Genomic DNA, 114,680 nt, shown 5'->3' on the forward strand with positions numbered 1-114,680 from the left:
GGTCCTCGGGCCTGAAGGACGACAGCAGCAGGCCGAACGTCGGCGTCGTCCACAGCAGCGCGATCAGCACCGCGACGAGGGAGGCCGTCCTGCTCGACAGGCTCGCGCGGACGCTCGTCATCGGAGGGCCCTCCTGGTCCTGATCTGGTAGGCGACGATCGGCGTGACCAGCACGAAGAGGAAGACTGCCAGCGCGGCGCCCTTGCCCGTCTCTCCGTAGCGGAAGGCCTGGTTGTACATCTCGTTGGCGATGACGCTGGTGTCGAACTGCCCGCCGGTCATCGTGCGGACGATGTCGAAGAGCTTCAGCGTGCCGATCGACTGGGTGACCAGCACGACGATCACCGCGGGCCTGATCGACGGCAGCGTCACCCTGAAGAACATCTGCGCCGGGCCCGCGCCGTCGAGCCTGGCCGCCTCCACGATGTCGGAGGGGATGCCCTTGATCGCCGCCGACAGGACGACCGTGGCGAAACCCGCCTGGATCCACACCATCACCACGATGAGGAACAGCGTGTTGAGCGGCGGGTCGAGCAGCCACTGCCGGGGCTCGCCGCCGAACCACACCACGATCTGGTTGAGCAGGCCGATCTGGTCGGCGCCCTCGGGCCGGTAGGCGTAGACGAACTTCCAGATGATCCCCGCGCCGACGAACGAGATGGCCATCGGCAGGAAGACCAGCGTCTTGGCCAGCGACTCGAACCTGCTGCGGTCCACGATCACCGCGTAGACCAGGCCGATCGCGGTCACCAGCACCGGCATGAGGACGAGCCAGATGAGCGTGTTGCGCAGCACCGTGACGGCCTCGAGCTGGGTGAACATCCACACGTAGTTGTCGAGGCCGACGAAGCCGCTGCCGTCGCCGCTCATGAACGACAGCAGCGTCGTGCGCACGGCCGGCACGACCAGGCCGATGGCCAGCAGCACGACGGCGGGGGCGAGCAGGATCGCCGCGTGCAGGCGGGCCTTCTGCCGCATCGGCGCCCGGTCGAGGAGCAGCAGAACCAGGCCGACGACCGCGAGGAACGCGACGACGCCGATCAGCAGCTGGGTCAGCTTGGGAGATTCGGCGGCCAGATCGAAGTCCAGGTCCAAAGATCCTCCTGGTGTTCCTTCTGGTGGGGGCGGTACGGCAGGCGGCGCGCCGCCGCCTGCCGAACCGGGGGAATCAGGACGTGGGCCAGGAGGCGTCGATGAAGTCGAGCACCGTCTTGGTGTCCTTGCCGTTGATCCAGTCGGTCATGCCCTTCCAGAAGGTGCCGGACCCGACGGCGGCCGGCATGAGGTCCGAGCCGTCGAACCTGAACACCGTCGCCGGGTCCCTCAGCATCTCCATCGACAGCTTGTCGATCGGGTTCTGCGCGTTCGCCAGGTCCACGCCCTTGTTGGCGGAGACGTAGGTGCCGAGCTTCATCCTGGCGTTGGCGTGGTCGGCGGTGGCCAGGAACCGCTGGAACGCCTTGACCTCGGGCCGGTCGGCGAAGGCCGCGACGAACTCGCCCGCGCCGAGCACCGGCTTGCTGGAGGCGTCCTTGCCCGGCAGATAGAAGGCGAAGACGTCGCCGTCCTGCGCGACCTTCGTGCCCTCCGGCCAGAAGTTGGCGTAGAAGGAGGCCTGGCGGTGCATCGCGCACTTGCCGGTGGTGATCGGCACGCCGCCCTCCTGGAAGGCGGTGCTGGCGATCGACTTGACGGGACCGTAGCCGCCGTTGACGTACTTGTCGTTCTTGAGGATCGCGCCGACCTTGTCCACAGCCGCGACGACCTTGGGGTCGTTGAACTTCAGTTCGTGCGCGACCCACCTGTCGTACTCCTCGGGGCCGAGCTCGCGCAGGATGACGTCCTCGATCCAGTCGGTCGCGGGCCAGCCCGTGGCCTCGCCGGACTCGATGCCCGCGCACCACGGCTTGACGCCGCTCGCCGCGATCGTCTCGGTGAGCGTCATCAGCTCGTCCCACGTCTTCGGGACCTGCCAGCCCTTCTCCTGGAAGGTCGAGGGCGAGTACCAGACGAAGGACTTCACGCTGGCGCCCAGCGGCGCGGCGTAGAAGGTGCCGTCGACCGTGCCGTAGTCGAGCCAGTCCTTGGACCAGCCCTGCTCGGCCAGCGTCTTGACCTCGGCGGGGGCCGGCTTCAGCTTGCCCGCCTTGGCGAAGCGGGCCAGGAGGCCGGGCTGGGGGAAGAAGGCCAGGTCGGGCGGGTTGCCGCCGTCGGAGCGAACCTGGATCTGCGCCTCGAACTCGCCGGTGCCCTCGTAGGTGATCTTCATGCCGGTGCACTTCTCGAACTGCTTCCAGTTCTGCTGGAAGAGGTCGGCCTCGGCGTCGCGGATGGGGGAGTAGACGCTGACCTTCTTGCCGTCGTGCTTGCCGTACGCGGAGTAGGCGGCGCAGTCGGCCGACGTGCCCCCCTCGGCCCGCGGGTTGGTGGGAGTGGAGCCGCAGCCGGTGGCGACCAGCGCCAGACCGACGGCCCCGACGAGTAGTCGGGAGGCAATCGCCATGTGCATCCTCCTAGGCCGTGAGAGCGTTCTCTGAGAATTGTTTGCGCACATAACGAGGTCAATATCGGTGATGTCACGGTTCGTTGGGTGCCCAGGAAATCCCCGGGCTCCCGCCGGCTCACAGACCGTTACGGGTGATCACGTCCCGGTACCACAGGGCGCTGTCCTTGGGGGTGCGCGCCTGGGTGGTGTAGTCGACGTGGACGACGCCGAACCTGCGGCCGTAGCCCTCGGCCCACTCGAAGTTGTCCAGCAGCGACCACACCAGGTAGCCGCGCAGGTCGGCGCCCTGCGCGATGGCCGCGTGCGCGGCGCGCAGGTGCCCTTCCAGGTAGGCGAGTCGTGCGCCGTCGTGAACCCTGCCGTCCTCCACCACGTCGTCGAAGGCCGCGCCGTTCTCGGTGACCATGAGGCCGACCCGCGGGTAGTCGCTCGACAGCCGGACCAGCAGGCGGCTCAGGCCGCTGGGCACGATCGGCCAGCCCATCGCGGTGACGGGGGCCTCCGCGGACGCGAAGCGCACGCCCTCCGAGCCGGGCCAGGCGGCGTCGGCGGGCAGCCCGGGCCCGTCCTCGACCACGCAGGGGTTGTAGTAGTTGATCCCCACGAGGTCGATCGGCGCGTTGATGATCTCCAGGTCGCCGTCCAGGATGTGCGCGGTGCCGCCGTTCCGCCCGGCGGCCTCCAGCACCTCCGCGGGATAGCGGCCGAGCAGCGCGGGGTCGAGGAACTGACGGGTCAGCAGCGCGTGGACACGGTCGGCGGCCGCCGCGTCGGCCGCAGACACCGCCGCTGCGGGGTCGTTCACCTGGGCGGGCGTCAGCACGGGAGCCGAGTTGACCACCAGCATGATCTCTTCGGCGTCCGCCGCGCGCAGCGCCCTGGCCGCGAGCCCGTGTCCGAGCAGCAGGTGGTGCGCGGCCCTGAGCGCGTCATGAGCGGAGGTACGGCCGGGCGCGTGCACGCCGTTCCCGTAGCCCAGGAAGGCCGAGACCCACGGCTCGTTGAGCGTGGTCCAGTGGCTCACCCTGTCGCCGAGCCGGTCGTGCACGATCGCGGCGTAGTCGGCGAACCGGTAGGCGGTGTCGCGGGAGGTCCAGCCGCCGAGATCCTCGAGCGTCTGCGGCAGATCCCAGTGATAGAGCGTGACATAGGGCGTGATGCCAGCGTCGAGCAGCGCGTCCACGAGCCTGTCGTAGAAGGCGAGCCCCGCCTGGTTGGCCGCCCCCGAACCGGTGGGCTGGATCCGCGGCCAGGCGACGGAGAACCGGTAGGCGTTCAGCCCCAGGTCCTTCATGAGCGCCACGTCGTCGCGGTAGCGGTGGTAGTGGTCGCAGGCCACCTCGCCGGTGTCGCCTTCACGCACCTTGCCGGGTGTGGCGGAGAAGGTGTCCCAGATCGACGGGCCCCGCCCGTCCTCCTTGGCCGCGCCCTCGATCTGGTAGGACGCGGTCGCCGCGCCCCAGACGAAGTCGTCCGGGAAGACCACGGTCCCCCGAGTCTCCATGGTCGTGATCGTCATCCCTTGACAGCTCCTTGCATGATTCCTCCGATGATCTGCTTGCCGAGCACGATGAAGACGAGGATCAGCGGCAGGGTGCCCACCGCCGTCCCCGACAGCCCGAGCACGTAGTCGTTGACGTAGCCGCTGGCCAGCGTCGAGAGCGCCACCTGCACCGTCGGGTTCTCCGGGGTCAGGACCACCAGCGGCCAGAAGTAGTCGTTCCACGCCGACATGAACGTGAGCATCCCGAGCACGGCCGCCGCGGGCCGGGCCGTGGGCAGCACCACGTGCCAGAACAGCCGCCACGTGGTCGCGCCGTCCACCCGCCCCGCCTCCAGCAACTCGGTGGGCAGCGCGCGCGACAGGTACTGCGTCATGAAGAACACCCCGAACGCGTTCACCAGCGCGGGCACCACCAGGGCGTACATCGAGCCGGTCCACTCGATCTTCACCATGAGCATGTAGAGCGGGATGATGCCGAGCTGCGCCGGAACCATCATGGTGGCCACCGTGACCAGCAGCAGGATGTTCTTGCCCCGGAAGCTCAGCTTGGCGAAGGCGAACCCCGCCAGCGTCGAGAAGAACATCACCGCGACCGCGATCGACCCGGCCACCAGGAACGAGTTGAGCAGCGCCATGGCGAAGGGCACCGTGTCGAAGACCCGCGCCACGTTGGCGAAGAAGTTGCCGCCGGGCAGCAGCGGCGGCGGCACTTCGGCCAGCGCCGAGTTGTGCCGCGAGGCGACCACGACGCTGTAGTAGAGCGGGAAGACCGAGAAGAACGCCACCGCCAGCAGCGTCAGGTAGGTGAGGCGTCGTCTCATTTAAAGGCACCTCCCATGCGACGGGTCAGCAGGTAGTTCACCCCGGCGGCCAGCACCACGAACAGGAACATCACCCAGGAGGCGGCCGAGGCGTAGCCGAAGTCGAACTTGTTGAAGCCCAGGTCGTAGACGTAGAGGGCGAGGGTCTGGAACTGGTGGTCGGGGCCGCCGCTGGTGATGCCGCCCGCGCCGCTGCCGGCGCCGAACAGCAGCGGCTCGGCCAGGATCTGCATCGCGCCGATCGTCGAGACCGTGACGACGAAGACGATCGTCGGCCTGATCATCGGGATGGTGATCTTCCGCAGCTGCGTCAGGTTGGACGCCCCGTCGAGCGTCGCCGCCTCGTACAGCTCCTTCGGCACGGCCTGCATCGCGGCCAGGAAGATCAGCGCGTTGTAGCCCGTCCACCTCCACATGATCATCGCGGAGATGGCCACGTGCGAGGTGGCGGTGCCCTCCGCCCACGCGACGCCGTCGATCCCGAACCACGACAGCATCCAGTTGATCAGCCCGTAGTCGCGCCCGAACAGCTGGCTGAAGATGACCACGACGGCGACCACGCTGGTCACGTTGGGCACCAACAGCGTGATGCGGAAGAACGTCTGCGCCCGCAGCGGGCGGTTGAGCAGGTGCGCCAGCCAGATGGCCAGCACCAGCTGCGGCACGGTGGAGATGATGCCGATCGAGAAGGTGTTGAACGTGGCGTTCCAGAAGTAGCCGTCGCCGAGCAGGGTGGTGAAGTTGTCCGCCCCGACGAAGGTGTGCACGTCGGAGGTGAGCGTCCACTCGTGCAGGCTCACCCACGCGGTGAAGATCAGCGGGAAGACACCGAACGCGCAGAACAGCAGGAAGAAGGGGGCGATGTAGGCGTAGGGCGACAGCTTGAGGTCGAGCGTGTGCCTGACCAGCCGCCGGTGCCCGCGCCGCGCCGTGGCTTGGAGCGTGGCCATGCGGGGTCCTTCGGGTGATGCGGTACGGCGGGGCGGGCGCCCCGCCGTACCGGCCGCTACTTGATCTTCTGGACGTCCGCGACGACCTGCGCCCACGCCTCGTCGGGTGTCTGCTTGCCCTGCTCGACCCGGCCGAGGCCGTCGCCGATGGCGATGCGCACGTCGCCCTCCTTCGGGCCGAGGTGCTGCGGCTTGAGGTTGCGCGCCGCGTCGGAGTAGATCTTGCCGATCGGCGCGTCACCGAAGAACGGCTTGGTGAAGCTCTGGATCGAGGGGTCGTCGTACAGCGCCGGGATCGAGGGGAACGTGCCCTCCTCCTTGAACACCCTCGCCTGGTTGTCCTTCGAGGTGAGGAAGTCGATCAGCTCGGCCGCCTCCTTGGGGTGCTTGCCCTGCTTGGGGAGCATCAGGTGGGAGCCGCCGCTGTTGCCCGAACCGCCGGGGACCTTCGCGATATCCCACTTGCCCGTGGCGTCCTTCGCCTGCTCCTGGATGTAGCCGGTCATCCAGGCGGGGCAGATGATCGTGGCGAACGAGCCCTTGGCGAAACCGGTGTTCCACGGCGGGGAGAAGGCGGCGAGCTTGGCGGTCAGGTCGTTCTGGGTGAGCTGGTTGGACAGGTCCCAGGCCTTCTTCACCTCGGGGTTGGTCGCGACGACGATCTGGTCCTGGGCGTCGTAGAGCCCGACGGGCGCCTGGTTGACGATCGCGCGGAAGATCTCGCCGGGGGAGTCGACGAACTTGGCGTCCTTGACACCGCTCGCGAACTTCTTGCCGGTCTCGATGTACTGCTCCCACGTGGGCCAGAGCTCGGCGACCTTCTCGCGGTCGGTCGGCAGGCCCGCCTTCTCGAACAGGTCCTTGCGGTAGCACATGGCCAGGCCGCCGACGTCGGTGCCGAGGCCGAGCAGCTTCGAGCCGTCCTTCGACAGGCCCTGCTGCCACTTCCAGTCGAGGTAGTCGCTCTGGCGCTTGTCCAGGCCGTACTGCTTGAGGTCGTGGAACTTGTCGGCCTGGGCGGTGAACGAGCTGATGTAGCCGACCTCCACGGCCTCGACGTCGGCCGCGCCCGCGTTCGTGGCCAGCCGCTTGACAAGGTTGTTGTGGTGGTCGTTGAACTGCGTGACCCGCTCGACGATCTCCACGTTGGGGTGCGTCTTCTTGTACTCCTCGTACAACGGCTTGAAGCCGAAGTCGCCGAAGAGGGCGATGCTGAGCGTCACCTTCTCCGCGGGCTTGCCTGCGGTGGTGGCGCTGGGAGCCTCGCCGCCACAGGCGGCGAGAGCGAGGGCGAGCGCGGACGCGGTGAGCACCGGTACGGCGAGCCGACCGAAGCGGCGAGCCTGGGAGTACGGCGTGGCCATGGAACCCTCCCTGAGGGCAATGTGGTGATGAGGTCGATGAGAGAGCGCTCTCCCAGAGAGGTTGCTGGCCCGCCCGCCCCCTGTCAACGGAGCGTTTTCGCGACTTCTCGGAGAGCGCTCTCTGAGATTTCGCGGCATTTCCGCAGCTGATGGCATTGACGTAGCGCTGCTGGGAGCGCTCCCAGGTTCTGGCCTCGTTTCCAGAGTGTTACCTGGAACGAGAGAGCGTTCTCTCAGGCGAGGACGCGGCCGGCCATCCTGGCGTACATCCGGCCCGGGCTCGGCACCACGGGCGAGGTCAGGAAGCCGGGCAGCATCGGCAGGTCCACCGCGAACGGCTCCAGCCGCTCGTACAGCTCGTTGGCGTGCTCAGGCCGGTCCTCCACGGACTTCTCCAGCACGTCCGACAGCACCTTCTCCAGCGCCGAGGGCAGCCCGGGCACCGTCGGCGGCCGCTCCTTGACCTGCTTCTCGAAGACGACGTACTCCGTCGGCCCGGTGAACAGCTGCCGCCCGGTCAGCATCTCGTGCAGCACGCAGCCGAGCGAGTAGAGGTCGCTGCGCGGCTCGGCGACACCCCGCTGGATCTGCTCGGGCGCCATGTACGCGGGCGTGCCGAGAATCTGCCCGATCCTGGTGAACTGCGAGCCGTCCGTCTCCCGGCGCATCGCCAGCCCGAAGTCGAGCACCTTCACGCTGCCGTCGGGGCAGAGCATGAGGTTCGTCGGCTTCAGGTCGCGATGGCAGATCTCCAGGGCGTGGGCCGCCGACAGCACCGCGCACGCCTGGGCGGCGATCGCCACCGCCCACGGCACCGGCAGCGCGCCGTGCTCGCTGACCAGGTCGGCCACGGTGACCCCGTCGATGAACTGCATCACCTGGTAGAGCCGCTGTTCGTGGGTGCCGAAGTCGTACAGGACGGGCGCGCCGGGGTGCTCGAGGCGGGCCAGGATGCGCGCTTCCCTGATGAACCTGCGCTCGAGCTCCTCGTCAGGGCCCTTGCCGGGGAGAGGGTGGAGCAGCTTCACGGCCACCCGGCGATCGAGACGACGGTCGTGGCCGCGGTAGACGGCGCCCATCGCACCTCGGCCCAGGGGCAGGTCGTCGAGCTCATAGCGGTCACCGATGACCATTCGCCCCTCCCAGTTCTCCTCGGGACAAGCCAGCACGAGACCCTTCGGGGAATCTACAGCACCCCGATGGATCAGGATCGTCCGCTGCGCGCGCCCGCCGGTTCATGGGGCTGCCGCGCTTGGCCGGGGCGTCGGTCGCAGAGCCACCCGGCCAGGGCGGTACGGTGGAAGGGTCGTGCCGTAGAGGAACCGGACCGGAAGGGACCGAGGTCGAGACGTGAGGTTGGGGAAACGCCTCTACCAGTGGTTCGCCGCCCTGGTTCATGAGCTCACCAAGTTCGGCGTCGTCGGCGCCCTGGCGTTCGTCATCGACACGGGCATGCTCAACCTGTTCAACGTGGTCGTCGGCATAGGCCCGCTGACCTCCAAGGTGCTCGCCACGGTGATCTCGGCGACCTTCGCCTACGCGGGCAACCGCCTCTGGACCTTCCGCCACCGCGAGCAGAGCGGCCTCGGCCGCGAATACTTCCTGTTCTTCCTGCTCAACGGCATCGCGCTGCTGTTCGGGTTGCTGGTGATCGGCTTCGTCACCTACACGCTCAAGCTGACCGACCCGCTCAGCATGAACATCGCCAACATCGTCGGTGTCGGCCTGGGCACGCTGTTCCGGTTCTGGTCCTACCGACGCTGGGTCTTCCTCGAGGCCACCACGCCCATCCCCGTGGAGCTCCCCGAGGTCAAGCAGCCCCGCTAGCCCGGCGAAGGGGCGCGCCGAGTTCCGCCACGTCCTCCTCCAGGCAGCGGAGAAAGCCCGACTGGGCGGGAGAACGAGTCATCCCCCGCACGGACGCGACGTGGATCCGAGCTCGGCGTGCACCGCCTGGCGGTTCAGCCGAGTGTCATGGAGGGCGACGCGATCGACGACGTCATCGCCTCGTTCGGGGAGCAGCTGGTGGGCCGCGTCTGACGCGGTGTCGCGCGCGGCCCGCCGCCGTCAGACGTTGCGGCGGTACTGGCCGCCCGCCTCGAACAGGGCCTCGGTGATCTGGCCGAGCGAGCACACCCTGGCCGCCTCCATCAGCACCTCGAACGCGTTCTCGTCCGACATCGCCACCTCCCGCAGCCGGCGCAGCGCCGCCGCAGACTCCGCGCGGTTCCTGGCGTGGAAGGCGTGCAGCCGGTCCAGCTGCGAGCGCTTCTCCTCCTCGGTCCCGCGGGCCAGCTCCAGCGGCCCGTGGTGCTCCTCGCCGCGCGGGTTGCGGAAGGTGTTCACGCCGATGATCGGCAGCGAGCCGTCGTGCTTGCGGGTCTCATACAGCATCGACTCGTCCTGGATCTTGCCGCGCTGGTAGCCGGTCTCCATCGCGCCCAGCACGCCGCCTCGGTCCGACAGGCGCTCGAACTCGCTCAGGACGGCCTCCTCCACCAGGTCCGTCAGCTCGTCGATGATGAACGAGCCCTGCAGCGGGTTCTCGTTGCGGGCCAGGCCCCATTCCCTGTTGATGATGAGCTGGATCGCCATCGCCCGCCGTACCGACTCGGCCGAAGGGGTGGTGACGGCCTCGTCGAAGGCGTTGGTGTGCAGGCTGTTGCAGTTGTCGTAGATTGCGATGAGCGCCTGCAGCGTGGTGCGGATGTCGTTGAAGTCCATCTCCTGGGCGTGCAACGACCGGCCCGAGGTCTGGATGTGGTACTTCAGCTTCTGCGAGCGCTCCGCCGCGCCGTACCTCTCCCGCATGGCGACGGCCCAGATGCGGCGCGCCACGCGGCCGAGCACCGAGTACTCGGGGTCCATCCCGTTGGAGAAGAAGAACGACAGGTTGGGCGCGAAGTCGTCGATCCGCATGCCGCGCGCGAGATAGGCCTCCACGTACGTGAAGCCGTTGGCCAGGGTGAAGGCCAGCTGGCTGATGGGGTTCGCGCCCGCCTCGGCGATGTGGTAGCCCGAGATGGACACCGAGTAGAAGTTGCGCACCTGGTTGCGGATGAACCACTCCTGGATGTCGGCCATCATCCGCAGCGAGAACTCCGTGGAGAAGATGCAGGTGTTCTGCCCCTGGTCCTCCTTCAGGATGTCGGCCTGCACAGTGCCGCGCACCGTGGCCAGCGTTCTGACCCGCACCTCCTGTGCCTCCTGGGGGGACGGCTCGCGGCCCTCCGTGGCGCGGAAGCGCTCGATCGCCTGGTCGATGGCGGCGTTGAGGAAGAAGGCCAGGATCGTGGGGGCGGGGCCGTTGATCGTCATCGAGACGGAGGTGTTCGGGGCCGCCAGGTCGAAGCCGTCGTAGAGCACCTTCATGTCGTCGAGCGTCGCGATCGACACCCCCGACGTACCGACTTTTCCGTAGATGTCGGGACGGAGGTCCGGGTCGTTGCCGTACAACGTCACGGAGTCGAACGCGGTCGACAGCCGGGTCGCGGGCTGCCCCTCGGAGAGCAGCTTGAAGCGGCGGTTGGTGCGGAACGGGTCGCCCTCACCGGCGAACATCCTGGTGGGGTCCTCGTCGTCCCGCTTGAAGGAGAACACGCCCGCGGTGAAGGGGAAGAGCCCCGGCAGGTTCTCCGAGCGCAGGAAGCGCAGCAGCTCGCCATGGTCCTCGAAGCGGGGGAGCGCCACGCGGGGGATGCGGTTGCCCGAGAGGGTCTCGCGCCAGAGCGGGGTGTGGATCTCCCTGTCGCGCACCCTCACGACCAGCTCGTCGGCGGTGTACTGGGCCTTGAGCGCCGGCCACTGCGCCAGCAGCGCCCTGCTCTCCTCGCTCAGCTCCCGCTCGGCCTGCGCCGCCAGCTCGGCCAGCCGCGCATCGGTCCCCGAGCCTCCCGCTCCTGACTCGGCGACGCCCGGCCCGGTCCGGGAGGCGCCCGCGCCGATCTGAGAGGTGCCCGGCCCGGTCCCTGGCGTGCCCACGCCGGTTCCGGGGGTGCCCGGTCCGGTTCCCGGGATGCTCGCCTCGGCGGCGTAAGCCGTCGTCGCGCCGACGCCGGGCAGTTCTCCGACCGCATGCGTCAGGGCGGGGTCTTCGGCCGGGGTGGCCGGTGCCCGCTGGGCGGTCCCGGGGTTCAGAAGGGCGCGGACGGCGGCCAGCTGCTGGCGGCGCCTGGCCACCTCCACCTGGGCCCGCGTCTCGGCGTGGTAACCCCGGACGGTCTCGGCGATCTCCGCGAGGTAGCGCACCCTTGCGGGCGGCACGACCGCCGCGGCCGTCTGGGAGGTACGGCCCTGCACCCTCGGCAGCAGCCCGGGCCCCGCCGGCATGCCGCGCTCCACGAGCAGGTCACGCAAGTGGTGGTAGAGCGCCGTGACACCCGCGTCGTTGTAGCGGGCCGCGATCGTGCCGAAGACCGGCATCTCGTCGGGCGACACCCCGAAGGCCGCCCTGTTGCGCACCATCTGGCGGCGGACGTCGCGCAACGCGTCCTCGGCGCCCCGCCGCTCGTACTTGTTGATCACTACGGCCTCGGCGAAGTCGAGCATGTCGATCTTCTCCAGCTGCGAGGCCGCGCCGAACTCGGGGGTCATCACGTAGATCGGCACGTCGACGTGCGGGACGATTCCCGCGTCGCCCTGCCCGATGCCGGGGGTCTCGACGACCACGAGGTCGTACCCGGCCGCCCGGCAGGCGGCGATCACGTCGTCGAGGCAGGCCGGGACCTCACTGGCCGCGCCACGGGTGGCGAGGGAGCGGAAGTAGGTCTGCCCGCCGAGGCTGTTCATCCTGATGCGGTCGCCGAGCAGCGCGCCGCCGCCGCGGCGCCTGGTCGGGTCGATGGCGATGACGGCGATGCGCAGCTTGTCGTCGTTGTCCACGTGGAACCTGCGCAGCAGCTCGTCGGTCAGCGACGACTTGCCCGATCCGCCGGTGCCGGTGATGCCGAGCACCGGCGCCCTACGCCCAGCGGCCCTCGACCCGGCGCCCCCGGCGCCGCTTCCGGCACCGCTGCTCACGGAAGCGTCACCACCGAAGACGGGGGTCCCGTCTGGAGCCGACCCTCCGGCGGCCGGCGTCTCCGTGGAAGCCGACCCTTCGAAGGCCGGTGTCTCCGTGGAAGCCGAGCCCGGGGAGCCGCCGAGGGCGCGGACGCCTTCGAGGAGCTCGGCGGGGGCGCGTCCTGACTCGATGAGGGTGATGGCGCGGGCCAGTGCGGCCTGGTCACCCGAGGCGACGGCCTCGACGGACGGCGCGCCGCCCAGTTCGACGTCGCACTCCTCGATCAGCTTGTTGATCATTCCGGGGAGGCCGAGCCGCTGGCCGTCCTCGGGGGAGAAGATCCGCGCGACGCCGCGGGATTGCAGCAGCTCGATCTCCTCGGGGACGATGACGCCGCCGCCTCCGCCGTACACCTTGATGTGTCCCGCTCCGCGTTCGCGCAGCAGCTCGACGAGGTAGCTGAAGAACTCGACGTGCCCGCCCTGGTAAGAGCTGATGGCGACGCCCTGGACGTCCTCCTGGATCGCGGCGGTGACGATCTCCTCGACGGACCGGTTGTGTCCGAGATGGACCACCTCCGCCCCTTGCGCCTGCAGTATTCGCCGCATGATGTTGATCGCGGCGTCATGGCCGTCGAACAGCGCTGCGGCGGTCACGAATCGGACGGGATGGACCGGTACGTGCACGCCAGATCACTCCTTTGTGAGGGGCCTCCCTTCCGAAGATACTAGGACGTCCTACTATTTCCCAGTCGTGGCCTCGTACGGCCTGCGTCGCTTGGCCGTACCCCCCGAAGCGGTGGAGGTGGGCTGGTGCCCGCTCCCAGAGGTACGGCCGGCCTGCGCGAGCTCGGCGGAACGCTCCACCGGGCCCCGCAGACGCTCTCGGTTCCCCGGGGTCCCGGCGGCGCGGGGGCGGGGAACTCCGGGCACCGCCGGCGGCTCGACCTGACGCGCGCCCGCGCCGGAAGTGCCCCGCGAGCCCCCACGCGCCACTTCCACCGGCGCCGCGCGCGCGGGCGAGGCCGCCCGTGGAACCTCCACCGAAGCTCCCCGTGCAGACGAGGCCGCCCGACCGACAGTTGCCGGTGGCCGAAGAGACCCGGGTGACGGCGAGGCGGGAGCTCGCCTTACTTCTGACCTGGGTGGCGGCGAGGCTGAAGGGCGCCCTACTCCGGACCCGGGGGGCCGCATGGCGGAGGAGCCGCCGGTGGCTCGCGTGCTTCCGGAGGTGCTCGTAACTCTCGAGGTCTTGAGAGTCGCTCCCGAGTCAAAGGTCGAGCCGGTGGCTCGGGAGCTAGTGGCGAGCCAGGAGACGAACCCCCGCCGGTGCCGGCCGGAACCCCGGGAGCGTCCCGCCACCCTGAACGATACGACCACCGTGGTGAGCACCATCGCGGCCAGCAGCGCCTGCGGCGTCCCGAGCACGTCGAACGGCGACCCCTCCCGCTCCACGGTCACCCCCGGCAGGGCGGCCTGGATCGAGAAGGGCTCGACCGGCTGCTCGGAGGGGCGCACCTCGATCAGGCCGGGGCGCTCCTTGACCATGCGCGGCAGTCCGTAGCCGACGACCTGGTCCGCGTCGCGGACCTTGCGCTTGAGCCAGACCCTGTCGACGTTCGCCTCGATCGTATGGATCTTCGATCCGACGACCTTCTCGACGATGCCGACGTGGTCGATGCCCTTGTAGCTCTTGCCGCCCTTCCAGTCGTAGAAGACCAGGGCTCCGGGCTCGGGCCGCTGCGACCACGCGCCCTGCTTGATGAACCAGGCGGCGTGCGAGGGCGTCCAGGCGAACTGCCCGACGAACTCCTGCACGCCCGCCTTCTGGGCCGCCCACGAGATGAACATGTCGCACCAGGGCGCGTTGCGGTACTGGGAGTCCTGGACCAGGTCCGCGTACCACTTGCCGAACTTCGTGTACTGGCCGCCCTGCTCGCGATAGCCGAGCTCCGGGCGCGCCGCCTCCAGTAGTCCTTCAGCGATCGGGTCCAGGACGACTCCTCCCCAGATGACCGGCGACTAACGAGGGACTGTAGTAGCGCCCCGGTTGTCGCGCTCCAGACATCCAGAAAGTGTCTAGATATGAGCCGAAATACCGGCTATGTGACTGGTGGGACGCCCTACTACAGGGAGGAGTAGAGGGTCTTCCAGGTGCCCGCGTAGAGGCAGACGTTCGACGGCTCGGCGGCGCGGCCTTCGCCGCACACCTTGAGCTCGACGAGGGCCACGTCACGGTCGGTGAACGAGAACGCCCTGGGCGTGCCCTTGGAGCAGTCGAGGTAGCTGCGGTGCTTGAACGGCACGTTGCCGTCCTTCGTGCGGTAGGAGATGCGGAAGACCGCCCACCCGCAGCTCGGGCCGCTGGTCAGGTCGGTGATCCGGCCCTTGACGGCGACCGTGGAGGTGGCGGGGAGGTGTGTCCTGTTCAGGGCGGACGACGTCAGCGTGCCCTTGGCCACGGACTTCTTGCCGGGAGCGTACGTGGGTCCCCAGCTCGATCCGCCGCCGACGGTGTCGGCGGAGGCGGCGGCGACGGTGGCGGTGGCGGTGGCGGGGGCCGCCGTCAGCAGCCCGGCGGTGACGGCGATCATGATGGTACGGCTGGCTCTCATCGGATTCCCTTCCTCGTCTGCCGCGAGTGTGGGAGTCCGTGCTTGCAACCTGATGGAGAACCGCCGTACCCCGGCTCAGGATCCGACGCCCACCCGGTACATCGAGGAGGTGCTCTCGTCCGGAGGCACCACGTCGGCCACGATGACGGTCACGTTGTCGGGGCCGCCGCCCTCGTTCGCCAGCTCGATGAGCTTGCCGACCGCCGCGTCGGGCTCGGCGTAGGTCGTCAGGATCTCGTGCAGCGTCTCGGGCCCGAGCACGTCGGTCAGCCCGTCGGAGCACAGCATGTAGCGATCGCCCAGCTCGGCCTCGCGCAGCGACATGTCGGGCTCGGACCTGCCCTCGCTGCCCAGCACGCGCAACACCATCGACCGGCGCGGGTGAACCGCCGCCTGGTCCTCCGTAATGCGCCCTTCGTCCACCATCGACTGCACCAGCGTGTGATCCTTGGTGATCTGGTAGAGCGCGCCGTCGCGCAGCAAGTAGGCGCGGGAGTCGCCGAGATGGGCCAATGCGAACTTCGTGCCGTCCCACAACATGGCGGTCACCGTCGTGCCCATGCCCCTGCGGGCGGGATCGATCTCGACCAGCTCCGCCAGCCTGCGCCCCGCCTCGAGCACGGCGGCCTCCAGGGCGGTTTCGAGGTCGGCGCCCGCCTCTGGCAAGCTGGCGTCGAGCTCGCGCAGCACCGCGATCGTGGCGGAGCTGGCAAGCTCACCGGCCGCGTGGCCGCCCATGCCGTCCGCGATCGCCAGCATGCGGGCGCTCACGTAGCCCGAATCCTCGTTCTGCTCCCTTCGTCGGCCCACGTCCGACCCGGCGGCATAGCGGATGTTGTGCGTCATAGTAGGCAGTAAATCATTGGTTGAAACACTTCACAAGCAGATGCGCTGAAGAGTGTTGTGAACTAATGTGGCCCTCATGAGCCACGACCCGACCGTCAACGCCGGCGACATCGCTCGGCTCGCCGGTGTCGGGCGGGCCGCGGTGAGCAACTGGCGCCGCCGCCACGACGACTTCCCCAAACCGGTCGATGGAACCGCGGCGCAACCGTTGTTCGCGCTGCGCGAGGTCGAGGCCTGGCTGAGTCGCTATGGGAAGTCCTACCAGGTCTCGTTGGCAGATCGCGCCTGGCAACGCCTCAAAGCTTCGGGAGATCTTCAGCTTGGCCGGATCATGGCCGCCGCGGGAGGCTTTCTCGCCACGCTCGGGGAAGGGCGCGCCGATGCCGGCGAGCTCGACGAGGGGCTCGCCGCTCTGCTGTCCGAGCTGGCCGCCGAGCGGGGCGCGCGGGCCGCGTACGAGTTCCTGTGCGCCCGTTACCTGGAGGCGCACTCCCGCAAGCTCTCCGTCACCCGCGAGGACGTCGCGGCCCTGATGGTACGGCTGGCCGCCCCCGACGGCGGCACCGTCCTCGACCCCGCCTGCGGCGTCGCCACACTCCCGCTGTCCCTGCCCACCGCCGGAAGCCTCACCGCCGGAGACCCCGCCGCCGGAAACCCAGCTGCCGGGAGCCTGGCCGCCGCAAACCCGGACGCCGGAAACCTGACCGCCGGAAGCTCCGCACCCGGAAGCTCGGCCCCCGGAAACCTCCCCGCCGGGAGCTCCGCCTCTGGAAAGTCCGGCTCGGGAAGCCCCGGTCCGGGGAATTCCGGGTCCGGTGGCGGCGGGAAGGCCGTCAGGGTGCTCGGACAGGAGCTGGAGGAGACCTCTGCCCGCATCGCCGCCGCCAGGCTGGCCCTGCGCGGCGTCGAGGCCGAGATCGTCGCGGGCGACGCGCTCAGGCACGACGCCTTCCCCGGCGTCAGGGCCGACGCCGTCGTCTGCGATCCGCCCTTCAACGAGCGCGCATGGGGCTACGACGAGCTCAGCGGCGACCCCAGGTGGGAGTACGGCCTGCCGCCGAGGGGAGAGTCCGAGCTGGCCTGGGTGCAGCACTGCCTCACCCACGTCAAGCCGGGCGGCCTGGTCGCCATCCTCATGCCGGCCGCCGCGGCCAGCCGCAGAGCGGGCCGTCGCATCAGGGGCAACCTGCTGCGCGCGGGCGCCCTGCGAGCCGTGGTGACGCTCTGGCCCGGCGGCCCCGACCTGTGGCTGCTGCGCAGGCCGGAGAGCGGCGAGCGCCCGCCGTCCGAGATTCTGATCATGGATGCCGGAGGCGACCTCGCCGGCGTGGAGCCCGCCCTCAGCGAGGACGGCCGCCATTTGCGCATCATCGACCTCCTCGACGACGAGGTCGATCTCAGCCCCTCGCGGCACGCCCCGCGCACCGGAGCCGACCTCGGCCGTGCCTTCGCCGCCGCCCGCGAGCGCTTCCTGGCCGCCTCGGTCGACGCTCCCGACCTGCGGGTCCTCGACCAGCCGCTCGATCAACCGGCCACCACGATCGGCGAGCTGGTCAAGGCGGGGCTGGTGACGATCCTGCAGGCGCCGCCCCGCATGGCGGTCGACGGCGGGGAGGTCCCCGTGCTGACCGCCGACGACGTGGAGCGCGGCGCGCCCCCCTCGGGCGCGACCGGTCCGGAGGCGGGCCTGGTCACGGTCGAGCCGGGCGACGTCGTGGCCACCTACGCCACGGCCAGGGTCGTCACGACAGAAGGCGCGGTGCTGGGGCCCCAGCTCACCCTCTACCGGGTCGACCGGCGGCGGGTGGACCCGCACTTCCTGGCCGGGTTCCTGCGCTCGGCGGGGGCCCGGGTGCCCGCGGGTTCGAGCCGGGTGGACGCTCGCCGTACCCGCCTGCCGAGGCTGTCGCTGGCCGAGCAGCGCGCCTACGGAGAGGCGTTCAGACGGCTGGCCACGATGGAGGACGCGCTGAGAGAGGCGACCGCGCTGGGGGAGACGCTGATCAGGCTCGGCCACGAGGGCCTGGCCGACGGCCGGCTGCACCCCGAGCCCTGATCTGGTGCGGGCCTCCCGCCGGTCGCGAGTCTCATCCTCGGGACGGCGCCGGCCGCCGCCGCCGTCGTGCCGCTCATGGCGCGCAGGTGTCGTGAGTGGCGTCGAAGCCCTTCAGCGCCTCCGAGTCGTCCACTCGCAGCGCCTTGAGCCCCTTCCAGTCGTCGCCGATCGTCAGGACCAGCCTGGACGTCGTCGCCCCCGGAACCAGGCGTGCCGTGCCCGAGAGCAGGTCGGCGGTGAGCGTGGGCACACGGCTCTCGCCCTTGGGGGAGTAGTGGACGGTCGTGCGGGGGACCGGTTTGCGCGAGGCGTCCCCGATCTTGGCGATGTGGTAGCCGCGCTGCTCGAGGGCCACCGCCACCTGCGTGGCCAGCCCGGTGCGCAGCGTGCCGTTGCGCACCTCGACGTTGATCTTCGATCGCGGCGTCCTGGCCTGCCCGCCCTTGATGCCGGCCACGCTCTTGTCCCTGGCCACGATCTGGAACAGGGTCTTGGCCTGTGGCTGCACCCACTCCACGCGGCCCGGATGGCTGACGGAGTAATGCCATGGGGTGGTGATGAAGCGGATCTGCCCCGCGGTCATGCCCTGCGCGCTCGTGGCGAGGTCCTTCATGACGCCAGGGGTGAGCGCGGAGTCGGTGGTGACGGCCTTGGTCGCCGCGTCGAGGAAGCCGAGCAGCCGCGCCGGGTCGGTGAGCGTCTCGCCGCTCATCACCTTCTTGAGCATGGAGGAGATGAACATCTGCTGGCGCTGGATGCGCCCGATGTCGGAGCCGTCGCCCATGCTGTAGCGGGCCCGGACGTAGCCGAGCGCCTGCTCGCCGTTGAGCGACTGGCGGCCGGCGGGCAGGTGGAGCAGCGCCTTGGTGTCGTCGATGCGCTCGGGCAGGCACACGTCGACCCCGCCGACCGCGTCGACCATGCTCTTGAACCCGGTGAAGTCGATCTTCACGAAGTGGTCGATGTGGATGCCGGTCAGCGACTCGATCGTCTTCCACGTGCAGCCGATGCCGCCGGAGTTGAACGACTCGTTGATCATGCCGAGGTGCGGCTGCTGCCCTGGCAGCCGGCCCTTGGCAGGGCAGGCGGGCAGCTGGACCAGAGAGTCGCGCGGGAAGCTGATCACCATCGCGTCGTCCCGCCTGGACGACAGGTGGGCGAGCATGATCGTGTCGGTGCGCTCGCCCTCGACGGTGCGCCCGTATCGGGCGTTCTTGCCGTCACGCTGGTCCGAGCCCACGATCAGCACGTTGAGCGAGGTGGTGGCGACCTTGGGCGGACGCGTGGCGCCCAGGTCGTCGTCGGTCACCTCGATGTGCCTGACGTTGCCCGTCAGCTTCACGTAGACGCCGATCACCACGCCGACCGCCGCCAGCACCAGGGTCGTCACGACCGCGGTCACCCAGCGCAGCCACCGGCGGCGCGCACGCGGCCGGGGAGGGCGGGAGGGCGACGGGGTTGGAGGGGCGTCAACGAGCCCGCTGCTCACATGTCACTCCGGAAGGGGGGCCCAGTCGAATGTCGCCGAGTGTACTGAGTCACAGTGCGGCTGGAGTGAGGGATTGCGAGCCGAGTGGATAAGATCGGGGTTCCGTTTGCCTTACTTTCCCCGCCGGGAGGCGTTGATGTCTGAAGTCACCTTCAAGGGCAACCCGATCACCGTGGGCGGCACCTTCCCTCAGCCCGGCGACGCGGCCCCCGCGTTCACCCTTGTCGGCAAGGACCTGTCCGACGTGTCGCTCACCTCCTTCGGTGACAAGACCAAGGTGCTCAGCATCTTCCCGAGCGTCGACACCGGTGTCTGCGCCGCCTCGGTGCGCCGCTTCAACGAGGTGGCGGCCGAGCACCCCGACGTCGCCGTGCTGTGCGTCTCCGCCGACCTGCCCTTCGCCCAGGGGCGCTTCTGCGGCGCCGAGGGCCTGGACAAGGTGGTGACGCTGTCGCTGATGCGCGGCAGGGAGTTCCTCACCGACTACGGCGTGGCCCAGGAGGAGGGCCCGCTGGCCGGGCTCGCCGCCCGCGCCGTGATCGTCCTCGACGGCGACAACACCGTCGTCTACTCCGAGCTGGTCCCCGAGATCACCCAGGAGCCCGACTACGACAGCGCGCTCAGCGCCCTGAAGTAGGCCGTGCCGTTCGACGACACCGGGGCCGAGGTGAGGGTGCCCGCGACGGTCGGCAGGATCGTCTCCCTCGTCCCCTCGCTCACCGAGTCGGTGGCCGCCACGGGCAAGCTCGTCGGCGCCACCGACTGGTGCACCCACCCGCCCGACCTCGACGTGGTCAGGGTGCGGGGCACCAAGAATCCCGATCTCGATCGGATCAGGGCGTTGCGTCCCGACGTGGTGCTGGCCAACGCCGAGGAGAACAGGGAGCCCGACCTCCAAGCGCTCAGGGAGTCGGGCATCGCGGTCTGGGTGACGCGGATCGAGACGGTCGATGAGGCGTTCGCCTCACTGGGCCGGATGTTCGAGCTGGCCTGCCGCCTTCCCAGCCCCGCGTGGTTGGACGAGGCGCGGGCGGCGTGGGAGCTGCCCGAGCCCGAGGTGCGGCGGACGGTGGTCGTCCCCATCTGGCGGCGGCCGTGGATGGTGGTGGGGCGCGACACCTTCACCGGTGACGTGCTGCGACGGCTGGGTTTCGACAACCTCTACGCCGATCACCCCGAGCGTTACCCCAAGATCCCTCTCGCGGAGATCGTGGCGAAGGATCCCGATCTGGTGGTGCTGCCGGACGAGCCTTACGCCTTCCACGCGCAGGACGGCCCCGAGTGCTTCGCCAGGAGCGCGCTGGTGAGCGGCAGGACGCTGACCTGGTACGGGCCGTCGATGGTCGAGGCTCCGGCGTTGTTGCGCGGGTGGCTCGGCGTCTAGCGGGCAGACTGGTGTGATGATCGCCAGGCTCTCGTTCGCACTGGCCGTGGTCCCCTTCGGGTTGCTGCTCCACGTCGCCAGACAGCCGCTCAACGGCCTCGACATGTCCGTGGCGCACGATCTGCACGCCTACGCGGTCGCCAACCCCGCCTGGACCCGCTTCCTGGCCTTCTGGACCGACGCGCTCGGTCCCGCGACCTGGCGCGTTCTGGTGGTCGGAATCGCCGCGTGGCTGGCGTGGCGGGGCGCGCCCCTGACCGCCGCGTGGGCGGTGATCACGATCGTGGCGGGCGGCCTGCTCGGCGAGGGGCTGAAACTCCTGATCGACAGGACCAGGCCGATGTTCCCCGATCCCGTCGCCAGCGCCCCCGGCATGTCCTTCCCCTCGGGGCACGCGCTCGCCGCCACGCTGGGCGCGGGGATGCTCGTGCTGCTGGCGCGGCCCGCCCTGCGCGGCAGGCGGCTGCTCATGGCGCTGGCCTGGACGGCCGCCGCGCTCCTCACGCTCGCGGTCTCCTACACCCGCGTCGCGCTGGGCGTCCACTGGGTCAGCGATGTGGTGGGCGGCATGCTGCTCGGCGTCGCCGTGCTCGCCGTCAGCGTCGTGGCCTTCAGGCCAGTGAGGCGTCGACGCTCGCCGGCGACAGCACGTGTTCGGTCACCATGACCGCGGTCCCGACGATGCCGGCCCGGCCGGCGAGCGTGCTGGTCACGATCTCGAGGTTCCTGGTCGTGAACGGCAGGCTGCGCCGGTAGACGCTCTCCCTGATGCCGGTGAGGTAGTGCTCCCTGGTCTCGGCCATGTCCCCGGCCAGCACCAGCACGCCGGGGTTGAGCAGGCTGACCGCGGTGGCCAGCACCAGGCCGAGTGTGCGGCCGGCCTCCTGGGTGAGCGCGATGGCCTCGGGGTCGCCCGCCTGGACCAGGCGGACCACGTCCTGGCTGGTCTCCTGGCCGAGGTCCTTGGCCAGCGCGTGCCCGCTGGCCAGCGAGGCGACGCAGCCCTTCGAGCCGCAGGTGCACACCCGGTCGTCGCTCTCGCGCAGCCGTACGTGGCCGATGTTGCCCGCGGCCTCCTCCACGCCCCGGTAGATGCGCCCGTCGAGCACGATGCCCGCGCCGATGCCGGTGGAGACCTTCACCAGCAACAGCGAGGGCGACTGGCGGAAGGAGGCCCACCACTCGCCGAGCGCCATCGCCTTCGCGTCGTTCTCGACCAGGATGGGCACGTCGAACAGGTCGCCGAAGGCCGCCTTGATCGGCAGGTCGTCCCAGCCCGGCATGAGGAAGGACCTGAGCACCTTGCCCGAGGTGTGGTCGACCGAGCCAGGCAGGTCGAGGCCGATGCCGCAGACCCGCTCGCGGGCGCGGCCGGTGCGGTCGAGCAGGCGCTCGAAGGCCTGCCGTACCCAGGTCAGGACGGGTTCGGGGCCCCGGTCGATGCGCATCTGGATGGACTCCTCGGCCAGCGGCCGCGCGGCGAGGTCGGTCAGCGCCACGCGGGCGTGGCTGGCGCCGAGGTCGGCGACCAGGGTCACCTTGCTGGCGGGGTCGATGGCGAGCACGGAGGGAGGGCGTCCGCCCCCCGACGCCCCTCTCTCCGCCTCGTGGATGTAGCCGGCCTCGATCAGCCGGTCGACCCTGTCGGTGATCGTGGATCGGGACAGGCCGGTGTACTCGATCAGTTCTTTGCGGGTACGGCAAGTGCCCTGCCTGATCAACTGGAGGACGTGTCCTGCCGTCAGCATCTCTAACCCTTCTCGGCGCCTGCTGTGAGGCCCTCCGTCAGCAATCGCTCGCTGGCGAAGAACACCACCACGATGGGGAGCGTCAGAACCACCGATCCTGCCATGAGAACGGTCGTCGGGATCTCGATACTGCCCGCCAGTTGCGACAGGCCCAGCGACACGGTCCAGCTCTCCCTGCGCTCCACCAGGAAGAGCAGGGCGAAGAGGAACTCGTTCCAGGCGATCATGAAGGCGTACAGGCCGGTGGCCATGAGCGCGGGCTTGGACAGCGGCAGCACCACCCGCCAGATCGTCTCCATCCGGCCGCACCCGTCGATGGCGGACGCCTCCTCGACGCTCTGCGGCACGGTCTCGAAGTAGTTGCGCAGCATGTACACCGTCACGGGCACCGTCTGGGCGATGTAAACCAGGATGAGCCCCGGCAGCGAACCGCGCAGCCCGAGCATGGTGAACAGCACGAACAGCGGGATCGCCAGCACGATCGCGGGGAAGAGGTAGACGGCGAGGAAGAGGAAGTGCACCTGCCGGCGGCCGAAGAAGCGCAGCCTGGCCACCGCGTAGGCGCCGGGGATCGAGATCAGCAGCGTCACCGCGACCGAGGCGACCGCGACGATCGCGCTGTTGCTCATGAAGGTGACGAACCCCTGCCTGCCCAGCACGTCCGCGTAGGTGGACAGGGTGAAGCTCCGGGGCCAGAGCGAGCCGGGATCGAGGATCAGCTCCTGGATGTCGCGGACCGACAGCATCACCATGTAGAAGAAGGGGAACGCGGTGATCACGGTCAGGAACGCGATCACCAGCGGTCTGAGCACCCTGAACAGCGCCCGCTCAAAGCGATCTCTGGTCACGCTCACCTCCGGCGAAGAACCTCAGGTAGACGGCCAGGAACACCACCAGCACCACGGCCAGCACGATCGCCTGGGCCGCCGAGGCGCCGATGTCGTCGCGCGCGGTGAGGAAGTTGTAGACCCGCACGCTGACCACCTCCGTGCCCGCGCCGCCGCCGGTCAGGAGGTAGACGTCGTCGAACTTGGTGAAGGTGAACACGAACCTCAGCACCGCCAGCAGCGCGACCACCCGCCAGAGCTGCGGCATGATCACGTAGCGGAAGCGCTGGGTGGGCGTCGCGCCGTCCACCACCGCCGCCTCCTCCAGCTCGCCGGGCAGCGCCTGGAGCCTGGCGAGGATGAACAGGAAGGCGAAGGGGAAGTAGCGCCACGCCTCGAAGGCGATGACGGTGAGCAGCGCCACCGGCACCTGGAGGCCGAGGAAGCTGCCCCGCGCCTGGGTCAGGAAGGCGATCGGCTCGCTCAGCCAGGTGTTGACGATGCCGAACTGCGGGTTCAGCATCACCTCCCACAGGAAGGCGACCGCCACCACCGGGGCGACGTACGGGACCAGGATGGACGCCCTCACGAGGGTGCGGCCCTTGAAGGCGGCGCGCAGCGCCAACGCCGCCACCAGGCCGATGGCGATCGAGAGCGCGGTGCCCGCGGTCGTGTAGACGAGCGTGTTGACCAGGGCGGACCAGAAGCCGGGCTCGGAGATGACGTAGGTGAAGTTCTCCAGCGTGTAGTTGCCGAACAGGCCGGTCCTGCGGATGTTGATCAGCCGGGCGTCCTGGAAGGCGAGCATGACCGCCCACAGCAGCGGCGCGACGACGACCACCAGCGTGATGAGCAGCGTCGGGGAGATGAGGAGCAGTCCGGCTCTCGCCTCCTGCTGCTCCAGTGTCCGCCCCCCGCGCGTGAGGCGGCGGACGCCCCCTGCGATGGTCATTCCCTGATCCCGCGCTTGATCGTCTCGATGTCGGACTTGGCCTGGGTGGCCGCGGCCTGCGGGGTCAGCGAGCCGTCGACGATCGCGCTGAGGGCCTTGGGCACGGGGAGCTCGCCCATCGTGGCGCCGACCAGCTTGCCCTGGCCCTGCGGGATGCCCCACCTGGCGAAGGTGTCAGGGCTCTTGCGCAGCGCGTCGAGGATCTCGGCGGGATAGACCTCCGACAGCGGCTTCTTGCTGTCGACTCCTGCGGGCAGCGCCCTCCACTTGGCCTCGAAGCCCTTGCGGGTGGGGAACTTGCCCTCGGGGGCCATCCCGATCCACCGCTCGTAGCCCTCGTTCATCATGAACGAGACGAACTGCTGGGCGGCACCGGCGTTGGCGTCCCTGGTGACCGCCCAGGAGACGATCTCGCCGTACTGCGCGGGCTCGGCCCCCTGCGGTCCCTTCAGTGCGGTGACCACACCGGTGTTCTTGGCCAGCCATTCCTTGTCCTCCCTGCACGCTGGGCAGGAGGGCAGGGCGTCGTTGCGCAGGCCCGCCATCTCGTCGAGGATGAACGACGACCAGATCGTCATGGCCGCCTTCCCCGAGAAGTACGTCGCCCTGGTGGAGTCGACGTCCTGCTTGCCCTTCACCGAGTACTGCGCGGCCAGGCGCGAGTAGAAGTCGAAGGCGGTCACGCAAGGCGGCTGGTCCAGGGGGACGTTCCCGCCGTTGTCGACCAGCTGGCAGCCGTTGGCCAGCGCCACGTGCTCGAAGCTCTGCGCGGTGAAGGAGTCCTTGGGCGCGATGGCCAGGGTGATGCCCGCCACGCCTCCCGCGTTGAGCCTCTTGGCCGCGGCCTCCAGCCGCTCGTAGGTGTCGGGCGCCTCCAGGCCCGCCTTCTCGAACAGGTCCTTGCGATAGAGGATCAGCTGTGCCCAGCCGTCGCTGGGGACGGCCAGCAGCTTGCCCGAGGCGCTGTCGAGCTCCAGGGCCCTGGCCGAGAAGCTGTCCCTGCCGAGCTGGTCGACGATCTTGCCCGGCGTCTCGGTGTCGAGCAGGTCGTTGGCCTCCAGTTCGCGCACCGCCGCCAGGGGGAGCGCGCCGATGACGTCGGGCAGCTTGCCCGCCGCGGCGGCCGAGGTGACGATCTGGCTGAACTGGTCCTCCGCGACGCCGACGAGGTTGACCTTGATCCCGGTCTTCTTGGTGAAGTCGGCGACGATCCGCTGCTGCACGGCCATCCGGTCGGCGAGGTTCTCCTCGGTCCACACGGTGATCGTGTCGGCGCTCCGCTCTTCCGTTCCACCACCGCACGCTGCCACGGTGATGGCCAGCAGCGCGGCGGAGAGGACGGCGGTTACCTTCTGAGGCATGGCACGCTCCTCCAGGGGTGATGTGCCTGGCGTACCCCTGGAGCAGGGCAAGCAACGCAGAGGGCAATTTCGGGCATCCGTTGAGAAACCCTGAAGCGGCGATCTGCCTGGTCAGAAGGGGATCGCGGATCATGGGAAAGGTCGCTTTCCGGAACATCGCTTCATTTGGTTTACGCAATGCGCAGCTAAAGTCGTAGACTTAAGTGTGTTACGGGCGCAACTATCGCATGCCAACATGCGCTAAATCGCTACCTTTTGTTTGATCAAAAAGCGTAAGTGTGGGGAATGCACGTCATCACTATCGAAGAGCCGGGTCGCGTGCGCGTGCGCGCTGAGGCGCCCGGTGACTTGGCGCCCGGCACGGTGCGGGTCCGCACCCTCTACTCCGGCGTGTCGGCGGGCACGGAACTGACCGCCTACCGGGGCACCAACCCCTACCTCAACCGCAAGTGGGACACCGAGCGACGGCTGTTCGTCGAGGGTCAGAGCCACTCCTATCCGCTGAGCGGCTGGGGCTACCAGGAGGTCGGCGAGGTCGTCGAGGCCGCTCCCGACGTCGCCGACCCGCCCGTCGGGTCGCTGGTGTGGGGCATCTGGGGCCACCGCGACGAGGCGATCGTGCCCGCGGAGAAGCTGGTGGGCCACATGATCCCGCCGGGTGTCGACCCGCTGGTGGGCGTCTTCGCCAGGGTCGGCGCGATCGCGCTCAACGCCGTCCACGCCGCCGACATCCACCTCGGCGACCAGGTGGCGATCTTCGGCCAGGGCGTGATCGGGCTGCTCGCCACCAGGCTCGCCGTGCTCAACGGCGCCAGGGTGGTCGCCGCCGACGCCCTGCCCGCCCGTCTCGAGCTGGCCAAGCGCTTCGGCGCGGTCGAGGCGGTCGACGTGGCCGCGGGCTCGGTGGCCGAGTTCGTCCGCAAGCGCATCGAGGGCGCCGACACCGCGATCGAGCTCAGCGGCAGCCACCACGGCCTGCACGAGGCGATCAGGACCGTCCGCAAGGGCGGCAGGGTCGTCGCGGCCGGTTTCTACCAGGGCGAGGGCATCGGGCTGCGGCTGGGCGAGGAGTTCCACCACAACCAGGTGCAGCTGGTCTCCTCGCAGATCGGTGGCGTCGCCTCCTGGATGTCGCACCGGTGGGACGTCGAGCGGCTGCAGCGCACGTTCATGGAGCTCGTCTACCGGGGCGAGGTCGACGTCGACCGGCTGATCAGCCACGTCATGCCCGTCGAGTCGGCGGCCGAGGCGTTCGACCTGCTCGATCGCCACCCCGCGGACGTACTGCAACTCGTCTTCGCCTTCGACCGGAGCCTTGAGGAAACAACAGGATGAAGCTCGCCGTACAGGAGCAGCTGCTGCCAGGGCGGACGCTGCAGGAGAAGTTCACGTTCGCGGTCGAGGCCGGATTCGATGCGATCGAGCTGCGGGGCAAGGGCGACTTCCAGTTCGCCACCAGGCTGACCGAGCTCAAGCGCGCGCTGGCCGACGGCGTGGTGATGCCGACGGTGTGCGTGGACATGCCGCACTTCATCGGTGACTTCGACCCGGCCAAGCGCAAGGACGCCATTCAGCAGCTGCGCTCCCAGCTCACGGTGATCGCCGAGCTGGGCGGCATCGGCGTGATGACGCCTGCCTCGTGGGGCCAGTTCTCGCGCAGGCTGCCGCCGTTCGAGCCGCCGCGCGGCCCCGACGCCGACCGTGAGGTGCTCGCGGAGGCGCTCGGCACGCTGGGCGAGCACGCGCAGCGCAACGGCGTGAAGATCATGCTGGAGCCGCTCAACCGCTACGAGAACCACATGGTCAACACCCTCGCCGAGGCGGCGTCGTACTGCGCGATGGACTCCATCAAGGTCGTCGGCGACACGTACCACATGAACATCGAGGAGGACGACCCCTGCCGCTCGCTGGTGGAGGCCGGGCCGTACCTCGCCCACATGCAGATCAGCGAGTCCAACCGCAACCAGCCGGGGACGGGGCACCTCGACTGGGCGGCCCAGCTGGCCACCCTGGACGCGATCGGTTACGACGGCTACCTCGCGCTCGAGTGCCGGCTGCGCGGTGAACCCGAGATCGTCCTGCCGCAGACGGCGGCCTTCGTCAGGAAGTTCATATGATCGCACGTGACGCCGTGCGCGTCCTGGTCGCCAACTGGGACGGGAGCTACACAGTCCCGTCCAGGCGGCTCTACCCCCATCAGTGGAGCTGGGACTCCGCCTTCATCGCGATCGGCAACGCGCGGTGGTCGCCGCGCAGGGCCAGGGTCGAGCTCCTGTCGCTGTTCGGCGCCCAGTGGCGGGACGGCAGGGTGCCCCACATCGTCTTCAACCCCGCTGTCCCCGAGGGCGCCTACTTCCCAGGACCCGAGTTCTGGGAGGCGCGCGCCCCCTCGGGCACCTCGACCTCGGGCATCGTGCAGCCGCCCGTGCACGCCCTCGCCGCCTGGCAGGTGCACCTGGCCGATCCCGACCCCGCCTTCCTGCGCCGCATCTACCCGCGCCTGGTCGCCCAGCAGCACTTCCTCCGTACGGCGAGGCAGTCCCCCGAGGGCCTGATGTCGATCGTGCACCCGTGGGAGTCCGGCATGGACAACAGCCCCGCGTGGGACATCCCCCTCGCGGCGGTCGTCGCGGGCCCGATGGGCGTGGTGCGCCGTGACCTCACCCACGTCAGCCCCGACGAGCGGCCCACCGACCGCGACTACGAGCGCTACACCGCCCTCGCCCGCGCCTACCGCGACACCGGCTACCGCGAGGCGGGCGCGTTCGCGGTGGAGGACCCGCTGTTCAACGCCGCGTACGGCGCCGCGGAGTCGGCCCTCGCGAAGATCGCCGCGGCCTGCGGCCTCGACCCCGCCCCGCACCACGCGGAGGCGGCCAGGATCACCGCCGCGATGGTCGAGCACCTCTACGACGACGGCCTCTTCCACAGCCGCGACGCCGGCAGCGGCATCCTGCTGCGCTCCAGCAGCGCGGCGGGCCTCGTGCCGCTGATCCTCCCCGACCTGCCCCGCGAGATCGTCAACGCGCTGATCGGCACCGCGCTCGACCGCTTCGAGATCAAGCGGGGGCTGCTGCCCAGCTTCGCCCCCGGCACCCCCGAGTTCGACCCCGCCCGCTACTGGCGCGGACCCAGCTGGATCAACCTGACCTGGCTGGTCTGGCAGGGCCTGCGGCACCGCCGGGCCGACCTGGCCGAGCTGCTGGCCGACGGCATGATCAGGGCGGTCACCACCTCGGGCTTCAGGGAGTACTTCGACCCCTTCACCCTGGAGGGCCACGGCTGCCGCGACTTCAGCTGGTCGGCGGCGCTAGTCCTCGACCTCCTGTGCCAGCACGGCCTGGACGGCGTGCCTGCGTCCCTGCGCGAGGTCGGTGAGGAGCGCCGGAGCCTCGTCGAAACCCACGAGATCGGTGACCAGGTGCCGGCGTAGGTCCTGGCGGCCCCGGAGCAGCTCGATCGTCTCGTACGAGAGCCGTTCCCTGTCCCAGGCGTGGGCGAGCCCGCGCGGCACCCTGCCGATCTGGGCGCACCTGACCGAGAGCCCGTTGTGGTGGAACTCCTCGCCCAGGCGCACCTCGTCGGCGCCGCTGGGGTAGAAGGCCAGGTCGATCACCGTCCCCTGCGGCCTGAGCAGCTTCAGCGCCATCGCGAGGTAGCGGGCCTGCCCCCTGCACTGGAACACCACGTCCGCGCCGCGATCTCCGGGCGCGTGGCGCCAGCGCTCCTTGAGCGTGACGGCGGGGTTCTCGTGGACGGTCCGCGCCCCGAGCGCCTCGGCGATGCGGAGCCGATCGGCGGTCTCGTCGACGACGACGACCTCGGCCGCGCCGTGCCTGATGGCGAAGCAGGCGGTCAGCAGGCCGACCACGCCCGCGCCGGTGACGGCCACGCGCCGGCCGCGGACCCCGTCGCCCAGCCCGTGGACGGCGGGCCCGTGCAGGTCCGCGGCGGCGTGCAGCAGGCCGTTGGCGCAGATCGGGCCCATATGCGCGACGTAGATGCCGAGCAGCGGATCGAGGTCGTCGGGCAGCTCGACGAAGCGATCCTTGAGCGGGTCGGCGACGTAGCCCGTGCGGTGACCGTAGGCCATCGCCAGCAGCTCCCCCTCGCGCACGGCGGCGGTCCTGGTCTCGGTGACCATGCCGACCTGCATGTAGCCGAGGCCGCGCACCGGGTACTCGATCGAGGGCACGCCTTCGGTGAACAGGCCGAGCGCGGAGTCCCAGGTGGCGTGCAGGTAGGGGTTGGTGCCCTTCACGTAGGTGAGCTCGGTGCCCGCGGAGATGCCGCTGTAGACGGTCTCGACCCTGAACGTTCCCGGCTCGAGCGTGCCGCTCTTCTCCTCGATGAAGGCGATCTCGCCGGGCGCCTCGATGCTCAAGGTGCGGATGTCATCCATACCGGGCCTCCCTCCACTGCCGAGCGCGCGACCGCGTGGGCCAGCCGGTGGGTGCGCAGCGCCTCCTCGTACGGCACGCGCACGTCACTCGCCCTGCCCTGCACGGCGTTGACGAACTCCCTGTCCACGCGTGTCTTGGCGTTGCCAGGATCCTCCATGATGCTCGACCCGTCGGCCAGGAGCCGCGTTTCGCTCAGATCCAGCGAGATTCCCTCGGCGCACACCTCCAGCCCGACCCTGTTCTTGCCCGGCAGCATGCAGGTGGCCGCGAGCAGGCCCGCCGCGCCGTTCTCGAACCGCAGCACGGCCGCGGTCGCCCTGGCGATCTCCCCGTCCGACTCGGCGGCGGGAACGGTGTGCGCCATCGTCACCTCGCCCACCAGGACCCTGGCCAGGTCGAGCACGTGGACGGCCTGCTCGAGCACCTGGCCGCCCGACATTTCGGGATTGGCCCACCAGGGGACAGGTGGGATCTTGTCCAGCCAGTAGCCCATCGCCAGCCGTACCGGCCGGTCGGCCAGCAGGTCGCGTGCCTGGTCGAGGATGTCGAGGTAGCGCCAGTGGTGCCCGACCGCCGAGGGGAGCCCCCTGCGCCTGATCTCCGCCGCTATCTTCTCGGCCGTGGCGAGGTCCAGGGCGAGTGGTTTTTCAACAAATATCGGTAGATCGCACTCCAGGGCGTCAAGCTCTGGCGTACCGTGCGCAAAGGGAGGCACGCACACATAAATCGCATCTAGTCCGCCGGCAGTCAGCAGGTCGGCATGGTCGCCGTAGGCGGGGGAGCCATGCCGGGAGGCCAGAGCCTCGGCCTTGTGGGAATCTGTGTCGGCGATTCCAGCAATCGTCACGTCGGAGAAGCTGGAGAGGACGTCAGCGTGGCGCGCGGCGACGTTTCCAGCGCCGATGATGCCGATACGGGTGTATGGGGTCACGGTTCGGCATATGCCTCATCTGCGGTCGAGCAAACAATGATGTTCGAATCGCTATAACCAGGGCAGAGCTGCCATCCCGGTGTACTTCATCAGATCGGGGCAGACTGCATGGAAACGAATACCAGTACCGCCGCCGACTGGCCGCTTGACGCACTCCGCCTGGCCAAGGGCACGACCACGGTCAGTGTGGTGCTGCCGGCGCGCGACGAGGAGCGCACGGTGGGCGCGATCGTCTCGACGATCCGCAGGGACCTGCCGGAGTTGGTCGACGAGATCCTGGTCGTCGACTCGCGTTCCACCGATGCCACGGCCGCGCGAGCCGCCGAGGCAGGAGCCCGCGTCGTCCGCCAGGACGACGTGCTACCTGAACTTCCACCACTGTCGGGCAAGGGCGAGGCGCTGTGGAAAGGCCTGGCCGCCAGCCACGGCGACCTGGTCGTCTATATCGACTCCGATCTGCGCAACTTCGGGGCCCATTTCGTTTCCGGCCTGCTCGGGCCGCTGCTCACCGACCCGCGCATCCAGTTCGTGAAGGGCGCCTACGAGCGGCCGCTGCGCGGGAAACGTGGAGAGGGCGGCCGGGTCACGGAACTGGTCGCCAGGCCGTTGCTCAACCTGTTCTGGCCCGAGCTGGCCGGGTTCGTGCAACCGCTCGCGGGTGAGTACGCGGGCCGGCGCTCGGTGCTCGAACGCGTGCCGTACGTCACCGAGTACGGCGTCGAGCTCGGCCTCCTGGTCGACCTGCTGGAGCTGGTCGGCCTGGACGCCATGGCCCAGGTGGACCTCGGCACCCGCGAGCACTCCCATCAGAGCACCGCTGCCCTCGGCAGGATGTCGGGACAGATCATGCTCACCGCCTGGTCGCGCCTGGAACGCCAGGGCCGGATCGTCGCCTCCGAGCCGCCCACCACCGGGCTGCGCCAGTTCAACCCCGACACGTTCACCGACGTGTCCGTCGCCGAGCGGCCGCCGCTCGCGTCCCTGAGAGCCGTCGTGGAGGAGGACGTGGCATGAAGATCCTCATGAACGCGGGACCGTGGCTTCCGGTCCCGCCCGATGGTTACGGTGGCATCGAGAACGTGGTGGCCACGCTGGTCCCCGCGCTGCGCGCGCGTGGCGTCCAGGTCGTGCTCGCCTCGGTGGGCGACAGTTCGATCGAGGTCGACGAGCTGGTCTCGGCCTTCCCCGACGGTCAGTTCGGGCATCTGCAGAAGCCGTACAACCAGGTCATGGGCCTGGCGCACGCGCATCAGGCGCGGGTCCTCGAGGAGCTGCGCGCCCGGGACGACATCGACCTCGTCCACGACCATCTGGAGGTCGTCGGACCCGCCGTGCTGTCGGCCTTCGGCGGCCCGCCCGTCCTGCACACGCTCCACTGGGACCTGCGCAAACACCAGGCCTTCTACGGCGCCTTCCCGCCCGGCGTCTCCGTCAACGGCGTGTCCGCCTCGCAGCTGGCGCGCGCCCCCTCGGCGTTGCAGGCGGCCGCCCTCGGCCACGTCCACCTGGCCACGCCGCTGGCCGGTCAGCCGCCCGCGGGCGAGCGCGGCGAGCACGTCGTGGTCATGGGCAGGATCTGCGGACTGAAGGGACAACACCTGGCCGCCAGGGTCTGCCAGAAGCTCGGGCTTCCCCTCGTGCTCGCGGGCCCGGTCAGCGGCCTGGACACCCCCGCCGAACTCGAGGCGGTGCTGCAGGATCCCGACCATCCGCTGCACGGCCACCCCGACGTGCGCTACTTCCACGACAAGCTCGCCCCCTACCTCGACGGCGACCTGGTCCGCTGGATCGGCGGCGTCGGCGGCCCCTCCAGGGACGCGCTGTACGCCTCCGCGCGGGCCGCCCTCTTCCCCATCCAGTGGGCCGAGCCGGGCGGCACCGCCGTGGTCGAGGCCATGGCGCTCGGCGTACCGCCCATCGGCCTGCGCCGCGGCTGCCTTCCCGAGCTCATCGACCACGGCCGCACCGGCTGGCTGGCCGACACCGAGGAGCAGCTGGCCGAGCTGCTCCTGCGGGTGGAGGAGATCGATCCGGCGGAGTGCCGCCGCGAGGCCGAGCTGCGCTTCTCGCCCTCGGTCATGGCCGACCGCTATCTGGAGATTTACGGCAGGGCCATCACTCGCGGGCTCCGATCGCCCCGTCAGGGCGCCGCCTGAGGACGAGCCTGGCGGGCAGCGCGGTGGCGGCCAGCGCGAGGGCGGCCGCCACCGCGACCACCACGAGATAGGTGAGGGGCGGCACCGACGGCAGCGCCGAGCCGGTCATCCCCCTGCTGAAGGCGGAGAGCGTGACCAGCGAGACGCCGGTCCCGAGCGCCACCGCGACCAGCACGGCGGTCGCCGTCTCCACGCGCAGCATCCGCAGCACCTGGCGTCTGGTGGTGCCGACCAGGCGCAGGAGGGTCAGCTCACGAGCCCGGCCGGCCGTCGACATGGCCAGGGTGTTGACCACCGCGATCGCGCAGAAGGCGACGATCAGTCCCATCGCCACGTAGTTGACCGCCGCGTTCGACATTGTGATCTCGGCCGGGTACTCGACGGGGGCTCCGCCGGCCGCCCGCTCCAGCGCGGCGCGGTCGCCGCCGGCGACCAGCAGGGTGCCGCGCGGGTCGTCCACATGCCCGGCCACGAGCGCGTGGTGCAGGGTGAGGTCGCCGAAGGCCAGGCCGCGGGCGTAGACGGCGGCCACCCTGAGCGAGGCGGGGGTGCCGTCGCCGAGCGTGAGTGTGAGGGCGGAGCCGACCGTGACGCCCAGGCGCTCGGCCGCCGTCGAGCTGACCGCGACCGACCGCTCGCCGAAGCCCTGCAGGGAGCCCGCGCGCACGCCCAGATCCATGGTCTGGTCGAGGCCCTCGGGTGTGACGGCCTGCGCGGCGTACCTCTCCAGGTCGATCCTGACCGAAGTGCGCAGCACGTCGGTCGTGGCGCGGACGCCGGGGACCGTGCGGACGGCGGCGGGCGCGCCCGGGCCGAGCACGTGGTCGGCCCTGATGCCCGTGGCGGCCTGGTCCGCCGCCGCCTGGCCCATGGTGGTCTGGACGAACAGGATGGTGCACGTCATCGCGACCATCAGGCTGAGCGGCGTGATCACGGCCGCCATGCGCGCGGTGTTCGCCCGCAGGTTGGCGGCGGCCAGGTAGCCGCCGGCTCCAGGAGCGCGCACCGGCAGGGCCATGACCAGCCTGGCGAGCGCGGGGCCGAGCAGCGCCACCGCGATCGTCCACACCAGCGCGGTGAGCATCGTGACGGGGCTGGACGCGGCCTCGGTGTTCAGGTTCGACAGCACGATCGTGAGGACCACGCCACCCGCCAGGGCCAGCACCCCGGCGAGCAGCCGTCCCCACGGCAGCTTCGGTCGTTCCATGGCGGCCTCGCCGAGCGCTTCGACGGGCCGGATCCTGGCCGTACGGCGAGCGGTGACGCGGGCTGCGGCCCAGGCCGCGGCCACGGTCGCCAGCAGCGCCGCGACCACGGGGAACGGGCTCACCACGAGCCCGAGGTTGTCCGGCATCGCGCCCAGCGCGACGAACCGCGAACGCAGCCAGAAGCCGAGGAGGATGCCCGCCAGCGACCCTGGGACGCCCGCGGCCAGGCTGATCAGCAGCGCCTCGCCGCCCAGCAGCTTGCGGATCTGCCTGGGCGTGGCGGCGACGGCCCGCAGCAGGGCCAGCTCGCGCTGGCGTTGCTGGACGGAGAGCGCGAAGGTGCCGACCACGACCAGGATCGCCACCAGGAGCGAGGTGCCGCCGAGGGCGCCGCCCAGACTGATCAGCATCACGCGGGCCTGCTCCGCACCGAGGAACTCGACCGTGCCGCGCTCGTCTCCCGTGTAGGCGACCGCGCCCTTGACGGCGACGTCCACGGCGGGGAAGACGCCGATGGCGCTGACCTGGCCGGGCCGGCCGGCCAGGCGCCTGGCCTCACGGGTGCTGAAGAAGACCGTGTCCTGGCTCGGCAGGGCCTGCGCGGTGACGCCGACGACCCGGTAGCGGCGTGAACCCACGGTGAGGGCGCGCCCCTCGTAACGGGCGTCGACGACCACCTCGTCGTCCGCCTTCGGAGCGCGGCCCGAGGCAAGCGTGAAGGGAGTGAGCGCGGCCGACTCCCAGCCGTGGCCGAGCGCGGCGCCGACGGGGAAGGTCACCTCGGGGACCACGCGCTCCACGCCGGGCGTCCGCGCCAGCTCGGCGGCGACGGAGGCGGGGATCCAGCGCCGCTCGGACAGCGCCTTGGCCTTGGTCTTGACCTCCCCGTCGTCGTCACGGACCGTCCTGCGGACGAACTGGTCGCCGGCCACGATCACCGGCGCGCCCGCGTAACGCTCGGGCGCGGCCCCGCCGCGCAACCCGGTCTCGAGCAGCAGCCCGCACGCCGTCACCAGCGCGGCCGCGCACAGCAGGGCGACGAAGGCGCCCGCGAAACCCGCCTTGCGGTGGCGCAGCGTGCTCAACGCGAAGGAGATCATCAGTTCCACGCTCCCAGCCTGGTCATCCGCTCGGCCACCTTCTCGGCGGTCGGGGCGGCCATCGAGTCCACGATCCGGCCGTCGGCCAGGAACAGCACGGTGTCGGCGTAGGAGGCGGCCACCGGGTCGTGCGTGACCATCACCACGGTCTGTCCGAGCGCGGAGACGACCTCGCGCAGCAGGACCAGCACGTCGCGGGCGGTCATGGTGTCGAGCGCGCCGGTCGGCTCGTCGCCGAACACCACCTCGGGCCTGGTCACCAGGGCCCTGGCGATCGCCACGCGCTGCTGCTGCCCGCCAGACAGCTGGGCGGGACGGTGCCCCGTGCGCCCGTCGAGGCCGACCCTGCCGACGATCTCGGCCAGCCACGCCCCGTCCACCTTCGCACCCGCCAGGCGCAGCGGCAGGGTGATGTTCTCGAGCACGGTCAGCGCCGGCACCAGGTTGAACGACTGGAAGACGAAGCCGACCCGCCGCCTGCGCAACTCGGTGAGCGCGCTCTCGGTCATTCCCGCCAGCTCGGTGCCGCCGAGTCGCACGGAGCCGGAGGAGGGCACGTCCAGACCGGCCGAGCAGTGCAGGAACGTGCTCTTGCCCGAACCGGACGGGCCCATCACCGCCGTGAAGCTCCCGCGCGGGATGCTCACCGACACCTCGCGAAGGGCCGCCACCGCGCTCTGGCCCCTGCCGTAGATCTTGCTCACCGACTCCAACCGCACCACGTCTGTCATGACCACAAGCCTGCTGACCTGCGGCAGCACAGACCAGAGACGCGATCACCCGTCGACCATGACCTCGTCATGATCCGGACACTGGTAGACATATGCCTGTGATTCGCGTGCTGCTGGCAGAGGACCAGCACGTCATCAGAGGCGCCCTGGTCGCGCTGCTCGGCCTCGAAGCGGACCTCGACGTGGTCGCCGCCGTGGAGTCGGGCGACCAGGTCGTCGCCGCCGCGCTGGCGCACCGGCCCGACGTCGCGGTGCTCGACATCGACATGCCCGGCGCGATCGACGGACTGGACGCCGCCGGGGAGCTGCGCGCCAGGCTGCCGGCCTGCCGCACGCTCATGCTGACCGGCTACGGCAAGCCCGGGCACCTGCGGCGGGCGCTGGACGCCCGGGTCGACGGGTTCATGCTGAAGACCGTGCCGCCCGAGGAACTGGCCGCCGCGATCCGCAAGGTGGCGGCGGGGGAGCGGGTGCTCGACCCCTCGCTGGCCGTCACGGCGTGGGACCTGGCCGACAACCCGCTCACGCCCAGGGAGGCGGACGTGCTGCGCCTCGCCGCCGACGGCGCGGAGGCGACCGAGATCGCCACCAGGCTCTTCCTGAGCGTGGGGACCGTGCGCAACTACCTCACCGCGATCGTCGCCAAGCTCAACGCCCGCAACCGCACCGACGCCGCGCGCATCGCCCGCGAGGCGGGCTGGATCTAGAGCCGCGCCGGAACCGGATGCGCGCTGGATCCAGACGCGGGTTGATCTAGAAGCGGGCTGGATCTGGCGGCGCGCTGGATCCGGCGGCGGGCCTGGCCTGACGGGTCCAGGTCAGGGCCGGAGCCTCGGCGGTCAGCTCGAACCAGTCCTGCCGCTGGACGGTCGCCAGCCTGCCCTCCAGCGCGGCCAGGCGGGTGGTCAGGTTGCCGATGCCCGACGAGCCCGGCCGTCCCGCGGCCGAGCTCACGCCGTCGTTGCGGACGCGCAGCCGCGCCACGCCGTCCACCCGGGTGGTCGTGATCGCGCAGTGGCGCGCCGAGCTGTGGCGCAGCACGTTGGTGACGGACTCCCTGAGCACCGTGCTCAGCACGGTCTCGACCGGCTCGCCGAGCTCCCCGTGACCGAGGTCGAGCATGACGGAGATGCCGGCCGCCTCCAGCACCGCGCGGGCCGAGTCGGCCTCCGCGGCCAGCGACAGGGAGGGGGCGTCGCCGGAGACCGCCCGCAGGTCCCGCTCGGCCCGCTCGACCATCGCCGGCACCTCGTCGAGCCGCGCCCACGCCGCCTCGGGATCGAGCCTGCGCGCCAGCTCGCACGTGAGCAGGATCGCCGCGAGGTTGTGGCCGAGCAGGTCGTGCAGGTCGCGCGCGGCCCGCAGGCGCTCCTCGACGACCGCCGAGCGGGCCAGGACCTGCCGCGACTCCACCAGCTCCTTGACCACCTGGGCCAGCCGCACCAGCCCGTAGACGACCAGGCCGGTCACCAGCGCGCTGACCGTGTAGTTGACGGTCACCGGCGCCGGCAGGGCCAGCAGCGTTCCAGCCCAGGCGACGCTCGCCAGCACCGCTCCCACCAGCGGCAGCGCCACCTTCCACGGAAAGGCGAGCAGGACCGGCCCCGCCAGGAACCCGGCCACGCCCAGCCACGACATGCCGAGGAACGGGAGCGGCGCGTAGGTGAGCACCGTCATCACGGCCAGGGAGGTCATGTGGCGGCCCGTGACCGAGCGGAGCTGGAGGAAGCAGATCACCGCGAGGAGCGCCACGGAGACCCACACGTGGTCGGTGAGCAGCAGGCCCTTCAGCGAGAAGCCGGCCAGCACGGCGGCGAGCAGGGTGAGCGAGAGCGCGTAGGCGCCGTCGCGCTCGGGGGCGGGGCGGGTGTCGGGGAGCACGGCCTCGACCGTGAGCCTGCCCTCGGCGCTCATGGACGTGACGATCGTGCCGCCCGCCTCCTCGATCCTGGCCGGCAGGTCGCCTATGGCCTGCGCCTCTGCCGTGCGGGCGCCGTCGTGGGAGACGCGCAGCCGTACCGTGCCCTCCTCCCCTGCGGTCTCGATCAGGCAGCTGGTGGCGGCGCGGCGCCGGACCACCTCGGTCACCGTCTCGCGCAGCACGGCGGCCAGCAGCGCGCCCGCGGGCCCCAGCGGCTCGTGGTGGCCCACCCTGACCTCGGCGGTGATCCCCTCGGCCGCCAACATCGCCCTCGCGGTGGTGATCTCGGGCGTCAGCGACATGGCCCGGAAGCTCGCCGCGGCGGCGCGGGCGTCGGCCAGGGCGCGCCTGGCGGTGTCCACGTCGGGCCGGCCCGCCCTGGCGCTGTCGGCGATCACGGCCAGCGCCCGGCCCAGACCCTCGTTCAGCTCGGCGGCGATGCGCAGCCGCTCCTCGGCGACCGCGGTCATCGCCAGCGCGAGCCTGGTGGCGTGGACCTCGCCGACCCGGTCGGTCAGCCGGGTGAGTCCGTAGACGATCAGCGCGATCAGTACCGCGCTGATCGTCGGATCGGCGGGGCCGAGCAGCGCGGCGCTGACCGCGACCGCGGGCGCCAGCGGCCACAGCCGGGTCAGCAGGAGCGAGCCGGCGGCGAAGCCGAGGATCCCGACCGAGGTGCCCATGGTGAGCACCGAGGTGTAGGCGGCCACCGCGACGACGACCGGCAGCCACCACCTGCGATGCACGACGAAGGCGGCCTGCGCGGCGAACACCACCAGGGCCAGCGGCGAGCCCGCCACCACATAGATGCCCGCGAAGCCACCGAGTACGACGAAGGTGATTAACCGGGCATTTTGCGGCATCCCCGCAGCTTAGGAGAAGCCCCTGGGGAGCACGGCGACGGGGCAGGTCGAAGCGCGCAGCACCTTCATCGCCACCTCGCCGAGGAAGACCCGGTGCGGCTGGGCGTCCTCGCTGGCCGCGCAGACCAGCAGCTCGCCGGGCGGCCACTCCACACTGGCCAGCGCGGAGGTCACGTCGTAGCCCTCCGCCGTCTCGGCCTCCGCCTCGATGCCGGTGCTCTCCCACGCCAGCCGTACGGCCAGCGCCAGGTCGTCGCGGAGCTTGCCGCTGTCCTCGGTGCGCAGGTCGAGGGTGATGAGCCGCATGGGCACACCCAGCCTGAGCGCCGCCTGCGCCACCCGCTCGACCGCCTCGTCGGCCTGCGGCCGGTGCACGTAGGCCAGGGTCAGGCGGGTCGGCGCGCCGAGCGGCGGGTAGCCCGAGGGCGTGATCATGACCGCCTCCGGCGACAGGTGCAGCAGGTGGTCGGCCGCGCTGCCGATCGCGATGCGGCCGCGCGGCCCTCCGGGAGGCGACCCGATCACGATCAGGTCGGCCCTGATCCTGCTGGCCAGCACCGACAGACCGCGGCCCGTCCCGCGGTTCTCGAAGGCGATGTACTCCGCGGGGACCTCGTTCAGCTGGTCGGCCGCGTGCGCCAGATTGGCCTGCGCCTCGACGGCGAGTCCGGGACTCCCCTTGGGGTGGATCGCGGCCACGGTCAGCTCGCCGCCGGTGACGCCGGTGATGGCGGCCCCGAGTGCGAGAGCGTCACGTCCACCCGAGTCGTGCGTGTATCCGACGACGACGTGCTCTCCGATCACCCTGCGCCCTTACCCCATGTGACCTGGGAATATTCATGATTCGTCAGGGGTTGTACTTCTTGGATTCACGGAGGTGAGCACGACGAAGATCACGCTGGACACCCGTTTCAATGGCTCCTCCGGCCCCGTCACGTTGCGCGACGCCGTCCGCAGGATGAAGGCGCACGAGATGGCCTGCACCGTCGAGCCCGAGCTGCTCGAAGGCAAGGCCAACGTCTTCTGCGACTGCGTCGAGCGCGGTTTCACACCGCTCCGCGGCGAGATCATGGCGGCCTATTACGTGGCGGAGCGCGACGCCGCGCTCGACGCGTTCGACAGAGGGCTGATCACCGAGGGCGAACTGCTGCAGAAGCGCATCGACCTCGACCGGCAGGTGCTCGGTCACCTGTCCCTTTCCTGACTTTCGTCAAGGTCAGGTAACCGGCCGAATGGCCGAAGCGGCCGACCGCCCGCTTCCCTAGGGTTCATGTTCATCGATCTTTCACCGATTGGACATGACACGAGATGTACGGGGACATCGTCGGCTTCGCGATGAGCACACCGGCGTGGGTGCACGCCCTCGCGGAGGTCGGGACCGACGCGGGACTTCTGCTCTTCGCGGCACTCTTCGCACTGGCGTTCTGGCGGGTCAGGGCCGCGCCCGACCGTGATCTGGCCCTCACCCTGGCCGGACCGGTCGCGGTCGTCGGCGCCTATGTGCTCAGCGAGGCCGTCAAGCTCCTCATCAGGGAGGAACGGCCGTGCAGGGGCGGGGTCGCCACCATCGCGGCCTGCCCGCCGGTCGGCGACTGGTCCTTTCCCAGCAACCATGCCGTGATCGCGGCCGCCTCCGCGGGCGCGCTGACCCTGGTGTGGCGGCGGCTGGCCTGGCTGGTGCTGCCGCTGGCCGCGCTGATGGCGTTCTCGCGCGTGTTCGTCGGTGTCCACTACCCGCACGACGTGGCGATCGGCTACCTGTTCGGCGTCACCATGGCACCCCTGCTCGCGCTGCTGCTGGTCGGCACCATCACCCCGTTGGTACGGCGAACGCGTCAGTGGCTGCCACCAGCCTGGCGAGGATCCCAGGCTCGGTGAAGGCGTGCCCCGCGTCGTGCACGATGTGGAACTCCGCCTCGGGCCAGGCCTTGTGCAGGTCCCACGCGGTGGCCATCGGCGTGCAGGCGTCGTAGCGGCCCTGCACGATGACGGCGGGGATGTGCCTGATCCTGTCGACGTCGCGGATGAGCTGCTCGGGCTCGAAGAACCCGCCGTTGACGAAGTAGTGGTTCTCGATCCTGGCGAACGACACGGCCTTGCGCTCCTCGGCGTACTCGGCCACGTGCTCCGGATCGGGATAGAGCGTGATGGTCGCCGCCTCCCACTGCGCCCAGGCGCGGGCGGCGGCCAGCCGTACCTGGTCGTCGGGGCTGTCGAGCCTGCGGGCGAAGGCCGCGATCAGATCGCCGCGCTCCTCCTCCGGGATGGGGGCGAGGTACGACTCCCACAGGTCGGGGAAGAGGAACGAGGCGCCCTCCTGGTAGAACCAGCGCAGCTCGGCCGGCCTCAGCGTGAAGATGCCGCGCAGGATCAGCTCGGTGACCCTGTCCGGATGCGTCTGCGCGTAGGCGAGCGCGAGCGCGCTGCCCCATGACCCGCCGAAGACCTGCCACGTGTCGATGCCGAGGTGCTCGCGCAGCAGCTCCATGTCCCTGACCAGGTGCCAGGTGGTGTTGTCCTTCAGCGACACCCGCGGATCACCCGCGTGGGGCCTGCTGCGCCCGCAGTTGCGCTGGTCGAACAGCACGATCCGGTACGCCGAGGGGTCCCACTGCCGGCGGTGCTTGGCCGAACAGCCGCTGCCCGGGCCGCCGTGCAGCATGACGGCTGGTCTGCCCGCGGGGTTGCCGCAGACCTCCCAGTAGATCTCGTTGCCGTCGCCGACGTCGAGCAGGCCGTGCTCGTAGGGCTCGATGGGTGGATAGAGGCTCATGGGATCCTGTCTTACCTGAACCGGTCGGTGGCGGCGACCAGCTCCCTGGCCACGGCGGGTTCGCCGCCCGAGTGCCCCGCGCCCTCCACGATCCTGAGATCCGCCTCGGGCCAGGCCCGGTGCAGGTCCCACGCCGTGGCGATGGGGGTGGCCAGATCGTAGCGGCCCTGCACGATGACGGCGGGGATGTGCCTGATCTTGTGGATGTCGCGGATGAGCTGCCCTTCCTCGAGGAAGCCGCGGTTCACCACGTAGTGGCTCTCGATCATCGCGAAGGTCAGGGCCAAGTCGTCGTCGATCGGGCCCTCGTCCGGGATGAGGTTGCAGATCGCCATCTCCCAGCGGGTCCACGCCCTGGCGGCGGCCAGCCGTACGGACGGGTCGGGGTCGGCGAAGCGGCGGCGGTAGTCGGCGATCAGATCGCCGTCGACGCCCGCGGTGAAACGCTCCCAGTGGTCGGGAAGCAGGTCACGGGCGGGCTCCCAGCGCAGCTCGGACTCCCGCATCGTGAAGATGCCGCGCAGGATCAGCTCGGTGACCCTGCCCGGATGGGTCTGCGCGTAGGCGAGCGCGAGCGTGCTGCCCCACGACCCGCCGAAGACCTGCCAGGTGTCGATGCCGAGGTGCTCGCGCAGCAGCTCGATGTCCTGGACGAGGTGCCAGGTGGTGTTGTGCTCCAGCGACACGCCGGGGTCTCGCACGTGCGGCCGGCTCCTGCCGCAGTTGCGCTGGTCGAACAGGGCGACGCGGTAGGCGGCGGGGTCGAACAGCTGCCGGTGGACGGGGAGGAGCCCGCCACCCGGGCCGCCGTGCAGGAAGACGACAGGCTTGCCCGCGGGGTTGCCGCAGACCTCCCAGTAGATCTCGTTGCCGTCGCCGACGTCGAGCATGCCCGACTGGTGCGGCTCGATGGGTGGGTAGAGCGCCATGTCTCGATCATGCAGGCCGGACGGCCTTAGCGCGCGCTCCACTCGAAGCGGTCGAGGAAGCCGCGCTCGCCGATGGCGTACTCGTGGAAGGCCCTGCGGACCTCTTCGAGGGCGGGCACCATCGTGCTGCGGATCGTGCCCTCCTTGTACTCCAGCTCGTAGCCCGGCGAGACCTGGATGAAGTGGTGGCCGAAGGTCACCAGGACGGCGAAGGGGTTCTGCGGCGAGAGCGTGCCGAGCACGTCGTGCACCAGCGCCAGGTCGGGGTTGGTCACCAACATGCCGTCGCCGGTGTGGAGCTGGGTCTCGGGGTTGATCCCGAGCGGGGCCAGGTTGTGCACCAGGTGACGCTGCGGGTCGTAGCAGACCAGGCCGTGGCGGCGGGCCAGCGCGAAGACGCGGTTGGAGACCTCGTCGAGGTCGTCCGGCTCCATGACGATCAGCGCGTGCTCGGGGAAGACCTTCGCGTGGCCGGGCAGTTCCTTCGCCAGCGCGGCCACCTCCGCGACCACCGCGTCGCCCGGCGGCGCGCCCTTGGCCAGGCGATAGGTCTGCGCGGCCTGCTCCCTGGTGATCGGTTCGTCCTCGCGCCAGACCATCAGCTCCATGCTCATGCCCCCTATCTTGCCGCGCGGGCGGCGGGCGAGCGACACCATGGCTACGATATGCGCTTGAGTAGTCACCAATCGTGAGGAACGCCGGTGCGACGGTCGATTCGAGACAGCCGGGCGCTCGCCAAGCCGTACCGCGACCTGGTCTGGCTCGCCTACCTGGCGCTGCCGGCGTGGACCGGCGATCACCGCAGGGTGGTGCTCGCCCACCGCCTCGCCGCGGCCACGCTCTCCCGTCACCAGGACGAGGAGCCCGTGCGGCTGCGCGCCCTGCTGCTGCGCGCGGCCCTGCGGGCCAGGCCGCGCCCCTGGTCGGGCCGGCTGGCCACCGTCGAGGCGGTGCCCGCCGTGACCAGGAGCGGCGACGTCGACTTCACCCGCGCCCTGGAGGCCGTGCCCGCCCCCGCCAGGGCGGCGTACGCGCTGCTCCGGCTGGAGGAGCGCCCCGCCGACGAGATCGCCCAGGTGTTGACGGAGGCGGGCGTGTCCGACCCGGCGGGCGCCCTGGCGGCGGTCGCCGAGATGGAGGAGCGGTTCGGCGCCAGCGCCGCGCTGCACCGGCCCGCCGCCGATCCCTGCCTGGCCAGGCTGTACGGCAGGCTCGACGTCGAGGCGCCGCGCAGGCTGGTGGCGGGGCTGGTGTTCTGCGTGGTGGCGGTGCTCGCCGCGGTGCCCTGGCTCGGCGCCGACCGGCCCAGCTCGGCCGCCTCGCCGCAGGCCACCCCGAGCACGGCCGCGCCAGAGGCGTGGCGCACCACCACGGAGCTCGACCTCGGCACCTGGCCGCCGCGCGGCGACCTCCTGTCCGACCGCGCGCTGATCGCCAGGGCGCTGCGCGCGTGGGGGCCACGCCATCCGCAGCTGCTCTACGCGGGGCGGTTCGGCGCGACCACGGTCGTGCTGCTCAGACGGCACTCGCAGGTGGCCCGCTACGTCGAGACCGGGGGCAGGCCGACGCTCGAGGTGCTTCCCGAGCCGGGCGGCGGAAGTCCGCTCAAGCTCACCACCACCGCCAAGGGCAGCCGCTACCTGCTCCCGCCGTGGGTCACCGAGGCCGCCACGGCGCCGTTCGACGGCGGCTGGCGCCCGGCGGCGATCGACGACGGGATGATCGGGCCCGTTCCCGTGTTGCGCGAGGGCGGGTGCTGGCGTGGGCCGCTGGTCAGGCTGCGCGCGCCGGAGGTCCCTCCCGGCCTGCCGTACACGGTGGTCGATCTCGGGCGGCTGGCCCCGGCCAGGATCGGCTACCGGGGCCGGGGGCCGCTGGCCGGCGCGTGGCGGCGGCTCGGCTGCGCCCTTCCGCGTCCGGTCAGCGAGGTGCGCGAGGCGTCCGCGTGGTCCTTCCGCTCCGTTCGGCTTCCCGAGGGCGCGCGCGGAGAGTGGATGTGCGTCAGGCTCACCGATCCTTCGGGCAGGGGGGCGGTCCAGGCGGTCCTGCTCGCCACGTCCGGCGGGCGCACCACCGCCACCCGCACCGGCGTCACGCATGGCACCTGGGACTGCAGCCGCCTGGCGCCCGACATCGCCGCCACCGTGTGGTGGAGCGCCCCCTCGGGCCGCCACTACCGCGTCTCCGCCGCGAGCATGGGCGTCACCGTGGAAGACGACCGGGCCACGAACGCCGACGGCGAGACCGTCACGATCCTGCGCTGATCACACCTGCGGCTTCTAGACCTCGGGCACCAGCTCCACCGTGCAGTGGGCGCACCGCCTGGCCTCGATCGGGATCTCGCTGAGGCACTCGGGGCACTGCTTGGTCGTGGCCGCCTTGTCGCGCTCGAAGAGGTTGATCAGCTTGGTCATCGGCGTCACGATCAGCCAGTAGACGACCGCCGCGATGATCAGGAAGCTGATCAGGTGGTTGAGGAAGTCGCCGTACTTGAACTCGCTGCCGTTGATCGTGAAGGAGTACTGCGCGAAGTCGGGCTCCCTGCCGCCGCTCACCGCCCCGATGAGGGGTGTGACGAGGTCGGCCACGAGCGCCTGGACGAGCCCGCTGAAGGTGGCTCCGACGATCACCGCGACGGCTAACTCGACGATGTTGCCTCTGAGAAGGAACTTCTTGAATCCACCCATGGCGCTGGCACATTGCCGGGAAGGAGGACGGCAAACCTGGCCGCCATGCCATGTCACTGGCACCGGGAGCTTCTCGAGGTTGTGTGTGACCAGTCCGGGGTTATCCAGGAGTCAGAAGTGGGCATCTAGGCAGCCGCTGCCTCCTGGGTGAACATGGGGGCCAGAGCGCAAGGGAGCCTCGATGATCGAGATCTGGCCGGGAGAGCCCTACCCCCTCGGCGCGACCTACGACGGCGCGGGCACGAACTTCGCGCTCTTCACGGAGGCCGCCGACCGGGTCGAGCTCTGTCTGTTCGACGACGACCAGGTCGAGACCAGGGTGCCGCTCACCGAGGTCGAGGGGTTCGTCTGGCACGGCTACCTGCCGCGCGTCGGCCCCGGCCAGCGGTACGGCTACCGCGTCCACGGCCCCTACAACCCGGCCAGAGGGCAGCGCTGCAACCCCGCCAAGCTCCTGCTCGACCCGTACGCGAAGGCGATCGAGGGCGGCATCACCTGGGACAAGTCCCTGTACGACGGGGACAGCCCCAACCCCGACGACTCCGCCCCCTTCGTCCCGCGCTCGATCGTCATCAACCCGTTCTTCGGGTGGGGACACGACCGGCCGCCCGCCACGCCGTACCACGACACGGTGATCTACGAGGCGCACGTGCGCGGGCTGACGATCGCGCACCCGAAGATCCCCGAGCGGATCCGCGGCACCTACGCGGCGCTCGGCCACCCCGAGATCCTCGACCACCTCACCAAGCTGGGCGTGACCGCGCTGGAGCTGATGCCGGTCCACCAGTTTGTCACCGACCAGCACCTGGAGGAGCGGGGGCTGAGCAACTACTGGGGCTACAACACCAGCGGCTTCTTCGCGCCGCACAACCGCTACTCCAGCCAGGGGCAGCGCGGCGGCCAGGTGCTGGAGTTCAAGGCCATGGTCAGGAGCCTGCACGAGGCGGGCATCGAGGTCATCCTCGACGTGGTCTACAACCACACCGCCGAGGGCAACCACCTGGGGCCCACGCTCGGGTTCAAGGGGATCGACAACGCCACCTACTACCGGCTGGTGGACGGCGACCCGCGCTACTACATGGACACCACGGGCACCGGCAACAGCCTGTTCATGCGCTCGCCCCAGGTGCTCCAGATGATCATGGACTCGCTCCGCTACTGGGTCACCGAGATGCACGTGGACGGCTTCCGCTTCGACCTGGCCGCCACCCTCGCCCGCGAATTGCACGCGGTGGACCGCCTCTCGGCCTTCTTCGACCTGGTGCAGCAGGACCCCGTGCTGTCGCGGGTCAAGCTCATCGCCGAGCCGTGGGACGTCGGGCCGGGCGGCTACCAGGTCGGCAACTTCCCCGCCCGATGGACCGAGTGGAACGGGAAGTACCGCGACACGATCAGGGACCTCTGGCGGGGCCAGCCCGCCACGCTGCCTGAGTTCGGCTCGCGCTTCACCGGATCGAGCGATCTCTACCAGAACGACAGCCGCCGTCCCGCCGCCTCCATCAACTTCGTCACCTGCCACGACGGCTTCACCCTGCACGATCTGGTCTCCTACAACGAGAAGCACAACGAGGCCAACGGCGAGGACAACAGGGACGGCACCGACGACAACCGCTCGTGGGACGCCGGCACCGAGGCGCTGCGCGAGCAGCAGAAGCGCAACTTCCTGACCACGCTCTTCCTCTCGCAGGGCGTGCCGATGCTCTCCCACGGCGACGAGATCGGCCGCACCCAGAAGGGCAACAACAACGGCTACTGCCAGGACAACGAGGTGACCTGGGTCGACTGGTCGGACGTGCGGCACAACTGGCTGCTGCTGGAGTTCACCCAGCGCCTGGCCAAGCTGCGCAGGGAGCATCCGGTGTTCAGGCGCAGGCGCTTCTTCTACGACATGGCCTGGCTGACCCCCTCGGGAGAGGTGATGACCGACGCCGACTGGAACGTCGGCTACGCCAGGTCGCTGGCCGTCTTCCTCAACGGCAAGGCGATCACCGAACCGGACAAGAGGGGCAGACCCATCGTCGATGACTCGTTCCTCGTGCTGTTCAACGCTCACCACGACACCATCAAGTTCACGATCCCGAAGGACTACGGCGAGATGTGGCTGACCGAGATCGACACCGCGATGCCGATCATGCTGGACACCAGGATCCGCAGGGCGGGAGACGGACTCAAGGTGCCGGGACGTTCGATGCGGGTGTTGCGCGGTGTCTAGGCCGATCTCGACCTACCGGGTCCAGCTGACCCCCGACTTCGGCTTCGCCGAGGTGGCGGGGATCGCCCCCTACCTGCGCGACCTCGGCGTCAGTCATGTCTACCTGTCGCCGGTGCTGCAGGCGGTGCCGAACTCCCGGCACGGCTACGACGTCATCGACCACTCCAAGATCAGGGAGGAGTTCGGCGGGGCCAAGGGATTCCGCGAGATGGCCGAGGCGCTGGCCGCGCACGATCTGGCCGTCGTGGTGGACATCGTGCCCAACCACATGAACACCGCCAACGCGCAGTTCCTGTCCGTGCTCGAGGAGGGGGCGGCCTCGCCGTACGCGGACTGGTTCGACATCGAGTGGCGCGACGGCAAGGTGATCGTGCACCGCTTCGCCGACGACCTGCCGCAGTCGGAGCACTACACCGTCGTCGACTGGCGGGAGGGGCCCGGCTACCGGCGCTTCTTCGACGTCTCGTCGCTGATCGGGCTGCGCGTGGAGGACCCCGCGGTGTTCTTCGCCACGCACGAGGTCATCTTCTGGCTGCTGGACGAGGGCCTGGTCGAGGGGTTGCGGGTGGACCACCCCGACGGGCTGGCCGACCCGCGACGCTACCTCGACATGCTGAGGGACAGGACCGGCGGCGTCTGGACGGTGGTGGAGAAGATCCTCATCGGCGACGAGCGGCTGCCGGGCGACTGGGCGTGCGACGGCACGACGGGCTACGACGCGCTCAACCGCGTCAACGGGCTGTTCGTCGACCCCGAGGGCAGGGCGCCGCTGGTCGAGCTGTTCACCCGGATGACCGGGCAGGACGCCGACTACCACGCCGTGATGGCGCAGGCGAAGCGCGAGGTGATCGACCTGTTCTTCCGCTCCGAGGTCGATCGCCTGGCCCGCGTCGCGGGCGCCTCCGTCGAGGACCTCACCGACCTGCTGGTGCGGATGCCCGTCTACCGGGCCTACGTCACGCCGGGGGAGCCGGTGGATCCCCTGGCGCGCCAGATCGTGGAGTCGGCCGCGCCGAACCCCGAGACCGCGCGAGCCGTCCTGTACGGCTCGCCCGAGGCGATCATCCGCTTCCAGCAGACCTGCGGCCCCGTCATGGCCAAGGGCGTGGAGGACACCGCGCTCTACCGCTGGTATCCGCTGGCCTGCCTGAACGAGGTGGGCGGCGAGCCCGACCGCTTCGGCGTGCCGGTGGCGGAGTTCCACGACTACTGCGCCGGCATGTCCCCCTTCACGATGACCACGCTGTCCACCCACGACACCAAACGCTCGGAGGACGTGCGCGCCCGCCTCCAGGTGCTGTCGGAGCTGCCCGCGGAGTGGGCGGAGGCGGTGCGCGGCTGGTCGGAGCAGGTGTCCTTCGACCCGCGCCTCGACTACCTGGCCTGGCAGACGCTCATGGCCGTCTGGCCGATCTCCGTGGAGCGCTTCACCGACTACCTGCTCAAGGCCGCGCGCGAGGCCAAGACCGCTACCTCGTGGGTCGCCCCCGACCCCGCCTACGAGGAGGGGCTGCGCGCCTTCGCCCGCAAGGCGGTCGAGCTGCCGATCGGCGACTTCACCGCCCTCGTCGACCGCCACGCCGTCGCCAACTCCCTCGGCCAGAAGCTGGTCCAGCTCATGATGCCGGGCGTGCCTGACGTCTACCAGGGCACCGAGCGGACCGACTTCTCCCTGGTCGACCCGGACAACCGGCGGCCCGTCACCTTCCCCTGCGCCGCCGACTCGCCGTGGGACGCGGCGAAGGTGCTGGTCACCACCCAGGCGCTGCGGCTGCGCCGCAGGCTCGGCCACGGCGCGCCGTACGAGCCGATGGCCGCGGAGGGCGAGGCCGCCGAGCACGCGATCGCCTTCGGCAGGGGGCGCGCGGTGGCCGTGGCGACCCGCCTGCCCGTACGGCTGGCCGCCCGCGGCGGCTGGGGTGCGGCCTCGCTCGCCCTGCCCCACGGCAGCTGGCGAGACCTGCTGACCGGCGGCCTGTACAGCGGCCGCACCCCCCTCGCACACCTGCTCAGCCGCCACCCCGTCGCACTCCTGGAGAGACATGATCTTTGAGGTCTGGGCGCCCCGAGCGACCTCCATCGAGCTCTCACTGCCGGACAGCCGGCGGCCACTGCGACGCAGGGACAACGGCTGGTGGTCGGTGGAAGCGCCGGAGGCCGGCCACGGCACCGACTACCGCTACTTCGTCGACGGCCAGGGCCCCTACCCCGACCCCCGATCCCGCCGGCAGCCCGAAGGGATCTTCGGGCCCAGCCGCGTCTACGACCACGCCCGCTTCACCTGGAGCGACCACGCGTGGACGGGCCGGGACCTGCGCGGCTCGATCATCTACGAGCTGCACGTGGGCACCTTCACGGCCGACGGCACCTTCGTCGCGGCGCTCGACCGCCTCGACCACCTGGTCGAGCTCGGCGTCGACTTCGTCGAGCTCATGCCGGTCGCCCCCGTGCCCGGCGGGCGCAACTGGGGCTACGACGGCGTCGACCTCTACGCGGTGAACGAGACCTACGGCGGGCCCGACGGGCTCAAGGAGTTCGTCGACGGCTGCCACCGCGCGGGCCTGGGCGTCATCCTCGACGTCGTCTACAACCACCTCGGTCCCTCGGGCAACTTCCTGCATCCCTTCGGCCCGTACTTCTCGGGGCACGCGGGGAGCTTCTGGGGTGAGGCGGTGAACCTCGACGGGCCCGACTCCGACGAGGTCAGGCGCTACTTCATCGGCAACGCGCTGCAGTGGCTGCGCGACTACCACATCGACGGGCTGCGGCTCGACGCCGTCCACGCCCTGCACGACCGCCGCGCCGTCCACCTGCTGGCCGAACTGGCCGCCGAGGTGGACGCCCTGGCCTGCTCCGTGGGCCGGCCGCTGACGCTGATCGCCGAGTCGGACCTCAACGACCCGCGCATGATCACCCCGCTGGAGGCGGGCGGCCTGGGCATGACCGCGCAGTGGAACGACGACGTGCACCACGCGCTGCACACGGCCGTGTCGGGGGAGCGGCACGGCTACTACGCCGACTTCGCCTCGATGGAGGCGCTGGCCAAGGCCCTCACCAACGGCTTCGTCCACGACGGAGGCTACTCGAGCTTCCGCGGGCGCTCGCACGGGGCCCCTCCGCGCGGGATCCCCGGCTACCGCATGGTGTGCTGCCTGCAGAACCACGACCAGGTCGGCAACCGGCCCGCGGGTGACCGGCTGCCGATGACCGCGCTGAAGCTGGGCGCGGGGCTCCTGCTGACCTCGCCGTTCACGCCCATGCTGTTCATGGGGGAGGAGTGGGGCGCGCGCACGCCGTTCCCGTTCTTCACCGACCACGTCGAGGCGGCGCTGCGCGAGGGCGAGGCCGAGCGCAGGGCGCGCGAGTTCGAGGGCTTCGGCTACGACTGGATCGCGCCGGACCCCTCGGACGAGGACACCTTCCTGCGCGCCAAGCTCGAATGGAGCGAGCTCAAGGACGAGGAGCACTGGTCGCTGCTGTGCTGGTACCGCGATCTGATCGCGCTGCGCAAGGCCCTGCCCGAGCTCACCGACCCCCGCATGGACCGGGTGCGCGTCGAGTTCGACGAGGCCGCGCGATGGCTCAAGGTGCATCGATCGTCACTGTGCGTGATGGTTAATTTTTGTCCGGATTCTGTGACGTTGACTGTTCCGATGGGGGCCGTTCTGCTGGCCTCTGATGAGGGTGTTACCGCAGGTAGAGACTGGATCAGACTGCCCGGTCAGACCCTCGTGATCTACCGGTCCGAGATGAACCCGTAATACGGACAGCCCGATAACCTGCGACGTGCCGTCAAGCCCCTCTCAAGGGACGGTCACGGCTTTCTCGTCGCGGGGGCGACCCTTCCTTCAGGCTGCCCGGCCCCCGTTCGTCCGAACGGAGGGCAATGGGCAAGTACCTGCTGCGCAGGCTGCTGTCGAGCGTCATCCTGGTGGCCATCGCCGCGAGTCTCGCGTACCTGCTGGCCGCCGGCAGCCTCAACCCTCGCGCCAACTACACGGGCCGCCAGCCGCCCATCCCGGTGGGGGTCGTCGACAGCACGCTGAGCGAGTACAACCTCAACGACAAGACGCCCCTGCTCGAGCGGTACGGCACCTGGGTGTCCGGCCTGGTCCGGGGCGACTTCGGCAAGACCTGGGACGGCGGCTCGGTCAACCAGCAGATGGGTCAGCGCGTGGGGGTGAGCCTGCGGCTGCTGCTGATCGGCACGCTGCTGGGATCCGCGCTCGGGGTCGCGGTGGGCGCCTTCGCCGCGATCAGGCAGTACCGCATCAGCGACAGAACGATCGGCGTGGCCTCGTTCGTCATCATGGCGGTGCCGGTCTTCGTGCTGGCGACGCTGCTGAGCATGGGCGCCACCGGGCTCAACAACGCCGTCGGCCACACGCTGATCGAGTACACCGGTGAGTACAACCCGGCGCTCAGCGGCATCGACGAGCTGCTCAACAGGCTCAACCACCTGATCCTGCCGACGATCTCGCTCTGTCTCGGGCAGATCGCCTTCTACAGCCGCATCCAGCGCAACATGATGCTGGACGTGCTCGGCCAGGACTTCGTCCGCACCGCGCAGGCCAAGGGCCTCAGCCGCAGGACGGCGCTGGTCAAGCACGCGCTGCGCACCGCCCTCGTGCCCGCGGCGACCTACTTCGCCTTCGCCTTCGGCACGATGCTGACGGGGGCCACCTTCACCGAGAAGATCTTCGGCTGGCACGGCATGGGCGAGTGGCTGGTGGACTCCATCCAGCACAACGACACCAACGCCGTCGCGGCCGTCGCCCTGTTCGCCGCCGTCTGCGTGCTCGTGGCAGGGGTCCTGTCCGACCTGCTCGTCGCGGCGCTCGACCCGAGAGTGCGGGTGAGCTAGACATGCGTTCCAAGGTCGTCCTGCGCCGGGTGATGGCCAAGCCGCAGGTCGTCGTCGGCCTGGTCGGTGTGCTGGCGCTGCTCGCGCTGGCCTACCTCGGCCCTCTCTTCGGCCAGTACCACTGGGAGAAGAAGGACTTCACCGCCTTTCTCACGCCGCCCGGCGCCGACCACTGGTGGGGCACCACCCAGATCGGCCAGGACATGTTCGCGGTGACGCTGCGCGGCATGCAGAAGTCGATCCTCATCGGCTTCCTGGTCGCGCTCATCTCCACCGGTCTGGCCGCGCTCGTCGGAGCCTTCGCCGGCTACTTCGGCGGCAAGCTCGACAAGATCCTCATGTGGGGCACCGACCTGTTGCTCGTCCTGCCGAGCTTCCTGATCATCGCGGTCATCTCGCCACGGCTGGAGAGCGGCAGCTGGCTGATGTTCGTCGTGCTGCTGGCCGCCTTCTCCTGGATGATCACCTCGCGCGTCGTCAGGAGCATGACGCTCTCCCTGCGCGAGCGGGAGTACGTGCTCGCCGCGCGCTACATGGGCATCCCCGACTGGAAGATCATTTTCCGGCACGTGGTCCCGAACATGTCGTCCCTGCTGATCATCGACGCCACCATGAACGTGAGCGGCGCGATCATCGGCGAGACCGCGCTGTCGTACTTCGGGTTCGGCGTCAGGCCGCCGGACGTGTCGCTCGGCACGCTGATCTCGGCGGGCGGCGGGAGCACGGCGATCAGCTACCCGTGGCTGTTCCTCTTCCCCGCCGGCCTGCTGGTCCTGCTGGTCCTGTTCATCAACCTCATCGGCGACGGACTGCGCGACGCCCTCGACCCGGGGAGCACCTCATGACGATCCTCGAGGTGAACGACCTCACCGTGACCTTCCGCGGCGGCGTCAAGGCCGTCAGGGGCGTCTCCTACCAGGTCGGCAGGGGCGAGGTCCTCGGCATCGTGGGCGAGTCGGGCTCGGGCAAGTCGGTGACCTCGCTGGCCGTGATGGGCCTGCTGCCGGCCGGCGCGGAGGTCACCGGCTCGGTCAAGCTGCACGGCCAGGAGCTGCTCGGCATGCCGGAGCAGGAGATCCTCAAGCGGCGCGGCAAGTCGATCAGCATGATCTTCCAGGATCCGCTGTCGGCGTTCACGCCCGTCTACACGATCGGCAACCAGATCGCGGAGGCGGTCCGCGTCCACCAGAAGGTCTCCACGGAGCAGGCCGCCAGGCAGGCGGTCGAGCTGCTGGAACTGGTCGGCATCCCGCACCCCGACGTGCGCGCCAAGGCCTTTCCGCACGAGTTCTCCGGCGGCATGCGGCAGCGCGCTATGATCGCGATGGCCATCGCCAACGACCCCGACGTGCTGATCTGCGACGAGCCCACCACCGCGCTCGACGTCACCATCCAGGCGCAGGTGCTCGAAGTGCTCAAGACCGCGCAGAAGGAGACCGGCGCGGGCATCGTCATGATCACCCACGATCTCGGCGTGGTGGCGGGGCTGGCCGACAGGGTGCTGGTGATGTACGCCGGCAAGCCGGTCGAGCAGGGCACGGTCGAGGAGATCTACTACGAGCCGCGCATGCCGTACACGATGGGGCTGCTGGCCTCGATCCCGCGGCTCGACCAGGACAGCCAGCGCCTGGTGCCCATCGAGGGCAGCCCGCCCTCGCCCGCGGCGCTGCCGCCCGGCTGCCCGTTCGCGCCGCGCTGCCCGCTGAAGGTGGCCGCCTGCGACGACGCCGAGCCCGAGCTCGTCGAGGTGGGGGAGCGCAGGATCGCGTGCATCCGCTCGCACGAGATCGACCTGAAGAAGCTCAGGGGCGTCGACGTCTTCCCCGCGCCCGAGATCGTCGCCGCGCGCGCCCAGGGCACGCGCAGCCGCGAGACCGTGCTCGAACTCGACGACCTCGTCAGGCACTACCCGCTGATGAAGGGCGCGGTGTTCAAGCGCCGCGTCGGCACCGTGCACGCCGTGGACGGCATCAGCTTCGACATCGCCAGAGGCGAGACCCTCGCGCTGGTGGGGGAGTCCGGCTGCGGCAAGACCACCACGCTCCAGCAGATCATGCAGCTGGAGGCCGCCCAGGGTGGCAGGGTCGTGGTGTTCGGCAAGGACAGCGGCGCGCTGACCAAGGCCGAGCGCAAGGAGCTCCGCCGCGACCTGCAGATCGTCTTCCAGGACCCGATGGCCGCGCTCGACCCGCGCATGCCGGTCGGCGACATCCTCGCCGAGCCGCTGCGCGCCCACGGGCACAAGGACGTCAAGGGCCGCGTCGCCGAACTGCTCGACCTCGTCGGCCTCGACGCCTCCTACGCCGAGCGATACCCCCAGCACTTCTCCGGCGGGCAGCGCCAGCGCATCGGCATCGCCCGCGCGCTGGCGCTGGAGCCCAAGCTGATCGTCCTCGACGAGCCGGTCTCCGCGCTCGACGTGTCGATCCAGGCCGGCGTCATCAACCTGCTGGAGGACCTCAAGGCCAGGCTCGGCCTGTCGTACCTGTTCGTCGCCCACGACCTGTCCGTGGTCCGCCACCTGGCCGACCGCGTCGCGGTGATGTACCTCGGCAAGATCGTGGAGATCGGCACCGTGGCCGAGGTGTACGGCACGCCCGCCCACCCCTACACCAGGGCGCTGATGTCGGCCATCCCGCTGCCCGACCCCAGGCTGGAGCGCTCGCGCCGCAGGATCATCCTCGAAGGCGACCTGCCCAGTCCCGCGCAGCCCCCCACGGGCTGCCGCTTCCATACCCGCTGCCCCAAGCGCGCCCTGCTCCCCGAGCCCGAGCGCGCCAGGTGCGTGGCCGAAGAACCCCCCGTTGTACGGCTGGCGCACGCCGACGATCACGGCGCCGCCTGCCACTATCCCGAAGTGAGGAACTCGTGAAGGTTGTTGGCTACAAGGCCGCCGCTGGAGCGGCCCTGCTGGCTCTCGCCCTCGCCGCCTGCGGTGGCGGGTCGGACAAGCCCGCCGCCGGTACTGCCGAAGGCGCCAAGGCCGCTCAGGAGCAGGCCGCCGCGCTCCCCGGTAGCGCGACCAACCCGGTCGCCTACGACCAGGTCAAGGACGGCGGCACCATCACCCTCGCGCTGTCCCAGTGGCACCAGCAGTGGAACTACAACCAGGTGAACGGCACGCACGCGGACGTCTCCGACGTCTACGACGCCATCATGCCGTCCATCTACGAGGCCAACGACAAGGCCGAGCTGGTCAACAACCCGGACTTCGTCACCGAGTGGAAGCTGGAGCTGAAGGGCGACAAGCAGGTCGTCACCTACAAGCTCAACGACAAGGCCACGTGGTCCGACGGCACGCCGATCACCTACAAGGACTACGTCGCCCAGTGGAAGGCGCTCAACGGCTCGGACGATAAGTTCCAGGTCTCCTCGACCGACGGCTACGACCGCGTCGAGTCGGTGGAGAAGGGCGCGACCGACCACGATGTCGTCGTGACCTTCTCCAAGCAGTACCCCGACTGGCAGGGCATGTTCTCCCCCCTCGCCCCCGCCTCCACGAACTCCGACGCCACCGCGTTCAACAAGTCCTGGATCGACAAGATCCCGGTCACCGCGGGTCCGTTCAAGGTCGAGAAGATGGACCAGACCACCAAGACCATCACGCTCGTCCGTGACGACAAGTGGTGGGGCCAGAAGGCCAAGCTGGACAAGGTGATCTTCCGCGCGCTCGACTCGGGCGCCACGGTCAACGCCTTCGCCAACGGCGAGCTCGACGCGATGGAGATCGCGCCCAGCGCCGCCGACCTCAAGCGCGCCAAGGCCGTCGCCGACGTCGACATCCGCAAGGCCGCCGCGCCCAACTGGCGGCACCTCACCGTCAACGGCTCGGCCCCGAACCTGACCGACAAGTCGGTCCGCCAGGCCGTCCTGCTGGGCATCAACCGCGAGGCCATCACCCAGTCGGACCTCAAGGACCTCGACTGGCCGGTGCAGGTGCTCAACAACCACCTGTACATGAACACCCACAAGGGCTACGTCGACAACTCGGGTGAGCTGGGCACGTACAACCCCGAGAAGGCCAAGCAGCTGCTCGACGCGGCCGGGTGGAAGATGCAGGGTGAGTACCGCGCGAAGGACGGCAAGGAGCTCGAGCTGCGCTTCATCGTCCCCGCGACCCTCCCGCTGGCCAAGCAGGAGGGCGAGCTGACCCAGGCGATGCTCAAGGACGTCGGCGTCAGGGTCAAGATCGTGCCGGTTCCCGACGACAAGTTCTTCGACGACTACGTCACGCCGGGCAACTTCGACCTGGTGCCGTTCTCGTGGATCGGCACGCCGTTCCCGAACGGCGCGCTGCCCCAGATCTACAAGCAGCCGACGAGCAAGGACAACTTCGGCAGCAACTTCCCGCGCATCGGCTCGCCCGAGCTCGACACGCTGATCGAGCAGGCGGCGGGCGAGATGGACCCGGCGAAGTACATCGAGCTGGGCAACCAGGCCGACAAGCTGATCTGGGACGAGGTGCACACGATCCCGCTGTACCAGCGTCCGAGCATCTTCGCCACCAAGAAGACGCTGGCCAACTACGGCGCTTTCGGCTTCGCGACGAAGGACTGGAGCGCGGTCGGCTTCACCAAGTAACCGCCGCCCCCACAGGACAGGCCCTCGCCCACCAAGGCGGGGGCTTGTCCCGTCTCTGACCGCACCCTCTTCGACCCCTCACGCCCTTCCCCGGCTTCCCCGAAAGAACCCAGCCCCCGACTTCCCTGAAAGAAGCCCGGCTTCCGGCCAACGGAAAGGCCCCGAGGCGTCCCCCAAAGGAGGCTTGGCCCTCCGGCAACGGAAAGGCCCCCGCAGGTCGGAAACCGGCGGGGGCCCGAGAACCAGAAGGTCAGACGACCTTGGTGTTCACCTCGGCGAAGTGGCACGCGACAGGGTGCCCGTTCCCCCTGTCCACCAGCGCCGGCTCCTCCGTCGCGCAGATCTCCTGCGCCTTCCAGCACCGCGTCCTGAACCTGCACCCGCTCGGCGGGTCCATCGGCGAGGGCACGTCGCCGGTCAGCAGGATCCGCTCCCGCTGCCGCTCCTCCGCCGGGTTGGCCGTGGGAGCCGCCGACAGCAGCGCCTGCGTGTACGGGTGCGCGGGCCGGTCGTACAGGTCGTCACGCGGACCCGTCTCCACGACCTTCCCGAGGTACATCACCGCCACCCTGTCGGAGATGTGCCGAACCACCGACAGGTCGTGCGCGATGAACATGTACGCCAGGCCCAGCGTGTCCTGCAGGTCCTCCAGCAGGTTCACCACACCGGCCTGCACCGACACGTCCAGCGCCGACACCGGCTCGTCGAGGATCAGCAGCTTCGGCTCCAGGGCCAGCGCCCTCGCGATGCCGACGCGCTGCCGCTGACCGCCGGAGAACTCGTGCGGGTAGCGGTTGCCGTGCTCGGGCGACAGGCCCACCAGCCTCAGCAGCTCGGCGACCCGCTTCGGGCCGTCCTTGCCCCAGCGTCCGTGTACCTTCAGCGGCTCGGCGATGATGTCGTTCACCGGCATCTTGGGGTTCAGCGACGCGTAGGGGTCCTGGAAGACGATCTGCATGTTCTGCCGGACGGCCTGCATCTCCTTGTTCGGCAGCGAGGTGAGCTCCTGGCCGGCGAACTTCACCGAGCCCGAGGTGGGCTTGTGGAGCTGCAGGATGGCCCGGCCCGTCGTCGACTTGCCGCAGCCCGACTCGCCCACCACGCCGAGGGTCTCGCCCTTGTCCACGTGGAGGGAGACGCCGCTGACCGCCTGCACGTGAGAGACGACGCGGCGCATGAAGCCGGTCCCCCGAACGGGGAAGTTCATCACGAGGTCGTTGACCTCGAGCAGTTTCTCGCTCATGAGGTGGTCTCGCTGTTCGTGCGGAAGATGGCGGTCGGATCTGCCGTTTCGGCCAGTTTGGGCCAATGGTGGCACGCGGCGTAGTGCGCGCCGCCGTCCGTCTCCTCGAGGGAGGGCTCGTTCGTGGTGCACACCTCGGTGGCCATGGGGCAGCGCGGCGAGAACGGGCAGCCCGTGGGCAGGTTGATCAGCGAGGGCGGGGTGCCCTTGATCGGCCGCAGCCTGCCGCCCGAGGTCTCCAGCGAGGGGATGGATCCGAGCAGACCCGCGGTGTACGGCATGCGCGGCGTGTTGAACACCGTGTCGACGTCGCCGATCTCGACGGGCTTGCCGGCGTACATGACCAGCACCCGGTGCGCCATGCCCGCGATGACTCCGAGGTCGTGCGTGATGAGCACGACGGCGGCGTCGACCGCGTCCTTCACCTCGAGCAGCTTCTCGAGGATCTGCGCCTGCACGGTCACGTCGAGAGCCGTGGTCGGCTCGTCGGCGATGATCACGTCGGGGTTGTTGATGATCGCCATGGCGATCATCGCCCGCTGCCGCATGCCGCCGGAGAACTCGTGCGGGTACGACTTCAGTCGCGCCGCCGCCTGCGGAATGCCGACCAGGTCGAGCATCTCCTTGGCGCGCGCCAGCGCCTGCTTGTACGGCACCAGCTCGTGCGCCAGCACGGCCTCGGCCAGCTGGTCGCCGATCGTGTGGACGGGGTTCAGCGCGGTCATCGGGTCCTGGAAGACCATCGCGATCTTCCTGCCCCGCAGGCTCCGCCGCTTGCGCTCGGACATCTTGAGCATGTCGTCGCCGCGGTAGGAGATGCTGCCGGTGATCCTGGCGCTCTTGGGCAGCAGGCCCATGACCGCCATCGAGGAGACCGACTTGCCCGAGCCGGACTCGCCGACGATGCCGAGCACCTCACGCTCGTGCACCGTGTAGGAGACACCGCGCACGGCCTTGACCACGCCGTCGTCGGTGGGGAAGTTGACCTGGAGGTTCTCGACCTTGAGCACCTCGGTGGTGCCGGGGCGCTTGGCCTCCGACAGCCGCTTGGCGATGTGTACGGAGGTCATCAGTCACGCACCCTGTTCTGTCGAGGGTCGAAGGCGTCGCGCAGGCCGTCCCCGATGAAGTTGACAGACAGCGCGATGGCCACGATGAACAGACCCGGCCACCAGAACAGCCACGGGCGCGTGACCATGGCGTTCTTGTAGTCGCTGATCAGCAGGCCGAGCGAGGTGTCGGGGCTCTTGACGCCGAAGCCGAGGAAGGACAGAGCCGTCTCCAGCAGGATGCCCGAGGAGATGGCGAGCGTGGCGGAGACGATGATCACACCGAGCGTGTTCGGCAGGATGTGCTTGAAGATGATCCGCATCGACGAGGTGCCGACGGCCCTGGCGGCCTCGACGAACTCCTTCTCCCGCAGGGAGAGGAACTCGCCGCGGACCAGGCGGGTGACGCTGGTCCAGGTGATGAGCCCCAGCATGATGGCCATGAAGTACGGGCCCAGGTTGCCGGTGGCGCTGCCGACGACCGCGGCGATCACCAGCACCGGGATGGTGATCATCACGTCGGTGAAGCGCATGATGACGGCCTCGACCTTGCCGCGGAAGAAGCCCGCGAGGGCGCCGAGGACGGTGCCGACGGCGGTGGAGACCAGGCCGATGGTCAGCGCGACGATGATCGAGACCTGCGCGCCGCGCATGGTCATCGCGAAGTAGTCCTTGCCGATGTTGTCCTGGCCGAACGGGTGCTCGCCCAGGTGCATGCCCTCGCCGCCGAGGAACTCGGGGATGACGCTGAGCGTAGGGCGGCCCCTGTCCACGACGGTGCCCGAGCCGGTCCACGGCTTGTCCCACCAGCCGGGGATCGGGCCGAAGCCGATGGAGCTGAAGGCCAGCAGGAAGACGAGCCCGAACAGGATCATGCCCACGAGGGCGCCGCGGTGGCGGAAGAACCTGCGCCGGACGAGCTGGCCCTGGGTGCGGGCGACGATCGTCATGCCCTGCGCGTCGTTCGACGCGGGCGGCTCCGTCTTGATGGTCATCTCGGTCTTCTCCGTCATGACAGCCTGATCCGCGGGTCGAGGTAGGCGTAGGCGATGTCGGCGAGCATGTTCCACACGACGATGGCGGTGCCGGTGACGAGGAAGAAGCCCATGACCGGCATGGGGTCGACCTCCCTCAGCCCGACCTCGAACATCTTGCCCATGCCCCGCCAGCCGAAGACCGTCTCGGTGATGACCGCGCCGCCGAAGACGCCGGCGAAGTCGAGGGCGAGGATCGTGGTGATCGGGATCATGCCGTTGCGGAAGGCGTGCTTGATGACGACGGTCCGCTCGGGCAGGCCCTTGGCGCGGGCCGTACGGACGTAGTCCTGGTTCATCACCTCGAGCATGCTGGCGCGGCTGTAGCGGGAGTGGCTGGCCAGCCCCACCAGGATCAGCGCCAGGGTGGGCAGCAGCAGGTGCATGCCGGAGTCGAGCGTGGTCTGCCAGAAGTTGCCCATGAAGTTGGGCGTCTCGGACCCGATGGTGGCCACCGGGCGGCCCTTGAGCGCCCTGGCGTAGCCGTCCCACGCCTCGAGCAGCCGGTCGATGAAGATCATGGCGGCGACGAAGAGGCCGCTGAAGACGGCCAGCGGGATCGCCTGGCGGCGCAGGAGTCCGCCGAACTGCCAGCCGATGGCCGCGCTGACCAGCCCGGCGACGACGAAGAGGCCGAGCAGGGTGAGGACGCTCGGGGCGATCAGCATGGGCTGGAGCGGGTAGTAGAGCAGCGCTCCGACGCCCGCCGCGCCCAGCGCCGCGTACATCGGCTGCAGGTGCTCGACGCCCGCCACCAGCGCGGCGACGCCGGCCGCGGTGGCCAGCCCCACGACGAGGATGAACGGGAAGCCCAGGCCGGGGTCGGCGAACCAGCGACTCGCGGAGAGGGCGAAGAGGATCACGGCGGTGACGGCCAGGCCGATGCCGAAGGCGGTCAGCTTGCCCTTCCTGTCGCCGTTGTAGACCGACGCCCAGATCAGGCCCGCGCCCAGCGCGACGGCCAGGATGATGGGAACCGGGATGAACGGGTCTCTCAGCCAGTCGTTGAACTCGATCGCCACATACTGCTTCAGCATCGTCGCGACCCAGAAAACCGGTAGCGAGAAGCACACGAATGCTGCGAAGGTGATCCCGTGGTCGAAGCTGCTGTACTGGCGGAGCGCGGAGACGATGCCGATCGCGATGCCGATCACCGCGGCCAGCACGGTGGCGACCACGACCAGCTTCAGTGTCGACGACATGGCGCCGGCGAGCAGTGAGGAGACCGTGGTGCCCGCCTTGTTGACCCCGAGATCGCCCTGGAAGATGCCGGTCAGCCAGGAGAAATAGCGGACGGGGATGGGCTCGTCAAGATGCATGGCCGCAATGCGCGCCTCCATCAGCCTGGGAGCGTCGGGGAGCGAGCTCTCGCGCAGGTCGGCGAGCGGGTCTCCCGACAGAGCCACCAGGAAGAACATGATGAATGTGGCGGCTAGCAGCGTCAGGCTCGATATGGCGAGCCTACGCGCGATGAATACAAGCAATTCCCCGACCTCCTGCAGGTGACGGCTTCCGGGCGCCATGGCGGGGGGTGACCGGGCTCTGGCCGGAAAGCCGGGTCCGCCACGGCGCCTCGTGGGCGCGGCTTCGACTGGCGGATCAACGTTCGACTTGGGTTGTACAGCTCTGACGCGGGGCCGGTCGGGTGACCGTGCCCCGCGTCAGTTATGCGGCTTGGCCGTGCTTACTGAGCAGCCCACTGGTGCATGTTCCAGGTGATGGAGGCCTGGCTCGGGTTGGGCTGGACGTTCTGGATGTTCGAGCTCCAGGCGGACAGAGCCGGCTGCGAGTACAGCGGGATCGTCGCCAGGTCGTCCCAGAGGATCTTCTCGATCTGCTGGATCAGCGGGGCGACCTTCGCGGGGTCGGTCTCCGCGAGGACCTGGTCGGCGAGCTTGTCGTACTCCTTGTTGGAGTAGCAGCCCTTGTTGTTGCCCTTGGCCGAGGGGGTGCACTTCTTCGGCGTGTAGTAGGTGGAGGTCCAGCCGCTGTTCAGCGACGAACCGGCCCAACCGAACAGGGCGATGTCGAAGTTGCCGTTGGCCAGGTCACCGGCGTCGTCGAAGAACTTCTCGCTGCCGGTGTCGGTGACCTCGAAGCCGGCCTGGTCGCAGGAGGCCTTGATCAGCTCGACGACCTGGGTACGGCGGGGGTTCGGCTGGTTGTAGCCGATGTTCACCTTGATCGGGGTCTTGACGCCCGAGTCGGCCACCAGCTTCTTGGCGCCCTCGAGGTCGACGGTGTTGTACTTCTCGGAGCCGGCGAACTTGACGGCCTCGGCGTAGCCCGGCTGGAACGGCGCGATGTTGCGAACATTCATCGGGGCGGCGTTCGGGTTCTGCGGCTTGATCAGGTTGTCCACGATCTGCTGACGCGGGGTGCAGGCCGCGAAGGCCTGGCGCAGCTTGGCGTCCTTGAACGGGCCCTTGTTGAAGTTGAAGTCCAGGTGGTCGTACAGGAACTGCTCACCGGTCTTCACGGTGACGTTCTGCAGCGCCTCGACCTGAGCCAGGATGTCCGGGTTCGACTGCGGCTCGATGATGTTCGTCTCGCCGTTCTGCAGCGCCTGGACCTGCTGGTCCTGGGCGATGAAACGGATGACGATCTTCTCGGTCTTGGCCTTCTCGCCCCAGTACTTCTCGTTGGCCGCCAGGGTGATGGACTGGCCGGGGGAGTAGGAGTCGATCACGTACTGGCCGGAGGACGGGATGAGCGCCTTGTCCGGGAGCTTGCCGTTGAAGATCCAGCCCTTGTTGAAGAACTCGGCGGCCTTCTTGAGCTTGCCGTGGTCCTCGGCCTTGATGGCGTCGAACATCTCCTGCTCGCTGAGCCCACCCTGCTGGGCGACGATGTGCGCCGGCAGCTGGATGAGGTTGGCGGCCGCCCAGTCACCGTAGGACTTGGTGTAGTTGAGCGTCACCTCCTTGTCGCCGATCGCGCAGTCCGGCATCTTGATCTTGTCCCACGTGTCCGTGCTGATGTAGCTGAACTCGGGGAACTTGCCGGAGGCGACAGCGTAGGTGAGCATCACGTCGTCACAGGCGATCGCGTTGCCGTCGGACCACACCGCGTTCGGGTTGATGGTGTACTTCACCGTCAGCGGGTCGTCAGAGGTCTTCTCGTAGGTGCCCATGTCCTTGTCGGGCTGGACGGAGCCGTCCGCGCCGAAGTGCCAGAAGTCCGTCTGGATCCGGTTCAGGACGATGTGGTTCTTGGAGGAGTACTCTTCCGCCGTCTCGGCGTTGTACGAGCTGATCTCCTGCTCGAACGTGTGGGTGATCGTCGAAGCATTGGCGGCGCCGCTGGCCGGAGCAGAGGGCGCGGTCGACGGGTCGGCGGCGGGTGCGTTATCGGCAGCGCCGCAGGCCGTCAGCAGGATCGCTGCTCCCGTCGCCGCTGCCAGGAACCTTCCGGCCCTGCGTGCAGATGACACGGACGTACTCCTTGGGGGTTGAAACTTCACAAGCCACTCTTGCGGAGAAATGAAGCATTACTTCGCAAGCAGAGGTAAGGGGTCACAGCAGAGTGTTGCAGACCTGATGCCGTGAGCGTCATGTTCCGTAACAAAGCCGGGTCGAATAGGCGCAAATCACCACATAATCGTTACCCACGGTGATGGTCTCCGGGATGATGTTCTGTCAACCCCGAAGCCTATCCACAGGCCCGCGCGCCGCATCCACAGAATCCCGTTCACCACGATCGACCAACCGCTCCATCCCCGATCCTGAGGTCCCCCAGCCCCCTCGGAGGACCCCGATGCCCCCTTCCCCCGGTCGCACCCTCACGGCTCCCACCCCGCGTCATATCCCCGCCCCACCCACACCGTCCGGCCCCGGACCAGGCCCGAGCACCCACCCGGCACGTATCGCCTTCCCCGGCCCCACCCCCACTCATGCCGCCGCCCTCCCCTCCAAGGGCGTGCTCCGGGCAACCGGCGATCTCCAACTGTCCGGCGTCACCTGGACGCGCGCCGTTCTCCAGGCGTCCGGCACCATCTGGCCGCGCGCCGTTCTTTCGGCCGCGGTCATCTGGACCAAGCTGACCATCCCGTGCCCCCGAGGCACCGACCCCCGAAACCCTGGCCCCCGAGACCTCGCCCCCGCGCCGCCCATCCAAGAGGCGCGGGCCCCCAAGACCCTCGCCTCCGCGTCGCCTTTCTCCGCGCCGCCCGTCTCCGAGGCGTCGGCCCCTAAGACCCTCGCCTCCGAGGCCCTCGCCTCCGGGCCGTCCGCCTCCGGGCCGCCTCCCCCCTCGACGTCGGCCCCCTCGACGTCGGCGCCCGAGATGTCGGCCCCTGCGACCCCAACTCCCGAAACGACGGTCATCCCGATGTACCCTCGCCGCGCCTCCGGCGAGATGGCTTTGGAAACTTCAGCCGTTCCGAAGGGTCCACTCCCTGCCGCGTGCCCTCATCCGGCCCCTGCGTCGACCTCGGCCCCGGAATCGGTGGCCACCCTTCCGCGCCCTGGCGCCACCGCCGCGACCACCCGAACCCCAGGTGCGTCAGTCATCCCGCTGAGCCCCCGTCCCGCCGCCGGAGCACCCCCGGCCCTGAAGGCGGCGGTCATCCCGCTCCGCCCCCGTCGCGCCGCAGCGCCTCCTCTCGAGCCCGACGACCCGGATCGCTCGCCATCAGGCCCCGCAGCCCTACCGGTCCACCCGCTCGGAAACGAACGCCGCCTCGCGGCCTGAATCCCCCAGAAGCCCTGGTAGCCCGAATCCCCGCAGAATCCGACGTTATAGGGATGTTACGGTGCGGTACGCTGGCCCCGCGGAGGTAGGTGATCCCTTATCGCGCGACCATGGTCTCGGCGGATTGCCGACCTACTGCGGACGCGGATAGCGACCAGCGAGTATCCGGCAGGCGGCATGTTGCCTTCCGAGTCGGCGTTGTGTCGAGAGTTCGGCGTAGCCCAAACAACCATCCGCCGCGCTCTCGTGCTCTTGTAAGGCGAAGGGCTGATTGCCGTGATCCCGGCGAAGGGACGCGTGGTCAAAGGCGGTCCAGCAGCTCTCCGCTATCGCTACCAAGCGATAGCCGATGATCTCTGTGAACAGACCTGCAGAGCGAGTTGCCGACGGGAGCCGTCCTACCGAGTGAGGCCACGCTATGCCGTCGCTACGCCGCTTCCCGGAACACGGTTCGACAGGCCATTGCTGTCCTGGTGAAGGATGGCTGGATCAAGGCACGACGGGGAGGTAGGCGGTTTGTGAGCCTCGTCGAAGACGAGCCGTAAGACAGGCTTCGAGCAAAGAAGCGCGCTGATCTTACTCCACCGGCAAAGTGGCAGCTCACAGTACTGATCGCGTTGACTCCCCGCTGTTTCCATCGAAGCGTGCCGATCTTGCTCCATCTACTCAAACGCCCTTCAGCGCACTGATCACGTTCTCAATTGACACGAACCCCGATCCGACAACGATGCCGGATCGGGGTTCGTGTCCAGAGGGCTCGAGTCACCTCGGGCCAAGGTTCAGTGTTTGCCGCAGACCTGGTGGTTGTGGCGGCGGCGCATCAGCTCCCATGGAAGAAGCACTGCTGCCACGTAAACGAACGCAGCAACACCGAGCGGCAACCGCGAGGGGAGGAGGATCAGAACCGCACCGACACCCATAATCGCGTAGTAAACCAAATCTATCCCCCACGGAACAAACGTGAGCCGGAGGAAGAAGAATGGTATAGGCAGCCCTTGGCTGCGAGTCGACGCATACCAGGGATATGCAATATTTGCACCAACAACTAGGGCGAGTCCGACGACGACGGCGATGGTCTGCATGCGTATCTCCTTCACATATGAAGCAATGACCCTAGGGCAGGGCGTTAGTCCAGTCGCGGGCTTTCTGATTCACATCGCGACAGTGGCGCCATGTGATGCAATCTCGAGCCTCACGTATTTCTCAGCAGTTCTGCATCCAGTGAAACTGACCGGAGAGACTGGCGTCATGTCACGAAACCTCGTGACTTGATATCAAGTGGCGATCTTGATAGCGCGAAGTCGCGCGTGTGCCCGGTTGGCCTGCTTTTGCGACTCGGGTTTGTTTCTGCCCTTGTAGGGCGTGATGACCGGGCCTTCGGCGCCCTGGTGGTGAGGATCCCGGCCCGTTCCAGCGCGCGCAGGATGCCCCAGACTCGGGCAGCGGTCAGGTCATGCGCCTTGCCGGGCAGCGCTCCCAAGGTCCACAGGATGGTGCCGTCCGGTGAGGCTATGACCTGGACGTTCATCCCGTGGACGCGGTGCTTGCCGGAGTAGAACGGTCGGTCTGCCTTGATCCGGTCGGTGTGGATAAGCGTCCCGTCCAGTACCAGGTGGTGCAGCCCGTCCTTCGTCGCCTTCCGTAACGCCTGGCCAAGCTTGGGGGATCGGGCCGACAGCAGCATCACGGTCTCCTCCACATACCGCCATGCGGTGGCCGTGGAGACCCCGAAACCAGTGCCGAGCCGTCTACGGCCCGCTCTCGGCCGCCCTCTCGCATCTGGTGAGCTGGTTCGGTTGGTGGGGCGGTGATCGGGTGGGAGGGGAACGATGGCGGGGAGTTGGTCGTCGTAGCCTCTATGACGGATTTTGCGAGCATCGATGAGCAACTGCGGGTGGCCCAGGAACGTGCGCGGTACTTCGGGCACCTGACCCGGCAGCGCGGTGCGCTCACCGGCCAGATCCAGCAGGTACGGCAGGCGATCGCGGATCTGGAAGCCCGCTTGGCCGAGGAGGAACGCGACGTGACCCGCCTGGAGGGCGGTTTCGTGGGCTTCCTGGCGAAACTGGCAGGCTCGAAAGAGGAGAGGCTGGCGCAGGAAAGGATCGAGGTCGAAGCGGCGCGGCAACGGCTGCACGGTCAGCGCGCCAGACTGGCCGCCTTGGAAGGCGACCTCGAGGGCATCGACGCCGAGCGGATGGAGTTGGCCGGCGCGGTCGAGGAGTACGCGAGGCTGATGGGCGAGAAGGAGCGACTCCTGATCGAACTGGACGGCGACCCGAGGGGAACGGAACTCGCCGAGCTGGCGGGGCGGTTGGGCGATCGGACCGCCGACCTCCGCGAACACGACGAGGCCCACAGGGCGGGAGTGGTGGCAGGTGAGGAGCTCGCTCATGTTCTCGAGAGGCTGAGCAGCGCGCGTGGGGCTTCGACGTGGGACATGCTCGGGGGTGGCTACGTCGCCGACTCGATCGAACGGAACCGGTTGCAGCAGGCCGACGAGGCGGCCTGGCGGGCGCAGCGGGCTCTGGACGTGTTCGCGAGGGAACTGGCCGACATCGGGGTGGCGGTCAGCCCGCAGTTGCCGCAGGTGGACACGAGGTGGTTCGTGGACACGTTCTTCGACAACATCGTCACCGACGTCCTGAAGCACCAGCGGATCACCCGCACGCGGGACGCCGTGGCGGAGGCGGCCCAGTGGGTGAGGACGACGGTCGACTCCATCGCCAGGCGCAGCGCCGAGCTGTCGGCCGAGCGAACGGCTCTGCTCGCCCGCAGAAACGATCTCCTCGCCCCCGGCCCCTGACACAGCCACACCATCAGTGCCCGCCTGGAGACGCTCGTGGCTGCCGAGGAACAGCTTTGGGTGCTCACGGTCTTGGGCGTGTTGCGGGGAGAGATGGCAGCTTGGGCGCGGCCGTGGCGTCGGGACGGCGGCCTGGTGGTTCGAAGAGAACGGTGGGGCACGGCTGGGCGTGATGTGTTCAGGGGCGGGCTAGGCGTTGGTGAGTCGGCGGGCGGCTTGGTGGGCCTCTGTCACGGCCGCTGGGATGTCCACCACAGGGAAGATCACATGGCGGATCACCCGTGTTGGGTCCATCACCAGGATGAGTCGCTTGAGGCGCAGCGTCTGTCCCGGTCGGAAGGTCGGCAGTCGCAGCGCCGCCGCCAGCCGTAGATCCGCGTCTGACAGCAGCGGAAACGGGATCCCCTCCATCTCCGCGAACGCCGCCTGCTCGTCCTGTCGCTGCGTGCTCACCCCGTGGATCGCGATCCCCTCCGCCGCGAACTGTGGCGCGACGTTCTTGAAGAGCCGGTTCTCCAGCGTGCAGCCGACCGCTCCCGGCACCTCGTTCCAGCCGGGTGGCAGCGGCGTCGGCATGCCCGTGGCGGGATAGGCGAAGAGGACGGTGGGCAGGGACGGGTCCACCACCTCCAGCTCTCCTCCGCCGCTCGCCGGGAGCGTGAGCGGGTGCGGGATCGGTGTTCCCACCAGCGAGTGGACGCGCTGGGCCGGCGGGCTGTCCGGCGTGGACACCCCGGTGAGCGTTCCGTCACCGACGAGCCATCGGTCTGCCCAGTCCTGCATCGAGATCAGTACCGGGGTGAGGGCCGAGCCCACCTCACTGAGCACGTAGTCGTGCCGGATCGGGCTGGTCTGGTACGGCCGGCGCTCCAGTACGCCGTTGTCGACCAGGAGCTTCAGCCGTTCGGTCAGGATCTTTCGGGAGATGCCGAGCTCGGAGAGGAGATCCTCGAAGCGCCGGTGTCCGCGGGCGACCTCGCGGACGATCAGCAGGCTCCACCAGTCGCCCACCACGGCGGCGGCCTGGGCGATGGAGCAGGTGACGTCCTGGTCGCGCAGCTGTCGGGCCATGTCGCTCAGCATATAGCGAGTGAGTCTCTAATAGAGACTTAGGGACGCGGTGGCGCGGGTGTCTGGGGTCAGGCTGTGCGGGCGAGGATGCGGAGGAGGACCCTTTCCAGGGTGGCCGCCGGGTCCAGGTCGGCGCTCATGCTGCGCCAGGCGATGAAGCCGTCCGGCCGGATGAGGACCGCGCCGCTCTTGGTCACCCCGTACCGCTCCAGCCACACCCCCTCCTCATCGAGCAGCTCACCGCCGATCCTGTGCGGCGCCAGCCGTACGTTGAGCTGGTCCCGCACCGCGCGGCCGGCCTCGACCCACGCCTCCCCGTACGGCCCGGCCAGCAGCACGAATCCCGAGCCGAACAGGTCGTGCGTGGAGATCGGACGGCCGTCCCAGTCGAGCACCACGTGCGCGGCTCGCCCGCCAGGACGTCCGTGAGGAGTGCGCGGATCCTCCAGAAGGGAGCCGTCCTCTCCGAGTTCGGGGAGGATCGCGAAGGAGTGGTAGCGGTAGCCGAGCAGCGCCCCGAACGGGTCGTCGAGCGGTTCGGGGTAGTCGTCGACGCGCTGGGCGGGCGGCAGGCGGAAGCCCAGGTTGGCGAGTTGGGCGTCGGCGGTCAGCTCCCCGATCGGACGGCGTTCGGCGTCGTAGGAGTCGAGGAAGCCGGGGCCCGCCTGGCCGGTGATGACCAGCCAGAGCCGCCAGGCCAGATCGCAGCCGTCCTGTAGCGCGGTGCTGCCGCCCTGGCCGCCCGTCGGGGGCATGGTGTGCGCGGCGTCGCCCGCCAGGAACACTCTTCCCTCCCGGTAGCGGTCGGCGAGGATATGCGCGGTGGTGAAGGTCGCCGTGTCGAGGACGGTGACGTCGAGATCGGGCACGCCCACGCCCAGCCGTACGAGCTTCTCGTGGTCGGGGTCGGGCTCGCCCTCGTAGCTGACGCCCAGCACGTGCGCGCCGACGCCGGTGCCGATGACGAAGACGCCGGTGAGCTCGGGGTTCTGCAGGTACCAGAGGGTGACCTCGTCCTCGTTGACCAGCGTGCTGAGGTCGGCGTCGAACATGATCGACTGCAGGTGGTTCAGCACGCCCTTGCCCGAGGTCGGGATGCCGAGCTGCTCGCGGAGCGGGCTGCGGTAGCCGTCGGCGGCGATGACGTACTCGGCGCGGACGGTCGTCTCCGTGCCGTCCTCGGCGCGGATGAGCGCGGTCACGCCGTCGTCGTCCTGCTCCAGGGAGACGAACTCGGTGGAGAAGCGGAGGTCGGCGCCCAGCTCCTCGGCTTTGGCGCGCAGGACGCGCTCGACCTCCGCCTGCGGCACGCCGAGGTCGGCGGCGGGGGACAGATGCGTGGGGAAGGGCGAGGCGCTGGTGTCGAAGAGCACGTTCGGCTCCGGATCGGTGAGGCTGGAGGCGACGGCGATGCGAATGCCGTCCCCGACGCCCTGCCGGATGCCGGCGAGCTCCTCTTCCAGTCCCGGCACGGGACGCAGCAGCTCCATGGCCCTGGTGTTGACGCCGAAGGCCTTGGGCTGGACGGAGGTGCCGGCGTGCCGTTCGACCAGGAGGACGGGGATGCCGCGCCAGGCGAGCATGGTGGCCGCGCTCAGTCCCGCGTAGCCGGCGCCGACGATCAGGACAGGTACTCTCATCGATCCCCCTTCGAGATATGTCGCGTATCGTCACGATATGACGCGTCTATAGGACAGTCAAGACATATCTCGAGTCTCCCGAGACCTCCACGCCATAGGCAGTCAGTGGCTGATCGCCGGCGTGAAGGAGGCCGTGCGTCTCCAAGGAGGACGTGTGACCATCGGCGCCGGAGGGTCAGGCGCGTAGGTGTGCCTCCAGGCGTTCGACCTTGCCGGTCATGCCGTCCGTGACGCCGGGCCGTACGTCCGCCTTCAAGACCAGGCTGACGCGGGGAGCGACCTCGCCCACGGCTTCCACCGCACGCTTGATCACCCCCATCACCTCGTCCCACTCGCCCTCGACCGTGGTGAACATGGCGTCGGTGTGGTTGGGCAGCCCGCTGTCGCGCACCACCTTGACCGCACGCGCGACGGGTTCGGAGACGCCCTCGCCGACCCCGAGCGGCGTGATGGAGAAAGCAACGATCATGTTGTCGATCCTAGGGCGGTGGGTGGGAGCGCGGGCTCCCACCCACCCCGGGCGTCAGTGGTCGTGACCCTCGTGGTCGTCCTCGTCCTCGTCGCTGGGCCCCTCGGAGGGCTCGACGCCCAGGACGGCCTCCCGCGGCTCGACCTCCTGGACATGCTCGATCAGGGACAGCACGTGGTCGGGCTCGATCAGCCACTGCAGCGCGGTCGCGCCCGTCTCGTCGGAGCTCACGAGCTCGGCCTGCTCCTTGCGCTCGTCCTCGTCGAGGTCGGCGTCAGGGTGCCGGATCTCGGCGAGGGCGGCCGCCTGCAGGGCGGCGACGTCCAGCACCTCGACGGTCAGCTCGACCGTGAGGCGGAGGAACTTTTCTTCATCACTCATGGGAAAAGAGCCTAGGGCAGCTTCCACTCGACAGGTGTCGCGCCTTGCTGGATGAGCAGTTCATTGGCGCGGCTGAAGGGCCGCGAGCCGAAGAAGCCGCTGCGGGCCGACAGGGGGGACGGGTGCGCGGACTCGATGCGCGGCACGCTGCCGAGCATCGGGGCCAGGTTGCGCGCGTCGCGGCCCCAGAGGATGGCCACCATCGGCTTGTCGCGGGCGACGAGGGCGTGGATGGCCTGCTCGGTGACCTCCTCCCAGCCCTTGCCCCGGTGGGAGGCGGGCTTGCCCGGCATGACGGTCAGCACCCTGTTGAGGAGCAGGACGCCCTGGTCGGCCCAGGGGGTCAGGTCGCCGTTCGAGGGCTGGGGCAGGCCGAGGTCGGTCTCCATCTCCTTGTAGATGTTGCGCAGGCTGCCGGGCAGCGGGCGCACGTCGGGAGCCACGGAGAAGGACAGCCCGACGGGGTGTCCTGGGGTGGGATAGGGGTCCTGGCCGACGATCAGCACCTTGACCTCGTCAAAGGGCTGGTTGAAGGCTCGCAGGACATGGGGTCCGGAGGGAAGGTACTGCCTGCCCGCTGCGATCTCGTCGCGGAGGAAGTCACCCATGAGGGAGATTCGCTCGGCGACGGGCTCGAGGGCGCTGGCCCACCCGGATTCGACTACTTCGTGGAGGGGACGACCGGCCATGGTCATGCACCTTACCGATCAGGGAGAGCGGGGCGCATGCCGTACTGAAAAGATCACAAAGAGGGCGCCCGCCTGCCGCCGCGAGACGGGCGCCCATGGGGTCACTTCACCGAACCGGCCATCATGCCCTGCACGAAGTAGCGCTGGAAGGCGAAGAACAGGACCAGCGGGATGATCAGCGACAGGAAGGCTCCGGGCGCGATGATGTCCACGTTGGTGCCGAACTGTCGCATCTGCGACTGCAGGGCCTTGGTCATCGGCTGGTTCGCCGCGTCGGCGAAGACCAGCGCGATGAGCAGGTCGTTCCACACCCACAGGAACTGGAAGATGCCCAGTGACGCGATCGCGGGCTTGCCGAGCGGGAACACCACCGTCGAGAAGATCTTCCACTCCGACGCGCCGTCCATCCGCGCCGCCTCGAGCAGCGAGGCGGGAATGCCGACGAAGAAGTTGCGGAGCAGGAAGATCGCGAAGGGGAGCCCGAAGGCGACGTGGAACAGGACGACGCCGGGAATCGTGCCGAAGATGCCGGCCTGGCCGTAGAGCGTGGCGATCGGGATCAGCGCGATCTGGATCGGCACGATCAGCAGCCCGACGACGACCAGGAACAGCGGGTCGCGGCCCTTGAAGTCCATCCAGGCGAAGGCGTAGGCGGCCATCGCCGCGATGCCGATCACCAGGATCGTGGTCGGCACCGTGATCAGGACGGTGTTCCAGAACGAGGCGGAGAAGCCGGTCGCCAGCAGGCTGGCGTAGTTGCTGAGCGTCAGCTCGGCGGGCTTGGTGAAGATCGTCCACCAGCCCTCGGCGTTGTTGGCGGTCTCGTCGCGCATCGAGACCACCAGCAGGCCGAGCGTCGGCACCAGCCAGAACAGGCCGATCAGGATCATCAGCACCTGGACGGCGCCGCTGCCGAGACGGTCGACGACCTTGCTGAGCGGACCTCGCTTCACGGTTCCCGCCTGGACGTGAGCCATCACTGCTCCCTCCTGAACCGGCGGATGTTCATGATCATGAACGGCAGGACCAGGATGAGCAGGAAGATCGCCAACGCGCTGCCGAGCCCCTGGTTGTTGCCGCCGCCGAAGGAGACTCGCCACATCTCCAGCGCGATCACGTTCGCGTTCGGCTGCACCGAGCCCGGCGCGATGATGAAGACCAGGTCGAAGACCTTCAGCGTGTTGATGATCATCGTGACGAACACGACGAGCAGCACGGGGGAGAGCAGCGGCACGGTGATCTTCCTGAAGACCTGCCACTCGGTCGCGCCGTCGATGCGCGCCGCCTCCAGCGCGTCACGCGGGATGGCCGACAGGCCCGCCGCGATCAGCACCATCGCGAAGCCCGCCCACACCCAGACGAACGCGCCGATGATCGCGGGCGTGATCAGGGTGGGTCCGAGCCAGGTCAGGCCGTTGAAGGGCGCCTCGAAGTTCGACTGCGGCAGCCGTACGGTGTAGGAGCCGGGGGCCAGGCCGTCGAAGCGGAACGTGCCGTCGGCGGCGGTCGTGGCGGTGGCCGCGACCTGGCCGCCGCTGACCGCCTCCACGGTCACCCCCGGCAGGCCCTTCTCCGTGCCGTCGACCTCGCCCGCCTTGCCTCCGCCTCCGGGGGTGAAGTCCAGCCAGACCGTTCCGGTGAGGCCGTCGCCCGCGGCGGGCTTGGCGGGCTGGGCCTCGGCGGGCACGGCCTCGGGCTTGAGCCCGACCAGCGGGACCAGCACCGGCTGTCCCGCCTGGGCGGGCTGCTTGGTGACGACCGCGCCGCCCTCGGCGGCCACGGGTGAGGTGTCGTTCTCCCTCGGCCGCGCCCCCTCCAGGCCGCCGCCGGAGGAGAAGACCCCGGAGATCGTGGACATGATCGCGTTGGCCGCGCCGCGGTCCGGGTCCTCCTCGTAGACCAGGCGGAAGATGACGCCCGCCGCCAGCAGCGAGACGGCCATCGGCATGAACACGATCAGCTTGAACGCGGTCGCCCACTTGATGCGCTCGGTGAGCACCGCGAAGATCAGGCCCAGCGTGGTGACCAGGATCGGGGCCACCACCACCCAGATCAGGTTGTTCCTGATCGTGGTGAGCGTGCCGGAGTCGGTGAAGATCGTGCCGTAGTTCTCCAGGCCGACGAACTGGTTGCCCGTGGCGTCGTAGAGGCTGCGGAAGATCGAGTAGATGATCGGATAGATGACCCAGACGCCGAGCAGGAGCATCGCGGGGAGCACGAAGAACCAGGCGACGGCGGCCGAGGGGCCCAGCCGGGGCTTGCCCGGCGCGTCGGCCACGGTGGGCGCGGCCGCTCCCGCGGTCGCCAGCTCCGGCTCTTCGTGGGAGGAGGCGGAAGCGTCGGCGGCGGTGTCAGGGGTGTGGGCGGGGTCGGGGTTCTCCGTGGAGGTGGAGCCCGAGAGCGCCGTCTGGGGGGTGGGTTCTGGCCCGGGGGAGGACCCGCGCGACACCTCGTCGCGCGGGTCGGTCGGGCCGTTCAACCGGTCGGTCACGGCCTCGCCCCTTTACTTCCAGGCCTTGGCGGCCTCGGTCTCCAGGGCCTTGGCGGCTGCCTTGGCGTCCGCGGGGTTGCGCAGGAAGTCCTGGAGCACCTTCCACTCGCCCTTGCCGTCCGTACCGCCGAAGGCGCTCGGCGCGAGGTCGGACATGTCGTACCTGACGGTCTCACCGGCGGAGATGATGGTCTGGGCCAGCTGCTTGGTCAGCTCGCTCGGGTAGTTGTCCGGCGAGACGTTGCGGTTCGGCGACAGGTAGCCGGGCAGCTTCGCCCACACCTCGCCGCCCTCCTTGGAGGCCAGGAACTCCAGCAGCGCCATCGCGCCGGGGGAGTCCTTCAGCGCCACGCCGATGTCGCCGCCCAGCACGACGGGAGCGGTGTCGCCGACCTTCGGGAAGGGGAAGATCTTCGCGCTCTCGCCGATCTTCGCGCCGGACTGGGTGGCGGAGGCGGCCACGAAGTCGGCCTCGATGACCATCGCGCCCTTGTCCTGGCCGTACACCTGGGTCACGCAGGTCGGGAAGTCAGTCTGCAGGGCGCCGGTGTTGCCGCCGACCATGTACTCCTTCTTGCCGAAGATCTGCGCCATCTTCTCCAGCGCGGTCACGACGGAGGCGTCGGTCCACGGGATCTCGTGCTTGGCGAGCTGGTCGTACTTCTCGGGGCCCGCGGTCGAGAGGTAGACGTTCTCGAACAGGTCGGTGAGCGTCCAGCCGGAGGCGCCGCACAGCGAGAACGGCGGGGTGCCGGAGTCGGCGACCGCCTGGGCGGTCTTCAGCAGCTCGTCCCACGTGGTGGGGGCCTGCACGCCGGCGTCGGTGAACGCGGCGTCGCGGTACCAGATGATCGACTTGTGCGCGGCCTTGACCAGCACGCCGTACACCTGGCCGTCGGCGGAGCCGAGCTCCTTCCAGTACGGGGTGTAGTTGTCGTCGATCTGCTTCTGGACCTCGGCGCTGAGGGGCTTGAGCGCCTTCTGGTCGGCGTACTGCTGCACCAGGCCCGGCTGCGGGAGGATCGCCACGTCGGGCGGGCTGCCGCCCTGGATGCGCGGGCCGAGGTAGGCGCCGGTGTCCTCACCGGTGGAGGCGTAGGTGACCACGGCGCCCGTCTTCTCCTGGAACGCCTTGAGCACCGCCTCGAAGTTGGTCTGCTCCTCGCCGGTCCACTTGGCGGCGACCTCGATCTTCACCCCCTCCAGCGGCTTCGCGGCGGCGGGGGCCGAGCTGGCCGCACCGGTCTGCTGGGGGGTGGTGCTCGGCGTGTTGCCGCACGCGGCGATGGCTACGGCGAGCCCCGCCAGAACAACTGCTTTTCGCATGATGCCTGACCTCGAATCACTGGGTTGCGATGATCTCGGCCAGCTCCGCTTTCATGGAGGCGGCCACGTCATCGGTGGACTGGTCGTACGGCGGGCTGAGCGTTTTGGAGACCGCGCTCGCGACCACCAGGCTCAGCTGGTTGTAATTGGCGCTCACCGGCCGGGGTTTGGCCGCGAGAATGCTCTCCTTGAGCACCGGAAGGTAGGGGAACCGCTCGATCAGCGCAGGGTCGTCGTAGAGCTCTGCCCAGACGGGCGGGAAGGATCCCTCCGTCAGGACGCGGCGCTCGTTCTCCAGGCTGGTGAAGTACTTGATGAACTCCTGGGCGGTGTTCTGCCGCTTGGAATAGGCGCTGATCGCCAGATTGGCGCCGCCCAGCGAGCTCGATCCAGGCCCGTCGAGGCCCGGCAGCCTGGTCACCGCGAACTTGCCGGCCACCTTGGACTGGGTGGCGGGGCCGTAAGCGTGGGGCCAGTTGCGGGCGAAGACCAGCTGGCCGTTCTGGAAGGCCAGCCTCGACTCCTCCTCCTTGTAGTTCAGGGCCTGCGGGGGGATCCAGCCCTCGCTGAGCCCCCGGGTGAAGAAGTCGAGAGCCTGTTTGGCCTTGGCCTGGTCCAGGTCGGCGAGCGTGCCGCCGGCCGACTGGACCGCCTCGGCGAAGTTGACGGTCAGCCCTTCGTAGGCGGCGAGCTGGCCCGCATAGCCGCCTATGTCGTGCTTTTTGGTGATCGAAAGGGCCTGGGAGCGAAGCTGGGCCCAGGTCGTGGGCGGCTTCTTGACCAGGTCCTTGCGGTAGTAGAGGAGCCCGGCGTTGCTGGTGTACGGCACCGCCCAGAGCTTGCCCCGGTAGACCGCGGTGTCGACGACCGGCGGCAGGAACCTGTCGAGTGGGAAGCTCCCGCGCTCCAGGGGGATGATCCAGCCGTTGTCGGCGAACTCCGCCGTCCAGACCACGTCGAGTCCGAGCACGTCGTAGCGGTCACTCCTGGCCTGCAGGTTGGCCACCAGCTGTGCCCGCTGCTCGTCGGCCGCCTCGGGCAGCTCGAGCAGCGTCACCTTCTGCGCGGGATGCGCCTTGTTCCACCGGTCCAGCAGGGGTTGCAGGTAGCCGGTGGTGTCGCGCCCGGTGGCGAAGGTGATCGGACCCTTGGGGTCCTCACCGCCCTCCTCCGTCGCCGCCGCGCATCCGGCCACCAGGAGCGCGCACAGCATCACGGACAGAGGGCGGAACACGTATGACCTCCAAATTTCTGCCGGATTACATTCGTGTTAGGTAGATGCATTCATGTTATGCACAGCGCTAATCTGAACGTCAACGGATATCTCCGTAACGAGCGCGTAACGAGGAGGTGGGGCGTGCGGCTGCACCTGCTGGCGCTCCTCGCGAAGGAACCTGCCCACGGCTACGAGCTCAAGCAGGCACTCGAGCAGACCTTCGGCACCGCCTACCCCTCGCCCAACATCGGACAGATCTACGTGACGCTGGGCAGGCTGGAGAAGGACGGGCTGGTCCGAGCCGTTGACGTCGAGCAGTCCAACAGGCCCAACAAGAAGGTCTACTATCTGACGGGCAAGGGCCGCGACGCGCTCACCGACTGGGTCGACGAGCCCACGGAGGGTCCGAGGGTGCGCGACGAGTTCTTCATGAAGCTCGTCCTCGCCCCGCTGACCGGCATCGCCGACCGCATGGCGCTGATCAACCGTCAGCGCCGCCACTACCTCGCGCTGATGCGCGACCTCAACGAACTCGCCGAGCGGACCGATCAGGGGAATCAGGTCGCGATGCTACTGATCGAGGGCGCCATGTTGCACCTGCAGGCCGACCTCGACTGGCTCGAACGCTGCCAGGAGGACCTCGCGTGACCGTGCTCAGAACGGTGAACCTGGTCAAGATCTACCAGAACAAGCACGTGCCGGTGCCCGCCGTCAGAGGGGTGGACCTGGTCGTCGACGAGGGGGAGTTCGTCGCGGTGATGGGCCCCTCGGGCTCGGGCAAGTCGACCCTCGTGCACATGCTCGGCGGGCTCGACACCCGCACCAGCGGTGAGATCTGGCTCGACGGCAAGCGCGCCGACACCCTCTCCGAGAGCGCGTGGGCGCTGCTGCGGCGCAAGAAGATCGGTTTCGTCTTCCAGTTCTTCAACCTGGTCGCCAGCATGACCGTGTCCGACAACGTCGAGCTGCCCGCGCTGCTGGCGGGGGTCTCGGCCAAGGAGGCGAGGGCGCGCAGGGAGTACCTCCTCGACGCGCTGAGCCTCACGGAGCGGGCCGACGCCGCGCCCGCGCAGCTGTCGGGCGGCGAGCAGCAGCGCGTCGCGCTCGCTCGCGCGCTGGCCAACAAGCCGGCCCTGCTGCTGGCCGACGAGCCCACGGGCAACCTTGACAGCCGCAACACCCGCGACGTGCTGCGACTGCTGAGCGAGGTGCACCGCGACGGTCAGACGATCGTCCTGGTCACCCACGACGCCAGGGTCGCCAGCCTCGCCGACAGGGTGGTCTCGCTGCTGGACGGCCAGATCGTCGACGACGGAAGGATCGCCCGCAGGCGTCCCGGCAGGGGCGGCGCGGGGGAGGTCATCGACCTGCGATGAGAGCCGGAGCCCGATGGATCAGGGCCGACCTGCGGGCCAGGCGCGGCCAGGCCGTCCTCACCGTGGCGACCATCGCCGCGATCGTGGCGGCGCTGATCACCGCCGCCACACTGCTCGAGGACGGCACGAACCCGTGGCGCGGGCTGTTCGCCCAGACCAACGGCGCGCATCTGTGGATCCACACCAAGGACCGGCCGCAGGTGGTCGCGCTCAGGGACATCGACGGGGTCACGCAGGCGGCGGGGCCGTACCGCACGGCGCCCGTGACGCTGCTGGAGGAGCGCAGGAAGGCCCCGGCCGCCCTGCGCGCGATGCCGGTGACGCCGCCCGAGGTGGCGCGGCCCGCGGTGGCGGAGGGCGGCTGGCTGTCCCCCTCGCAGCCGGACGGCGCGGTCGTCGAGCGCTCCTTCGCCAGGTCACTCGGTCTCAGCCTGGGGAGCGCGGTCACCGTGACCGCGCTGAGCGGCGCCCGCCACGTGCTGTACGTGCGCGGCATCGCCGACTCGGCCGACCAGGGCTTCTACCCGGAGTGGACGCCAGGCCTGATCTGGGTGCTGCCGGAGAAGCTCGACAGGGTCGAGCCCGAACTCGGCCGCAGCGAGTGGGTGACGGGGCTGCGCCTGGCCGACCCCGAGTCCACCCAGTTCGTCTCCCAGCGTGTGGTCGTGATGCTCGACGAGGAGGTGCAGCGCGTCTACACCTGGCGCGAGGTGCGAGCCGCGATGGAGCTCGACAACCGGCTGCTCGGCACGCTCCTCGCGCTGTTCGGCATCGTCGGCCTGGTGGCCGCCGCGCTCGCGCTGGCCAACGCGGCCGGCGGGCGGGTGCTCTCCCAGCTGCGCGACCTGGCGACGCTGAAGTCCATGGGCTTCACCCGCGGCCAGGTGGCCGGCCTGCTGCTCGTCGAGCACGGCGCGCTCGGGCTGCTGGGCATCGCCCTCGGCGTCCTGCCCGGGTGGCTGGTGACCTGGCTGGTGCTCGACAGGACCGCCGTCGCCCTGGTGCCGCTGCTGGCCATCACCGCGGGCACCGCGCTGGTGGTGCTGGTGGCCGTCGGGCTGCCCGCCTGGCGCGGCAGCCGCACCCCGCCCATCCCCGCCGCCCCCGCGGCGCCGCCGCGCGGCCACCTGTCCAGGCTGGCCAGGCTGGCCCTGCTCGTACGGCTGCCGCCCGCGCTCGTGCTGGGCGCCCGTGACGCCTTCACCAGGCGGGTGCCCGCCTTCCTGACCACGTTCGGCCTCGCCGTCCCGATGATGATGATCACCATCGGGCTCGGCGTCTGGGCCACGCTCGACAACTTCCGCGCCCATCCCGAGCAGGTGGGCCAGCACGCCCAGCTGCTCGTCCGCCCGGTCAAGCTGACCCCCGAGCAGGCGCAGCGGATCGCCCAGCGCGACCAGGACGTGCGCCAGGTCTACCCGGGCGCGGACGTCGACGCCCTGGTGCCCGGCGTGGCCAGGTCCATCAGGGTGCGCGCGATCGGCGGCTCGGCGTCGCCATACCCCTTCCCCGTGGTCGAGGGCCGGATGTACGCCGACAGAGGCGAGGCCGTCGCGGGGCAGGGGCTGCTCGACCTGCTCAGGGCCAAGATCGGCGACAGGGTGTGGCTGTCGGTCGGCGGCACCCCGCTGATCGTGCGGATCGTCGGCAGGACCGTCGAGCCCGATCTCGACGGGCAGGTGCTCTCGCTCGGCGTCGACAGCCTGGCGGCCAAGGACGTGGTGCCGCCGGAGTTCTGGGGACTGGCGCTGAAACCGGGCGCCGACCCCGCCGAGGTGCGCGACAGGCTGCTGACCGCCTCGGGAGAGGGCCTGGAGATCCAGCGCGTGGTCAACCCCGCCGAACGCCTGTCGATCATCAGGGTGGTCATCGTCGCGCTGATCGTCGTGCTGGCGCTGATCGGCCTGGCCAACCTGCTCACCGCCAGCGCCCTGGGGCTGCGCGACCACGCTCTCGACCTGGCGGTGCTGAAGGCGATGGGGCTGACCCCGCGCCAGGTCATGGCCACGCTCGTCACCGGCACCGGGCTGCTCGTGGTGCTCGGCGTCGTCCTCGGCACCGCGGCGGGTTCCTTCGTCGTGACCAGCCTGATCGACCTGCAGGGCCACACCAGCGGCGTGGGCGCGGGCATCGGCAGGCGCCCCTCGGCGCTGACGCTGACCCTGGCCGTCGTCATAGCCGTGGGCGCGGCCCTCGCGGTCGCGCTGCTTCCAGCGCGCCGTGCGGCCCGCGCCCACGTGGGAACCTACGGCTTCAGCGCGAACCAGTAGAAGCCGTGACCCGGCAGGGTCAGCAGGTAGGGGAGGTTGCCGATCACCGGGAAGGGCACCCCGCCCCTGGCCTCGACCGGCGTCATGCCCTGGAACCTGCGCAGGTCTAGCTCCACCGGCTGCGGGAACTTCGACAGGTTGTTCACGCACAGCATCAGGTCGTCGCCCTCTTCACGGGTGAAGGTGAGAACGGCGGGATTGGACGACCACATCTCGGTGTACGCGCCGGTGCCGAAGACCGGGTGGCGGCGGCGGATCTGCAGCATGTTGCGGGTGAAGTGCAGCAGCGACGACTGGCTCTTCTGCTGCGCCTCCACGTTGACCGCCTGGAAGCCGTAGATCGGGTCCATGACCGTCGGCAGGTAGAGCCTGCCGGGGTCGGCGGTGGAGAAGCCCGCGTTGCGGTCGGGGCTCCACTGCATCGGCGTGCGGACCGAGTCGCGGTCCTCCAGCCAGATGTTGTCGCCCATGCCGATCTCGTCGCCGTAGTACATGACGGGCGAGCCCGGCAGGCTGAGCAGCAGCGCGGTGAACAGCTCGATCCGGTCGCGGTCGTTGTCGAGCAGCGGCGCCAGACGCCGCCTGATGCCGAGGTAGGCGCGCATGCGCGGGTCCTTGGCGTACTCCGCGTGCATGTAGTCGCGCTCTTCCTCGGTCACCGTCTCGAGCGTCAGCTCGTCGTGGTTGCGGAGGAAGATGCCCCACTGCGCGTTCTCTGGCAGCTTGGGGGTGCGCGACATGATCTCGGAGATCGGCTCGCGCGTCTCCTTCTTGACCGCCATGTAGATGCGCGGCATCAGCGGGAAGTGGAAGGCCATGTGGCACTCGTCGCCCCCGGTGGTGGGGTCGCCGAAGTACTCCACGACGTCCTCGGGCCAGCCGTTGGCCTCGGCCAGCAGCACCCTGTCGGGGTAGAGGCGGTCGACCTCGGCGCGCACCTTCTTCAGGTAGGCGTGCGTCTCCGCCAGTCCGCTGCAGCTGGTGCCCTCCCTCTCGAACAGGTACGGCACGGCGTCGAGCCTGAACCCGTCGATGCCGAGGTCCAGCCAGAACCTCAGGACCTCCAGCATGGCGTCCTGAACGGCGGGGTTGTCGTAGTTCAGGTCGGGCTGGTGGTGGAAGAAGCGGTGCCAGTAGTACTGCTTGCGCACCGGGTCGTAGGTCCAGTTCGACTCCTCCGCCCCGATGAAGATGATCGGCGCGTCGGGGAAGCCGGTCGGCTCGTCCGCCCACACGTAGAAGTCGCCGTAGGGGCCCTCGGGGTCGTGCCGCGAGGCCTGGAACCACGGGTGCATGTCGCTGGTGTGGTTCATCACCAGGTCGGTGATGATGCGGATGCCACGGGCGTGCGCCGACTCGATCAGCTGCACGAAGTCGCCGAGATCACCGAAGTCCGGCAGGATCTTCCCGTAGTCGGAGATGTCGTAGCCGCCGTCACGCAACGGAGACTCGTACAGCGGCAGCAGCCACAGGCAGTCGACGCCGAGCCACTCGAGGTAGTCGAGTTTCTCGATGAGACCACGCAGGTCTCCGGTCCCGTCGCCGTTGGAGTCCTTGAACCCCCGGACGAGCACCTCGTAGAACACCGCCCGCTTGTACCAGCGTGGATCGGCCGAGACGAAGGTCTCGCTCACCGATGGGTTGTTCATATGACGCTCACAGAAGGAGATGTGGGCAGGACGAAGTCACCGGATTCCCCGGCGTGTTGTGTGGTGACCGCGCCGCTGGGGTCGTCATCCCTGCGAACCCCAAGCCCTGCCGGAACCAGATTTGTGACCTGGCGCTCCGGTTGTATACGGCGCTTACCAATGAAAAACGTGCAGCTCGGGGGCCCTGAAGGCTGAAGTCGCGTACGTTTTTCGTTGGTACGGGCCGAACACTACCAGCCCTGCGGCCGTCCGGAACCCGCTTGCGCAGGCGCGCTTTTAACGCCCGCGAGATCCGTCTGTCGTCGTGCCGTTACCCTACGTTCTTCGCCCTTGTCAGAACGGTGGGGCCAGGTCGGCGAGGTCGTTCTCGTAGTCGGTCAGCCAGGCGCCGAACAGCACGAGCCCCCGCACCCAGAACCGGTCGTTCCACCCGCTGTACCTGGTCAGCGCGTCGGGCCCGGCCGAGATCACCTCGTGCAGGCCCTCCGACAGCAGCCCTGGCACCCGCTCGGCGACCTTGGCCAGCATCGCGTGGGAGTAGGCACGTGCGGGCGCGGCGGTCGACCGCAGCGGCACCCTCTGCAGCGGCTGCTTGACCACGTTCGTGGACGGCAGCGCCGCCACGCGCGGGTTGGCGGCGTGCAGGACCTCCCGGTAGAAGCGCCCCTTGTCCTTGCGGGCCACCCCGACCGACAGCGCCGCGTCGAAGAAGTCGGGATGGATGAACGGCGCGGCGAAGGAGGCCTCGGGGCCCACGAGGTTGACCGCCGAGCGGGCGATGCCCCGCACGGTGCGGGTGTGCAGTACCGACAGCGGCAACTCGGCCCGGTGCCCATGGAGCATCGAGGTGGAGGCTTCGAACTGCTCGCGCACGACCTCGGCGATCCAGCCCTCGGCCGCCTCCGACAGGAACGGCACGGACGGCGCGCCGAGCGAGAGCGAGCCGAGCACCGCGGCCGACCGCTCGGCCTGCGACCTGGCCTCCAGCGCCGCCCCGCTGACCATGAAGTTCTTCAGCAGCGGGCCGCCGGCCAGGCCGTCGATCAGGACGCGGCCCGAGCCGTGCACCTCCTTGGCGAAGGGCGCGTACCAGGCGTGGTGCGGCGTCATGAACTCGAGGCGCCGCGCCACCTCCAGCGCGTCGTCGGGGTAGGCGGCGGCGTCCTGGGTGATCACGCGGTGCCGTACGCCCAGCTCGCGGGTGATCGCGCGGGCGAAGGCGATGTCGGTGTCGGTGCCGTCGTCGGGACTGGTCGTCCACGACTCCACGTCGGCGCCCTTCGCCACCGCGACCGAGCACAGCAGCCGCGAGTCGTAGCCGCCGCTGACCGGCACCAGCAGCGGACGCCCCGCGTAGTCGTCGTAGACCGCGTGCAGGATGTCGAGCAGCTCGTCGGCGCTGCGCCAGGCCTCGTACGGCTCCTGCCGCAGCCAGCGCGGCAGCCGCCGCTCGGTGGCCAGCCCGCCGGCGGTGTGCACCAGCGCGCTGGAGCCCGGCAGCCGGCTGATCCCCGCGTACGGCGTGGCGTCACCCAGCGGGAAGGTGACCTGGATGATCGACGCCCACGCCGCCCAGTCGATGTCGACCGGCACCAGCTCCAGCAGCGGCTTCAGCAGCGAGGAGAAGTAGATCGCCTCACCCGCGCGCACGTAGTAGACGTCGACCAGGCCGAGCGCGCCCGCGTGCAGCACGGTGCGGGCGCCGTCGGAGATCAGCCCCGGCGTCTCGTAGGTCTCGGCGATCGTGATCCAGTCGGCCGGCTCCGTGGGCCTGCGCTCCCCCCACGAGAAGGCGAACGACGTGGGCGTGCGGTGGTAGGGCGGCAGCGGCTGCGAGCTGTAGAGCGCCGCCTGCGCGGTCTGCAGGGCGGGGCGCACCTTCGGCCCCGAACCCGCGAGCTTGTCGAGCAGGCCCGTGTCGAAGCGGCCGAGGGCGCCGCATACGTACGGCCTCACATTGAACGCCGGCCACTGCACGCGATCCACTCCTCCACGCCGATTCCAAGCGAAAGAGTATCCTTTGCCGGGCCGAGAGACGGAGGGCCTGTGACTACTGAGCTTGAGAGCACGCGGCGCGCCTTGCGCGACGCCATCGCCGAGGCGAAGCGCGCCGCGGAGCTGGCGAGGCTGCTGGACGCGGCCCAGGCCAGGCTCGCGGAGGCCGAGCGGGCCACCGCGGAGCTCAGGTCGTTGAGCGAGCGCCTGGCCGAGGCGGAGGGCGAGCTCGAGAGCGAGCGCGCCGCCGCGGAGAAGCTCCGCAAGGAGCTGGCCGAGCAGCGCTACCAGGCCGAGGTGGCCCAGTGGAAGCTGTCCTCGCTCAAGGTCGCCAGGTGGAACCGCATCGGCGACGCGATCAAGACGGGCAAGAGCAACCCGGTCCGGCTGGCCAAGGGGCTGAAGGGCGCGGCGAAGCCGGTCAAGCGGCCGGTGGCGCCCAAGCGCCGGCCGCTGGCCGTCGCGGCGCAGAAGGACGACCGGCCGGGCGCCGCCTTCCAGGCGACGAGCACCACCAGGACGGTCGAGGGCCGTTCGGTACGGCTGAAGCCGTACCGGATCCCGACCGGGCCCAACACCCGCCCGCACCTGACCGCGGCCGTGATCGCCGACCCGCACGCGGAGGCGCTGCTGCGCTACGAGTGGCGGCAGACGACCGGGTTCACCCCGCGCGACTTCGCCCGCGTGCTGGCCGCCGAGGTGCCGCACCTGCTGGTGGTCGAGTCCGTCACGCAGGGGCCCTGGGCCGAGGAGCTCATCGGCGAGCCAGGCGAGGGGCTGCGCGAGCTGCTGGCCTGGTGCGCCGCGCGCGGCATCCGCACCGTCTTCTGGCACACCGGCGGTCCGGTCGCCGACTACGCGGCCGGCGCGGAGCTGTTCGAGCACCGCTTCACCACCGACCTCACCGTGGGCTGGCCGCGCCTGCCGTTCGCGGTCCAGCCGCGCGTGCACAACCCGCTGCCGCTGTCGGGCGGGCGCTACGACCGCGTGCTCACGCTCGACCAGCTGCTGCCCGACCACCTCGGCTATCCCGACGTGCTCACCTCCTACCGCTGGCCGGTGGCCGTCGACTGCCCGCCGGGCACGCCGCAGTGGCGCCTCGCCGAGCTGGCCGCGTGCGGCACCTCCATCGGCCCCGAGGCCGACTCCCGCCGCGCCCACGCCGCGCTGCGCAGGGCGTATGCGGCGGGCACCATGACCGAGCGCGTCGACGAGCTGCTGGAGGCCATCGGCCTGCCCAGCGCCCGGGCCACGCTGAACATCTCGGTGATCCTTCCGGTGCTCGATCCCTCGCTGCTGGAGCACGGCCTCGCCCAGGTCGCCAGGCAGTCGGGCGTGACCCAGGTGATCGTCTTCGGGCACCCCTCGATGGAGGAGCGGGCCCGCGACGTGCTCGCGCCCCACCCGGTGGTCTTCAGGGAGCTCGACCCGTCGATGAGCACCGGCGCCCTGTTCAACAGGGGGCTCGACCTGTGCGAGGCCGACCTGGTCTCGATCATGGACCCGCGTGACGTGTACGGCTCGCACTACCTGTCCGATCTCAGCCGCGCCTTCCTGTTCAGCACGGCGGACATCGTGGGCAAGGCGTCCTACTACGCGCACCTGCGCGGCGCGCACGCGACGCTGCTGAAGCAGCCCGAGTCGGAGTACACCTACACGCCCGAGGTCAACGGGGCGACGCTGCTGGCGCGGCGCAACGCGTTGCGCTCGATCGGGTTCGCGGACCTGACCGAGGGGTGGGACGAGGTGCTCATGCGGCAGTGCAGGACGGACGGGATCAAGGTGTTCTCGGCGGACAGGTTCGGGTACGTCCGGGTGCGCGACGAGGACCGCTGGCTGCTGGGCGCGGCCCACCTGGTCGAATACGGCTCCGCCGAACCCCACGCCCTCATCTGACCTCCACCGGATCCGAAGAGCCGGCCTCCCCCAAGCCGCTCCCTCACGTCGTTCCTTGAAAAACCCCGGCCCCGTGACCACGTGCTCGGGCTGAGAGGACCCCAGCCGCATGGTCGCCTCCGGGGGTGGGGAGGGGTTTAGGGTCGGTGGTGTGAGACCGGGGCGGCTGGCCGAGGTGCTCGGCGAGCCGCCGACGCCCGAGGGGACGTGGGAGCGCGAAGCCGTCTACCTCTCCGCCGCCGCGCTGCGCCGCAGGATCGCGCCCGAGGAACTGGCCGCCGTCCTGCGCGACCTCGAAGGGGTCGAGACCGTGGAGGTCAGGGGCAACGGGTTCCTCCGCATCACCGTCGACACCCCCGGCGAGCTGCTGGACGACCCCCACACGCCGGTCGACGTCGAGGACCCCTGGCCGGACCTCCCCCGCACGTGGGACAACCCCGGCTTCGTCGTGAAGTACGCGCACGCCAGAGCCGCGGCCGTGCTGCGCTGGGCGCGCGAGCTGGGCGTGCCGCGCGACGGGTTCGCGCCCTCCGTTCTGACCGATCCGCGCGACAGGGCGGTCCTCAGGCTGCTGGCCGAGCTGCCGGGCCGCCGGATGGGGCGCGACCCCGGCTGGGCCGCCTACCTGCCCAGGCTCGCCCTCGCCTACCACGACGCGCACGAAGGGGCGCCTGCCGTACCGAAGGGTGACGAGGAGCCCGACCCCGTGCACACGGCGAGAGTACGGCTGGCGGAGGTGGTGCTGGTGGTGCTCCCGGGTCCGGAACGAATCTAAAAATATCCAGTCATATGGCTTATTTAGGCAAAAATTTCCATAGAAAAGCGAGATCGCGTCTCGATCCGTGGGCAGCCGTCCCACCAGCGCCACCGGGTCCGATAGCCTCGATCGGGTGAGTCGATTCGCCCATCCAGCAGGGGACAGGCACGCTGAGATGCTGCCCCATGAGCGCCCGCCGCTGGCGCCCGCCGACCTCAACCGGATCAACCACGCGATCTGGCCGCGAACGTCGACGCGAACGGATGGCGCGCTCACGATCGGCGGCGTCGACGTGCGCGACCTCGCCGAGGAGTACGGCACGCCGCTCTACGTCGTCGACGAGGACGACGTCCGCTCCCGCATGCGCGAGTACGCCACCGCCTTCGCCGGGTCCGACGTGCACTACGCGGGCAAGGCGTTCCTGTGCAAGGAGATCGTGCGCTGGCTGATGGCCGAGGGCCTGGGCCTCGACGTGGCCAGCGGCGGCGAGCTGGCCGTGGCGCTCAGCGTCGGCTTCCCGCCCTCGCGCATCACCCTCCACGGCAACAACAAGTCCGCCGCCGAGCTGCGGCGCGCGCTCGAGGTCGGTGTCGGGCACATCGTCGTCGACTCCTTCGAGGAGATCGCCCGCCTGGGCTACTTCGCCGAGCAGCTCGACGTCCGGCCCAAGGTCATGGTCCGCGTGACCACCGGCGTCGAGGCGCACACGCACGAGTTCATCGCGACGGCGCACGACGACCAGAAGTTCGGCCTGTCGCTCAACACCGGCGCCGCGGCCGAGGCCGTCCGCCGCATCCTGGCCCTGCCGCACCTCGAACTCGTCGGCCTGCACTCCCACATCGGCTCGCAGATCGTCGACACCGCCGGTTTCGAGGTCGCCGCCAACCGCCTGGCCACCCTGCTCGTGCGGATCAAGGACGAGCACGGCGTGGTGCTGCCCGAGCTCGACCTCGGCGGCGGTTACGGCATCGCCTACGTCGACGACGACGAGGTCCCCGACATCAAGGTGATCGCCGACGCGCTTCGCGAGATCGTCGAGAAGGTCTGCACGAGCTCGGGCCTGCCAGTGCCCCGCCTGACCGTCGAGCCGGGCCGGGCCATCGTCGGCCCCGGCGGCATCACGCTCTACGAGGTCGGCACGGTCAAGGACGTCGAGGGCCTGCGCACGTACGTCAGCGTCGACGGCGGCATGAGCGACAACGCGCGCACCGCCCTCTACGGCGCGGAGTACACCACGGTGCTCGCCTCGCGGGTCTCCGAGGCGGCGCCCATGCTGTCGCGCGTGGTCGGCAAGCACTGCGAGAGCGGCGACATCGTGGTCCGCGACCACTACCTGCCCGCCGACCTCGCGCCCGGCGACCTGCTCGCCGTGGCAGCGACCGGCGCCTACTGCAGGTCGCTGGCCAGCAACTACAACTACCTGCCCAAGCCCGCCGTGGTGGCCGTCTCGGGCGGCAAGGCGCGCGTCATCGTGCGGGGCGAGACCGAGGACGACCTGTTGAGGGGGCAGCTATGAGCAACCGGCTGAAGGTCGCGCTGCTGGGATGCGGCGTGGTCGGTTCGCAGGTCATCAAGCTCATGGAGGAGCAGGCCGACGACCTTGCCGCCCGCATCGGCGCCCCGCTCGAGCTGGCGGGCGTCGCGGTCAGGAAGCTGGGCCGCAAACGCGATGTCACCTTCGACCCGGCCCTGCTGACCACCGACGCCGAGGGCCTGGTCACCCGCGACGACGTCGACATCGTGATCGAGGTGATCGGCGGCATCGAGCCCGCCCGCTCCCTGATCCTGGCCGCCATGGCCAGCGGCAAGTCGGTCGTCACCGCCAACAAGGCCCTGCTCGCCGAGGACGGCGCCACCATCCACGCGGGCGGCGGTGACCTCTACTACGAGGCCAGCGTCGCGGGCGCGATCCCGCTGCTCCGTCCGCTGCGCGAGTCGCTCGCGGGCGACCGCGTGAAGCGGGTGCTCGGCATCGTCAACGGCACCACCAACTACATCCTCGACAAGATGGACTCCACCGGCGCCTCCTTCACCGACGCGCTGGAGGAGGCCCAGTCGCTCGGCTACGCCGAGGCCGACCCGACCGCCGACGTCGAGGGCTTCGACGCCGCCGCCAAGGCCGCCATCCTCGCCGGTCTCGCCTTCCACAGCCGGGTCACGGCGGCCGACGTGCACCGCGAGGGCATCACCGACATCACCGCGACCGACGTGGCCAGCGCCAAGGCCATGGGCTACGTCATCAAGCTGCTGGCCATCTGCGCCCGCTCCGACGACGGCCGCTCGATCGGCGTGCGCGTCCACCCCGCGATGATCCCGCGCACCCACCCGCTGGCAGGGGTCCGCGAGGCCTACAACGCCGTCTTCGTGGAGGCGGAGTCCGCGGGGCAGCTGATGTTCTACGGCAAGGGCGCGGGCGGCGCGCCGACGGCCTCGGCCGTCCTCGGTGACCTCGTGGCGGTGGCTCGCAACCGCCTGGCCAACACGAGGGGCCCGGAGGAGTCCGTCTACGCCTCGCTGGCCGTCCACCCGATGGGGGAGACCGTCACCCGCTGCCACGTGTCCCTGGACGTCGCCGACAAGCCGGGTGTGCTCGCGCAGGTGGCGACGCTCTTCGCCGAGCACGACGTTTCCATCCAGACGGTACGGCAGGAGGGCCACGGCGATGACGCCCAGCTCGTCATCGTCACGCACCGGGCGACGGACGCGGCGCTGTCGGCGACGATGGAGGGGCTGCGCAGGCTCGACATCGTCCGGGCGATCGCCAGCGTGATGCGCGTGGAGGGCGACGACTGACGGCACCGTCCTTCTCACAGGCGGCTCGGGCCCTTTCCGGAGGGCCCGAGCCGCCTGTCGCATGTCGGGGTCACTTCGCCGTCGAGCGCGCGAGCCGCAGCCCGGCCGGCCAGGTCCGGGATGCCGCGCGGGTGGCCCAGAGGGCGACGGCGATGTAGAGGACCTGCTCGGGAATCCGCACCCACAGCGGTGTCGCCGCGCCGCCGTTGAACGGCAGCTGCGCCACGGCCGCGTAGATGTTGGCGGGAAGCAGCAGCACGAACAGCGCTGCGAGGCAGATCCCCGCCGCCCTCCGCGTCGTGGCGAGGACCAGCCCGGCCGCGCCGAGGAGTTCGAGCACGCCGGTCGCGTAGACCATGAAGCCGGCGAACGGCACGAACGGCGGCACTATCCGCACCAGATCGGCATGGTTCGGCATGACCGTGACGCTTTCGGGGACGAAGTGCGCGCTGGCCGTCATGAGGAGCATGACGGCCATGGCGTGGGCGGCGCTCGACGGCCATGAGGCGAATCGGCCGACACCGAGCGCGCCGAGCGCGCGGAAGCCGAGCAGGGCGATTCCCAGGACGATGATCGGGTCCATGGTGTACTCCTATTGGATAGTGAAGCTCTCCAAAGCTAGATAACGTCACTATCCAATGCTTCGCCGACGGTGTCAACCCCGCGATTCCGGCTGAGTCGTTCCCTCTGGCCGGGGAGCGTGATCCCCCGTGCGGGGGAGGGAGTGAGAGGCCGGGCGGACGAGGCTGGGGGCGTGAACGAAACTGAGACGGTCCCCGTGACCAGGGGCGAAACCGCAGCGCGCTGGTCCTGGATCGCGCCCGCCGCGGGCCTGTGGTCGCTGTCCTTCGGGCTGGTCGGCGCCTACTGGGCGTTCGGCGGCACCGGGTTCCCGCTCGGAGCGGGCGACCCGCGCGCCGGCCAGGTGGGCTCGCTGCTGGCCGCGGCCGAGCCGGGGACCGCGGGCGCCGTCATGGCGGCTCTCGGGCTCCTCGGCGGGCCGGCCGCGCTGGCGATGGGCCGCCCTGCCGTCCGCCGGCCGTCGCTGGTCTTCGCGTGGCTGATGTGCGTCGGCCTGGTCGTGGTCGTGCCGGACGTCCGGGTGATCCAGAACTTCGGCTACCTGTTCATGGGCCACACCGGCCTGTGGGACGGCCCGCTGCTGTTCATGCTCTACTGCGTCGTCGGCGGCGCGCTCTGGGGCGCGGCGGCGTGGAACCACCGGGAGGGCGGCGGGCCCGGCGCGCGATCGGTCGGGTGGGGAAGGCCCGTCACCTACCTCGCCGCGGTGCTGGCCCTGCCGTACGGCATCTCGCGCATCTCCTGGGCGATGGGGATCCCGCTCGGTGTGCCCGAGGGCTTCGTCGAGGCGGGACAGCAGAGCGCGTGGGCCGTCGAGGCGATGCTCGGCGGGCTCTGTGTCGCCGGGGCGATCCTGACGCTCGGCCTGATCCAGCGCTGGGGCGAGGTCTTCCCCCGCTGGATCCCGTTCCTGCGCGGCAGGCGCGTGCCGGTCTGGCTGGCCGTCGCGCCCGCGTTGTGCGCGGCGGCGATGCTGATCCAGGCGGGATCGCGGCTGTACCTGTGGATGGTCACCGGCGAGATCACCATGACCGCCGACACCTGGGGCGCCTTCGGCCCCGGCCTGTCGTGGCTGCCGTGGGGCCTGGCGCTCGTCGCCGCCACCTACGCCTACTACCTGCGCAGGCGGGCGCGCCCGTGAGCTCGCCCGGTCAGTGCAGCCCCCGCTTGCCCGGCGTCCAGAACGGCTTGACCTTGATCGCGCGCCTCGACCAGTTGCGCTCCCTCACCAGGTAGTCGCGCACCATCTGGCAGGTCCTGGCCTCGCCCGCCACGTAGGCGGCGCCCGCGTTCCCCGGCAGGTCGAGCTCGGCCACGGCGGCGAGCAGCGTGCCGGAGGCGGCGGCGGGGGCGCCGCCCCGGTGCACGCGGCGCAGGGGAGGAGAGCCGGGCATCGGCAGGTCGTGCTCGGCCGAAGCGCTCTCCAGGACCCCGTACACCGGCGCCTCGCCCAGCGCTCTGATCATCGGCCCGAAGGCGGCGCTCGCGGTCTCCTCGCCGACGAACAGGTGGAAGGGCGCCTCGCGGGTGAAGAAGTCGCCCTGCGGCCACCAGACCTTCACCGCCTCCCCCGGCCGCGCCTGCCTGGCCCAGGTGAGGCCGATGCCCTCGCCCTCGAACAGGTGGACGCGCAGCTCGATCGCCCGCCGCGTGGGATCGAGCTCCCAGATCGTGTACGTGCGCAGCGTCTCGCTAGGACGCAGGATGCCGTACACCGACAGCGGGTCGTTGATCTCGATCCGCACGTGCTGGCCAGGGCGGTAGGGGAAGGTGATCGGCTCGTCGGCCACCAGCCGGATGCGCCGCATCGTCGGGGTGACCAGGTCCGTCTCGGCGATCCGCGCCGTCATGACGTACTTGGCGAACGCTTCGCGCAGTCCCACGGCATCTCCTTAGAGCTTCTAGATTTACTTAGATCCTTAAGGAAACATAGATGCCCTAGGCTGTCAACGCGGACGAGGACGACGGAAGTGGGCACGGCTGTGGGGACGAGTCGCAGGGACAGGCTCAGGCAGGCGACGCTGGAGGAGATCCGCACGGCGGCGCGCAGGTTGCTGGTCACGCAGGGCGCCGCCGCGGTGACGGTCAATGCGGTCGCCCGCGAGGTGGGGATGAGCGGCCCCGCGCTCTACCACTACTTCTCCGGGCTCGAGGAGCTGGTCGGAGCGGTCACCGCGGACTTCTTCAGGGAGCTGGCCGAGACGATGGAGGCGGCGCGCGACTCCCACGCCGCCGCCCGGCCCGCCCGGCGCCTGCTGGCCACGTGTCGCGCCATGCGCGACTGGGCGGTCGCCCACCCCGCCGAGTTCGGCTGGATCTTCGCCAGCCCGATCGCCCCGCCCAACCAGGCTCCCGGCTCGCCGCGCCATCAGGCGGGCCTGCGCTTCGAGCAGGTGTTCCTCGACCAGATCGCCGAACTCTGGACGACCAGGACGTTCCCGGTGCCCGACCTGGCCGATCTGGCGCCCCCGCTGCGCCGGCAGCTCGAGGACTACTCGGCGGCCATCGGCGGACGCCTGCCGCCCGAGGCCGCGCACGTGTTCCTCTCCTGCTGGATCAGGCTGTACGGCCTGCTGTGCATGGAGGTGCTGCACCAGCTGGACTTCGCCTACTCCGACGCGGCGCCGGTCTTCGAGGAGTGCCTGCGCGACCTGTGCGCGGCGCTGGGCCTCGACTACGCCGAGGAGGGGTCAGCGGCCGGGGAAGGTTAGGTTGCGCACGCGCCGCACGGCCCGGTCGAGCACGGTGCGGTCCTGCTCGCGGGCCAGCCTGACCGCCTCGCGCCGCCAGTTCTCGGCCTTCTCCTTCCAGCGCGCGGTGTCCCTGCGCCCCTTGGCCGCCTCCCTGCGCAGCTGGGCGACCTCGGCGCGCAGCGCCGCCGCCCGCTCGCGCAGCCTCTCCAGCTCCTTCTCTCGCTGCCTGGCCAGCCGCTCGTGCTCGGGCACCGGACGCCTGCGCGGCGGGTACAGGCGGGGCCTGCGGGAGAACCCGAAGGCCGCCCCGTCCACCCACTCCACGCCGAACACCTCGTCCAGGACGTCGTCGAACCGCTCGTCCGGCTGGATCAGGAGCGAGGCGCGGGAGACGGCGGCGGTGCGGTCCAGGCGGGCGGACACCACGCCCTCGGGCGTCTCGTCCAGCGCGATGCACAGCGCGCCGCCGTCGGTGGCCTCCAGGTGGCCGACGAGCCCCTCGACGGTCTGGGGTCCGGGCATCCAGCCCGGCGGGCAGAGCAGGCGGAAGGGCGCCATCGTCTCGGACGCGGGCGCCAGCCGTACACGGGGGTCGTGGGCGAACTGGGCCCGCAGCAGCCGCAGATCCAGCAGGGGATCGGACAGCGGAGCGCGGCGCGAGTCGGTCAGCGACTCCCACGGCCCCTCGACCGTGACGCGGACGTCGGGCAGCGAGCTCGCCAGCAGGCCGTCGACCGTGGCGCGGGTGTCCTCGTAGCCGCCCGCCGGCACCACCGCCTCCACGTACGGCACCAGCCACTGCCGCCCCCTGTCGGTCCGCAGGTAGCGCCGGTACGGCACGCGGTCGGCGACGAACGGATCGTTGTAGCGCTTCAGCTCGGCGAAGGAGCGCATGGCCGTCGGCACCCCGACATGCCAGGCCCGCGCCTCGGGATCGGGCACGAACACCGCTCCCGCCTGCGTCAGCCGGTAGCCGAGCTCGGTGTCCTCCGCGAGCTTGAGCGCGGTGTCCATGCCGCCGCAGGCCCGCAGCAGCCACGTGGGATAGGACGCCGTCGCCCCCACGTGCACCCGCGACACCAGCGAGCTGGGCGCCGAGCGCAGCCCGTCGTGCTTGGCGATGATCTCCTCGGCCCAGTCGTGCCGGTGCGGCGACATCGGGAACAGGTCGGCCACCCCCGCCGCGACCTCGGCGGGGGAGGGCAGCGCCGGCGGGTCAGTGAAGTCGATCCAGCCCAGGACCACCAGGTAGGAGGCCAGGTGGTGCCAGCGCATCTGCGCCTCGACGTGCTCGGGGTAGGGCACCATGTCCGCGTCGAGCACCAGCACGACCTCGCCGGTGGCCGCGTCGGCTCCGGCCTGCACGGCCGCCGCCCTGCCCCAGCTCTCGCGCACCCTGATGACCTCGGCCCTGGAGACCTGGCCGGCGCGCAGCGGCACGGGGCTGCCGTCGTCGACCACGATCACGTCGAGCAGGTGCGCGGGGTAGGTCTGGTTCGACAGCGCGGCCAGCGTGAGGTCGAGCTTCTCCTGCCCGCCGTGGGCGGGGATCACCACGGTCACCGTCATCGACGGCTTCCACGCGCCCAGTGCGGGCGGCTCCAGCACGCCGAAGTCGTTGCGCCTGATCCTCACGGGACCAGCTCCATCAGCGCGTTCGGCCGGAAGCCGCGCCACTGCTGCCTGTTGCGCTGCAGGAACGTGCCGATCGGCTCCTGCCAGGTGTGGTCGGCGGCCGGGCCGCGGCGCAGGATGTAGCCGAGGCCGTGGGTGCGGTAGATCTGCCCGCCCGCCGCCTGGAGGGCCTCCTGGAACTGCGTGTCGACCGAGCGCCGCAGCGGCCTGAACCCGCCGACCGCCTGGAAGGCCGACCGCTCCACCAGGATCGTCCCGCCCGCGACGAAGCTGGTGATCTGCTCGGTGATCTGGGTGCGGTGCACGGTCACGTCGATCGACGACAGATAGACGAACTCCGGCACGGTCCCGACCACCTGGGCGCCCGAGTAAGAGTGGGCGAGCAGCAGGTCGGACAGGAAGTCGGGCCCGTACCAGTCGTCGTCGTCCATCTTCAGCAGGAACGAGCCGGAGGCGCGGGAGGCCGCGTCGTTCAGCACCTCGCCGAAGATCGCGTCGGTTTCGAAGACGGTGATCGGCCGGTCGAACCGCTTGACGGCGTCCACGACGTCGGGGTGGTCGCGCGAGACCCGGTGCAGCGCCAGGATCACCTCGAGCTGGACGTCTCGCTGCCTCGCCACCTGTTCGAGGGCGAAGCCGACCATGGCGGGCCTGCGGGTGGCCAGCAGGACCGAGGTCAGCGGGGGAGCCGGCGCGGGTGAGCCGAGCTGCTCCCATCGGGCCGCCACGCCGTGGGTGCGCAGGGCCTCACGGCGCAGCCGGACGCTGTGCTCCTCGCGCCGCAGGTCGTCGGCCAGGTCCACGGGGGTGGTGAGCAGCGAGGAGAGCCGCTCGCCCATCGCGCCCGCCCACCGCGGCACCTCCGCCGCCACCAACGGCACGCCGGCGGCGGCGAGCCCGGCCAGCACCCTGACCGCGGGCAGCGGCCCGCTGTGGGCGTGGCGCCAGTCGATCTCCACGCCCCTGATCTGCCTGAGCCTGGCCACGTCGGCGTCCGTCACGCCGCCGGAGGCGGCGAACGTCACCACCGGCTTTCCGTCCAGCACGACCGACCAGCGGCCGCCCGACTCGGCCAGCAGGGCCATCCCGCGCGACGGGGTGGTGACGAAGCCCATCGGGTTCACCAGGCGCTCGTCCACCGGCGGGATCATCGAGGGCTCCGCGGGCACGACGGCCAGGTCGGTACCGCCGGGGCGGCCGATCCGCTCCCAGCTGGCCGCCTCGACCGTCGGCCGGTCCACCGGCTGCTCGTCCTCGGACCACTCCACGTCGTCCTCGACCGTGCGCAGCACGATGTCGCCGCCGGGCGCGCCGACCCGGTCGGGGACGGGGCCGGTCAGCTCGGTGGGCGTCGCGTTCGGGTCGCCGGGCCGCCAGTCGGCGGCGCCGACGCCCGCGATGGCCGCGGCAGGCGCGGCGATCACGTCGAGCCGGTGTCCGGCGAAGGCGCGGGCGGTGGCGGCGACCGTACGGCCGGCGGGCGTGGGCGCGGAGAAGCGCGCGTCCACCACCCACACGCGGTTCTTCGGCTGGTAGACGCGCAGCTCGGTCAGCGACCTCCAGCGGTGCGCGGGGGTCGGCGTGGGCACGGGGGCGGGATGCGCGGCGGGGGTGTCGGCGACCGCGACGACGACCCGCTCCGCCTCGGGCAGCAGCTTGTGCAGGGTGGCGATCCTGCGCAGGTCGGCGGGGCTGCCGGCGAGGACCAGCACCTCCTTGACGCGCCCGGCGCCGGGCTCGACCAGCTCGTGGTCGAGGTCGGTGGCGCCGCTGTGGGCGTCGAGGCCCGCCTGGAAGACCCGTCCTCCGCGCTCCAGCGCCTCGCGAACGAGGTCGGCGATCATATGACGCGCCTCAGGAACGTCGCGAGACCGGTCTTGGCCGGTTCCTCCTTCGCCTGCGCCAGCTCCTCGCGCAGCGCGGCGACCTGGGCCTCCAGCGCCCTGATCTCGTCTCGCCGCCTGGCCGCCAGCGCCCGCCACTTGGCCGGGTCGCCGGCGATGGGCTCGGCGTCCTCGGCGGTGGCCAGGCCGTACTCGTGCCCGCCGACCCACACCGAGCCGAACATCTCGTCCACCAGCGCGTCGAGCTCGCCGCCCACCCTGCGCGCCCTGGCGAAGGCCGCGGTGCGCTCGAGCCGCGCGGACACCACGCCGCTCGCGCTCTCCTCCAGCGCCACGCTGACCAGGCCCTCGTCGAGGGCCACCAGCCTGGCCACGCTGTCGGCGCCGAGCACCCACCCGGGCGGCACGCTCAGCAGGTACGGCGTGGGCGCCACGCTCTCGGGCGCCTTCCACGCGAACGACACGCGCGGCTCGTGCGCGTACAGGTTGTGCAGCAGCCGCAGGTCGAGCAGCGGGTCGTCGAGGTTCGAGCGCCGTCCCTCGCTCAGCAGCGACCAGGGGCCCACCAGCGTCACCGCCACGTCGGGCACCGACCCGGCCAGCGCGGAGTCGACCGTGGCCCGCGTCGCCTCGTAGCCCGCCGCCTCCACCGTCACCTGGACGTAGGGCACCAGCCACTGCCTGCGCGGATGGCTGCGCAGCCACCGCAGGTCGGGGATGTGGTCGCCGAGGTAGGACCAGTTGTGCCGGTGGACCTCCTGCTGCCTGCGCATCACCGTGGACTCGCCGACGTGCAGGCTGCGCGCCTCCCCGTCGGGGATGAACACCGCCCCCGCCTGGGCGAGGCGGTAGCCGAGCTCGGTGTCCTCGGCCATGTTCAGCCGCGGGTCGACCCCGCCCGCGTCGGCCAGCAGCCGCGCGGAGACCGAGGTCGTGGCCCCGGTGTGCAGGAGGTAGGCGTTGCTCCCCGCGTCCCTGAGCCTGCGGGTCTCCGCCAGCATCTTCGCCGTGTACGGCTGGGCGGTCCCGCTGTCGAAGTCGTCGCCGAAGACGATGTCACCGATCACCACGGCGTAGTCGAGCAGGTGGTGCCAGCGCATGTGCGCCTCGATGTGGTCGGGCGCGAGGATCATGTCGGCGTCGAGCCAGTGGATCACGTCGCCCGTCGCGGTCCGCGCGCCCACGTTCCTGGCGTTGCCCCTGCCCCAGCCCTCGCGCACCCTGACGACCTTCGCGCCCTCCGCCCGCAGCGGGGGATCGCTGCCGTCGTCCACCACGACCACGTCGAGCAGGTGCGCGGGATAGGTCTGGGCGGCCAGCGTGGCGAGCGTCCTGTCGAGCTCGTCCTGGCAGTCGTAGGCCGGGATCACCACCGTGACGGTGAGCTCGGGCGTCCAGGCGCCGATCGGCGGCGGGCGGAGCGAGCCGTAGTCGTTGCGGAGGACCTTCACACGCGCTCCTCGCGCAGCTCACGGAGCGCGGCCCTGAGCTCGGCCACCTCCTCGGCGTGGGTCATCGCGTTGACCCTGTCCTCGCCGAGCGAGGCGAGGATCGCGCTGAGGTCCTCGCTGCGCCTGGTCGCCGCCTCCTCGACGGCGGCCGAGAGCCGGTCGATGCGGGACTCGATCCGCTTCAGGCCGGTGCCCGTCTGGGCAAGGCCGTTCTCGATCTTCTTGACCCGCAGGTCGATGCGGTGGGCCTTGCCGTCCAGGCGGCGCACGGTCAGCACCAGGAAGGCGAGGGCCGACAGCGCGAGCAGGAACGCGGCCGCGGCGAGCGCGGCGGCGGGGGAGACGGCACCGGTGAGCGAGAGCACCCCGAGGGCGGCCAGCACGAGACCTCCGAGGATGGCGATCGCTGCCAGGTGGCGGGGCGAGAGCATCCGCGCATACCTTCCGTGTTACTTCGTCCGATGACGTGCGGCTGGGAAAAGTGGGGATATTTACACCATAGTCAACAGCGGCCACTACCGTGCCATAACTTCCTGGACGATTGCTGGGAACGAACCCCCAGGCCAACTCGTTCGGAATGACCCTCTCTTCCGTCCGCGTCAAAGCGGCGTAAAGTAGGCGCGCCCGTGGACGACAGGACGAGGAGCGCCTCCCATGACCGCCATTCCCTTCGTGGAGACGCGAGGGGCCGCCGGCTACCTGCGTACCCCCACCGCGGGAATCGAGCGGTTGTGCTGGAGCGACGCGGGATGGAGCCTCGGCGCGGAGCCGGGTGGCCTGCCGGGCGTCGACGCGCTGAGGCCGCTGCGCGGCCTGTCGGTGGAGTGGCCCGCCGACCCGGCCGAGCGGGAGCGGCGCGCGGCCCTCGACGGGCTCATGAACCTCGCCTTCGCGGGGGTGCCGCTCACCTCGTCGGTTCCTGACCGGGTGCCTGACTGGGTTCCCTCTGGCCTTGCCGCGCTTCTGACCGACAGGGCCTGGCTGTCGGTCAACAGGGAGGCGGGGCCGAGGTGCGTGGCCGACCTGCGCCGCGAGGAGCACAGCGTACGGCTGCGCCGCCTGGCGCCGAGACCCCCGCTCACCCCCACGGTCAGCATCGTGATGTCGAGCAAGCGGCCGCACCTGCTCGCCTCCGCGCTGGCCCAGATCGCCCTGCAGCGCCACGTCGAGGTCGAGGTGCTGCTCGGCCTGCACGGCATCGCCGACCACCCGCTCGCGCGCAGGGCCGTCGAGGAGTGCGACCTGCCGATCAGCGCCGTGTCGGCCGGCGCCGACGTGCCGTTCGGCGCGCTGCTCGACAGCGCCGCCGCCCGCGCCTCGGGCGAGTTCGTGGCCAAGTGGGACGACGACGACTGGTACGGCCCCGAGCACCTGTCCGACCTGCTGCTCGCCAAGCGGGCCTCGGGCGCCGACATCGTGGGAACGGCCGCCGAGTTCTTCTATCTGGAGCCCCTCACCACCACGATTCGTCGGACCTCTTACTCGAGCGAGGTCTGGACCGACTTCGTGGCAGGCGGCACGATCCTGCTCTCCCGCGACGACTTCCCCGGCTTCGAGCCGCTGCCCAGGGGGGTCGACGCGGCGCTGCTGAAGTCGCAGCACGCCAGGGGCGCCCGCATCTACCGCACACACGGCCTCGGCTACGTGCTGCGCCGCTCTCACAGTGAGGGGCACACCTGGCAGCTGCCCCTGTCGCACTTCCTCAAGGTCGCGCACAACCAGTGGCGCGGGTTCCGGCCCAGCCTCCTGCTGGAAGCCTCATGACGCGCGTGCGCGGTAACGACTACCGCGTGCTGGAGGTCCCCGAACTCGGCTCGTGGACGCCGCGGATGAGCGTCAGCGTGATCATCCCCGCGTACGGCGGGCAGGACAAACTCGACCTCGTCCTCGAGGCGATCGAGAAGCAGAGCTACCCCGCGCACCTCGTCGAGGTCGTCGTCGTCGACAACGGCAGCGCGCCGCCGCTGCGCGCGCCGTCCTGGGCCAAGCTCATCGTCTGCGAGAGCCCGGGGCGCGCCGCCGCCCGCAACGCTGGGCTGGCCGTGGCCTCGGGCGAGGTCATCCACTGGCTCGACTCCGACGTGGTGCTCACGCCCAGGGCGATCGAGGCGCACATGCGCTGGCACCACCTGGCGCCCTACCTCGTCGTCACCGGCTACATCCGCTTCACCTCCGCGCCCGCGCCCGCCAGGCTGCCCGGCGACCTGGAGTCGGCCTTCGAGCCGGCCGAGCCGCACGCGTGGATCGTCGACCTCGTGGAGCGGACGGACGGCCTCACCGCCAACCCGACCAGGCCCTTCAGCCTCCACGTCGGCGGGGCGACCTCCGTCAACGCCGCGCTGGTGGCCGCCGCGGGCCCGATGGACGAGGAGCTCATCCTCGGCCAGGACACCGAGATGGGCTACCGCCTGGCGCAGGCCGGCGCCGTCTTCGTGCCGGAGCCCCAGGCCCGCGCCTACCACCTCGGGCCGACCATGCGCATGCGCGACAAGGCCCCGATCGACAGGGTCAGCCACGCCACCGTCGCCGACCGCATCCCGGCCTACCGATGGCTGCGCTCCCATCCGGGCCGTCAATGGAAGGTCCCGTTCGTCGAGGCCGTCGTGCGCGCCGACGAGGGCGGCTACGAGGACGTGCGGGCCACCGTCGACGCGCTTCTGGCGGGAACCGTGCCCGACGTGTCCGTCACGCTGGTCGGCCCGTGGGACGTCCTCGACCGCGACCGCAGGGCGCCGCTCAAGGACCCCGCGCTCGACCTGGTGTTGCTGCAGGGGCACTACGCCCACGAGGGCAGGGTCCGCCTGTCCGTCACCGGCGACGTCGACCCCGCCGTGCCGTACGTCCTGCGCCTGCCCGCCGGCTGGACGCCGGGGGAGGACAGCCTCGCCAGGCTGCTCGACATCGCGAAGGACGAGGGCCAGGGTCTGGTCAACGTGCTGCTGTCGGAGTCGGGCGAGGGCGTCGTCACCGCGCGCCTCGAACGCACGGCCGCCTTCGCCAGGGCCCGCGTCGTGCTCGAGCCCGGCGAGGAGCTCGACGACGCCGTCGACGCGGTCTTCGGGGTGCGCTGGGTCGAGGGCGAGACCTACGGCTTCGCCAGGCAGGCCCGGGTCCCGCTCGGCCGTCGCGGCGCCTACCGGGCCAGGACCGAGGCGCAGGCCGAGGCGGCCAAACTCAGGGCCGAGGTCGAACGGCTGCGCGGCCAGGTCGACAGGTGGCGCGAGGAGTCGGGCAAGTGGCGCAGGAGCACGGTCGAGCTGCGCCGCGAGGTCGGCACGCTGCGCCGCCAGCTCGCCGCCGCCGGACGAGTCCAGCAGGGCCTGCGCGCCGCCCTCACCGCGTCGGTGAGACGCGCGCTCCGGCGAAGGGCCTGAGCGCAGAGCTCCGACCTCTGGTCAGTTCGGGCGCAGCGCGGACTTCAACCGGCCCAGCAGCGTGCGCTCCTCAGGGACAGCCGGCTTGGGCGCGGGGATCGAGACCGGCTTGGGCGCGGCGGGAGCGGGCCAGAAGCGGTCGGGCGGCTCGTGCCGTACGCCGTGGGTGACCTGGATGATCTCGTCGAGGTCGGCGCACGGCTCGGCCAGCAGCCTCGCGCGCGCCAGCGCCGAGGTGCGCTCCAGCCTGGCGGTGCGGCCGTCGGGCAGGTCGACGACCAGCACGCCCGCGAGGTCCTTCTGGACCGACTCGATCATCCGCTCCAGCGTCGCCTTGTGCAGCGGCACGTCCACGGGGCCGACGTAGCGGAAAGGGGTGGGCGCGGGCGTCGGCGCGGCCTCGTCGATCAGCCTGATCCGCTCGTCGTGCGCGTAGAGCTCGCGCATCATGCGCAGCTCGAAGCACGGGCCGCCGAGCACGGAACGCCGCTCGTCGCCCATCCGCGACCACGGCCCGACCAGCGTCACCACGACGTCCTGCACCTTGCCGTCGAGCGCGGCGGCCACCGCCTGCCGTACCGTCGACTCGGAGGTGTCGGTGACGTCCAGCACGATCTCCACGTACGGCACCAGCCACCGCCGCCCCCTGTCCTTGCGCAGGTCGCGCCTGAGCGGGATGCGGTGGGCGAGGAACGGCTCGACCACCCGCACCGCGCGCTCGCGGTCGCGGTGCTGCGCGGGCAGGCCGAGATGGACGGCCTCGGCGAGCGGCTCCGGCACGAACACCACGCCGTGCATCGCCAGCCGGTAGGCGAACTCGGTGTCCTCGCCGCGAAGGACGTGCGGGTCGAGCCCGCCCACGGCGTGGAAGACCTCGCGCCGCAGGGCGAAGGTCGGCCCCGTGCACACGTGGTAGGGGTTGCGGCTCTTCCGCAGCCCGTCGGTCTTCTCGATCGTCGCCTCGGTCGAGCTGGGCAGCGCCGTGGACAGGTCGAACAGCTCGCCCAGACGCGCGGCGGCGAAGACCGTCTGGGGCGTCAGCGGCGGCTTCTCGACGAACTTCTTCATCCCGATCGAGACCACGTAGTCGCTCGCGTGCTGCCATCGGGCCATGGCCTCGATGTGCTCGCGGCAGGCCACCATGTCGGCGTCGAGGCGCTGGATGATCTCGCCGTCGGCCGCCTTCACCCCGGTGTTCACCGCGTGGGAGATGCCCCAGCCGTCGGTGACGCGCACGATCCTGGTGTTGACCGGCCTGATCTCCGGCAGCTCGATCGGCGGCGCGCTGCCGTCGTCGGCGACCACCACCTCCATCAGGTGCTCGGGGTAGGTCTGCGCGGCCAGCGCGGCGAGCGTGAGGTCGAGGTGCGGGCCGCCGTGCGCGGGGATGACGACGCTCACGGACAGCTCAGGCGACCATCGGCCGACCTGCGGCGGTGTCAGTGCGGAGTAGTCGTTCTGCGTCATCGCAGTCATCGTGGTCCAGCCTCCCCGTCCCCTGTGGGAGACCTTATCCGGGGTTGCCGGGTATTGGCGGTGGAGTCTGTCCATCTGATGGACGCACCTACCGCCCGCCGAGCCCGGTGGCCGTAGACTCTGTGCCCAACACCGCAGGTAGTCGCAGGAGCGAATCATGACCAGGGCATGGCGAGGCCTCATCGAGGAATACCGGGACCGGTTGCCGGTGAGCGAGACGACGCCCGTGGTCACGCTCCTGGAGGGCGGCACGCCGCTCCTCCCGGCCAACCGCGTCTCGGCGCTGACCGGCTGCGAGGTCTACCTCAAGGTCGAGGGCGCGAACCCGACCGGCAGCTTCAAGGACCGTGGCATGACCATGGCCATCAGCAAGGCCGTGGAGGAGGGCGCCAAGGCGGTCATCTGCGCCTCCACCGGCAACACCTCCGCCTCGGCGGCGGCCTACGCCGTACGCGCGGGCCTGACCTGCGCCGTGCTGGTGCCGCGCGGCAAGATCGCGATGGGCAAGCTGGCCCAGGCGCTCGTGCACGGCGCGACGCTGCTGCAGGTCGAGGGGTCCTTCGACGACTGTCTCGAGATGACCCGCAAGCTGTCGGAGCACTACCCGATCGCGCTGGTCAACTCGGTCAACCCGTACCGCCTGCAGGGGCAGAAGACGGCCGCCTTCGAGATCGTCGACGCGCTGGGCGCCGCGCCCGACATCCACTGCATCCCCGTCGGCAACGCCGGCAACATCTCCGCCTACTGGATGGGCTACCAGGAGTACGGCACGTCGCCGCGCATGTTCGGCTTCCAGGCCAGCGGCGCGGCGCCCATCGTCAACGGCGCGCCCGTCACGCACCCGCACACCATCGCCACCGCGATCCGCATCGGCAACCCCGCCTCGTGGCGGCTGGCCGAGGCGGCGCGCGACGAGTCGGGCGGCGTCATCCAGGCGGTGACCGACCGGCAGATCGCCGCCGCCTACAAGCTGCTGGCGCAGGAGGAGGGCGTGTTCGTCGAGCTCGCCTCGGCCGCGAGCGTCGCCGGACTGCTGCACGCCCACGCGCAGGGGCTGGTCGACCCAGGCCAGCGCATCGTCTGCACGGTGACGGGCAACGGTCTCAAGGACCCCGACTGGGCGATCTCCGGCGCTCCCGCGCCGGTCACCATCCCCATCGACGTCCACGCGGCCGCGTCGGCGCTCGACCTGCTGTAGCCCCCATCCCGTACGGCAAGCCGCCCTGGCCGCCTCCGTGTCCGCCGCGCGCCCTCCCGCGAGGGCGCGCGCCCGGCAGGACCACGGTTCCCGCCGTCACGGCGCATCCTTATCCCGAGGAGCTGCATGACCGATAGCACGGTCGTCGTCCGGGTTCCGGCGACCTCCGCCAACCTGGGCCCCGGATTCGACTCGCTCGGTCTGGCGCTGGCCTTCCACGACGAGGTCGAGGCCAGCCTGTTCACGCCCGAGAGCGGCACGTCGCGGGTCGAGGTGACGGTCGAGGGCGAGGGCGCGGGAGAGCTCGAACTCGGCGACGGGCACCTCGTCGTGCGGGCGATGCGCAAGACCTTCGAGCGGATGGACGCCCCGCAGCCCGCGGGCATCCGGCTGCACTGCCGCAACAGGATTCCGCACGCGCGTGGCCTCGGGTCCTCCTCGGCCGCCATCTGCGCGGGGATCCTCGCCGCCCGCGCGCTCGCGCGCATGCCGTACACGCCGATGGCGGGCCAGGACGGCCCGCAGTCGCAGGCGGCGCTCGGCTCTCAGCGAACAAGAGAACTCAGCGACGACGCCGTCTTCGCGCTCGCCACCGAGATGGAGGGGCATCCCGACAACGTCGCCCCCTGTCTGGCGGGCGGGTTGACAGTGGCGTGGACCGACCAGTACGGCACCGCGCGTATGGTGAAGCTGGTCCCCGATGCGAGCATCAGGCCGGTCGCGCTCATACCCACTACGCGACTGTCCACCGAGGCCGCGCGGGGGCTGCTGCCGAAGGAAGTGCCCCACAAAGACGCCTCCTTCAACGCGGGGCGGGCAGCACTGCTGATCGCCGCGTTGACCCAGCGCCCTGACCGTGAGCTGCTACTCTCCGGCACGGAAGACCGTCTTCACCAGCACTACCGCGCGCCTGCCATGCGGCGGACCGCGGAGCTGGTAGAACGGCTGCGTGCCGTGGGCGTGCCCGCCGTCGTCTCAGGAGCGGGTCCCACGATCCTTGCGTTTTCGACACCGGATACGCAGGATTTGATCGCGCCAGAAGTGGGTAATGACTGGCACATCCAGCTAATGGACGTCGACCAGGACGGTGCGAGCGTTCAGTCCCCGAGACACGCTGATGCCTCTTAGACCTTCAGGGAATAGCCGTGTGCGCTGGTGATGTTAGGCTGGTAGCCGCACCAGATGCCCCCTTGTTGGGTGCGTGCTTGTCAGCCACACAACGTTGCATCATGCTTCACGTCGCGAGGCGTGAGCAGCGCGGCTGTCTCCCCGAATCCGTTCGCTCCGGTTGGCCCACACCCGGTCGGCGCGACGCGAGGCGGCGAATCCGGGGAAGTGCGCGTTCGAACCACCTCGACATCTGGCTGGCGACAGCAATCTGGGGGGTTCCCTCCACGCGCCACCGTCCTGTGGCGACCTGGACGAACCCCTCCCCAACCGTGGCGGCCGTCCTGCGCGGCGGCCGAAGATCGCAAAGTGCACCCCGACCCGGTCTGTCCCGCCGGATCGACAGCACCTCCGGGACGATCGGCTGATCATGGCCGACGCCCGACCCCTGGGAAGGACCCTTAGTTGAGCGACACCACCGAACTCCTCTCCGACGCTTCCGGCTCGTCCGCGAGCGCGTCCGGCGACACCCCCACCCGCGCCGCGGCCAAGCCTCGCGCGCGTCGCTCCGGCACCGGACTGTCCGCGAAGGTGCTGCCCGAGCTGCAGAAGATTGCCGCCGAGCTGGGCATCAGCGGGACCGGGCGGATGCGCAAGAGCGAGCTCATCGCGCGTATCCAGGAGAAGCAGGGAGTCGGCGCCGGTGACAGCGCCCCCGCCGCGGAGGCGCCCGCCCCCGCCGTCGCGGAGGCCCCGGCCGTGGCCGAGCGCCCCACCCGCAGCCGTCGGGAACGTTCCCGCCCCGCTGCGGCCGCAGAGCCTGTCGCTGCCCCCGAGCCTGTCGCGGCTCCCGAGCCTGTCGCGGCGGCCGCCGCACCGGTCGTGGAGCAGCAGCAGCCCGTCGTGGAGCAGCAGCAGACCGACATCCAGGCCGAAGGCCGCGACCGCGAGAGCCGTCGTGACCGTGGCGAGCGTCGCAGCCGCCGCGAGCGCGGTGAGCGTGGCGAGCGCCAGGAGCGCGGCGGCGAGCGCCAGGAGCGCGCCGAGCAGCCGCAGCGCACCGACGCCGAGCGCACCCGCGAGCGTGGCGACCGTGACCGCGTCCAGGACCGCGACCGCGGTCAGGAGCGCGACAGGGGCCAGGACCGCGACCGTGGCCAGGACCGCGGCCAGGACCGTGACCGCGGCCAGGATCGTGGCCCGGACCGTGGCGCCGACCAGCGCGGCGGTGGCGACGAGGACGAGCGCGGGCGTGGCAGGCGCGGCAGGTTCAGGGAGCGCAACCGCGGCCGTGGCCGTGACCGCTTCGACAGCAACGAGCCCGTGATCGGCGACGACGACGTTCTCATCCCGATCGCCGGAATCCTCGACATCCTCGATAACTACGCGTTCGTCAGGACGAGCGGCTACCTGCCCGGCTCCAACGACGTGTACGTGTCGCTGGCCCAGATCCGCCGCAACGGCCTGCGCAAGGGCGACGTCATCACCGGCGCCGTCCGCCAGCCGCGCGACGGTGAGCGCCGCGAGAAGTTCAACGCTCTGGTCCGCCTCGACACCGTCAACGGCATGGACCCCGAGCAGGCCCGCAACAGGCCCGACTTCAACAAGCTCACCCCGCTCTACCCGCAGGAGCGCCTGCGCCTGGAGACCGAGCCCAACATCCTGACCACGCGGATCATCGACCTCGTGGCGCCGATCGGCAAGGGCCAGCGCGGGCTCATCGTCTCCCCGCCCAAGGCCGGTAAGACGATGGTGCTGCAGTCGATCGCCAACGCGATCACCCGCAACAACCCCGAGTGCCACCTGATGGTCGTGCTCGTGGACGAGCGGCCCGAAGAGGTCACCGACATGCAGCGCTCGGTGAAGGGCGAGGTCATCCACTCGACCTTCGACCGTCCCGCCGAGGACCACACCACCGTCGCCGAGCTCGCCATCGAGCGCGCCAAGCGCCTGGTGGAACTGGGCCACGACGTGGTCGTCCTGCTCGACTCCATCACCCGCCTCGGCCGCGCCTACAACCTGGCGGCCCCCGCGTCCGGACGCATCCTGTCCGGTGGTGTCGACTCGACCGCGCTCTACCCGCCGAAGCGGTTCTTCGGCGCCGCGCGCAACATCGAGAACGGCGGCTCGCTGACGATCCTCGCCACCGCCCTGGTCGAGACCGGGTCGAAGATGGACGAGGTCATCTTCGAGGAGTTCAAGGGCACCGGCAACGCCGAGCTCAAGCTCAACCGTTCGCTCGCGGACAAGCGCATCTTCCCCGCGGTGGACGTCGACGCGTCCGGCACCCGTAAGGAAGAGATCCTCATGGGCAAGGACGAGCTCCAGATCGTCTGGAAGCTGCGTCGGGTGCTCCACGCGCTGGACATGCAGCAGGCGCTGGAGCTGCTTCTGGAGAAGATGAAGGAGACGAAGTCCAACGCGGAGTTCCTCCTCCAGGTCCAGAAGACCACGGTCAGCTCCGACCGCGACTGACAGCAGAACTATCGGGCCCCGAGGCGTTCTCCGCGCCTCGGGGCCCGACTGCATGGTCCTCACAGGGGAGCTTCGCGCTTCGGGCTCGGGCTGTGTCGTGTGGGGGCTCAGCGTCCCCCGCATCCCCACAAAGGCATCGTCCTCGCCTTCGGCTCGGGCGGTTTTGAGCGGGGCACGCCCCGCACCCCCAGTGGTGGCCTGCCGGCCCCCACACCTTCGGCACTCCGGCACGTCCGTGGTGAAGGTGTTGCGGAGTTGAAGGATCCCCGATGGAGAGGCTCGGAGCTGGATCACTTCCAAGGCTTAGGTCGACCTGAAGGCGTCAGTGTCAGGCGCGCAGGTGGATGCTCAGCGATGTGAGCCAGTCGTTTTTGCGCCCTCGGGGGAGCGGACATGCCTCAACGCGCTTTCGCTGCTGCTCGGCTATGCGACCTTGATCGAGTGAGGCCCGACGCTGATCGTCACATCCACATGTCCGCCGAGCGCCGCCGCATAGGCGCGGATGGTCTCCAGCTCCATGGACTCGAGGTCGCCGTTCTCGATCTGGGAGACCCTGGCCTGGGAGATGCCCAGCGCGGCGGCGACCTCCGCCTGGGTCTTGCCCACAGACTTGCGTAGTTCCTTCAGGTGGTATCCGGCCACATAGGCGTCCAGGCGAGCATCGGCGGCGGCGTGCCGGTTCGGATCGGCCAGCTCAGGGTGCAGTCGGTGGGCCTCCGCCTTGACCTCCTGCCATCGGCGCGCAGGGCTCATCGCTCGTCCTCCCCCTCCTTCTCAGCTCGGTACTCGGCATACCTGGCTTTGGCCAGCGGGATTGCCTCGTCGTACCACCGGGACCACTTGCCGGCCTTGCCCCCTGCGACAAGGAAGATCGCTTCTCTGTCTGGGTCGAAGACGAACACGATTCTAATCTCAGATCGACCGCGGGAGCCTGGCCGCAGTTCTTTGAGGTTGCTCATGTCTTCGTCGTTCAGGGTATCGACCAAGGGTCGCCCGAGGGTGGGACCGATCTCGGCGAGTCGATCGATAGCGCTCTCTACCAGAGTCGCTGAATCTGGGTCAGCCTCGCAGAGCTTGAGAAACCAGGATTCCACGGGCTCGAGAAGGACGATCTCCCAAGTCATGAGGAAATATAACGTAGACCTTATGTATTGAACGGGGATTCGCGCAAGCGGGATTGGTTGTGCCAGGACCGGATGGGCCCGTGTTCCCACAAGTTGCCCCAAAACGCATGGCCCGCTCCCTAGGGAGCGGGCCGTGTCATCATCTCGGTACTACTTCACGTCGACGAACTTCTGGCTGGACCAGGAGCCGTAGGTCTTGCTGGTGGCGGGGACCTTGACGCGCCAGTACCCGTCGTAGCGCTGCTTGACCGCCTTGGTGTACTTGCCGGTCGAAGTGGCCTTGGCGAAGCCCATGAACTTGTACTTCGTGGTGCCCTTCTTCTTGAAGTACACCTCGACGATCTTGCCCGAGTACGCCTTCGAGCCGCGGGTGACCTTGCCGTACAGCTTGAACGCCGTGCTGGCCTTGGCCTTGCTGGGCGCGCCCAGCGTGACCTTCGACTTCGCCTTCTTCGAGGCGCCGCCGACCGGCGCGTTCACCGTGAACGAGCCGACGCCCTTGAGGGTCTCGCCCCCGCGGTTGGCGGAGATCTCCAGCGTCCAGTCGCCCGGTGCGCTGTCGTCGGTGAAGTACACGGTGCCCGTGTAGTAGCCGTCGCTGCCGAGCTCGAGGCTGCCGAGGTCGTAGTACTCGGAGGTGGTGTCGCTCGTCATCTTGGCGCTGACGAGGGACGCGTCCTTCACCGCGGCCTGGACGGTGACCTTGACCTCGTGGCCCTTGAGCAGGTTGACCGGGTTCGGGTTGACCGAGGCGCCGGTGATGCCCTGCTTGCCGGCCACCTTGACCGTGAAGCTGTTCGTGCCGCGGGAGGTCACGATCTTCAGGGTCCAGTCACCGGACGGGTCGTCCTTGGTGATGGTGAACTTGCCGCTGCCCGAAGCTGTCGTAGGACGCGGCTGGCCGTCGGCGACGTTCGCGGGCGCGGTGTAGGAGACCGACACCGCCTTGGCGCTCTTGCCGGGAGGGGTGATGTCGGCGGAGGTGATCGAGACCTTGTCCGCGTCCTGAGCAGGACCTGTGCCGCTGCCGAGCGGGTTGGCGACCGCGAAGGTGACGCTGACTTCGAGTTCCTTGTCCGCGGGCACGTAGGCGCTGCTCACGGAGACGTTCGTGATGTCGTCGGCGGCCGCGTACGCCGCCTGCGACACGGATGCGCTGGCCGAGGAGAGGCTGGCGCCCCCGACGAGCACAGCCACCCCCGTTGCGGTCGCCAGCAGCAACCGCATCCTTTTCTTCATGTGATGGGGCCCCTTGCATCGGTGTATATGTGAGAAAAGTTACGGATTGGACGTTTGAGACTACTGGGGCTGATTCGAGCCGTCCATCGGATCGCGTGGAATGACCTGTGGCCTGGGATGGTTGAAGGATCTGGCACACTGGTAGCTGAACCGAAAGCGGTACCGGTTCCCGCCGCGCGCGAAACCACTCAGTGTGCACCAGCGCGCAAGTCGTACGAGCGACCCGGCGACCGCACCCCGAAAGGACTGCAATGAAGCGCGACATTCACCCTGAGTACAACGTGACCCAGGTGACCTGCACCTGTGGCAACACCTTCACCACGCGTAGCACCGCGAAGAACGGCTCCATCCACGCCGACGTGTGCTCCGCCTGCCACCCGTTCTACACGGGCAAGCAGAAGATCCTCGACACCGGCGGTCGCGTGGCGCGCTTCGAGCAGCGCTTCGGCAAGAAGGCCAGCAAGTAGCTTCCCTGACGCCGGCCCGGAGACGCGCACGCGCGCTCCCGGGTCGGCGTTCTTGGTGAAGAGGCGGCGACAAAGCGGAAGAAGGACGCACGGTGAATCTCGACGAACTACTCAGTGAGTACGCCGAGCTGGAGCAGCAGCTCGCGGACCCCGCCGTGCACGCAGACCAGAACAAGGCCCGCACGCTCGGCAGGCGTTATCGCCAGCTGACCCCGATCGTCGGCACCTACCGCGAGCTCGAGAGCGTCAGGGACGACCTCGCCGCGGCCAAGGAGCTCGCGACCGAGGACGCGGGCTTCGCCGAGGAGGCGGTTCACCTCGAGGAGCGCATCCCCAAGCTCGAGGAGAAGCTCAAGCACCTGCTCATCCCGCGCGACCCCAATGATGACAAGGACATCATCATGGAGATCAAGCAGGGTGAGGGCGGTGAGGAGTCGGCGCTGTTCGCGGGCGACCTGCTGCGGATGTACCTCCGCTACGCCGAGCGCCTCGGCTGGAAGACCGAGATCATCGACGCCCAGCACTCCGACCTCGGTGGCTACAAGGACGTCACGGTCGCCATCAAGGCCAAGGGCGAAGAGGGCGTGTGGTCCAGGCTGAAGTACGAGGGCGGCGTGCACCGCGTGCAGCGGGTGCCCGTCACCGAGTCGCAGGGCCGCATCCACACCAGCGCCACAGGCGTGCTGGTCTACCCCGAGGCCGAAGAGGTCGAGGTCAACATCGACCCCAACGACCTGCGCATCGACGTCTACCGGAGCTCCGGCCCCGGCGGGCAGAGCGTCAACACCACCGACTCGGCGGTCCGCATCACGCACCTGCCGACCGGCGTGGTCGTCTCCTGCCAGAACGAGAAGAGCCAGCTCCAGAACAAGGAGTCGGCGATGCGCATCCTGCGCGCCAGGCTGCTGGCCGTGGCGCAGGAGGAGGCCGAGGCCGCGGCGCAGGCCGAGCGCAAGTCCCAGGTGCGCACGATGGACCGTTCTGAGCGCGTCAGGACCTACAACTTCCCGGAGAACCGCATCTCCGACCACCGCGTCGGCTTCAAGGCGTATAACCTCGACCAGGTGCTCGACGGAGAACTGAGCGCAGTCACCCAGGCCCTCATCGACGCCGAAATGGCGGAGAAGCTCGCACAACACTCATGACATTCCTGCTGGACGAGATCGCTCTCGCAACCGCCCGGTTGGCCGAGGCCGGGGTGCCGTCCCCGCGCACTGACGCGGAGGAGATCGCGGCGTTCGTCCACGGCGTGCGCAGAAGCGAGCTCCACACCGTCAAGGACGCCGACTTCGACGCCCTCTTCTGGGAGGGCGTCGCCAGGCGCGAGGCCCGTGAGCCGCTGCAGCACATCACGGGACACGCCTACTTCCGCTATCTGGAGCTGGCGGTGGGCCCCGGCGTGTTCGTCCCACGCCCCGAGACCGAGGTCGTCGCGGGCTGGGCGATCGAACGGCTGCGCGAGATGGACGTCGCCGAACCACTGGTGGTCGACCTCGGCACCGGTTCGGGCGCGATCGCGCTGTCGATCGCGCAGGAGGTCGCCCTCGCGCAGGTGCACGCGGTGGAGGTCGACCCCGACGCGTACGGCTGGGCCAAGCGCAACATCGCCGAACACGGCCAGGGCCGTGTCCACCTGCATCCCGAGGACCTCGCCGACGCCCTTCCCGAGCTCAACGGCAAGGTCGACCTCGTCATCTCCAACCCGCCCTACATCCCGCCCGGCGCCATCCCCCGCGACCCCGAGGTGCGCGACTACGACCCCTCGCGGGCGCTGTACGGCACCGGCGCCGACGGGCTCAACGAGGTGAGGGCCGTCGAGCGGACGGCCCGCCGCCTGCTCAGGCCCGGCGGCTGGGTCGCCGTCGAGCACGCCGACGAGCAGGGCCAGTCGGTCTACCGTCTCTTCCCCGAGGACAAGGGCTGGCGCGACGCGCGCCTGCGCCAGGACCTCACCCGAAGGGACCGCTTCGTCACCGCCAAGTTCGGCCAGGAATAGGATTGCTCGCCGTGGGACGACGTTATGACTGCGCAGATGCCGAGCAGAGGGCTGCCGGGCTGACCGACGCGGCCTCTGCCGTACGCAAGGGCGAGCTGGTGGTGCTGCCGACGGACACCGTCTACGGCATCGGCGCCGACGCCTTCACCCCGTCGGCGGTGACCGCGCTGCTCGAGGCCAAGGGCCGAGGGCGCGACATGCCGCCGCCCGTGCTGGTGGGCACCGTACGCGCGGCGAACGCGCTGGTGGAGGACCTCGGCCCGTACGGCCAGGACCTCATCGACGCCTTCTGGCCAGGGCCGCTGACGCTGGTGTGCAAGGCGAACAGGTCGCTGTCGTGGGACCTCGGCGACACCAAGGGCACCGTCGCGGTCCGCATGCCGCTGCACCCCGTGGCGCTCGACCTGCTCAAGGAGACGGGGCCGATGGCGGTCTCCAGCGCCAACCGTTCGGGCGCGCCCGCGGCGACGACCGCGCAGAACGCCGAGGAGCAGCTCGGCGACGCGATCGCCGTCTACCTCGACGGCGGTCCGTGCGCCGACGACACGCCGTCGTCCATCCTCGACCTGACCACGGCCGTGCCGCGGCTGCTCAGGAAGGGCGCGATCTCGGTGGAGAAACTGCGCGGCATCGTGGGTTACGTCGCCACCGACTGATTGATGCTCTCTGTTTATCCCTGAGGCGGACGGCCGCGCACGCCACCTACCGTGAGCCCCATGGGCTCGTTCGACGGTATGGATCCGACACTGGTGCGCGACCTGCTGGCCGAGGTTCGGCGGGCCGCCGTCCAGATGCGTTCGCTCGAGAGCAGGGTCGCGCAGGCCACCAGGGCCGCGGGTCTCGCCACGCCCGCGACGCACCGGCCCTCGCAGGTGGCCGACGCGTGCGAGGAGATGGCGCGCGACGTCACGGGCCGGCTGGCGCTGCTGGAGAAGAAGGAGGCCGCGCCGCGGGTGGGGGAGCAGGCCAAGGACCTCTCCCCGAACGGCACGCCGGCGTCCGGCGAGAAGGACCCCGCGCCGGAGGATTCGCGCGAAGAGGACCGCGCCTCGAAGACCACCACCCCTCCAGCGTCTTCGGATCCAGCGCCCAGGAAGGACCCCACCCCGCCGGAACCGGAGTCGAAGAAGGATCCCGCACCCCCTGAGCCGGAGTCCAAGAAGGACCCCGCGCCTGCTGAGCCGGAGTCGAAGAAGGACCCGGAGCCTGTGCCGAAGAGTGAGTCGACGCCCAGGGATGTGCCCGCGGAGCCGGAGTCGAAGAAGGATCCGGAGCCTGCGCCGGCCGATCAGCCCAAGGACGACGACAGGGACAGCCGGCACGACAGGGGCACCGGCCCCGACACGTCACGTCAGGACATCCTCGACACCCCCAAGAAGGACCACCCCGACGACATCGACCAGACCGACGCGGGAAAGCCGCAGGTCGTGGAGGTCGACGGGGTCAAGGTCCTGCAGATACCCCTCGACCCGCCCACCGCCCGCGAGATCGCCGACCTCCTCGACGACGTCGACGAGGTGAGACCCACCGACCTTCCCTCCGTAGAAGGATCCGCCGCCCCGCTGACGTCAACCGACGCGCCGTCCGAAAGGCCCGCCACCCCGCTAAGCCCGGCCGTCGCACCGTCCGAGGGATCCGGCACCCCATTGACACCTGCCGTCGTGGCGCCCGACGGATCCGGCACCCCGTTGACGCCTGCCGTCGCGCCGCCCGAGGGTTCCGGCAATCCATTGGCGCCAACGGCCGCTCCGCCCGAGGGGACGGCCGGTGGTGAAGGGCCGGCAGAGCGGTCCGATGGGATTGCGAGCGGCCGGGGTTCGGTCGCTGGCACTGAGCAGGAAGGGGACGTCGTCGCCGGGTGGGCGAACGATGGGAGCGATGTGGTGTCGGTGGATGCCAGGGCGCCGTCCGACGCCGCGTTGCGGACACTGGTGGAGAGCGCCAGTGAGATCGAGCCGATGGAGATGCCCGGCGTCGAGGTGCCGCCAGGAGAGTGGGGCAAGGGCGAGTGGGTGCCGAAGGACTTCGGTCCCGACGGCGAGCCAGGCCGGGTCGAGCCAGGCGCGCCGGACCGTCCCACCGTCCCGCCCGGCAGCTGAAAGGGAGTGCGCATGTACGTCGATCCGCCGGCGCCGCAGCCGCGCCAGCCGGGCGAGCAGCCGCCCGTGACCACGTCGGGAAGCCCCCTGGACGGCCAGCCGAGGGTCTGGGAGTTCAACCCCGACTACCAGCGCCTGGTCACCGCCTGGCAGACCGTGCTGCCCATGCTGGAGACGCTGACGGCAAGTCTGGACAAGGCCTACCAGCTGGCCCGCAGCCCGCAGACGTGGGAGGCCCCCGTCGGGACGCGCTACGTGGAGGACCTGGCCGAGTGGCGTAACAGGCTGGCGTTG

Annotated in this window: 97 protein-coding genes and 2 pseudogenes (2 of these 99 running past the window's edge); 44 read left to right on the forward strand and 55 right to left on the reverse strand. The window is 70.0% G+C overall.

Annotated features, from left to right (window positions below; translation table 11 throughout):
• The 8 genes from H4W81_RS44000 to H4W81_RS44035 all read right to left on the reverse strand — a co-directional run.
• Positions 1-121 carry the 5' portion of a carbohydrate ABC transporter permease gene (locus tag H4W81_RS44000; RefSeq protein ID WP_192780215.1) on the reverse strand. It extends 782 nt beyond the left edge of the window, so the window shows 121 of its 903 coding nt (coding positions 1-121); it begins with the start codon at positions 119-121; its stop codon lies beyond the left edge, outside the window.
• A complete protein-coding gene (locus H4W81_RS44005; RefSeq protein ID WP_192781408.1) occupies positions 118-1,089 on the reverse strand; it encodes a carbohydrate ABC transporter permease in 972 nt (323 codons plus the stop codon). The genes H4W81_RS44000 and H4W81_RS44005 overlap by 4 nt, the downstream gene beginning before the upstream one ends.
• A 79-nt stretch (positions 1,090-1,168) precedes the next feature.
• Complete coding sequence (locus H4W81_RS44010) at positions 1,169-2,503, reverse strand: ABC transporter substrate-binding protein (RefSeq protein ID WP_192780216.1); 1,335 nt, start codon at positions 2,501-2,503, stop codon at positions 1,169-1,171.
• A gap of 118 nt (positions 2,504-2,621) precedes the next feature.
• The gene (locus H4W81_RS44015) at positions 2,622-4,025 is read right to left on the reverse strand and encodes a GH1 family beta-glucosidase (protein WP_192780217.1); all 1,404 of its coding nucleotides are present in this window, start codon (positions 4,023-4,025) and stop codon (positions 2,622-2,624) included.
• Positions 4,022-4,831 carry a carbohydrate ABC transporter permease gene (locus H4W81_RS44020; RefSeq protein WP_192780218.1) on the reverse strand — a complete coding sequence of 270 codons (810 nt, stop codon included), beginning with the start codon at positions 4,829-4,831 and terminating at the stop codon, positions 4,022-4,024. Before H4W81_RS44020 ends, H4W81_RS44015 begins: the two co-directional genes overlap by 4 nt.
• Positions 4,828-5,781, reverse strand: a complete 954-nt coding sequence (locus H4W81_RS44025) for a carbohydrate ABC transporter permease (protein WP_192780219.1) — start codon at positions 5,779-5,781, stop codon at positions 4,828-4,830. Before H4W81_RS44025 ends, H4W81_RS44020 begins: the two co-directional genes overlap by 4 nt.
• Before the next feature lie 56 nt (positions 5,782-5,837).
• Positions 5,838-7,145 (reverse strand): ABC transporter substrate-binding protein, encoded by a 1,308-nt coding sequence (locus H4W81_RS44030; RefSeq protein ID WP_192780220.1) that lies wholly within the window; start codon positions 7,143-7,145, stop codon positions 5,838-5,840.
• A 233-nt stretch (positions 7,146-7,378) separates the two neighbouring features.
• Positions 7,379-8,278, reverse strand: a complete 900-nt coding sequence (locus tag H4W81_RS44035) for a serine/threonine-protein kinase (RefSeq protein WP_192780221.1) — start codon at positions 8,276-8,278, stop codon at positions 7,379-7,381.
• Between the two features lie 217 nt (positions 8,279-8,495).
• Here H4W81_RS44035 and H4W81_RS44040 point away from each other — a divergent pair, with 217 nt between their 5' ends.
• Positions 8,496-8,972, forward strand: a complete 477-nt coding sequence (locus H4W81_RS44040) for a GtrA family protein (RefSeq protein ID WP_192780222.1) — start codon at positions 8,496-8,498, stop codon at positions 8,970-8,972.
• 240 nt (positions 8,973-9,212) lie between these two features.
• Here H4W81_RS44040 and H4W81_RS48190 read toward each other — a convergent pair whose 3' ends face one another.
• The 4 genes from H4W81_RS48190 to H4W81_RS44060 form a co-directional block, all read right to left on the reverse strand.
• Entirely contained in the window at positions 9,213-12,833 is a 3,621-nt protein-coding gene (locus tag H4W81_RS48190; protein ID WP_318782451.1) for a methylmalonyl-CoA mutase family protein, read from the reverse strand.
• Positions 12,834-12,887: 54 nt separating this feature from the next.
• Positions 12,888-14,159: a CHAP domain-containing protein gene (locus tag H4W81_RS48195; RefSeq protein ID WP_318782534.1), complete on the reverse strand. Its 1,272-nt coding sequence runs from the start codon at positions 14,157-14,159 to the stop codon at positions 12,888-12,890.
• A gap of 113 nt (positions 14,160-14,272) precedes the next feature.
• Positions 14,273-14,761 (reverse strand): hypothetical protein, encoded by a 489-nt coding sequence (locus H4W81_RS44055; protein ID WP_192780223.1) that lies wholly within the window; start codon positions 14,759-14,761, stop codon positions 14,273-14,275.
• A 75-nt stretch (positions 14,762-14,836) separates the two neighbouring features.
• A complete protein-coding gene (locus tag H4W81_RS44060; protein ID WP_192780224.1) occupies positions 14,837-15,607 on the reverse strand; it encodes a PP2C family protein-serine/threonine phosphatase in 771 nt (256 codons plus the stop codon).
• 76 nt (positions 15,608-15,683) lie between these two features.
• Here H4W81_RS44060 and H4W81_RS44065 point away from each other — a divergent pair, with 76 nt between their 5' ends.
• On the forward strand, positions 15,684-17,663 hold the full coding sequence (locus H4W81_RS44065; RefSeq protein ID WP_225959080.1) for an N-6 DNA methylase: 1,980 nt from the start codon (positions 15,684-15,686) through the stop codon (positions 17,661-17,663).
• 73 nt (positions 17,664-17,736) lie between these two features.
• Here H4W81_RS44065 and H4W81_RS44070 read toward each other — a convergent pair whose 3' ends face one another.
• On the reverse strand, positions 17,737-19,065 hold the full coding sequence (locus H4W81_RS44070; protein WP_318782452.1) for an LCP family protein: 1,329 nt from the start codon (positions 19,063-19,065) through the stop codon (positions 17,737-17,739).
• 223 nt (positions 19,066-19,288) lie between these two features.
• Between H4W81_RS44070 and tpx the strand changes: the two genes are divergently transcribed.
• Genes tpx through H4W81_RS44085 form a run of 3 tightly spaced genes read left to right on the forward strand, consistent with a single transcriptional unit; the run spans position 19,289 to position 21,203 of the window.
• A complete protein-coding gene (gene tpx / locus H4W81_RS44075) occupies positions 19,289-19,789 on the forward strand; it encodes a thiol peroxidase (protein ID WP_192780226.1) in 501 nt (166 codons plus the stop codon).
• 3 nt (positions 19,790-19,792) lie between these two features.
• Complete coding sequence (locus H4W81_RS44080; RefSeq protein WP_192780227.1) at positions 19,793-20,536, forward strand: helical backbone metal receptor; 744 nt, start codon at positions 19,793-19,795, stop codon at positions 20,534-20,536.
• A gap of 16 nt (positions 20,537-20,552) precedes the next feature.
• On the forward strand, positions 20,553-21,203 hold the full coding sequence (locus H4W81_RS44085) for a phosphatase PAP2 family protein (RefSeq protein WP_192780228.1): 651 nt from the start codon (positions 20,553-20,555) through the stop codon (positions 21,201-21,203).
• Here the strand turns inward: H4W81_RS44085 and H4W81_RS44090 are convergent.
• From H4W81_RS44090 to H4W81_RS44105, 4 genes are read right to left on the reverse strand one after another with little or no spacing between them, the layout of a single operon-like run.
• Positions 21,148-22,284 (reverse strand): ROK family transcriptional regulator, encoded by a 1,137-nt coding sequence (locus H4W81_RS44090; RefSeq protein WP_192780229.1) that lies wholly within the window; start codon positions 22,282-22,284, stop codon positions 21,148-21,150. The two genes, H4W81_RS44085 and H4W81_RS44090, sit on opposite strands and share 56 nt — an antisense overlap.
• 2 nt (positions 22,285-22,286) lie before the next feature.
• Entirely contained in the window at positions 22,287-23,132 is an 846-nt protein-coding gene (locus H4W81_RS44095) for a carbohydrate ABC transporter permease (RefSeq protein ID WP_192780230.1), read from the reverse strand.
• On the reverse strand, positions 23,113-24,063 hold the full coding sequence (locus H4W81_RS44100; RefSeq protein ID WP_192780231.1) for a carbohydrate ABC transporter permease: 951 nt from the start codon (positions 24,061-24,063) through the stop codon (positions 23,113-23,115). Before H4W81_RS44100 ends, H4W81_RS44095 begins: the two co-directional genes overlap by 20 nt.
• Complete coding sequence (locus H4W81_RS44105; RefSeq protein WP_192780232.1) at positions 24,060-25,424, reverse strand: ABC transporter substrate-binding protein; 1,365 nt, start codon at positions 25,422-25,424, stop codon at positions 24,060-24,062. The genes H4W81_RS44100 and H4W81_RS44105 overlap by 4 nt, the downstream gene beginning before the upstream one ends.
• Positions 25,425-25,709: 285 nt before the next feature.
• Here H4W81_RS44105 and H4W81_RS44110 point away from each other — a divergent pair, with 285 nt between their 5' ends.
• The 3 genes and pseudogenes from H4W81_RS44110 to H4W81_RS49675 form a co-directional block, all read left to right on the forward strand.
• Entirely contained in the window at positions 25,710-26,759 is a 1,050-nt protein-coding gene (locus tag H4W81_RS44110; RefSeq protein ID WP_192780233.1) for a zinc-binding dehydrogenase, read from the forward strand.
• Positions 26,756-27,541, forward strand: a complete 786-nt coding sequence (locus H4W81_RS44115) for a sugar phosphate isomerase/epimerase family protein (RefSeq protein WP_192780234.1) — start codon at positions 26,756-26,758, stop codon at positions 27,539-27,541. The genes H4W81_RS44110 and H4W81_RS44115 overlap by 4 nt, the downstream gene beginning before the upstream one ends.
• A pseudogene (locus H4W81_RS49675) lies at positions 27,538-28,716 on the forward strand (MGH1-like glycoside hydrolase domain-containing protein); the annotation flags it as partial. The gene H4W81_RS44115 and the pseudogene H4W81_RS49675, both read left to right, overlap by 4 nt.
• Positions 28,717-28,734: 18 nt before the next feature.
• On the opposite strand, the gene H4W81_RS44120 reads toward H4W81_RS49675, so the two are convergent.
• Positions 28,735-29,826: a zinc-dependent alcohol dehydrogenase gene (locus H4W81_RS44120; protein ID WP_192780235.1), complete on the reverse strand. Its 1,092-nt coding sequence runs from the start codon at positions 29,824-29,826 to the stop codon at positions 28,735-28,737.
• Positions 29,805-30,758, reverse strand: coding sequence for a Gfo/Idh/MocA family protein (locus tag H4W81_RS49680; RefSeq protein WP_318782454.1), 954 nt, complete (start codon positions 30,756-30,758; stop codon positions 29,805-29,807). The genes H4W81_RS44120 and H4W81_RS49680 overlap by 22 nt, the downstream gene beginning before the upstream one ends.
• Before the next feature lie 108 nt (positions 30,759-30,866).
• Here H4W81_RS49680 and H4W81_RS44130 point away from each other — a divergent pair, with 108 nt between their 5' ends.
• A complete protein-coding gene (locus H4W81_RS44130; protein ID WP_192780236.1) occupies positions 30,867-31,772 on the forward strand; it encodes a glucosyl-3-phosphoglycerate synthase in 906 nt (301 codons plus the stop codon).
• Entirely contained in the window at positions 31,769-32,914 is a 1,146-nt protein-coding gene (locus tag H4W81_RS44135) for a glycosyltransferase (protein WP_192780237.1), read from the forward strand. The genes H4W81_RS44130 and H4W81_RS44135 overlap by 4 nt, the downstream gene beginning before the upstream one ends.
• On the opposite strand, the gene H4W81_RS44140 is transcribed toward H4W81_RS44135, so the two are convergent.
• Positions 32,874-35,222 (reverse strand): ABC transporter permease, encoded by a 2,349-nt coding sequence (locus H4W81_RS44140; RefSeq protein WP_192781412.1) that lies wholly within the window; start codon positions 35,220-35,222, stop codon positions 32,874-32,876. The genes H4W81_RS44135 and H4W81_RS44140 overlap by 41 nt on opposite strands.
• A complete protein-coding gene (locus H4W81_RS44145; RefSeq protein ID WP_192780238.1) occupies positions 35,222-35,953 on the reverse strand; it encodes an ABC transporter ATP-binding protein in 732 nt (243 codons plus the stop codon). Before H4W81_RS44145 ends, H4W81_RS44140 begins: the two co-directional genes overlap by 1 nt.
• A 98-nt stretch (positions 35,954-36,051) precedes the next feature.
• On the opposite strand from H4W81_RS44145, the gene H4W81_RS44150 reads away from it, so the two are divergent.
• Positions 36,052-36,660 carry a response regulator transcription factor gene (locus H4W81_RS44150; protein ID WP_192781413.1) on the forward strand — a complete coding sequence of 203 codons (609 nt, stop codon included), beginning with the start codon at positions 36,052-36,054 and terminating at the stop codon, positions 36,658-36,660.
• A gap of 46 nt (positions 36,661-36,706) precedes the next feature.
• Here the strand turns inward: H4W81_RS44150 and H4W81_RS44155 are convergent, their stop codons facing one another.
• Together H4W81_RS44155 and H4W81_RS49685 are read right to left on the reverse strand one after the other, a co-directional pair.
• Positions 36,707-38,737 carry a sensor histidine kinase gene (locus tag H4W81_RS44155; RefSeq protein ID WP_192780239.1) on the reverse strand — a complete coding sequence of 677 codons (2,031 nt, stop codon included), beginning with the start codon at positions 38,735-38,737 and terminating at the stop codon, positions 36,707-36,709.
• 9 nt (positions 38,738-38,746) lie between these two features.
• Positions 38,747-39,541, reverse strand: coding sequence for a universal stress protein (locus H4W81_RS49685; protein WP_192780240.1), 795 nt, complete (start codon positions 39,539-39,541; stop codon positions 38,747-38,749).
• 73 nt (positions 39,542-39,614) lie between these two features.
• Between H4W81_RS49685 and H4W81_RS44165 the strand changes: the two genes are divergently transcribed.
• Complete coding sequence (locus H4W81_RS44165; RefSeq protein WP_192780241.1) at positions 39,615-39,941, forward strand: hypothetical protein; 327 nt, start codon at positions 39,615-39,617, stop codon at positions 39,939-39,941.
• A gap of 104 nt (positions 39,942-40,045) precedes the next feature.
• Positions 40,046-40,615, forward strand: a complete 570-nt coding sequence (locus H4W81_RS44170; protein WP_192780242.1) for a phosphatase PAP2 family protein — start codon at positions 40,046-40,048, stop codon at positions 40,613-40,615.
• Here the strand turns inward: H4W81_RS44170 and pip (H4W81_RS44175) are convergent.
• From pip (H4W81_RS44175) to H4W81_RS44185, 3 genes are read right to left on the reverse strand one after another with little or no spacing between them, the layout of a single operon-like run.
• On the reverse strand, positions 40,548-41,510 hold the full coding sequence (gene pip, locus H4W81_RS44175) for a prolyl aminopeptidase (protein ID WP_192780243.1): 963 nt from the start codon (positions 41,508-41,510) through the stop codon (positions 40,548-40,550). The two genes, H4W81_RS44170 and pip (H4W81_RS44175), sit on opposite strands and share 68 nt — an antisense overlap.
• 11 nt (positions 41,511-41,521) lie before the next feature.
• Positions 41,522-42,439, reverse strand: coding sequence for a prolyl aminopeptidase (gene pip, locus H4W81_RS44180; protein ID WP_192780244.1), 918 nt, complete (start codon positions 42,437-42,439; stop codon positions 41,522-41,524).
• A 26-nt stretch (positions 42,440-42,465) separates the two neighbouring features.
• Positions 42,466-43,053, reverse strand: coding sequence for a hypothetical protein (locus H4W81_RS44185; RefSeq protein ID WP_192780245.1), 588 nt, complete (start codon positions 43,051-43,053; stop codon positions 42,466-42,468).
• Between the two features lie 87 nt (positions 43,054-43,140).
• Between H4W81_RS44185 and H4W81_RS44190 the strand changes: the two genes are divergently transcribed.
• Complete coding sequence (locus H4W81_RS44190; protein WP_192780246.1) at positions 43,141-44,703, forward strand: hypothetical protein; 1,563 nt, start codon at positions 43,141-43,143, stop codon at positions 44,701-44,703.
• A gap of 15 nt (positions 44,704-44,718) precedes the next feature.
• Here the strand turns inward: H4W81_RS44190 and mscL are convergent, their stop codons facing one another.
• Complete coding sequence (gene mscL, locus H4W81_RS44195; RefSeq protein ID WP_192780247.1) at positions 44,719-45,126, reverse strand: large conductance mechanosensitive channel protein MscL; 408 nt, start codon at positions 45,124-45,126, stop codon at positions 44,719-44,721.
• Between the two features lie 181 nt (positions 45,127-45,307).
• On the opposite strand from mscL, the gene glgX reads away from it, so the two are divergent.
• From glgX to H4W81_RS44230, 7 genes are all read left to right on the forward strand, one after another.
• Complete coding sequence (glgX, locus tag H4W81_RS44200) at positions 45,308-47,338, forward strand: glycogen debranching protein GlgX (RefSeq protein ID WP_192780248.1); 2,031 nt, start codon at positions 45,308-45,310, stop codon at positions 47,336-47,338.
• Positions 47,331-49,391 carry a malto-oligosyltrehalose synthase gene (gene treY, locus H4W81_RS44205; RefSeq protein WP_192780249.1) on the forward strand — a complete coding sequence of 687 codons (2,061 nt, stop codon included), beginning with the start codon at positions 47,331-47,333 and terminating at the stop codon, positions 49,389-49,391. The genes glgX and treY overlap by 8 nt, the downstream gene beginning before the upstream one ends.
• The gene (gene treZ, locus H4W81_RS44210) at positions 49,381-51,099 is read left to right on the forward strand and encodes a malto-oligosyltrehalose trehalohydrolase (RefSeq protein ID WP_192780250.1); all 1,719 of its coding nucleotides are present in this window, start codon (positions 49,381-49,383) and stop codon (positions 51,097-51,099) included. The genes treY and treZ overlap by 11 nt, the downstream gene beginning before the upstream one ends.
• Before the next feature lie 125 nt (positions 51,100-51,224).
• Complete coding sequence (locus tag H4W81_RS44215) at positions 51,225-52,202, forward strand: ABC transporter permease (protein ID WP_192780251.1); 978 nt, start codon at positions 51,225-51,227, stop codon at positions 52,200-52,202.
• 2 nt (positions 52,203-52,204) lie between these two features.
• A complete protein-coding gene (locus tag H4W81_RS44220) occupies positions 52,205-53,047 on the forward strand; it encodes an ABC transporter permease (RefSeq protein WP_192780252.1) in 843 nt (280 codons plus the stop codon).
• Positions 53,044-55,074: a dipeptide ABC transporter ATP-binding protein gene (locus H4W81_RS44225; RefSeq protein WP_192780253.1), complete on the forward strand. Its 2,031-nt coding sequence runs from the start codon at positions 53,044-53,046 to the stop codon at positions 55,072-55,074. The genes H4W81_RS44220 and H4W81_RS44225 overlap by 4 nt, the downstream gene beginning before the upstream one ends.
• Positions 55,071-56,783 carry an ABC transporter family substrate-binding protein gene (locus H4W81_RS44230; protein ID WP_192780254.1) on the forward strand — a complete coding sequence of 571 codons (1,713 nt, stop codon included), beginning with the start codon at positions 55,071-55,073 and terminating at the stop codon, positions 56,781-56,783. The genes H4W81_RS44225 and H4W81_RS44230 overlap by 4 nt, the downstream gene beginning before the upstream one ends.
• 250 nt (positions 56,784-57,033) lie before the next feature.
• Here H4W81_RS44230 and H4W81_RS49690 read toward each other — a convergent pair whose 3' ends face one another.
• The 5 genes from H4W81_RS49690 to H4W81_RS44255 all read right to left on the reverse strand — a co-directional run bounded on the left by H4W81_RS49690 (position 57,034) and on the right by H4W81_RS44255 (position 63,542).
• Complete coding sequence (locus H4W81_RS49690) at positions 57,034-58,026, reverse strand: ABC transporter ATP-binding protein (protein ID WP_192780255.1); 993 nt, start codon at positions 58,024-58,026, stop codon at positions 57,034-57,036.
• Positions 58,023-59,096: an ABC transporter ATP-binding protein gene (locus H4W81_RS49695; protein ID WP_192780256.1), complete on the reverse strand. Its 1,074-nt coding sequence runs from the start codon at positions 59,094-59,096 to the stop codon at positions 58,023-58,025. Before H4W81_RS49695 ends, H4W81_RS49690 begins: the two co-directional genes overlap by 4 nt.
• Positions 59,096-60,070: an ABC transporter permease gene (locus H4W81_RS44245; protein ID WP_192780257.1), complete on the reverse strand. Its 975-nt coding sequence runs from the start codon at positions 60,068-60,070 to the stop codon at positions 59,096-59,098. The genes H4W81_RS49695 and H4W81_RS44245 overlap by 1 nt, the downstream gene beginning before the upstream one ends.
• A 14-nt stretch (positions 60,071-60,084) precedes the next feature.
• On the reverse strand, positions 60,085-61,527 hold the full coding sequence (locus H4W81_RS44250; protein WP_475717188.1) for an ABC transporter permease subunit: 1,443 nt from the start codon (positions 61,525-61,527) through the stop codon (positions 60,085-60,087).
• Positions 61,528-61,793: 266 nt separating this feature from the next.
• Complete coding sequence (locus tag H4W81_RS44255) at positions 61,794-63,542, reverse strand: ABC transporter family substrate-binding protein (RefSeq protein WP_192780259.1); 1,749 nt, start codon at positions 63,540-63,542, stop codon at positions 61,794-61,796.
• 1,382 nt (positions 63,543-64,924) lie between these two features.
• Between H4W81_RS44255 and H4W81_RS50305 the strand changes: the two genes are divergently transcribed.
• Positions 64,925-65,059: a GntR family transcriptional regulator gene (locus H4W81_RS50305; protein WP_397126133.1), complete on the forward strand. Its 135-nt coding sequence runs from the start codon at positions 64,925-64,927 to the stop codon at positions 65,057-65,059.
• A 122-nt stretch (positions 65,060-65,181) separates the two neighbouring features.
• The gene (locus H4W81_RS50310; protein WP_225959083.1) at positions 65,182-65,346 is read left to right on the forward strand and encodes a GntR family transcriptional regulator; all 165 of its coding nucleotides are present in this window, start codon (positions 65,182-65,184) and stop codon (positions 65,344-65,346) included.
• A gap of 234 nt (positions 65,347-65,580) precedes the next feature.
• Here H4W81_RS50310 and H4W81_RS44270 read toward each other — a convergent pair whose 3' ends face one another.
• Positions 65,581-65,883, reverse strand: coding sequence for a hypothetical protein (locus H4W81_RS44270; RefSeq protein ID WP_192780260.1), 303 nt, complete (start codon positions 65,881-65,883; stop codon positions 65,581-65,583).
• Positions 65,884-66,096: 213 nt separating this feature from the next.
• A pseudogene (locus tag H4W81_RS44275) lies at positions 66,097-66,545 on the reverse strand (transposase family protein); the annotation flags it as partial.
• 114 nt (positions 66,546-66,659) lie between these two features.
• Here H4W81_RS44275 and H4W81_RS44280 point away from each other — a divergent pair.
• Positions 66,660-67,607 (forward strand): hypothetical protein, encoded by a 948-nt coding sequence (locus H4W81_RS44280; protein ID WP_192780262.1) that lies wholly within the window; start codon positions 66,660-66,662, stop codon positions 67,605-67,607.
• Between the two features lie 189 nt (positions 67,608-67,796).
• Here the strand turns inward: H4W81_RS44280 and H4W81_RS44285 are convergent, their stop codons facing one another.
• The 9 genes from H4W81_RS44285 to H4W81_RS44325 all read right to left on the reverse strand — a co-directional run bounded on the left by H4W81_RS44285 (position 67,797) and on the right by H4W81_RS44325 (position 76,908).
• Complete coding sequence (locus H4W81_RS44285) at positions 67,797-68,678, reverse strand: winged helix-turn-helix transcriptional regulator (protein WP_192780263.1); 882 nt, start codon at positions 68,676-68,678, stop codon at positions 67,797-67,799.
• 68 nt (positions 68,679-68,746) lie between these two features.
• A complete protein-coding gene (locus H4W81_RS44290) occupies positions 68,747-70,318 on the reverse strand; it encodes an FAD-dependent monooxygenase (RefSeq protein WP_192780264.1) in 1,572 nt (523 codons plus the stop codon).
• A gap of 175 nt (positions 70,319-70,493) precedes the next feature.
• The gene (locus H4W81_RS44295; RefSeq protein ID WP_192780265.1) at positions 70,494-70,787 is read right to left on the reverse strand and encodes an MTH1187 family thiamine-binding protein; all 294 of its coding nucleotides are present in this window, start codon (positions 70,785-70,787) and stop codon (positions 70,494-70,496) included.
• A 54-nt stretch (positions 70,788-70,841) separates the two neighbouring features.
• Positions 70,842-71,168 carry a hypothetical protein gene (locus H4W81_RS44300; RefSeq protein WP_192780266.1) on the reverse strand — a complete coding sequence of 109 codons (327 nt, stop codon included), beginning with the start codon at positions 71,166-71,168 and terminating at the stop codon, positions 70,842-70,844.
• Between the two features lie 11 nt (positions 71,169-71,179).
• A complete protein-coding gene (locus H4W81_RS44305) occupies positions 71,180-71,857 on the reverse strand; it encodes a uracil-DNA glycosylase (protein ID WP_192780267.1) in 678 nt (225 codons plus the stop codon).
• 101 nt (positions 71,858-71,958) lie between these two features.
• Positions 71,959-72,834: a carbohydrate ABC transporter permease gene (locus H4W81_RS44310; RefSeq protein ID WP_192780268.1), complete on the reverse strand. Its 876-nt coding sequence runs from the start codon at positions 72,832-72,834 to the stop codon at positions 71,959-71,961.
• A complete protein-coding gene (locus H4W81_RS44315; protein ID WP_420538736.1) occupies positions 72,834-74,348 on the reverse strand; it encodes an ABC transporter permease in 1,515 nt (504 codons plus the stop codon). Before H4W81_RS44315 ends, H4W81_RS44310 begins: the two co-directional genes overlap by 1 nt.
• 12 nt (positions 74,349-74,360) lie before the next feature.
• Positions 74,361-75,674, reverse strand: a complete 1,314-nt coding sequence (locus tag H4W81_RS44320; RefSeq protein WP_192780269.1) for an ABC transporter substrate-binding protein — start codon at positions 75,672-75,674, stop codon at positions 74,361-74,363.
• A 16-nt stretch (positions 75,675-75,690) separates the two neighbouring features.
• On the reverse strand, positions 75,691-76,908 hold the full coding sequence (locus H4W81_RS44325; RefSeq protein WP_318782455.1) for an ABC transporter substrate-binding protein: 1,218 nt from the start codon (positions 76,906-76,908) through the stop codon (positions 75,691-75,693).
• Positions 76,909-77,031: 123 nt separating this feature from the next.
• Between H4W81_RS44325 and H4W81_RS44330 the strand changes: the two genes are divergently transcribed.
• Genes H4W81_RS44330 through H4W81_RS44340 form a run of 3 tightly spaced genes read left to right on the forward strand, consistent with a single transcriptional unit; the run spans position 77,032 to position 80,536 of the window.
• Positions 77,032-77,538 carry a PadR family transcriptional regulator gene (locus tag H4W81_RS44330; RefSeq protein WP_192780270.1) on the forward strand — a complete coding sequence of 169 codons (507 nt, stop codon included), beginning with the start codon at positions 77,032-77,034 and terminating at the stop codon, positions 77,536-77,538.
• Positions 77,535-78,266 (forward strand): ABC transporter ATP-binding protein, encoded by a 732-nt coding sequence (locus H4W81_RS44335; protein WP_192780271.1) that lies wholly within the window; start codon positions 77,535-77,537, stop codon positions 78,264-78,266. Before H4W81_RS44330 ends, H4W81_RS44335 begins: the two co-directional genes overlap by 4 nt.
• Positions 78,263-80,536 (forward strand): FtsX-like permease family protein, encoded by a 2,274-nt coding sequence (locus H4W81_RS44340; RefSeq protein ID WP_192780272.1) that lies wholly within the window; start codon positions 78,263-78,265, stop codon positions 80,534-80,536. The genes H4W81_RS44335 and H4W81_RS44340 overlap by 4 nt, the downstream gene beginning before the upstream one ends.
• On the opposite strand, the gene treS is transcribed toward H4W81_RS44340, so the two are convergent.
• On the reverse strand, positions 80,512-82,185 hold the full coding sequence (treS, locus tag H4W81_RS44345; protein ID WP_192780273.1) for a maltose alpha-D-glucosyltransferase: 1,674 nt from the start codon (positions 82,183-82,185) through the stop codon (positions 80,512-80,514). The genes H4W81_RS44340 and treS overlap by 25 nt on opposite strands.
• 333 nt (positions 82,186-82,518) lie before the next feature.
• Positions 82,519-84,162 carry an asparagine synthetase B family protein gene (locus H4W81_RS44350; protein ID WP_192780274.1) on the reverse strand — a complete coding sequence of 548 codons (1,644 nt, stop codon included), beginning with the start codon at positions 84,160-84,162 and terminating at the stop codon, positions 82,519-82,521.
• 69 nt (positions 84,163-84,231) lie between these two features.
• Here H4W81_RS44350 and H4W81_RS44355 point away from each other — a divergent pair, with 69 nt between their 5' ends.
• The 4 genes from H4W81_RS44355 to H4W81_RS44370 all read left to right on the forward strand — a co-directional run bounded on the left by H4W81_RS44355 (position 84,232) and on the right by H4W81_RS44370 (position 89,626).
• Positions 84,232-86,076: a hypothetical protein gene (locus H4W81_RS44355; RefSeq protein WP_318782456.1), complete on the forward strand. Its 1,845-nt coding sequence runs from the start codon at positions 84,232-84,234 to the stop codon at positions 86,074-86,076.
• Positions 86,077-86,227: 151 nt separating this feature from the next.
• Positions 86,228-86,851: an anticodon-binding protein gene (locus tag H4W81_RS44360; protein WP_192780275.1), complete on the forward strand. Its 624-nt coding sequence runs from the start codon at positions 86,228-86,230 to the stop codon at positions 86,849-86,851.
• Positions 86,852-86,966: 115 nt separating this feature from the next.
• Positions 86,967-88,349 (forward strand): diaminopimelate decarboxylase, encoded by a 1,383-nt coding sequence (gene lysA / locus H4W81_RS44365; protein WP_192780276.1) that lies wholly within the window; start codon positions 86,967-86,969, stop codon positions 88,347-88,349.
• Positions 88,346-89,626 (forward strand): homoserine dehydrogenase, encoded by a 1,281-nt coding sequence (locus H4W81_RS44370; RefSeq protein WP_192780277.1) that lies wholly within the window; start codon positions 88,346-88,348, stop codon positions 89,624-89,626. Before lysA ends, H4W81_RS44370 begins: the two co-directional genes overlap by 4 nt.
• A gap of 70 nt (positions 89,627-89,696) precedes the next feature.
• Here the strand turns inward: H4W81_RS44370 and H4W81_RS44375 are convergent, their stop codons facing one another.
• Positions 89,697-90,209: a DoxX family protein gene (locus H4W81_RS44375; protein ID WP_192780278.1), complete on the reverse strand. Its 513-nt coding sequence runs from the start codon at positions 90,207-90,209 to the stop codon at positions 89,697-89,699.
• A gap of 171 nt (positions 90,210-90,380) precedes the next feature.
• On the opposite strand from H4W81_RS44375, the gene H4W81_RS44380 reads away from it, so the two are divergent.
• Positions 90,381-91,349, forward strand: a complete 969-nt coding sequence (locus tag H4W81_RS44380) for a hypothetical protein (RefSeq protein ID WP_192780279.1) — start codon at positions 90,381-90,383, stop codon at positions 91,347-91,349.
• Positions 91,350-91,359: 10 nt separating this feature from the next.
• On the opposite strand, the gene H4W81_RS44385 is transcribed toward H4W81_RS44380, so the two are convergent.
• A complete protein-coding gene (locus H4W81_RS44385) occupies positions 91,360-92,091 on the reverse strand; it encodes a siderophore-interacting protein (RefSeq protein ID WP_318782457.1) in 732 nt (243 codons plus the stop codon).
• A gap of 87 nt (positions 92,092-92,178) precedes the next feature.
• On the opposite strand from H4W81_RS44385, the gene H4W81_RS44390 reads away from it, so the two are divergent.
• Positions 92,179-92,919, forward strand: coding sequence for a TetR/AcrR family transcriptional regulator (locus H4W81_RS44390; protein ID WP_192780280.1), 741 nt, complete (start codon positions 92,179-92,181; stop codon positions 92,917-92,919).
• On the opposite strand, the gene H4W81_RS44395 is transcribed toward H4W81_RS44390, so the two are convergent.
• From H4W81_RS44395 to H4W81_RS44410, 4 genes are read right to left on the reverse strand one after another with little or no spacing between them, the layout of a single operon-like run.
• Positions 92,899-94,536, reverse strand: coding sequence for a glycosyltransferase (locus tag H4W81_RS44395; protein WP_192780281.1), 1,638 nt, complete (start codon positions 94,534-94,536; stop codon positions 92,899-92,901). The genes H4W81_RS44390 and H4W81_RS44395 overlap by 21 nt on opposite strands.
• Complete coding sequence (locus H4W81_RS44400) at positions 94,533-96,380, reverse strand: glycosyltransferase (RefSeq protein ID WP_192780282.1); 1,848 nt, start codon at positions 96,378-96,380, stop codon at positions 94,533-94,535. The genes H4W81_RS44395 and H4W81_RS44400 overlap by 4 nt, the downstream gene beginning before the upstream one ends.
• The gene (locus tag H4W81_RS44405) at positions 96,377-97,831 is read right to left on the reverse strand and encodes a glycosyltransferase family 2 protein (RefSeq protein WP_192780283.1); all 1,455 of its coding nucleotides are present in this window, start codon (positions 97,829-97,831) and stop codon (positions 96,377-96,379) included. Before H4W81_RS44405 ends, H4W81_RS44400 begins: the two co-directional genes overlap by 4 nt.
• On the reverse strand, positions 97,828-98,262 hold the full coding sequence (locus H4W81_RS44410; RefSeq protein ID WP_192780284.1) for a hypothetical protein: 435 nt from the start codon (positions 98,260-98,262) through the stop codon (positions 97,828-97,830). Before H4W81_RS44410 ends, H4W81_RS44405 begins: the two co-directional genes overlap by 4 nt.
• A 223-nt stretch (positions 98,263-98,485) precedes the next feature.
• On the opposite strand from H4W81_RS44410, the gene H4W81_RS44415 reads away from it, so the two are divergent.
• On the forward strand, positions 98,486-99,595 hold the full coding sequence (locus tag H4W81_RS44415; RefSeq protein ID WP_192780285.1) for a glycosyltransferase family protein: 1,110 nt from the start codon (positions 98,486-98,488) through the stop codon (positions 99,593-99,595).
• Positions 99,592-101,205, forward strand: coding sequence for a glycosyltransferase family 2 protein (locus H4W81_RS44420; protein WP_192780286.1), 1,614 nt, complete (start codon positions 99,592-99,594; stop codon positions 101,203-101,205). Before H4W81_RS44415 ends, H4W81_RS44420 begins: the two co-directional genes overlap by 4 nt.
• A 21-nt stretch (positions 101,206-101,226) precedes the next feature.
• On the opposite strand, the gene H4W81_RS44425 is transcribed toward H4W81_RS44420, so the two are convergent.
• Positions 101,227-102,672: a glycosyltransferase family 2 protein gene (locus H4W81_RS44425; RefSeq protein ID WP_225959084.1), complete on the reverse strand. Its 1,446-nt coding sequence runs from the start codon at positions 102,670-102,672 to the stop codon at positions 101,227-101,229.
• Positions 102,673-102,838: 166 nt separating this feature from the next.
• Between H4W81_RS44425 and thrC the strand changes: the two genes are divergently transcribed.
• The 3 genes from thrC (at position 102,839) to rho (ending at position 107,461) form a co-directional block, all read left to right on the forward strand.
• Positions 102,839-103,879: a threonine synthase gene (thrC, locus tag H4W81_RS44430; protein WP_192780288.1), complete on the forward strand. Its 1,041-nt coding sequence runs from the start codon at positions 102,839-102,841 to the stop codon at positions 103,877-103,879.
• 126 nt (positions 103,880-104,005) lie between these two features.
• On the forward strand, positions 104,006-105,007 hold the full coding sequence (locus H4W81_RS44435) for a homoserine kinase (RefSeq protein ID WP_192780289.1): 1,002 nt from the start codon (positions 104,006-104,008) through the stop codon (positions 105,005-105,007).
• Between the two features lie 444 nt (positions 105,008-105,451).
• On the forward strand, positions 105,452-107,461 hold the full coding sequence (rho, locus tag H4W81_RS44440) for a transcription termination factor Rho (protein WP_192780290.1): 2,010 nt from the start codon (positions 105,452-105,454) through the stop codon (positions 107,459-107,461).
• 423 nt (positions 107,462-107,884) lie between these two features.
• On the opposite strand, the gene H4W81_RS44445 is transcribed toward rho, so the two are convergent.
• From H4W81_RS44445 to H4W81_RS44455, 3 genes are all read right to left on the reverse strand, one after another.
• Positions 107,885-108,214 carry a helix-turn-helix domain-containing protein gene (locus H4W81_RS44445; RefSeq protein ID WP_192780291.1) on the reverse strand — a complete coding sequence of 110 codons (330 nt, stop codon included), beginning with the start codon at positions 108,212-108,214 and terminating at the stop codon, positions 107,885-107,887.
• Positions 108,211-108,585 carry a type II toxin-antitoxin system RelE/ParE family toxin gene (locus H4W81_RS44450; protein WP_192780292.1) on the reverse strand — a complete coding sequence of 125 codons (375 nt, stop codon included), beginning with the start codon at positions 108,583-108,585 and terminating at the stop codon, positions 108,211-108,213. Before H4W81_RS44450 ends, H4W81_RS44445 begins: the two co-directional genes overlap by 4 nt.
• A 150-nt stretch (positions 108,586-108,735) precedes the next feature.
• Positions 108,736-109,824, reverse strand: coding sequence for a COG1361 family protein (locus H4W81_RS44455; protein WP_192780293.1), 1,089 nt, complete (start codon positions 109,822-109,824; stop codon positions 108,736-108,738).
• Positions 109,825-110,075: 251 nt separating this feature from the next.
• Between H4W81_RS44455 and rpmE the strand changes: the two genes are divergently transcribed.
• The 6 genes from rpmE to H4W81_RS44485 all read left to right on the forward strand — a co-directional run.
• On the forward strand, positions 110,076-110,291 hold the full coding sequence (rpmE, locus tag H4W81_RS44460; protein WP_183649136.1) for a 50S ribosomal protein L31: 216 nt from the start codon (positions 110,076-110,078) through the stop codon (positions 110,289-110,291).
• Between the two features lie 92 nt (positions 110,292-110,383).
• The gene (gene prfA / locus H4W81_RS44465; protein WP_192780294.1) at positions 110,384-111,436 is read left to right on the forward strand and encodes a peptide chain release factor 1; all 1,053 of its coding nucleotides are present in this window, start codon (positions 110,384-110,386) and stop codon (positions 111,434-111,436) included.
• Positions 111,433-112,287, forward strand: a complete 855-nt coding sequence (gene prmC, locus H4W81_RS44470; RefSeq protein ID WP_192780295.1) for a peptide chain release factor N(5)-glutamine methyltransferase — start codon at positions 111,433-111,435, stop codon at positions 112,285-112,287. Before prfA ends, prmC begins: the two co-directional genes overlap by 4 nt.
• Positions 112,288-112,298: 11 nt before the next feature.
• A complete protein-coding gene (locus tag H4W81_RS44475) occupies positions 112,299-112,943 on the forward strand; it encodes an L-threonylcarbamoyladenylate synthase (RefSeq protein ID WP_192780296.1) in 645 nt (214 codons plus the stop codon).
• A gap of 60 nt (positions 112,944-113,003) precedes the next feature.
• A complete protein-coding gene (locus H4W81_RS44480; RefSeq protein WP_192780297.1) occupies positions 113,004-114,386 on the forward strand; it encodes a hypothetical protein in 1,383 nt (460 codons plus the stop codon).
• Between the two features lie 12 nt (positions 114,387-114,398).
• Positions 114,399-114,680 carry the 5' portion of a hypothetical protein gene (locus H4W81_RS44485; RefSeq protein ID WP_192780298.1) on the forward strand. The gene runs 96 nt beyond the window's last position, so only the first 282 of its 378 coding nucleotides appear in the window; its start codon is at positions 114,399-114,401; the stop codon falls past the right edge of the window.

Source organism: Nonomuraea africana, from assembly GCF_014873535.1.
Taxonomy (GTDB): Bacteria; Actinomycetota; Actinomycetes; order Streptosporangiales; family Streptosporangiaceae; genus Nonomuraea; species Nonomuraea africana.

What these genes read in the sequence shown, in the direction of transcription:
- H4W81_RS44010 (WP_192780216.1), bottom strand. Translation starts at nt 2,503, where the DNA reads ATGGCGATTGCCTCCCGACTACTCGTCGGGGCCGTCGGTCTGGCGCTG.
- H4W81_RS44015 (WP_192780217.1), bottom strand. Translation starts at nt 4,025, where the DNA reads ATGACGATCACGACCATGGAGACTCGGGGGACCGTGGTCTTCCCGGAC.
- H4W81_RS44020 (WP_192780218.1), bottom strand. Translation starts at nt 4,831, where the DNA reads ATGAGACGACGCCTCACCTACCTGACGCTGCTGGCGGTGGCGTTCTTC.
- H4W81_RS44025 (WP_192780219.1), bottom strand. Translation starts at nt 5,781, where the DNA reads ATGGCCACGCTCCAAGCCACGGCGCGGCGCGGGCACCGGCGGCTGGTC.
- H4W81_RS44030 (WP_192780220.1), bottom strand. Translation starts at nt 7,145, where the DNA reads ATGGCCACGCCGTACTCCCAGGCTCGCCGCTTCGGTCGGCTCGCCGTA.
- H4W81_RS44035 (WP_192780221.1), bottom strand. Translation starts at nt 8,278, where the DNA reads ATGGTCATCGGTGACCGCTATGAGCTCGACGACCTGCCCCTGGGCCGA.
- H4W81_RS44055 (WP_192780223.1), bottom strand. Translation starts at nt 14,761, where the DNA reads ATGAGAGCCAGCCGTACCATCATGATCGCCGTCACCGCCGGGCTGCTG.
- H4W81_RS44060 (WP_192780224.1), bottom strand. Translation starts at nt 15,607, where the DNA reads ATGACGCACAACATCCGCTATGCCGCCGGGTCGGACGTGGGCCGACGA.
- H4W81_RS44065 (WP_225959080.1), top strand. Translation starts at nt 15,684, where the DNA reads ATGAGCCACGACCCGACCGTCAACGCCGGCGACATCGCTCGGCTCGCC.
- tpx (WP_192780226.1), top strand. Translation starts at nt 19,289, where the DNA reads ATGTCTGAAGTCACCTTCAAGGGCAACCCGATCACCGTGGGCGGCACC.
- H4W81_RS44085 (WP_192780228.1), top strand. Translation starts at nt 20,553, where the DNA reads ATGATCGCCAGGCTCTCGTTCGCACTGGCCGTGGTCCCCTTCGGGTTG.
- H4W81_RS44090 (WP_192780229.1), bottom strand. Translation starts at nt 22,284, where the DNA reads ATGCTGACGGCAGGACACGTCCTCCAGTTGATCAGGCAGGGCACTTGC.
- H4W81_RS44100 (WP_192780231.1), bottom strand. Translation starts at nt 24,063, where the DNA reads ATGACCATCGCAGGGGGCGTCCGCCGCCTCACGCGCGGGGGGCGGACA.
- H4W81_RS44105 (WP_192780232.1), bottom strand. Translation starts at nt 25,424, where the DNA reads ATGCCTCAGAAGGTAACCGCCGTCCTCTCCGCCGCGCTGCTGGCCATC.
- H4W81_RS44110 (WP_192780233.1), top strand. Translation starts at nt 25,710, where the DNA reads ATGCACGTCATCACTATCGAAGAGCCGGGTCGCGTGCGCGTGCGCGCT.
- H4W81_RS44115 (WP_192780234.1), top strand. Translation starts at nt 26,756, where the DNA reads ATGAAGCTCGCCGTACAGGAGCAGCTGCTGCCAGGGCGGACGCTGCAG.
- H4W81_RS44120 (WP_192780235.1), bottom strand. Translation starts at nt 29,826, where the DNA reads ATGGATGACATCCGCACCTTGAGCATCGAGGCGCCCGGCGAGATCGCC.
- H4W81_RS44130 (WP_192780236.1), top strand. Translation starts at nt 30,867, where the DNA reads ATGGAAACGAATACCAGTACCGCCGCCGACTGGCCGCTTGACGCACTC.
- H4W81_RS44135 (WP_192780237.1), top strand. Translation starts at nt 31,769, where the DNA reads ATGAAGATCCTCATGAACGCGGGACCGTGGCTTCCGGTCCCGCCCGAT.
- H4W81_RS44140 (WP_192781412.1), bottom strand. Translation starts at nt 35,222, where the DNA reads ATGATCTCCTTCGCGTTGAGCACGCTGCGCCACCGCAAGGCGGGTTTC.
- H4W81_RS44145 (WP_192780238.1), bottom strand. Translation starts at nt 35,953, where the DNA reads ATGACAGACGTGGTGCGGTTGGAGTCGGTGAGCAAGATCTACGGCAGG.
- H4W81_RS44155 (WP_192780239.1), bottom strand. Translation starts at nt 38,737, where the DNA reads ATGCCGCAAAATGCCCGGTTAATCACCTTCGTCGTACTCGGTGGCTTC.
- H4W81_RS44170 (WP_192780242.1), top strand. Translation starts at nt 40,046, where the DNA reads ATGTACGGGGACATCGTCGGCTTCGCGATGAGCACACCGGCGTGGGTG.
- pip (WP_192780243.1), bottom strand. Translation starts at nt 41,510, where the DNA reads ATGAGCCTCTATCCACCCATCGAGCCCTACGAGCACGGCCTGCTCGAC.
- pip (WP_192780244.1), bottom strand. Translation starts at nt 42,439, where the DNA reads ATGGCGCTCTACCCACCCATCGAGCCGCACCAGTCGGGCATGCTCGAC.
- H4W81_RS44185 (WP_192780245.1), bottom strand. Translation starts at nt 43,053, where the DNA reads ATGAGCATGGAGCTGATGGTCTGGCGCGAGGACGAACCGATCACCAGG.
- mscL (WP_192780247.1), bottom strand. Translation starts at nt 45,126, where the DNA reads ATGGGTGGATTCAAGAAGTTCCTTCTCAGAGGCAACATCGTCGAGTTA.
- glgX (WP_192780248.1), top strand. Translation starts at nt 45,308, where the DNA reads ATGATCGAGATCTGGCCGGGAGAGCCCTACCCCCTCGGCGCGACCTAC.
- treZ (WP_192780250.1), top strand. Translation starts at nt 49,381, where the DNA reads ATGATCTTTGAGGTCTGGGCGCCCCGAGCGACCTCCATCGAGCTCTCA.
- H4W81_RS44215 (WP_192780251.1), top strand. Translation starts at nt 51,225, where the DNA reads ATGGGCAAGTACCTGCTGCGCAGGCTGCTGTCGAGCGTCATCCTGGTG.
- H4W81_RS44220 (WP_192780252.1), top strand. Translation starts at nt 52,205, where the DNA reads ATGCGTTCCAAGGTCGTCCTGCGCCGGGTGATGGCCAAGCCGCAGGTC.
- H4W81_RS44225 (WP_192780253.1), top strand. Translation starts at nt 53,044, where the DNA reads ATGACGATCCTCGAGGTGAACGACCTCACCGTGACCTTCCGCGGCGGC.
- H4W81_RS49690 (WP_192780255.1), bottom strand. Translation starts at nt 58,026, where the DNA reads ATGAGCGAGAAACTGCTCGAGGTCAACGACCTCGTGATGAACTTCCCC.
- H4W81_RS49695 (WP_192780256.1), bottom strand. Translation starts at nt 59,096, where the DNA reads ATGACCTCCGTACACATCGCCAAGCGGCTGTCGGAGGCCAAGCGCCCC.
- H4W81_RS44245 (WP_192780257.1), bottom strand. Translation starts at nt 60,070, where the DNA reads ATGACCATCAAGACGGAGCCGCCCGCGTCGAACGACGCGCAGGGCATG.
- H4W81_RS44250 (WP_475717188.1), bottom strand. Translation starts at nt 61,527, where the DNA reads ATGTTCTTCCTGGTGGCTCTGTCGGGAGACCCGCTCGCCGACCTGCGC.
- H4W81_RS44270 (WP_192780260.1), bottom strand. Translation starts at nt 65,883, where the DNA reads ATGCAGACCATCGCCGTCGTCGTCGGACTCGCCCTAGTTGTTGGTGCA.
- H4W81_RS44280 (WP_192780262.1), top strand. Translation starts at nt 66,660, where the DNA reads ATGACGGATTTTGCGAGCATCGATGAGCAACTGCGGGTGGCCCAGGAA.
- H4W81_RS44285 (WP_192780263.1), bottom strand. Translation starts at nt 68,678, where the DNA reads ATGGCCCGACAGCTGCGCGACCAGGACGTCACCTGCTCCATCGCCCAG.
- H4W81_RS44290 (WP_192780264.1), bottom strand. Translation starts at nt 70,318, where the DNA reads ATGAGAGTACCTGTCCTGATCGTCGGCGCCGGCTACGCGGGACTGAGC.
- H4W81_RS44295 (WP_192780265.1), bottom strand. Translation starts at nt 70,787, where the DNA reads ATGATCGTTGCTTTCTCCATCACGCCGCTCGGGGTCGGCGAGGGCGTC.
- H4W81_RS44300 (WP_192780266.1), bottom strand. Translation starts at nt 71,168, where the DNA reads ATGAGTGATGAAGAAAAGTTCCTCCGCCTCACGGTCGAGCTGACCGTC.
- H4W81_RS44305 (WP_192780267.1), bottom strand. Translation starts at nt 71,857, where the DNA reads ATGGCCGGTCGTCCCCTCCACGAAGTAGTCGAATCCGGGTGGGCCAGC.
- H4W81_RS44310 (WP_192780268.1), bottom strand. Translation starts at nt 72,834, where the DNA reads ATGGCTCACGTCCAGGCGGGAACCGTGAAGCGAGGTCCGCTCAGCAAG.
- H4W81_RS44320 (WP_192780269.1), bottom strand. Translation starts at nt 75,674, where the DNA reads ATGCGAAAAGCAGTTGTTCTGGCGGGGCTCGCCGTAGCCATCGCCGCG.
- H4W81_RS44340 (WP_192780272.1), top strand. Translation starts at nt 78,263, where the DNA reads ATGAGAGCCGGAGCCCGATGGATCAGGGCCGACCTGCGGGCCAGGCGC.
- treS (WP_192780273.1), bottom strand. Translation starts at nt 82,185, where the DNA reads ATGAACAACCCATCGGTGAGCGAGACCTTCGTCTCGGCCGATCCACGC.
- H4W81_RS44370 (WP_192780277.1), top strand. Translation starts at nt 88,346, where the DNA reads ATGAGCAACCGGCTGAAGGTCGCGCTGCTGGGATGCGGCGTGGTCGGT.
- H4W81_RS44375 (WP_192780278.1), bottom strand. Translation starts at nt 90,209, where the DNA reads ATGGACCCGATCATCGTCCTGGGAATCGCCCTGCTCGGCTTCCGCGCG.
- H4W81_RS44400 (WP_192780282.1), bottom strand. Translation starts at nt 96,380, where the DNA reads ATGATCGCCGACCTCGTTCGCGAGGCGCTGGAGCGCGGAGGACGGGTC.
- H4W81_RS44410 (WP_192780284.1), bottom strand. Translation starts at nt 98,262, where the DNA reads ATGCTCTCGCCCCGCCACCTGGCAGCGATCGCCATCCTCGGAGGTCTC.
- H4W81_RS44415 (WP_192780285.1), top strand. Translation starts at nt 98,486, where the DNA reads ATGACCGCCATTCCCTTCGTGGAGACGCGAGGGGCCGCCGGCTACCTG.
- H4W81_RS44420 (WP_192780286.1), top strand. Translation starts at nt 99,592, where the DNA reads ATGACGCGCGTGCGCGGTAACGACTACCGCGTGCTGGAGGTCCCCGAA.
- H4W81_RS44425 (WP_225959084.1), bottom strand. Translation starts at nt 102,672, where the DNA reads ATGACGCAGAACGACTACTCCGCACTGACACCGCCGCAGGTCGGCCGA.
- thrC (WP_192780288.1), top strand. Translation starts at nt 102,839, where the DNA reads ATGACCAGGGCATGGCGAGGCCTCATCGAGGAATACCGGGACCGGTTG.
- H4W81_RS44435 (WP_192780289.1), top strand. Translation starts at nt 104,006, where the DNA reads ATGACCGATAGCACGGTCGTCGTCCGGGTTCCGGCGACCTCCGCCAAC.
- H4W81_RS44445 (WP_192780291.1), bottom strand. Translation starts at nt 108,214, where the DNA reads ATGAGCCCTGCGCGCCGATGGCAGGAGGTCAAGGCGGAGGCCCACCGA.
- H4W81_RS44450 (WP_192780292.1), bottom strand. Translation starts at nt 108,585, where the DNA reads ATGACTTGGGAGATCGTCCTTCTCGAGCCCGTGGAATCCTGGTTTCTC.
- H4W81_RS44455 (WP_192780293.1), bottom strand. Translation starts at nt 109,824, where the DNA reads ATGAAGAAAAGGATGCGGTTGCTGCTGGCGACCGCAACGGGGGTGGCT.
- rpmE (WP_183649136.1), top strand. Translation starts at nt 110,076, where the DNA reads ATGAAGCGCGACATTCACCCTGAGTACAACGTGACCCAGGTGACCTGC.
- prmC (WP_192780295.1), top strand. Translation starts at nt 111,433, where the DNA reads ATGACATTCCTGCTGGACGAGATCGCTCTCGCAACCGCCCGGTTGGCC.
- H4W81_RS44480 (WP_192780297.1), top strand. Translation starts at nt 113,004, where the DNA reads ATGGGCTCGTTCGACGGTATGGATCCGACACTGGTGCGCGACCTGCTG.